Source organism: Salifodinibacter halophilus, from assembly GCA_012999515.1.
GTDB lineage: Bacteria > Pseudomonadota > Gammaproteobacteria > Nevskiales > Salinisphaeraceae > Salifodinibacter > Salifodinibacter halophilus.
Map to the genome: position 1 here is coordinate 1,957,507 of JABEEB010000001.1, position 115,343 is coordinate 2,072,849.

Annotated in this window: 99 protein-coding genes, 7 tRNA genes, 3 rRNA genes and 1 pseudogene (2 of these 110 only partly in view); 74 read left to right on the forward strand and 36 right to left on the reverse strand. The window is 59.2% G+C overall.

Going from position 1 to position 115,343, the window contains the following annotated elements:
- From HKX41_09110 to HKX41_09125, 4 genes are all read left to right on the forward strand, one after another.
- Positions 1 to 247, forward strand: the final stretch of a protein-coding gene (locus tag HKX41_09110) for a DUF969 domain-containing protein (protein ID NNC24311.1). It extends 461 nt beyond the left edge of the window; only the last 247 of its 708 coding nucleotides appear in the window; the start codon falls outside the window, past its left edge; its stop codon occupies positions 245 to 247.
- Positions 244 to 1,200 (forward strand): DUF979 domain-containing protein, encoded by a 957-nt coding sequence (locus tag HKX41_09115; GenBank protein ID NNC24312.1) that lies wholly within the window; start codon positions 244 to 246, stop codon positions 1,198 to 1,200. The genes HKX41_09110 and HKX41_09115 overlap by 4 nt, the downstream gene beginning before the upstream one ends.
- A gap of 8 nt (positions 1,201 to 1,208) precedes the next feature.
- Positions 1,209 to 2,231 (forward strand): DUF2891 domain-containing protein, encoded by a 1,023-nt coding sequence (locus HKX41_09120; GenBank protein NNC24313.1) that lies wholly within the window; start codon positions 1,209 to 1,211, stop codon positions 2,229 to 2,231.
- Between the two features lie 336 nt (positions 2,232 to 2,567).
- Entirely contained in the window at positions 2,568 to 3,791 is a 1,224-nt protein-coding gene (locus tag HKX41_09125) for a divalent metal cation transporter (protein ID NNC24314.1), read from the forward strand.
- A gap of 40 nt (positions 3,792 to 3,831) precedes the next feature.
- On the opposite strand, the gene HKX41_09130 is transcribed toward HKX41_09125, so the two are convergent.
- The 4 genes from HKX41_09130 to HKX41_09145 form a co-directional block, all read right to left on the reverse strand.
- On the reverse strand, positions 3,832 to 4,521 hold the full coding sequence (locus tag HKX41_09130) for a GntR family transcriptional regulator (GenBank protein NNC24315.1): 690 nt from the start codon (positions 4,519 to 4,521) through the stop codon (positions 3,832 to 3,834).
- 178 nt (positions 4,522 to 4,699) lie between these two features.
- Positions 4,700 to 6,442: an ATP-grasp domain-containing protein gene (locus HKX41_09135; GenBank protein NNC24316.1), complete on the reverse strand. Its 1,743-nt coding sequence runs from the start codon at positions 6,440 to 6,442 to the stop codon at positions 4,700 to 4,702.
- A complete protein-coding gene (locus HKX41_09140) occupies positions 6,439 to 8,094 on the reverse strand; it encodes a 5-oxoprolinase/urea amidolyase family protein (GenBank protein NNC24317.1) in 1,656 nt (551 codons plus the stop codon). The genes HKX41_09135 and HKX41_09140 overlap by 4 nt, the downstream gene beginning before the upstream one ends.
- Entirely contained in the window at positions 8,091 to 8,849 is a 759-nt protein-coding gene (locus HKX41_09145; GenBank protein NNC24318.1) for a LamB/YcsF family protein, read from the reverse strand. Before HKX41_09145 ends, HKX41_09140 begins: the two co-directional genes overlap by 4 nt.
- A gap of 113 nt (positions 8,850 to 8,962) precedes the next feature.
- On the opposite strand from HKX41_09145, the gene HKX41_09150 reads away from it, so the two are divergent.
- The 7 genes from HKX41_09150 (at position 8,963) to HKX41_09180 (ending at position 14,234) form a co-directional block, all read left to right on the forward strand.
- Positions 8,963 to 9,760, forward strand: coding sequence for a putative hydro-lyase (locus HKX41_09150; GenBank protein ID NNC24319.1), 798 nt, complete (start codon positions 8,963 to 8,965; stop codon positions 9,758 to 9,760).
- Between the two features lie 180 nt (positions 9,761 to 9,940).
- Positions 9,941 to 10,732 carry a co-chaperone DjlA gene (gene djlA, locus HKX41_09155; GenBank protein NNC24320.1) on the forward strand — a complete coding sequence of 264 codons (792 nt, stop codon included), beginning with the start codon at positions 9,941 to 9,943 and terminating at the stop codon, positions 10,730 to 10,732.
- A gap of 93 nt (positions 10,733 to 10,825) precedes the next feature.
- Positions 10,826 to 11,434: a nitroreductase family protein gene (locus HKX41_09160; protein ID NNC24321.1), complete on the forward strand. Its 609-nt coding sequence runs from the start codon at positions 10,826 to 10,828 to the stop codon at positions 11,432 to 11,434.
- Between the two features lie 40 nt (positions 11,435 to 11,474).
- A complete protein-coding gene (locus tag HKX41_09165) occupies positions 11,475 to 12,128 on the forward strand; it encodes a rhomboid family intramembrane serine protease (GenBank protein ID NNC24322.1) in 654 nt (217 codons plus the stop codon).
- A 51-nt stretch (positions 12,129 to 12,179) separates the two neighbouring features.
- Positions 12,180 to 12,722, forward strand: a complete 543-nt coding sequence (locus tag HKX41_09170) for a hypothetical protein (protein NNC24323.1) — start codon at positions 12,180 to 12,182, stop codon at positions 12,720 to 12,722.
- 8 nt (positions 12,723 to 12,730) lie between these two features.
- Positions 12,731 to 13,273: a 1,6-anhydro-N-acetylmuramyl-L-alanine amidase AmpD gene (ampD, locus tag HKX41_09175; GenBank protein ID NNC24324.1), complete on the forward strand. Its 543-nt coding sequence runs from the start codon at positions 12,731 to 12,733 to the stop codon at positions 13,271 to 13,273.
- Positions 13,274 to 13,448: 175 nt separating this feature from the next.
- Positions 13,449 to 14,234 (forward strand): inositol-phosphate phosphatase, encoded by a 786-nt coding sequence (locus HKX41_09180; GenBank protein ID NNC24325.1) that lies wholly within the window; start codon positions 13,449 to 13,451, stop codon positions 14,232 to 14,234.
- Here the strand turns inward: HKX41_09180 and HKX41_09185 are convergent.
- Entirely contained in the window at positions 14,210 to 14,926 is a 717-nt protein-coding gene (locus HKX41_09185) for an HAD family hydrolase (protein ID NNC24326.1), read from the reverse strand. The two genes, HKX41_09180 and HKX41_09185, sit on opposite strands and share 25 nt — an antisense overlap.
- A gap of 150 nt (positions 14,927 to 15,076) precedes the next feature.
- Between HKX41_09185 and HKX41_09190 the strand changes: the two genes are divergently transcribed.
- The 3 genes from HKX41_09190 (at position 15,077) to bfr (ending at position 16,563) form a co-directional block, all read left to right on the forward strand.
- Positions 15,077 to 15,565 (forward strand): RNA pyrophosphohydrolase, encoded by a 489-nt coding sequence (locus tag HKX41_09190; protein ID NNC24327.1) that lies wholly within the window; start codon positions 15,077 to 15,079, stop codon positions 15,563 to 15,565.
- A gap of 79 nt (positions 15,566 to 15,644) precedes the next feature.
- On the forward strand, positions 15,645 to 15,881 hold the full coding sequence (locus HKX41_09195) for a bacterioferritin (protein ID NNC24328.1): 237 nt from the start codon (positions 15,645 to 15,647) through the stop codon (positions 15,879 to 15,881).
- A gap of 184 nt (positions 15,882 to 16,065) precedes the next feature.
- The gene (bfr, locus tag HKX41_09200; protein ID NNC24329.1) at positions 16,066 to 16,563 is read left to right on the forward strand and encodes a bacterioferritin; all 498 of its coding nucleotides are present in this window, start codon (positions 16,066 to 16,068) and stop codon (positions 16,561 to 16,563) included.
- Positions 16,564 to 16,618: 55 nt separating this feature from the next.
- Here the strand turns inward: bfr and HKX41_09205 are convergent, their stop codons facing one another.
- Positions 16,619 to 17,041 carry a CopD family protein gene (locus HKX41_09205; protein NNC24330.1) on the reverse strand — a complete coding sequence of 141 codons (423 nt, stop codon included), beginning with the start codon at positions 17,039 to 17,041 and terminating at the stop codon, positions 16,619 to 16,621.
- A gap of 126 nt (positions 17,042 to 17,167) precedes the next feature.
- Here HKX41_09205 and HKX41_09210 point away from each other — a divergent pair, with 126 nt between their 5' ends.
- Both HKX41_09210 and erpA read left to right on the forward strand, forming a co-directional pair.
- Positions 17,168 to 18,202 (forward strand): N-acetyl-gamma-glutamyl-phosphate reductase, encoded by a 1,035-nt coding sequence (locus HKX41_09210; GenBank protein ID NNC24331.1) that lies wholly within the window; start codon positions 17,168 to 17,170, stop codon positions 18,200 to 18,202.
- A 61-nt stretch (positions 18,203 to 18,263) separates the two neighbouring features.
- A complete protein-coding gene (gene erpA / locus HKX41_09215; GenBank protein NNC24332.1) occupies positions 18,264 to 18,635 on the forward strand; it encodes an iron-sulfur cluster insertion protein ErpA in 372 nt (123 codons plus the stop codon).
- Positions 18,636 to 18,650: 15 nt separating this feature from the next.
- On the opposite strand, the gene HKX41_09220 is transcribed toward erpA, so the two are convergent.
- Complete coding sequence (locus tag HKX41_09220; GenBank protein ID NNC24333.1) at positions 18,651 to 19,799, reverse strand: anhydro-N-acetylmuramic acid kinase; 1,149 nt, start codon at positions 19,797 to 19,799, stop codon at positions 18,651 to 18,653.
- 100 nt (positions 19,800 to 19,899) lie between these two features.
- On the opposite strand from HKX41_09220, the gene HKX41_09225 reads away from it, so the two are divergent.
- The 6 genes from HKX41_09225 to rrf all read left to right on the forward strand — a co-directional run bounded on the left by HKX41_09225 (position 19,900) and on the right by rrf (position 26,697).
- On the forward strand, positions 19,900 to 21,114 hold the full coding sequence (locus tag HKX41_09225) for a tyrosine--tRNA ligase (protein ID NNC24334.1): 1,215 nt from the start codon (positions 19,900 to 19,902) through the stop codon (positions 21,112 to 21,114).
- Positions 21,115 to 21,553: 439 nt separating this feature from the next.
- Positions 21,554 to 23,096, forward strand: a 16S ribosomal RNA gene (locus HKX41_09230).
- Between the two features lie 116 nt (positions 23,097 to 23,212).
- Positions 23,213 to 23,289 (forward strand) — tRNA-Ile (locus tag HKX41_09235).
- A 94-nt stretch (positions 23,290 to 23,383) separates the two neighbouring features.
- Positions 23,384 to 23,459, forward strand: a tRNA-Ala gene (locus HKX41_09240).
- Positions 23,460 to 23,609: 150 nt separating this feature from the next.
- Positions 23,610 to 26,523: ribosomal RNA gene (locus tag HKX41_09245) — 23S ribosomal RNA — on the forward strand.
- 58 nt (positions 26,524 to 26,581) lie between these two features.
- Positions 26,582 to 26,697, forward strand: a 5S ribosomal RNA gene (rrf, locus tag HKX41_09250).
- Together the 16S, 23S and 5S rRNA genes with 2 tRNA genes alongside form the textbook arrangement of a ribosomal RNA operon.
- A 171-nt stretch (positions 26,698 to 26,868) precedes the next feature.
- Here rrf and HKX41_09255 read toward each other — a convergent pair.
- The 9 genes from HKX41_09255 to HKX41_09295 all read right to left on the reverse strand — a co-directional run bounded on the left by HKX41_09255 (position 26,869) and on the right by HKX41_09295 (position 35,252).
- Complete coding sequence (locus HKX41_09255) at positions 26,869 to 28,107, reverse strand: beta-ketoacyl-ACP synthase (protein NNC24335.1); 1,239 nt, start codon at positions 28,105 to 28,107, stop codon at positions 26,869 to 26,871.
- Positions 28,104 to 28,823 carry a 3-oxoacyl-ACP reductase FabG gene (fabG, locus tag HKX41_09260; GenBank protein NNC24336.1) on the reverse strand — a complete coding sequence of 240 codons (720 nt, stop codon included), beginning with the start codon at positions 28,821 to 28,823 and terminating at the stop codon, positions 28,104 to 28,106. Before fabG ends, HKX41_09255 begins: the two co-directional genes overlap by 4 nt.
- 10 nt (positions 28,824 to 28,833) lie before the next feature.
- Positions 28,834 to 29,376, reverse strand: coding sequence for a DUF3261 domain-containing protein (locus tag HKX41_09265; protein ID NNC24337.1), 543 nt, complete (start codon positions 29,374 to 29,376; stop codon positions 28,834 to 28,836).
- 49 nt (positions 29,377 to 29,425) lie between these two features.
- Complete coding sequence (locus HKX41_09270) at positions 29,426 to 30,661, reverse strand: FAD-dependent oxidoreductase (GenBank protein ID NNC24338.1); 1,236 nt, start codon at positions 30,659 to 30,661, stop codon at positions 29,426 to 29,428.
- A gap of 9 nt (positions 30,662 to 30,670) precedes the next feature.
- Entirely contained in the window at positions 30,671 to 33,073 is a 2,403-nt protein-coding gene (locus HKX41_09275; protein ID NNC24339.1) for a hypothetical protein, read from the reverse strand.
- Complete coding sequence (locus tag HKX41_09280) at positions 33,070 to 33,693, reverse strand: outer membrane lipoprotein carrier protein LolA (GenBank protein ID NNC24340.1); 624 nt, start codon at positions 33,691 to 33,693, stop codon at positions 33,070 to 33,072. The genes HKX41_09275 and HKX41_09280 overlap by 4 nt, the downstream gene beginning before the upstream one ends.
- Before the next feature lie 11 nt (positions 33,694 to 33,704).
- Positions 33,705 to 34,127 carry an acyl-CoA thioesterase gene (locus HKX41_09285; protein NNC24341.1) on the reverse strand — a complete coding sequence of 141 codons (423 nt, stop codon included), beginning with the start codon at positions 34,125 to 34,127 and terminating at the stop codon, positions 33,705 to 33,707.
- 51 nt (positions 34,128 to 34,178) lie between these two features.
- On the reverse strand, positions 34,179 to 34,391 hold the full coding sequence (locus HKX41_09290; GenBank protein ID NNC24342.1) for an acyl carrier protein: 213 nt from the start codon (positions 34,389 to 34,391) through the stop codon (positions 34,179 to 34,181).
- Between the two features lie 75 nt (positions 34,392 to 34,466).
- Complete coding sequence (locus tag HKX41_09295; GenBank protein NNC24343.1) at positions 34,467 to 35,252, reverse strand: 1-acyl-sn-glycerol-3-phosphate acyltransferase; 786 nt, start codon at positions 35,250 to 35,252, stop codon at positions 34,467 to 34,469.
- A gap of 239 nt (positions 35,253 to 35,491) precedes the next feature.
- Here HKX41_09295 and HKX41_09300 point away from each other — a divergent pair, with 239 nt between their 5' ends.
- The 10 genes from HKX41_09300 (at position 35,492) to HKX41_09345 (ending at position 44,433) form a co-directional block, all read left to right on the forward strand.
- Positions 35,492 to 35,776: an acyl carrier protein gene (locus HKX41_09300; protein NNC24344.1), complete on the forward strand. Its 285-nt coding sequence runs from the start codon at positions 35,492 to 35,494 to the stop codon at positions 35,774 to 35,776.
- Positions 35,773 to 36,417 (forward strand): hypothetical protein, encoded by a 645-nt coding sequence (locus tag HKX41_09305; GenBank protein NNC24345.1) that lies wholly within the window; start codon positions 35,773 to 35,775, stop codon positions 36,415 to 36,417. Before HKX41_09300 ends, HKX41_09305 begins: the two co-directional genes overlap by 4 nt.
- On the forward strand, positions 36,410 to 37,732 hold the full coding sequence (locus HKX41_09310; protein ID NNC24346.1) for an acyl-CoA synthetase: 1,323 nt from the start codon (positions 36,410 to 36,412) through the stop codon (positions 37,730 to 37,732). Before HKX41_09305 ends, HKX41_09310 begins: the two co-directional genes overlap by 8 nt.
- Entirely contained in the window at positions 37,732 to 38,034 is a 303-nt protein-coding gene (locus tag HKX41_09315) for a hypothetical protein (GenBank protein NNC24347.1), read from the forward strand. Before HKX41_09310 ends, HKX41_09315 begins: the two co-directional genes overlap by 1 nt.
- 40 nt (positions 38,035 to 38,074) lie before the next feature.
- Positions 38,075 to 38,971, forward strand: a complete 897-nt coding sequence (locus tag HKX41_09320) for a hypothetical protein (protein ID NNC24348.1) — start codon at positions 38,075 to 38,077, stop codon at positions 38,969 to 38,971.
- 59 nt (positions 38,972 to 39,030) lie between these two features.
- Positions 39,031 to 40,206, forward strand: coding sequence for a beta-ketoacyl-[acyl-carrier-protein] synthase family protein (locus tag HKX41_09325; GenBank protein NNC24349.1), 1,176 nt, complete (start codon positions 39,031 to 39,033; stop codon positions 40,204 to 40,206).
- Positions 40,206 to 41,009 (forward strand): 3-oxoacyl-ACP synthase, encoded by an 804-nt coding sequence (locus HKX41_09330; GenBank protein NNC24350.1) that lies wholly within the window; start codon positions 40,206 to 40,208, stop codon positions 41,007 to 41,009. Before HKX41_09325 ends, HKX41_09330 begins: the two co-directional genes overlap by 1 nt.
- Positions 41,006 to 41,461 (forward strand): hypothetical protein, encoded by a 456-nt coding sequence (locus HKX41_09335; GenBank protein NNC24351.1) that lies wholly within the window; start codon positions 41,006 to 41,008, stop codon positions 41,459 to 41,461. The genes HKX41_09330 and HKX41_09335 overlap by 4 nt, the downstream gene beginning before the upstream one ends.
- 85 nt (positions 41,462 to 41,546) lie before the next feature.
- On the forward strand, positions 41,547 to 42,476 hold the full coding sequence (locus tag HKX41_09340; GenBank protein NNC24352.1) for a Gfo/Idh/MocA family oxidoreductase: 930 nt from the start codon (positions 41,547 to 41,549) through the stop codon (positions 42,474 to 42,476).
- An 82-nt stretch (positions 42,477 to 42,558) separates the two neighbouring features.
- Positions 42,559 to 44,433, forward strand: coding sequence for a hypothetical protein (locus HKX41_09345; GenBank protein NNC24353.1), 1,875 nt, complete (start codon positions 42,559 to 42,561; stop codon positions 44,431 to 44,433).
- 71 nt (positions 44,434 to 44,504) lie between these two features.
- On the opposite strand, the gene xth is transcribed toward HKX41_09345, so the two are convergent.
- Together xth and HKX41_09355 are read right to left on the reverse strand one after the other, a co-directional pair.
- On the reverse strand, positions 44,505 to 45,275 hold the full coding sequence (gene xth, locus HKX41_09350; GenBank protein ID NNC24354.1) for an exodeoxyribonuclease III: 771 nt from the start codon (positions 45,273 to 45,275) through the stop codon (positions 44,505 to 44,507).
- 141 nt (positions 45,276 to 45,416) lie between these two features.
- Positions 45,417 to 47,492: a M3 family metallopeptidase gene (locus tag HKX41_09355; protein ID NNC24355.1), complete on the reverse strand. Its 2,076-nt coding sequence runs from the start codon at positions 47,490 to 47,492 to the stop codon at positions 45,417 to 45,419.
- Positions 47,493 to 47,625: 133 nt separating this feature from the next.
- On the opposite strand from HKX41_09355, the gene gor reads away from it, so the two are divergent.
- From gor to HKX41_09390, 7 genes are all read left to right on the forward strand, one after another.
- Positions 47,626 to 48,978: a glutathione-disulfide reductase gene (gene gor / locus HKX41_09360; protein NNC24356.1), complete on the forward strand. Its 1,353-nt coding sequence runs from the start codon at positions 47,626 to 47,628 to the stop codon at positions 48,976 to 48,978.
- Positions 48,979 to 49,393: 415 nt separating this feature from the next.
- Entirely contained in the window at positions 49,394 to 50,884 is a 1,491-nt protein-coding gene (nhaB, locus tag HKX41_09365; protein ID NNC24357.1) for a sodium/proton antiporter NhaB, read from the forward strand.
- Between the two features lie 119 nt (positions 50,885 to 51,003).
- Positions 51,004 to 51,762, forward strand: coding sequence for a 2,3-diphosphoglycerate-dependent phosphoglycerate mutase (gene gpmA / locus HKX41_09370; GenBank protein ID NNC24358.1), 759 nt, complete (start codon positions 51,004 to 51,006; stop codon positions 51,760 to 51,762).
- A 491-nt stretch (positions 51,763 to 52,253) separates the two neighbouring features.
- Positions 52,254 to 53,483, forward strand: a complete 1,230-nt coding sequence (gene proV / locus HKX41_09375) for a glycine betaine/L-proline ABC transporter ATP-binding protein ProV (protein NNC24359.1) — start codon at positions 52,254 to 52,256, stop codon at positions 53,481 to 53,483.
- The gene (locus HKX41_09380) at positions 53,480 to 54,421 is read left to right on the forward strand and encodes a proline/glycine betaine ABC transporter permease (protein ID NNC24360.1); all 942 of its coding nucleotides are present in this window, start codon (positions 53,480 to 53,482) and stop codon (positions 54,419 to 54,421) included. The genes proV and HKX41_09380 overlap by 4 nt, the downstream gene beginning before the upstream one ends.
- A gap of 28 nt (positions 54,422 to 54,449) precedes the next feature.
- Positions 54,450 to 55,367, forward strand: a complete 918-nt coding sequence (locus HKX41_09385; GenBank protein ID NNC24361.1) for a glycine betaine ABC transporter substrate-binding protein — start codon at positions 54,450 to 54,452, stop codon at positions 55,365 to 55,367.
- A gap of 387 nt (positions 55,368 to 55,754) precedes the next feature.
- Positions 55,755 to 56,045 carry a hypothetical protein gene (locus HKX41_09390; protein NNC24362.1) on the forward strand — a complete coding sequence of 97 codons (291 nt, stop codon included), beginning with the start codon at positions 55,755 to 55,757 and terminating at the stop codon, positions 56,043 to 56,045.
- A gap of 741 nt (positions 56,046 to 56,786) precedes the next feature.
- On the opposite strand, the gene HKX41_09395 is transcribed toward HKX41_09390, so the two are convergent.
- From HKX41_09395 to HKX41_09415, 5 genes are all read right to left on the reverse strand, one after another.
- On the reverse strand, positions 56,787 to 57,755 hold the full coding sequence (locus HKX41_09395) for a DctP family TRAP transporter solute-binding subunit (protein ID NNC24363.1): 969 nt from the start codon (positions 57,753 to 57,755) through the stop codon (positions 56,787 to 56,789).
- Between the two features lie 38 nt (positions 57,756 to 57,793).
- A complete protein-coding gene (locus HKX41_09400) occupies positions 57,794 to 59,074 on the reverse strand; it encodes a TRAP transporter large permease subunit (GenBank protein NNC24364.1) in 1,281 nt (426 codons plus the stop codon).
- Entirely contained in the window at positions 59,071 to 59,568 is a 498-nt protein-coding gene (locus HKX41_09405) for a TRAP transporter small permease (protein NNC24365.1), read from the reverse strand. The genes HKX41_09400 and HKX41_09405 overlap by 4 nt, the downstream gene beginning before the upstream one ends.
- A 282-nt stretch (positions 59,569 to 59,850) precedes the next feature.
- A complete protein-coding gene (locus HKX41_09410; protein NNC24366.1) occupies positions 59,851 to 60,882 on the reverse strand; it encodes an L-idonate 5-dehydrogenase in 1,032 nt (343 codons plus the stop codon).
- 10 nt (positions 60,883 to 60,892) lie between these two features.
- The gene (locus HKX41_09415) at positions 60,893 to 61,816 is read right to left on the reverse strand and encodes a 2-hydroxyacid dehydrogenase (GenBank protein ID NNC24367.1); all 924 of its coding nucleotides are present in this window, start codon (positions 61,814 to 61,816) and stop codon (positions 60,893 to 60,895) included.
- Positions 61,817 to 61,953: 137 nt separating this feature from the next.
- Here HKX41_09415 and HKX41_09420 point away from each other — a divergent pair, with 137 nt between their 5' ends.
- The 6 genes from HKX41_09420 to HKX41_09445 all read left to right on the forward strand — a co-directional run bounded on the left by HKX41_09420 (position 61,954) and on the right by HKX41_09445 (position 66,910).
- On the forward strand, positions 61,954 to 62,715 hold the full coding sequence (locus HKX41_09420) for an SDR family oxidoreductase (protein ID NNC24368.1): 762 nt from the start codon (positions 61,954 to 61,956) through the stop codon (positions 62,713 to 62,715).
- A gap of 21 nt (positions 62,716 to 62,736) precedes the next feature.
- A complete protein-coding gene (locus HKX41_09425) occupies positions 62,737 to 63,231 on the forward strand; it encodes a gluconokinase (protein ID NNC24369.1) in 495 nt (164 codons plus the stop codon).
- Positions 63,228 to 64,193: an NAD(P)-dependent oxidoreductase gene (locus tag HKX41_09430; protein NNC24370.1), complete on the forward strand. Its 966-nt coding sequence runs from the start codon at positions 63,228 to 63,230 to the stop codon at positions 64,191 to 64,193. Before HKX41_09425 ends, HKX41_09430 begins: the two co-directional genes overlap by 4 nt.
- Positions 64,194 to 64,211: 18 nt before the next feature.
- Positions 64,212 to 64,532: a hypothetical protein gene (locus HKX41_09435; GenBank protein ID NNC24371.1), complete on the forward strand. Its 321-nt coding sequence runs from the start codon at positions 64,212 to 64,214 to the stop codon at positions 64,530 to 64,532.
- A gap of 62 nt (positions 64,533 to 64,594) precedes the next feature.
- Complete coding sequence (locus HKX41_09440) at positions 64,595 to 65,596, forward strand: LacI family DNA-binding transcriptional regulator (GenBank protein NNC24372.1); 1,002 nt, start codon at positions 64,595 to 64,597, stop codon at positions 65,594 to 65,596.
- A 144-nt stretch (positions 65,597 to 65,740) separates the two neighbouring features.
- Positions 65,741 to 66,910 (forward strand): MFS transporter, encoded by a 1,170-nt coding sequence (locus HKX41_09445; protein NNC24373.1) that lies wholly within the window; start codon positions 65,741 to 65,743, stop codon positions 66,908 to 66,910.
- Positions 66,911 to 67,012: 102 nt separating this feature from the next.
- Here the strand turns inward: HKX41_09445 and HKX41_09450 are convergent, their stop codons facing one another.
- The 4 genes from HKX41_09450 to yccS all read right to left on the reverse strand — a co-directional run bounded on the left by HKX41_09450 (position 67,013) and on the right by yccS (position 73,662).
- Positions 67,013 to 67,699 carry a TIGR00153 family protein gene (locus tag HKX41_09450; GenBank protein NNC24374.1) on the reverse strand — a complete coding sequence of 229 codons (687 nt, stop codon included), beginning with the start codon at positions 67,697 to 67,699 and terminating at the stop codon, positions 67,013 to 67,015.
- Between the two features lie 136 nt (positions 67,700 to 67,835).
- A complete protein-coding gene (locus HKX41_09455; GenBank protein ID NNC24375.1) occupies positions 67,836 to 70,517 on the reverse strand; it encodes an insulinase family protein in 2,682 nt (893 codons plus the stop codon).
- A gap of 134 nt (positions 70,518 to 70,651) precedes the next feature.
- Positions 70,652 to 71,455, reverse strand: coding sequence for a thiol:disulfide interchange protein DsbG (gene dsbG / locus HKX41_09460; GenBank protein NNC24376.1), 804 nt, complete (start codon positions 71,453 to 71,455; stop codon positions 70,652 to 70,654).
- A gap of 29 nt (positions 71,456 to 71,484) precedes the next feature.
- Positions 71,485 to 73,662: a TIGR01666 family membrane protein gene (gene yccS / locus HKX41_09465; GenBank protein NNC24377.1), complete on the reverse strand. Its 2,178-nt coding sequence runs from the start codon at positions 73,660 to 73,662 to the stop codon at positions 71,485 to 71,487.
- A gap of 116 nt (positions 73,663 to 73,778) precedes the next feature.
- On the opposite strand from yccS, the gene HKX41_09470 reads away from it, so the two are divergent.
- From HKX41_09470 to HKX41_09500, 7 genes are all read left to right on the forward strand, one after another.
- Positions 73,779 to 74,798 carry a hypothetical protein gene (locus tag HKX41_09470; protein ID NNC24378.1) on the forward strand — a complete coding sequence of 340 codons (1,020 nt, stop codon included), beginning with the start codon at positions 73,779 to 73,781 and terminating at the stop codon, positions 74,796 to 74,798.
- A gap of 108 nt (positions 74,799 to 74,906) precedes the next feature.
- Entirely contained in the window at positions 74,907 to 77,012 is a 2,106-nt protein-coding gene (locus HKX41_09475) for a carboxy terminal-processing peptidase (GenBank protein ID NNC24379.1), read from the forward strand.
- Between the two features lie 311 nt (positions 77,013 to 77,323).
- Positions 77,324 to 77,815: a GNAT family N-acetyltransferase gene (locus HKX41_09480; GenBank protein ID NNC24380.1), complete on the forward strand. Its 492-nt coding sequence runs from the start codon at positions 77,324 to 77,326 to the stop codon at positions 77,813 to 77,815.
- Positions 77,812 to 78,435, forward strand: coding sequence for a LysE family translocator (locus HKX41_09485; protein NNC24381.1), 624 nt, complete (start codon positions 77,812 to 77,814; stop codon positions 78,433 to 78,435). The genes HKX41_09480 and HKX41_09485 overlap by 4 nt, the downstream gene beginning before the upstream one ends.
- Before the next feature lie 272 nt (positions 78,436 to 78,707).
- A complete protein-coding gene (locus HKX41_09490) occupies positions 78,708 to 79,955 on the forward strand; it encodes a trypsin-like serine protease (GenBank protein NNC24382.1) in 1,248 nt (415 codons plus the stop codon).
- Between the two features lie 182 nt (positions 79,956 to 80,137).
- Complete coding sequence (locus HKX41_09495; GenBank protein ID NNC24383.1) at positions 80,138 to 81,844, forward strand: LysM peptidoglycan-binding domain-containing protein; 1,707 nt, start codon at positions 80,138 to 80,140, stop codon at positions 81,842 to 81,844.
- Between the two features lie 67 nt (positions 81,845 to 81,911).
- Positions 81,912 to 81,988: transfer RNA gene (locus HKX41_09500), tRNA-Arg, on the forward strand.
- 112 nt (positions 81,989 to 82,100) lie between these two features.
- Here HKX41_09500 and HKX41_09505 read toward each other — a convergent pair.
- Entirely contained in the window at positions 82,101 to 83,405 is a 1,305-nt protein-coding gene (locus HKX41_09505) for an Nramp family divalent metal transporter (protein NNC24384.1), read from the reverse strand.
- Between the two features lie 349 nt (positions 83,406 to 83,754).
- Between HKX41_09505 and HKX41_09510 the strand changes: the two genes are divergently transcribed.
- The 9 genes from HKX41_09510 (at position 83,755) to HKX41_09550 (ending at position 93,601) form a co-directional block, all read left to right on the forward strand.
- A complete protein-coding gene (locus tag HKX41_09510; protein NNC24385.1) occupies positions 83,755 to 84,750 on the forward strand; it encodes an aldo/keto reductase in 996 nt (331 codons plus the stop codon).
- A 136-nt stretch (positions 84,751 to 84,886) separates the two neighbouring features.
- A complete protein-coding gene (locus HKX41_09515) occupies positions 84,887 to 86,218 on the forward strand; it encodes a trigger factor (GenBank protein ID NNC24386.1) in 1,332 nt (443 codons plus the stop codon).
- Between the two features lie 19 nt (positions 86,219 to 86,237).
- A complete protein-coding gene (clpP, locus tag HKX41_09520; GenBank protein ID NNC24387.1) occupies positions 86,238 to 86,882 on the forward strand; it encodes an ATP-dependent Clp endopeptidase proteolytic subunit ClpP in 645 nt (214 codons plus the stop codon).
- A 94-nt stretch (positions 86,883 to 86,976) separates the two neighbouring features.
- The gene (gene clpX, locus HKX41_09525; protein ID NNC24388.1) at positions 86,977 to 88,254 is read left to right on the forward strand and encodes an ATP-dependent Clp protease ATP-binding subunit ClpX; all 1,278 of its coding nucleotides are present in this window, start codon (positions 86,977 to 86,979) and stop codon (positions 88,252 to 88,254) included.
- A 177-nt stretch (positions 88,255 to 88,431) separates the two neighbouring features.
- Positions 88,432 to 90,825 (forward strand): endopeptidase La, encoded by a 2,394-nt coding sequence (gene lon, locus HKX41_09530; GenBank protein NNC24389.1) that lies wholly within the window; start codon positions 88,432 to 88,434, stop codon positions 90,823 to 90,825.
- Positions 90,826 to 91,124: 299 nt separating this feature from the next.
- Positions 91,125 to 91,397 (forward strand): HU family DNA-binding protein, encoded by a 273-nt coding sequence (locus HKX41_09535; GenBank protein NNC24390.1) that lies wholly within the window; start codon positions 91,125 to 91,127, stop codon positions 91,395 to 91,397.
- A gap of 40 nt (positions 91,398 to 91,437) precedes the next feature.
- Positions 91,438 to 91,513: transfer RNA gene (locus tag HKX41_09540), tRNA-Val, on the forward strand.
- A gap of 7 nt (positions 91,514 to 91,520) precedes the next feature.
- Positions 91,521 to 91,597 (forward strand) — tRNA-Asp (locus tag HKX41_09545).
- A gap of 75 nt (positions 91,598 to 91,672) precedes the next feature.
- Positions 91,673 to 93,601, forward strand: a complete 1,929-nt coding sequence (locus HKX41_09550; protein ID NNC24391.1) for a hypothetical protein — start codon at positions 91,673 to 91,675, stop codon at positions 93,599 to 93,601.
- Positions 93,602 to 93,738: 137 nt separating this feature from the next.
- Here HKX41_09550 and HKX41_09555 read toward each other — a convergent pair whose 3' ends face one another.
- From HKX41_09555 to gloB, 3 genes are all read right to left on the reverse strand, one after another.
- The gene (locus HKX41_09555; GenBank protein NNC24392.1) at positions 93,739 to 94,527 is read right to left on the reverse strand and encodes an enoyl-ACP reductase; all 789 of its coding nucleotides are present in this window, start codon (positions 94,525 to 94,527) and stop codon (positions 93,739 to 93,741) included.
- 64 nt (positions 94,528 to 94,591) lie between these two features.
- Entirely contained in the window at positions 94,592 to 96,307 is a 1,716-nt protein-coding gene (locus HKX41_09560) for a LysM peptidoglycan-binding domain-containing protein (protein NNC24393.1), read from the reverse strand.
- A complete protein-coding gene (gene gloB / locus HKX41_09565; GenBank protein NNC24394.1) occupies positions 96,297 to 97,061 on the reverse strand; it encodes a hydroxyacylglutathione hydrolase in 765 nt (254 codons plus the stop codon). Before gloB ends, HKX41_09560 begins: the two co-directional genes overlap by 11 nt.
- A gap of 143 nt (positions 97,062 to 97,204) precedes the next feature.
- Here gloB and rnhA point away from each other — a divergent pair, with 143 nt between their 5' ends.
- Both rnhA and dnaQ read left to right on the forward strand, forming a co-directional pair.
- Entirely contained in the window at positions 97,205 to 97,669 is a 465-nt protein-coding gene (gene rnhA / locus HKX41_09570) for a ribonuclease HI (protein ID NNC24395.1), read from the forward strand.
- Positions 97,670 to 97,671: 2 nt separating this feature from the next.
- Positions 97,672 to 98,424, forward strand: coding sequence for a DNA polymerase III subunit epsilon (gene dnaQ / locus HKX41_09575; GenBank protein ID NNC24396.1), 753 nt, complete (start codon positions 97,672 to 97,674; stop codon positions 98,422 to 98,424).
- Positions 98,425 to 98,590: 166 nt separating this feature from the next.
- Here the strand turns inward: dnaQ and HKX41_09580 are convergent, their stop codons facing one another.
- Both HKX41_09580 and HKX41_09585 read right to left on the reverse strand, forming a co-directional pair.
- Positions 98,591 to 99,292, reverse strand: coding sequence for a VTT domain-containing protein (locus HKX41_09580; GenBank protein ID NNC24397.1), 702 nt, complete (start codon positions 99,290 to 99,292; stop codon positions 98,591 to 98,593).
- Positions 99,293 to 99,298: 6 nt separating this feature from the next.
- Positions 99,299 to 100,237 carry a metalloregulator ArsR/SmtB family transcription factor gene (locus tag HKX41_09585; GenBank protein ID NNC24398.1) on the reverse strand — a complete coding sequence of 313 codons (939 nt, stop codon included), beginning with the start codon at positions 100,235 to 100,237 and terminating at the stop codon, positions 99,299 to 99,301.
- 210 nt (positions 100,238 to 100,447) lie between these two features.
- On the opposite strand from HKX41_09585, the gene fadB reads away from it, so the two are divergent.
- From fadB to HKX41_09610, 5 genes are all read left to right on the forward strand, one after another.
- The gene (gene fadB, locus HKX41_09590) at positions 100,448 to 102,607 is read left to right on the forward strand and encodes a fatty acid oxidation complex subunit alpha FadB (GenBank protein NNC24399.1); all 2,160 of its coding nucleotides are present in this window, start codon (positions 100,448 to 100,450) and stop codon (positions 102,605 to 102,607) included.
- A 17-nt stretch (positions 102,608 to 102,624) separates the two neighbouring features.
- The gene (gene fadA / locus HKX41_09595; GenBank protein NNC24400.1) at positions 102,625 to 103,791 is read left to right on the forward strand and encodes an acetyl-CoA C-acyltransferase FadA; all 1,167 of its coding nucleotides are present in this window, start codon (positions 102,625 to 102,627) and stop codon (positions 103,789 to 103,791) included.
- A 213-nt stretch (positions 103,792 to 104,004) separates the two neighbouring features.
- Complete coding sequence (locus HKX41_09600; GenBank protein NNC24401.1) at positions 104,005 to 104,964, forward strand: OmpA family protein; 960 nt, start codon at positions 104,005 to 104,007, stop codon at positions 104,962 to 104,964.
- 89 nt (positions 104,965 to 105,053) lie between these two features.
- A tRNA-His gene (locus HKX41_09605) sits at positions 105,054 to 105,129 on the forward strand.
- Between the two features lie 13 nt (positions 105,130 to 105,142).
- Positions 105,143 to 105,217, forward strand: a tRNA-Lys gene (locus tag HKX41_09610).
- An 86-nt stretch (positions 105,218 to 105,303) separates the two neighbouring features.
- On the opposite strand, the gene HKX41_09615 is transcribed toward HKX41_09610, so the two are convergent.
- A complete protein-coding gene (locus tag HKX41_09615; GenBank protein ID NNC24402.1) occupies positions 105,304 to 105,585 on the reverse strand; it encodes a hypothetical protein in 282 nt (93 codons plus the stop codon).
- A 148-nt stretch (positions 105,586 to 105,733) separates the two neighbouring features.
- Here HKX41_09615 and HKX41_09620 point away from each other — a divergent pair.
- Positions 105,734 to 106,721 (forward strand): annotated as a pseudogene (locus tag HKX41_09620) (tripartite tricarboxylate transporter substrate binding protein).
- Between the two features lie 107 nt (positions 106,722 to 106,828).
- Here HKX41_09620 and HKX41_09625 read toward each other — a convergent pair.
- The gene (locus HKX41_09625) at positions 106,829 to 108,121 is read right to left on the reverse strand and encodes a 3-deoxy-D-manno-octulosonic acid transferase (protein NNC24403.1); all 1,293 of its coding nucleotides are present in this window, start codon (positions 108,119 to 108,121) and stop codon (positions 106,829 to 106,831) included.
- Positions 108,122 to 108,343: 222 nt separating this feature from the next.
- Here HKX41_09625 and HKX41_09630 point away from each other — a divergent pair, with 222 nt between their 5' ends.
- The 5 genes from HKX41_09630 (at position 108,344) to hda (ending at position 114,224) form a co-directional block, all read left to right on the forward strand.
- Positions 108,344 to 109,414, forward strand: coding sequence for a glycosyltransferase family 9 protein (locus HKX41_09630; GenBank protein ID NNC24404.1), 1,071 nt, complete (start codon positions 108,344 to 108,346; stop codon positions 109,412 to 109,414).
- On the forward strand, positions 109,411 to 110,496 hold the full coding sequence (locus tag HKX41_09635; GenBank protein ID NNC24405.1) for a glycosyltransferase: 1,086 nt from the start codon (positions 109,411 to 109,413) through the stop codon (positions 110,494 to 110,496). Before HKX41_09630 ends, HKX41_09635 begins: the two co-directional genes overlap by 4 nt.
- A 474-nt stretch (positions 110,497 to 110,970) precedes the next feature.
- Entirely contained in the window at positions 110,971 to 112,137 is a 1,167-nt protein-coding gene (locus HKX41_09640) for an MFS transporter (GenBank protein NNC24406.1), read from the forward strand.
- A 289-nt stretch (positions 112,138 to 112,426) separates the two neighbouring features.
- Positions 112,427 to 113,479 carry an AI-2E family transporter gene (locus HKX41_09645; protein NNC24407.1) on the forward strand — a complete coding sequence of 351 codons (1,053 nt, stop codon included), beginning with the start codon at positions 112,427 to 112,429 and terminating at the stop codon, positions 113,477 to 113,479.
- 46 nt (positions 113,480 to 113,525) lie between these two features.
- A complete protein-coding gene (gene hda, locus HKX41_09650; GenBank protein ID NNC24408.1) occupies positions 113,526 to 114,224 on the forward strand; it encodes a DnaA regulatory inactivator Hda in 699 nt (232 codons plus the stop codon).
- A gap of 282 nt (positions 114,225 to 114,506) precedes the next feature.
- Here hda and HKX41_09655 read toward each other — a convergent pair whose 3' ends face one another.
- Positions 114,507 to 115,343, reverse strand: partial view of a proline--tRNA ligase gene (locus HKX41_09655; GenBank protein NNC24409.1) — the 3' end only. Its footprint extends 867 nt past the window's final position; the window shows 837 of its 1,704 coding nt (coding positions 868–1,704); its start codon lies off the right edge, out of view; the stop codon is at positions 114,507 to 114,509.

The following is a 115,343-nucleotide window of genomic DNA, read 5'->3' on the forward strand; positions in this document are numbered from 1 at the left end:
TGTCGACAATATTGGTGCTTTTTTCGGTGAGGATATATTTATTGCCGTTGGGTCCATTTTGTTAATGAAAGGCTTTCTGGCCTCCCATGGTTTCGATATCGCGCCCCTGGATTTTGCGCGTTGGGCTGTCCCGAGTGCGGTCTGCGCTTTTGGTGTACATGGATTGCGATTATGGCTGCTGGATCGTGATATAGCTCGCACAAAGACAGTGACTAGCGTGGCGAACAATGCCGAGGTGAACTCGTGATTGATCTGTCGACGCTGTACGTACTCAATGGACTTTTCTTTGCCGCGGTCGCGATAATCAATGTTTTGGATAGCGAGAATCCGCGGCGTTACCGGAATGCCTGTTTCTGGGGCATCAACGCGATCATCCTCATTTTTGGTGGCTGGCTAAGTGCTTTTGTCGCTGGTTGTTTGGTGATTGCGTCCGCTCTGTGTGTGGCTTTTGGTGGTCTGGGCGTGTCTCGGCGGCCCACCCACAACGAAGCGGATCGGCAAGCGGGCTCAGCACGCTTTGGCGCTTGGTTGTTTGTTCCGGCACTGGCAGTGCCGCTGATTACTTTGGCAGGAGCTTTGGGGTATCAATATGTGACGATTGGCGGTAAGCCCTTGGTTGCACCTGACAATGTGACCTTGATCGCGTTAGGCACGGGGGCACTCGTTGCTCTGCTGCTGGCACTTACGATGCTGCGCCAGCGACCGGCGAAAGCACTGGCCGAGGGGCGTCGGCTACTGGATATTATCGGCTGGGCCGCGGTGCTGCCTCAATTGCTGGCTGCATTAGGCGCGATTTTCGCCATGGCAGGTGTGGGCAATATCGTTGCCAACCTGATCACGACCGTCATTCCCATGACCGACCATCTAGTCGTGGTGGCCACCTACTGTCTCGGTATGGCCTTTTTCACCATCATCATGGGTAATGCCTTTGCTGCTTTCCCGGTCATGACCGCCGGTATCGGCCTCCCTTTCATCGTAAACGCGATGCACGGCGACCCAGCGGTTATGGCGGCGATCGGCATGCTTTCGGGTTTTTGTGGGACCTTGGTCACGCCTATGGCAGCCAATTTCAATATCGTGCCGGCGGCTTTGCTAGAGCTTCCGGATCAGCATGCCGTAATCAAGGTGCAATTCCCCACGGCGGTCCTGATGCTGGTGGCTAATATTGCCCTGATGTATTTCCTTGTCTTTCGCGTTTAAGGCCATCGATGTTTCACCTTGATACAAAAAACGCCGATTATTTGGCCACCATCGCGCTCGGCCATGTTGAGCGTGAGTTTCCAAATCACATCACGCATATGATGAATGGCGCCGAGGATGCAGCCCGGCCTTGTCACCTGCATCCAATTTTTTTCGGCAGCTTCGATTGGCATTCATGCGTTCATAGTTACTGGCTGCTCGCCCGTCTGGCAGCGGGCGATGCACTGTCCCCTGACAGGCGTAATGCCGTTATCGACTTATTTGAACGGCGTATAACGGCGGCCGCTGTGGCCGCTGAGACCGCCTATTTCGATCCGCCAGGGCGAGTTGGTTTTGAACGCCCCTATGGTTGGGCCTGGCTCGTCAAATTGGCTTCGGAGCTGGCGCGCCACCCCGAGCCATCGTTGCAATCTGCCAGCCGCCGTCTGGCGCCACTGGCCGACCGTGTTCTCTCGCTCTGGCACGCGTACTGGCCGAAGCAGAGTTACCCGATACGCGCTGGCGTTCATAGCAATAGTGCATTTGCGACCGTTCTGGGCTTGGATTATGCCGAAGCAGCTGGTGACGAGCCGATGGCAATGCTGCTACGCCAGCAAGCTCGTGCTTGGTATGGGGACGATCGCAACCAACCGGCCTGGGAGCCCGGCGGGGACGAATTTTTATCGCCTGCGCTGATCGAGGCACTGGCCATGCAGCGTGTATTGACCCATAGCGAATTCAGCGATTGGTTCCGAGCCTATTTGCCAAGATTAGAAGCGGGTGAGCCCGCCACTTTGTTTGAACCGGCTCTGGTTACTGATCGGACGGATGGCAAGTTAGCTCATCTGGATGGTCTGAATCTAACGCGAGGCTGGTGCTGGTATGAATTAGCCGATAACTTGCCGGCTGGCGATCCTCGCATTTCCATAATGCAAGAAACCGGCGAGCGCCATCTGGAAGCTGGCTTGGCTCACCTGGAAACTGACTATATGGGCAGCCATTGGTTGTCCAGTTTTGCCTTACTCGCATTGGAAGCTGTAAGTGGAAACTAATATAAAACGACCTCGAGCTTCCGTTTGCGTGTGACTAGCTCTTGGTCAAGGGACGCCCCGTGCCTTGAAACGCCGGTTTGCCTTAGTCGTCCACCTTTCGGCACTACCGGTTAGCAACGCTGGCCCGACGCTGATATCGCACGGCCTGACTAATGCTCGACCTCCGCATAATGAAGCGTCCGCACTAACGGGGATGATCCGTCGTTCTCAGGGCCGTCATCCATCTGCTGTTTATGCGCTCTGATCTACGACTAAAGTTGTTGAACAATCTAATGTAATTATTGTTCAACAACTGCTAGCTTGTAGCGATATTCTCTCGCACAACCGGACCGGCGGATGACGACATCCACTACGACAGAACTGGGGAAGGAATCCACGGTTCCACGCAGCACGCTTTTGGGCGCGGTGTTCCTGATGGGCACGAGTTCGATCGGGCCGGCCTTCATCACGCAGACCACGGTGTTCACCGTGCAGCTCGGAGCAGCGTTCGCGTTCGCAATCCTGGTCTCGACGCTACTGGATATCGCAGTGCAGTTGAATGTCTGGCGCGTTGTGGGCGTTGCCGGTTTGCGCGCCCAGGAACTCGGCAATCGGGTGATGCCGGGGCTCGGTTGGCTCCTGTCGGTGCTCGTGTTTTTCGGCGGTGTCGTGTTCAATATCGGCAATATTGCCGGCACTGGCCTGGGCGCCAATGCGATGCTGGGTGTGGATCCGAAGATCGGCGGCACCGTGTCGGCGGCGGTCGCGGTGGGGATCTTTTCGGTGCGCCGAGCCGGGGTGGCGCTCGATCGCATCGTGGTGGTGCTGGGCGCATTGATGATCGCCCTGATGGTTTATGTCGTTTTTGTGTCGAGTCCGCCAGTCGGCATGGCGTTGAAAAACACGGTCTGGCCGGAGAAAGTCGATTTTCTGGTGATCACGACGCTGGTCGGCGGCACCGTGGGCGGCTATATCACCTACGCCGGGGCACATCGTCTGCTGGATTCCGGGGTGACGGGGCCGGGCTACGTTGGTGAAATCGCGGTGAACTCGGTGATGGGCATCCTCATCATCGGCACCATGCGTGTGCTGTTGTTTTTGGCCATTCTGGGCGTGACCGCCGGCGGTGTGGCGCTGTCCGGGGATAATATAGCGGCCGATGCGTTCCGGGCGGCGTCCGGCGAAGTGGGCATGCGGCTGTTTGGCATCGTGCTCTGGGCGGCGGCGATGACGTCGGTGATCGGTGCGTCGTTTACGTCGATTTCGTTTGTCACGCAGTCGGCGACATCCGACCGCACGCGCCAGTGGGCGACGGTCGTGTTAATCGTGTTCTGTGCGGCGACCTATGCCGCGCTGGGGCAAGCACCGCAGACGCTGTTGATCTTTGCCGGCGCGTTCAACGGACTGATTCTGCCGGTCGGCTTCGGGATACTACTCTGGGTGGCCTGGCGGCGCCGCGATCTGCTGCAAGGGTATGCCTATCCGAAATGGCTGCTCGGTATCGGCGTGATTGCCTGGTTGCTCACGGTCTATCTCGGTGTGAGTTCTTTGGGCGGCTTGGCCGAGTTGGTGGGGTTATGAGTGGTCTGCGCGGCGATGCGGGGCACGCCGAATCAAGGCGTCAGTGCGCATCGGCCGCAATATGCGCCAGTAGTTCCGACTCGGCGAGATCCAGATAGTCCCGCAGGTCGTGTGCGGCTTCCAGGCGCCGGTTGTCGCGCAGTAGAGCGACCAGCGCGATGTTGCGCTCGACGTAGCGGCTGTGGAAATCCGGCATGGCAGCCATGGCGTGAAAGACGAGTCGCATTTCGGCTAGCACCCGGGCCATGAGCTGTTCGAGCGTGTGGCTGCCGGTAAGCGCGATGATCGCTTTGTGCAGGTCTTGGTTGGCGTCGGCCATGGCCGGGATATCGCCCCGGTCGCGTGCGGCCAGCGCGCCGTCGACGATCCGCTGCATGTGCGCCAGTGCGTCGTCGGTCAGCGTGCCCCAGAGAACGGCGCCGGGTTCGATGGCGCGGCGGACGTTGTAGATTTCGCGGACCTCATCGGCGTCGGGCGAGGCGACGAACACACCGCGATTGGGAATGCGTGTAACGATTGATTCGCCAGCCAGCGTGGTAAACGCCTCGCGCAGCGTGTTACGGGATACGCCGAGCGCGTTGGCCAGCGCTTGTTCGGACAGGCGCGTACCGGGCGTGAGTTGGCCCTCGGCGATGCGCGAGCGCAGGATGCCAGCCACCCAGGAGCCGGTATGGGCGTGCTCGGCCCGGGCCTGCTTTTCGTTATCCCCCAGCATTTGCATTGCGTCCATGGCGTTCGCCGAACTCCGAAGCTCTCGCACACGACAGCGGGCGAGCGATTACATATCCTTCCGATACGCGATTCGGTCGTAGTTTAGATTCTGTACCAGCGAGCTGCATGCCGATTGGCTCGACCGTCCAACCGGGGCGGCAGCGAAGTCAGCCCGTTACGCCATACGCAGATGGGGTCTACTCGATCGTGCCCAGGACTTCGCCGCTGGCGATTGTATCGCCGGCTTGTTGCTGGCTATGCGAGAAGGTGCCGGCGCGGTGCGCCGTGATGGTGGTTTCCATTTTCATGGCTTCCAGCACGGCCAACGCATCGCCCGGTTCGACTTGCTCGCCATCTGCGGTGGCCCATTTCACGAAGCTGCCGTTGATCGAAGCGACGACCGCGGCACTGTCGGCCGCAACATCCCCGGCTGGTGCCTCGACAGCCCCGACACCGCCGCGCGCCGGATCGAACAGGGCGGCAGTGATCGATGCGGGCAACCCGAGCTGCATGGCCTTGCCATCGATTTCCACGGTGAAGCGTTGGCGCGGCGCGTCGGGTGCGGCGGCGGCGAGCTCGGGCGAGGCGGCCAGGCGTTCGCTGAACTCGGTTTCGATCCAGTTCGTGTAGACGCTAAAGGATGACTCGGCGGTGAAGGCCGACTCTGTGAGCACGGCGCGGTGGAAGGGCGCGACCGTGGGCACGCCCTCGACGACTAGTTCGTCGAGAGCGGCGCGTGCGCGGGCCAGGGCTTGCCGCCGCGTGGCACCGGTGACGATTAGTTTGGCCAGTAGTGAATCGAAGGCTTCGGGCACGACCGATCCGGAGCGCACGCCCGAGTCCATGCGGATGCCGTGCCCGGTCGGCGCTTCGAAGCGCTCGATGGTCCCGGGGAACGGCAGGAAACCGCGCGCCGGATCTTCAGCGTTCAAGCGAAACTCGATGGCGTGGCCGTGCGGCGCCGGATCTTCGGTGACTCGCAGTGCGTTGCCGTCGGCGATGGAGAATTGCTCGAGTACTAGATCGATACCGCTGGTTTGTTCGGTTACTGGATGCTCGACCTGTAGACGGGTGTTGACCTCGAGAAACGAAATCAAGCCGTCCGGCGCGACCAAGTATTCAACCGTGCCCGCCCCGACATAACCGGCTTCGCGGCAGATCGCCTTGGCCGATTCGTGGATCTTGGCGCGCTGGTCGTCGCTTAGATAGGGCGCTGGTGCTTCCTCGACGAGCTTTTGGTTGCGGCGCTGCAGCGAGCAGTCACGGGTGCCGGCGACAATGATGTTGTTGTGTGTATCGGCCAGAATCTGGGCCTCGATGTGGCGCGGTTTTTCCAGAAAGCGTTCGACGAAGCATTCGCCGCGCCCGAAAGCGACTTTGGCTTCGCGTACGGCGGACTCAAAGGCGTCCTCGATTGCCTCGACGTGGTACGCGATTTTCATGCCGCGCCCGCCGCCGCCGTGTGCCGCCTTAATCACGATTGGCAGGCCGTGTTCATCGGCGAAAGCGCGCACGGCGTCCGCGTCGGCGACCGGCCCGTCGGTGCCGGGCGCCAGCGGCGCGCCGGCCGCCACCGCAATCTCGCGGGCGGTAACCTTGTTGCCCAGTTTCTCAATGGTCTCGGGTGATGGGCCGATCCAGACCAGCCCGGCCTCGCTGACATCCCGAGCGAAATCCGCGTTCTCGGATAGGAAGCCGTAGCCGGGATGGATGGCATCGGCGCCAGCACGCTCGGCGATCTTTAGCAGTTTGTCACTATTCAAATAGGTCGTATCGCCGGTTCCACCGTCCAGCGCGTAAGCCTCGTCGGCCAGCCTCACGTGCAAAGCGTCGGCATCGTTGTCGTCATACACCGCGACGGACGCGAGTTCGGCATCGCGTGCCGCACGGGCGATACGGACGGCGATCTCGCCGCGGTTGGCGATCAGTACTTTGTTCATTGTTCGAGGTCTCGCGCGTCCGGCATGCTGGCCAATGAATCGCCGGTTGGTGAATGAGAAGGGCGCCCGTCGGGGTCGACGATGGCAAAACGCACCGTGTCGCCCGGTGCTAGCTGGGCGGCGCGTGGCAAATCGCTGGCGAGGATGACCGCGATCACCGGATAGCCGCCGGTTACCGGGTGGTCCTTGAGAAAGAGCGCGGGTAGACCGGAAGGCGGAATCTGAACGGCGCCGGGCACCGCGCCCTCGCTTGGCAGTTCGCCGTCCCGACAGCGCGTCAGCGGTGCGCCGTTATCGCCATCCTCGGGCAGCGCTAGGCGCACGCCGATGCGATTGGATTGCTGGGTGACTTGCCAATGTGTGCGCGTGAAACGCGCGATTGTTTCGTCGTTGAACCAGTTGTGACGTGGGCCGAGCACGACGCGCACTACAACGGCGCCGTCTTCATCGGGTTGGGCGAGCGTGTCAGGTTCCGACGCGCCGACGACGTGGGTCGGCCCGGCTTCGCCAACTGCGAGTCTGTCGCCGGCGGTCAGCGGCGCGGGTCCGATGCCGGACAGCGCATCCCGCGAGCGACTTGCCAGCACGGTCGGCACATCGAGCCCGCCGCGCGCCGCGAGATAACTGCGCAGCCCGCGCGACGGCGGTTCAAGCGCGAAGGTCTCGCCATCGTGCAGCAAGAATGGCCTTCGGGCAGCCACACGGCGGCGGCCGTTTGGGCCATCGATCGTGGCCTTCTCGGCTGCGCCAGTACAGGCCAACACGAGATCGCCGCGGGCGACGATAGTCAGTCCGCCGAGCACGGTTTCGATAACCGCATCGCCGGCCGCGTTACCCACCAGGCGGTTGGCTTGACGGGCCGCGGACTCATCGGCCACGCCAGAAACGGAGACGCCGAGATGACTCTGGCCCGCGCGTCCCAGATCTTCGATCAGCGACTGCAAACTGGCATCGATGATTTCGAGCGACGGCTCGGTTGCCCCGCAGGACGGTGCGATTTCGTCCGGTGCGGGGGCGGATTCACGCTCGCTTAGGCGGTCGACTGCGACATAGCGCACGGTGTCGCCAGCCTGGATCATGGCCGGCGTATCGCGCTCAATATCCCACAGCCGAGCGTTGGTGCGGCCGATCAACTGCCAGCCGCCTGGCGATTGGCGGGGATAGATGGCACTGAACGGACCTGCCAGTGCGACCGCGCCAGGGGGGACTTCGGTGCGCGGTGATTCGCGGCGTGGCACCTCCAGGATATCGTTTTCGCCGACCAGATAGACGAAGCCGGGGGCGAAGCCGGAAAACGCTGCCCGCCAGGTCTGGCCGGTATGGGCTGCGATCACGCCGTCGATATCCAGCCCCGTCAGCTCGGCGACAGCGTTTAGATCTTCGCCGTCGTAGACGACTTCGATCTCGTGCGTTCGCCCGGCGCGATCGTTAATGGGCGGTGCGTCGATATCGGCGAGCCGTTCGGCCGCGCGCGCGGCGCTGCGGTGCGAGTCGAAAGTGACCAGCAGCGTGCGCGCCGCCGGTACGAGGTCAATCTGGCCGGGCAGCCGCTCATCCGCGACATGCGCATGCAGCGCGAGCACGTCGTCCAGCGAATCCAGCTCAGCCAGCAGTGCCCGGGAGCCGGCCCAGCGCAGGCCCTGCAGCTTCATGTGAACTGTGCGATCTGGATGCCGGCGTTTTTCAGCGCGGTGTGCACGGCTGTGGCCGTGGCCACCGCCGACGGATTGTCGCCGTGCACGCAGATGCTCTCGGCGGCGATGGTCATCTTTGAGCCGTCGCGGGCAATGATGCACTGCTCCTCGGCCAGCCGGATCATGTTGGTTACGATTGTGTCGTCATCGTGAATGATGGCGTCTGGTTCGCGGCGCGATACCAGGGTGCCGTCGGGGTTGTAGGATCGGTCGGCAAACGCCTCGATCACACCACGGACGCCGCGTTGATCGGCGATGTCCAGAACGGCCGAACCGGGCAGGGCGAGAATAGGTAGCGAGGCATCGTAGGTCGTCACTGCATCGACCACCGCGCGGGCGTGGTCTTCATTGCGCACGATGGCGTTATAGAGCGCGCCGTGCGGTTTAACGTAGCGCACGCGATCGCCCGCGGCTTTCGCGAAGCTGCCGAGCGCACCGATTTGATAAAGGATATCGTCGGCGAGCTCGTCCGGCGCATAATCGATGAACCGCCGGCCGAAGCCGGCTAGATCGCGGTAGGCCACGTGCGCGCCGATGGTCACGTTGGCTGCGACCGCGGCACGGCAAGTTTCGGCTAGTGTCGACGGGTCACCGGCATGAAATCCACAGGCTACGTTAGCACTGGAGACCGATTCGAAGATCGCTGCATCGTCGCCCAGTCGCCAGCGGCCGAAGGATTCGCCGACATCGCTGTTCATGTCGATAGTGGGCATAGCGTATCCCGTTATCTGCTGGTGATTTCAGCATGCCCGACAAGCAATGATTGTTCAACAATCTGAATTGCGGCATGCTCGTCTCCGAGCAGCGTTCAGTCAGGGGATCGCGCATGCATCAGACGAGCGATGACCGTAGCCGTTGGACGCCGGGGCGTGCCCGCGCGGCGTTTCGGGATGGCCTGTGCAGCCAGACCTCTGGCATCAGTCACGGTTATGCCCAGGCCAATCTGATCATCGTGCCGGCTGCGCAGGCGTTCGATGTCCTGCTGTTCGCCCAGCGCAACCCTAAGTCTTGCCCATTGCTGGGTGTGCTCGAGGCCGCCCGAGTCGAGGGCCCGCTGTTGCCGGATGGGGATATCCGCACCGATCTGCCCCGATATGTGGTTTATGAAAACGGCGTGAAAGTCGCTGACCCCGCCGATATTTCTGGTTATTGGCGCGATGATCTGGTGACGTTCGTTATTGGCTGCAGTTTTACGTTCGAATCGGCACTAATGGCTGAGGGTATCCGGTTGGCGCATATTGACCAGGGCGTGAATGTGCCGATGTACAAAACATCACGCCGCTGTGCGTCGGCCGGCGCCATGGCGGGGCCGATGGTCGTATCCATGCGGCCGATCCCCTCGGCTCAGGTGGCGGACGCCGTACGTATTACGTCCCGCTATCCATCAGTTCACGGCGCGCCGGTGCATGTCGGTAATCCGCACGAACTCGGCATCATCGATCTGGAAGCGCCGGAATTCGGTGACCCTGTGACGATCGAACAAGGCTATGTGCCAGTATTCTGGGCCTGCGGCGTCACACCTCAGGCCGCCGTTATGGAGACTTGCCCCGAACTGGCGATCGGTCACGCGCCCGGCCATATGCTGATTACTGATGCGTCGGATCGCGCATATCAAATTCCTTGAGTGCTATTGGTTGGCTGGTCCGGTGTTTGCAGACGGCCAAAACCTGCTTGAACCGGCTATAGCGCTTTGGCGATTGATATGTCGCGTGGCGCGAGCGAAACCGGTTTCCCGATTAGCTGTACACGCAGCGCGGGGGAAACAGACACGTGACTTGGCGTTGACCGGTAGACTGTGCAGCTTATGTGGATATTTACTTTAATCGGCGCTTTTATCGGCTGGTTGTTTGCGCGCTTGCCCGGCGCGCTGGTGGGCGGCGTGCTCGGGTTCGTCGCAGCGCGGCTGGCGGCCATGTTCGTGTCCCGCGGCGCACTTGGCACGATCCGTGCGCAATTTTTGGACTCGACGTTTGCCGTCATGGGGGCGCTATGCAAAGCCGACGGGCACGTTACGCGCGATGAGATACAGGTCGCGGAGCAGTTGTTTACTAAATTGCACCTCGGCGAAGAGCAAAAGGACAAGGCACGCGAGGCCTTTAATCGCGGCAAATCGGCCGATTTTGATCTCGATGCTGAAGTAGCGAATTTCGCGCGCGTCGCCCGCGGCCAGCGGGCGCTGTTCCAGATGTTCCTTCAGGTCCAGATCGCGGCGATCGCCGCGGATGGCCAAGTGGAGACCAGTGAACATGAAATGTTGGCGCGGGTGGCGCGCGGGCTGGGGCTTTCCGAGGCTGAAATCGAGCAGCTCGAAGCAATGCTTGGCGCGGGCGGCGGTGCCAGCGGTGACGGCCTCGGATCGACAGCCGGCCAAAGCTCCGAGGATCAACTGAATCAAGCCTATACGGTGCTCGGCGTTGATGCGTCGGCCAGCGATAGTGAGATCAAGAAAGCCTATCGTCGCCAGATGAGCGCCAACCATCCGGACAAGTTGGCGGGCAAGGGCATGCCGGAAAACATGCGCGAGATGGCCGAACAGAAAACGCGCGAGATTAGCGCGGCCTATGAGCGTGTTTGCAAGGCGCGTGGTATCGGCTAATCTCGATGGCCCCGTGCGGGCTCGGTGTCGGCTGATCCATCGGCCGCCTCCGGGGCCGTGCGTGCAATATCCGACAATCTATAGAGGGCCAGCATGAGTGACCACACCGCCGCCACCGACGTGCCCATTCACAATACGCTTGCCGTGCGCTGGAGCCCATATGTGTTTGCCCCTCGGCCGGTGCCGGAACACGACCTTGCGGCGATGTTCGAGGCTGCGCGTTGGGCGCCGTCATCCTTCAACGAGCAGCCAAGGCGCTATATCGTTGGCGTCGCTGACGCGGCGGACCACGATGATACTCACGCGCGGATTCTGGCAACGTTGTTCGAGGGCAATCAGATCTGGGCCCGCCACGCGCCGGTTCTGGCGCTTGGTATTGCCGTGCACACGTTTGCTGCAAGCGGCCAGACCAACAAAGCGGCCGTTCACGACCTCGGCCTGGCCTCGGCCAATCTAGTTGTCGAAGCCACTGCGCGCGGGCTGTCCGTCCACCAGATGATAGGCCTCGATCCAGTGTCGGCGGCCGAAGCGTTTGCTGTGCCCGACGGCGCGGAAGTTGTCACCGCGCTCGCGATCGGCTATGCCGACGAACACACTGACGCTGCGCCTGAGCTCCGCAAGCGTGAATCGAAGCCGCGGACACGCCAGTCGACCGATGAATTCGTGTTTACCGGTCGCTATGGACGGGCCGCGTCGCTATAGGTGTGGCGCTTCTGGTTATCCCTATATCTGTAGATCCCTGATGGCACGTAATCCATTCGCGGTATCGACCGTGCCGCCAATAATCAAATGGTTGTTGATCGCCAACGGCCTCGCTTTTCTGTGGCGCGTCTACGATCCGAGCTTCGTGCTGGCGAACTTCGCGCTCTGGCCAATCGGAAGCTATCCGGCCGAAACGGGCCACAGCATAATCCAGGTCGGCTTCGAGCCGTGGCAACTGGCGACCTATGGGTTTCTCCACGCCGGCGTCGCACATCTGTTTTTCAATATGTTCGGTTTGTGGATGTTTGGTCGCGTGCTCGAGGTGGCGTGGGGGCAATGGCGGTTCCTCGCCTATTACGCGGTTTGTGTCGTTGGTGCTGGCGTCATCCAAGTTGCGAGCCTGTATTTCGCGAGCTCCTACGGTGCTCCCGCGCCGACCATCGGAGCGTCGGGTGGTGTGTTCGGCGTGCTGCTCGCCTTCGGTGTGATGTTTCCGAACGCACGCGTCATGCTTTTGATCCCGCCAATTCCCATGGCGGCCAAGTGGTTCGTGCTTGGCTACGGTGCGCTCGAGCTGTTCTTCGGCGTCACCGGAACTAACGCCGGTGTGGCCCACTTCGCCCATCTTGGGGGCATGGCGTTTGGGGCTGGGCTTTTGCTCTACTGGTGGCGCCAGGGACGGCTATTGAATTGATGGCCAGTAAAGCGTGGCCACGTAGGACTCAGTTTCGGCTACAGTGAAGTCATGACAGCGACATCCACGCACCATTCGCGAACCACGTGGCGGCAGATGATGGTTGTCGGCGTCGTTGCGCTGGCGGCAATGCTGGCTGGTTGTGCTTCGCAGCCGGGCTATCATCATGCGGCAAGCCCGGGTGATTTCGGCTATCGCGACGCCGCGATCACCAGCGACCATTACCGTGTGAGCTATACGGGTGATTACGGGCTGTCGCGCTCGCAAGTCGATAAGTTTGTGCTTTTCCGGGCCGCCGACGTCACGCTCACCCACGGAAGCGACCGATTCCGCATCGTCTCGCGCGAGACATCGCCGGTCACGACGACCGACCCGCCGTCCACCGCTAATATCGGTTTTGGCGTTGGCTACCCTTATTTTGGAACCGGAGTCGGCTTCCCGATCAGCGGAACGAGTCGCACTCGCTATGAAAGTGTGCTCAACATCCAGGTTGGTGACCAGGTGCCGCAATCCGGTGCGGATGTCTACAACGCCCGCGAAGTCAAGCATCATCTCGCGCCAGTGGTCGCGGGCGACGATTCGTCGGGCACATAGCGTCGACAATGGGTGCGAGTAGGGTGCCGGCGGCCCGCTGGCTGGCCTCGCCCAATGAAGATGCGCGTCCGCCGAGCGCCGTAATCGACACCATTGTCGTGCACGGCATCAGCTTGCCGGCTGGGGTGTTCGGCCACGATACGGTGGCCAGACTATTCACCAATCGCTTACCGGCTTCTAACCAGGCATCGATGATCGCCGCGGCGGCGGTGCAGGTGTCCGCACACCTGTTTATCGACCGGCTCGGGCGCTTGGTGCAATTCGTCGATTTCGAACGGCGCGCATGGCATGCGGGCCAGTCTTCGTTCGATGGGCGATCCCGGGTCAATGACTTTTCGGTTGGTATCGAACTGGAAGGTGTTGACGACTGTCCGTACGCGCCTGGCCAGTATCGTGGCTTGGCATGGGTTTGTCGCTGGCTGCAACAGCGTTATCCGTCGATTACGGACCAGCGAATCGTCAGCCACGCCCATATCGCGCCTGGACGCAAAACCGACCCCGGTCCGGCTTTCGACTGGCGGTGGTTTTTTTATGAGCTCGAACGGCGTTAACCGATTTCGTTTGGCCATGGCCAAGGGCACCTGCGGGTGATCTGCAAGGCCGCAATCATGACGTTTGGCGCCAACCGCGCTAGCTGCTGCCTCGTCGAGCGGGTCGACTCCAAGGCGGGACCCAGCACGTGGTAAGCCGGTATCATCATGTGCTCATGCATATCGAGGAGATTATGTGAGCGATTGGCAGCCCTATCTGAAGCCGGCGATCGAAGCCGCACGTGCCGCCGAAGATGTGATTCGTCACTACTATCAAGGTGGTTTCGAAGTCACCCGCAAGGCTGATTCCAGCCCGGTGACCGAGGCCGATGTCGAATGCGAGCGCGTCATCAAACAGGTCCTCGGCCGGGCATTCCCCGATCATGGTTTCTACGGTGAAGAGCTCGGCCACGAATCCAGTGATGCTGATCTGGTGTGGTTAATCGATCCGATCGATGGCACCAAATCATTCGTGCGCGGCTATCCGTTTTTTTCGACTCAGATCGCGTTGGCTTGGCGCGGTGAGCCGGTGGTGGGCGTGTCGAACGCGCCGATGTTCGGGGATGGTGAATTGGCCACGGCGGCGCGCGGTGTCGGCGCTTGGCTCAATGACGCACCCATCGCGACTTCCACGGTTGAGTCGCTCGGCGACGCCAGCCTGTCAATTGGCAATGCCGCATCGCTCGCCACATCGCCGGCCTGGTCGGATGTCGGACAGTTAATTGCTGCCGTTGACCGGATTCGTGGCTACGGCGATTTCTACCACTACCATTTACTGGCCAGCGGGCGTATCGATGCCGTTATCGAGTCCGATCTTAATATCCTGGATATCGCGGCGCTCAGCGTCATCGTCACCGAAGCTGGTGGCCGCATGACCGATCTCGACGGCTCGCCGGTCGGTCTTAATACGCGTTCGATTTGTGCCGACAATGGCCAGTTGCGCGATGCGATAACGCCTTATCTTGCGCGCTGGTCACCATAGGCGCGCTCTGGAATCGCATCGATGGCCGGAAGACTATCGGTGCGTAAGCTGATCACGTGCCAGCCGGCGCGGCGTGCCTCGGCGGCCAGCGTGGTGTCGGGGTCGACCGCGACTGGCATGTCGACCCGACGTAAAAGCGGCAAATCGTTGAGTGAGTCGGAATAGAACCATGTGCGTTCGGCTTGCCCAGACTGCTCATTGAGCCACTGGTCGACGCGCGCGATCTTGCCCTCACGGTAAGCTGGTGTGCCGACGATTTCGCCTGTATAGCCACCGTCGGCGTATTCCGGGTCGGTGGCGATCAGCGTATCGATACCGAGTCGCGTTGCGATCGGTTCGGCGATGAAACGATTGGTGGCCGTGATGATAGCCGTTTTATGCCCGGCCGCGACGTGGCGATCAACGAGCTCGCTGGCCAGCGGCGCGATGATGGGCTCGATATAGTCGCCGACAAACCGTTCGCGTGCGGCCGCCAGCGTCGACCATGGACGACCGAACAGCGGCGCTAGCGTAAAGCGCTGGAACGCGTGGATGTCGAGAGTGCCGGCGGCGTACTGGGCGTGAAACCCGCTGCTTTGCCGCGCGTGGCTTTCGGCGTCGACCCAACCTTCGTCCACGACAAATTGGCCCCAGGCCACGTCGCTATCGCCGGCGAGCAGCGTATTGTCGAGGTCGAAGAAAGCGATGTGCACGTTTAATCTGGCTTGCAGCGGATGGTCGCGACTGTCTGCCCAGTTGATTCGCGCGCCAATGCCCGAGCTGGGCTAGACCTTTGGCGAATTGGGTCACGCCCGCGACCTGTGAAAGAATCGCCGTATATTACAACAATTGGGCACGGCGTCGTGATTGACGACGAAGGATTTCGCGCAAACGTAGGCATCATTCTGTGTCGGGGTGGAAACGAGCTGTTCTGGGCCAAGCGGGTCGGGCAGCAGGCTTGGCAATTCCCACAAGGTGGGATTCGCAGGGGGGAGTCGCCGCGCGAGGCGGTTTATCGTGAATTGGAGGAAGAGGTCGGCTTAACCGCACGCGATACGCGTGTGGTCGCCACGACCCGTAATTGGCTTCGTTATCGGCTGCCGAAACACTTAGTTCGGCATAATAGTCGGCCGCTTTGTATTGGCCAGAAGCAGAAATGGTTCATGCTGGAATTGCTGGCTCCGGAAACGCGGGTACGTTTCGATCGCACCAGCTCGCCGGAATTCGACGGCTATCGTTGGGTCGACTACTGGCATCCGCTGGCGGAAGTGGTCTCGTTTAAGCGCCAGGTCTATCGTCAAGCACTCAAAGAACTGGCGGCCCACATCGCACGGACGTCGACGGTCGATTAGGCGCGAGCGCTACCGTTAAAATCCGTTATTGACAATCATTCGTATTCGCGATTGAATATCGCTAAGCGATGAGGTTGTCATGTACGTTTGTATTTGTAACGCCGTTACCGAGCGGCAGATAAGCCAAGCCTACTGCGAGGGTGCCTGCAGTTTGCGCGCCCTGCGCGAACGTCTTGGTGTCGCGGGATGCTGTGGCCGCTGTGCTAGTTGTGCACGCGATGTGTTGGGCCGTTGCAAGGCCGAGCAGGCAGCGGAAGCAGCGAGCGGCAACGATTTTGTGCCAACCCCAAGCACAGTCGACGAGACGCCTGCTTGAAGATAGCCCGTCGCTCACTGGCGCCAGGGTCAAAAAAGTCTGTCGATAGTACTTGAATGTGTTTGTGTCGTGACAGCGCCGGCTTTTCGAAGCCGAGCGGCGCGCGTTGGGCCTTTTTAGAATTGTGAACGGGCCAACCATCGTCTATCCTTAAAGGTCGAACAATCAATTATGGGGTAGCCCGATGCAAGGTAATCGGCAAGTTCTCGAGTATCTCCAAGCGGGGTTGAAACTCGAACTAACGGCGATTAATCAATATTTCCTGCATGCGCGTATGTATGACGACATGGGGCTCGTGCAGATCGGCAAGAAGGAATACGACGAATCGATCGAGGAGATGAGACATGCCGATCGATTCATCCAGCGGATTCTATTCCTGAACGGCCTCCCGAACTTGCAGGACTTGGCCAAGCTTCGTATCGGCGAGACTGCCAAGGAGATGATGGAAGGTGATTTGGCGGCCGAACGCGAGTCGTACGCGTTGTATTCCGAAGCCATTGCGGTGTGCGAGCGCGAGCAGGACTACGCCAGCCGCGATCTGTTCGCCGAGATCTTGGCTGACGAGGAAAACCATATCGACTTCCTCGAAACCCAGCTCGGATTGATCGAGCGCATGGGTGAGTCGAACTATGCGCAGTCGCAGGTCGGCCCCGACGTAACCAAAGCCGGGGACGCTGAGTAAGACTGGTCAGTCTGGCGCCACCGACCATATCGGTCGGTGGCGTCGAGCGCGGCCGCTAGAATGGTTTAACGAAAATCACAATCATGATGAGGACCAAAACGACCGTCGGGATTTCGTTGGTGGTCCGGAAGGTGTCGGCGCTCAACCGGTTTCGGCGTTCGCGAAATTTTTTAACCTGAATCTGGCACCAGCCTTGAAAGCCAATTAGCACCAGCACGAGTGCCAGCTTGGCGTGGAACCAGCCATTGGCGCTGATCCAGTCGCCGCCTTTCAGCAAGGCCAGCCATGCCCCGAAAATGATTGTGCCCGCAGCGGCAATCGAGGTCAGGATCGAGAGGCGGCGTTCCATGATGCAGAACCGATCGAATCCGAGTTGGTCGTGGGTGTCGGCGTGGTAGACGAATAGCCGTGGCAGATAAAACAGCCCGGCGAACCAGGACACCACGAAAACCATGTGAAACGCTTTCAGCCAATCCATCGTGTTGTTGCCTCGCCTCGTGTTGTTGGGTGTGCGATTAACGGCACTGGATTATACTGATCTAAACGCAGGCGCGAGCCGATCTGGCCGTGGCCGCACTATGCCCGACCGAAGACGATCTGACACATGAGCAAGCCCATACATATCGGCCTCGTTGGTGCGACCGGCTATGCCGGTGGCGAACTGTTGCGATTGCTCGCCGCGCGTGACGACGTGTGCGTGTCGGCGATCACGTCGGAGCGCGCCAAGGGGCAACACGTGACCGATTTCTATCCGACGCTGCGCGGTTGGCTAGATTTGTCGTTCATGGCGCCGTCGTCAGATGCTTTAGCCGATTGTGACGTCGTCTTTTTTGCTACACCCCACGGTGTGGCCATGAATCTGGTGCCTGATTTATTGGCAGCCGGCAAGCGCATTATCGACCTTTCAGCGGATTTTCGGCTGCGTGACGCCGAACTCTGGAGTAAGTGGTACGGCCAGCCCCACGCCGCGCCGGATCTGCTGGCCGAAGCTGTTTACGGCTTACCGGAACTGAGCCGTGCTGGCATCGCCGACGCGCGGATCGTGGCTGTACCGGGGTGTTATCCAACTTCGACCCTGCTCGGCCTCAAACCCTTGCTTGAAGCCAGCGCGATCGACACCGGCGATATCATCGCCGACGCCAAGACCGGCGTGTCTGGCGCGGGCCGCACGTCGAAACCGGCGTTCGCCTTTTCCGAGGTGGCCGAGTCGATGCATGCCTACGGTGTCGCCGGTCATCGCCACTTGCCAGAAATCCAACAGGCGCTCGGTTGGAGCGCGAATGAAACAGTCGGTCTGACCTTTGTGCCGCACCTGGTACCGATGATTCGCGGGATGGAGGTCACGATCTACGTGCGCCAAACTGGCTCGAGCGACCCGCAGGCAGTCTTCGAGGCGGCTTATGCGGATGAACCGTTCGTCGGCGTTGTTCCGGCTGGTTCGCAGCCCGCGACGGCCCATGTGCGCGCCACCAACAACGCCATGGTCAGCGTAACCTCGGTGGGTGGCGACCGGCTGGTTGTGACGTCAGTCATCGATAACTTGCTGAAAGGCGCCGCCGGCCAGGCTCTACAGTGTTTGAATTTGATGATCGGCGCGCCCGAGACCGCCAGCCTCGCTGCACCGACCGCGCTACCTTGATTATGGCTAGTTTGCCGGCATAGTCTAGAATGTAGATAGAGTCAGTCGATATGGTTAGGCAATGACGACGACCGCAGAGCCTTTGGAAGCAACCGAGCAGGCAAACAACGTGTTGGTGTTTACCGATGCCGCTGCTGGGAAAGTTAAGACACTGCTCGAGGACGAGGACAACGATGCGCTCAAGTTGCGGGTCTTTGTTTCGGGTGGTGGCTGTTCCGGATTTCAATACGGATTTAGCTTCGATGAAAATGTCGAAGACGGCGATACGCTGGTTAAAAAACAGGGCGTAACGCTATTGGTCGATCCCATGAGCGTGTTGTATCTAACTGGCGCCGAGATCGATTTTTCCGATGGCGTCGAAGGTGAACAGTTCGTGATCCGTAACCCCAACGCCACGACCACCTGCGGCTGCGGCAACTCCTTCGGCGTCTAGCGCCGCACGCCCTTCTTAGTTCTCGCCGCTGGGTGGCAAGTACACGCCGCCCAGGCATGCTGGCGTGCGCGCGCCGGTAACGCCAGGTGCATTGCCGGGATCGCCGTTAATGCGCCGCCGTGCGAGCCACGAAAACGCGACTGCTTCCACCCAGTCGCCGTTGATGCCGAAATCGTCGCTGGTCACGACCGCCCGTGGTGCGATGCGCTCGGCGAGCATCGCCTTGAAAACCGGATTGTGGGTGCCGCCGCCACACAGAATAGCGTCGCTATTGCCCGGACTGTAGGCGACGATTGCATCACCGGCTGTCTCGGCAGTGAAACGACACAGCGTCGTCTGTACGTCGACCGGCCGTGGCGTGTGTTCGAGCTGATCGAGGTGAGACCGCAGCCAGGCTAGGCCGTAATGGTCGCGGCCGGTGCTTTTGGGCGGTGCGCGGTTGATAAACGCATCGGACCGGAGGCATTCAAGCAGCGGTGTATCCACGCGACCTTTGGCTGCCCATTGTCCGTCATGGTCGAACGGTAGGCTTAGCTGGTCATCGATCCATGCGTCCATCAATGCGTTGCCGGGGCCGGTGTCGAAACCAGTCACGTCAGGCGCGGCCGCTGTGCCGGCCGGTGCGATGACCGACAGATTGGCAATGCCGCCAACGTTCAATACCGCGCGGCTGCGTGTGGCGTGGCCAAAGAAGGCGGCGTGAAAAGCAGGCGCCAGTGGTGCGCCTTGGCCATCGACTGCCATGTCGGCGTTCCGAAAATCGGCGACTACCGTCGTCCCGGTCTCGGCGGCTATGCGGCTGGGCGATCCGATTTGCGTACTGAAGGCCAGCGTCGCCTCTGGCTGGTGGCAGACCGTTTGACCGTGGCTGCCGATTGCGGTGATATCAGCTGGGCGCACGCCGGCTTGGTGCATCAGAACATTGGCCGCGCGCGCGAACCAATAGCCAGTCCGCTGATCGAGCGCTCCGAGATTGGTGAGCGATACGCGGGCGCTGGCGTCCGACAAGGCGAGCAGCTCGGTCCGCAGGGTCGCCGGTAATGGTTGGCTATGCGTGGCGACCAGGCGTGCGGTGCCATCGTTGTTAAATGCAACGAGTGCGGCGTCGATCGCGTCGACGCTCGTCCCGGACATCAGGCCGATATAAAGTGAGTGTTCAGACATGACTGGGTTTAGTTAAGGGTTGCGGTACGATAGCGGTCGACCGCTTGCAGCGGTTGACTAACATCTAGATGTAGAACTCAACGAATAGACGACGCGTGTGATTCATTTCGATTGGGCAGAACTGGCCCGTGGCACCGACGAAATTATCCCCGAGACGCAGGTTGCTGAGCGTTTCGAGACTGCGGCGAAAGAGGGCCGGGCGCTGACGATCAAGGCAGGTTTCGATCCGACAGCGCCAGACTTGCATCTTGGCCATACCGTTTTGCTACACAAGCTACGCGCTTTCCAAGACATGGGCCACAGCGTCGTGTTCCTGATCGGCGATTTTACCGGGCGGATCGGTGATCCGACTGGCAAAAGCGCGACACGCAAGGCGATGACAGCCGATGAGGTCGCGGCCAACGCAGCGACCTACGAGGCCCAGATCTACCGTGTGCTCGATCCTGAGCGCACGCGTGTTGCATTCAATGCCGAATGGCTGGGTGCGTTGTCGACGAGTGAAGTGGTTCGACTCGCGGCCAGTCATACGGTTGCGCGCATGCTCGAACGTGACGATTTCGACAAACGCTACCGCAGTGGTCAGGCCATCGCGATTCACGAGTTCCTATACCCGCTTTTCCAGGGCTACGACTCGGTTGCCTTGGGAGCCGACCTAGAGCTCGGCGGCAGCGACCAGAAATTCAACCTATTAGTGGGGCGGATGCTGCAACAGGCTTATGGGCAGCAATCCCAGGGCGTGCTAACCATGCCTTTGCTCGAAGGGGTGGATGGTGTCGATAAGATGTCCAAATCGCAGGGGAATCACATCGGCATCGATGAAGCGCCGGGCGAGCAGTTCGGCAAAATAATGTCGATCTCCGATGCGCTAATGTGGCGCTACTACGATTTAATCTCGCATCAATCGGTCGCCTCCATCGCGCAATATCGGCGCGAAGTTGATGAGGGTGGCAACCCGCGTGACTACAAGCTTGCACTGGCTGAGGAAATCGTAGCGCGTTTCCACGGCGCTGCCACAGGCGAAGATGCGCGTCGGCGATTCCTGGAGCGCTTTTCCGAAGGGCGTTTTGCTGCTGATCTGGAGCCAACCACCGTGGCAGTGACGCCGGATGGCATCGCCATCGCGACACTTTTATGCCGTGCCGGTCTGACAGCAAGCAACAGCGAAGGCATGCGTCTGATCAAGCAAGGCGCGGTGCGCATCGACGATCAGCGCGTCGAAAACACGAAACTTGAGCTGGTTCCGCCCCAGGAATTAGCCGTGCGGGTTGGCAAGAAACGTATGGCGCGTGTCCTCTTGACCAAGGGTGCACAATAGGCATTCCTATTCAGGGCCGCGATGCCAAACGCGGTATAAAAAATGGCGAGGATTCTCTTGACCAAGGGTGCACAATAGGCATTCCTATTCAGGGCCGCGATGCCAAACGCGGTATAAAAATGGCGAGGATTCCCTTGACCAAGGGTGCATAATAGGCACTCTTATCAAGGCCGCGACGCCAACGCGGTTCTAAATAAAAAAATCTGGCGATGAAAAAAATTGTTTCGGATTTGTTGACTTCATTTTCAAAACCGATACAATGATCAGCTCAGGACGACGAGTTAGCCCTTAACGGCAAATTCAACGTTCTTCGATCTTTAACAATTTGCGAATGGCTTGTGTGGGTGCTCCCATGGTTTTGATTCGGTCAAGACGAAGAGCATCCGCAGTGTAAAGCTCGGATCGCTCAACACGACTTAGTCGTGAATCTAGTTAGTATTAACTGGAGAGTTTGATCCTGGCTCAGATTGAACGCTGGCGGCAGGCCTAACACATGCAAGTCGAGCGGAAACGATAGAGGTTCGCCTCTAGGCGTCGAGCGGCGGACGGGTGAGTAGCGCGTAGGAATCTACCCTTTTGCGGAGGATAACCCGAGGAAACTCGGGGTAATACTGCATACGCTCTATGGAGCAAAGCGGGGCTCTTCGACCCTCGCACAGAAGGATGAGCCTGCGTCTGATTAGTTAGTTGGTGGGGTAACGGCGTACCAAGACGACGATCAGTAGCTGGTTTGAGAGGATGATCAGCCACACCGGGACTGAGACACGGCCCGGACTCCTACGGGAGGCAGCAGTGGGGAATATTGGACAATGGGCGGAAGCCTGATCCAGCCATGCCGCGTGTGTGAAGAAGGCTCTAGGGTTGTAAAGCACTTTAAGCGGGGAAGAAAAGCGCCGGGTTAATAGCCCGAGCGTATTGACGGTACCCGCAGAATAAGCACCGGCAAACTCCGTGCCAGCAGCCGCGGTAATACGGAGGGTGCAAGCGTTAATCGGAATTACTGGGCGTAAAGCGAGCGCAGGCGGTTGCGTGTGTCGGATGTGAAAGCCCCGGGCTCAACCTGGGAATTGCATACGAAACTGCGTAACTAGAATATGGTAGAGGAAGACGGAATTCCACGTGTAGCGGTGAAATGCGTAGATATGTGGAGGAACACCAATGGCGAAGGCAGTCTTCTGGGCCAATATTGACGCTCAGGCTCGAAAGCGTGGGTAGCAAACAGGATTAGATACCCTGGTAGTCCACGCCGTAAACGTTGAGAACTAGACGTTGGGTGACCTAGTCAGTCAGTGTCGTAGCAAACGCGTTAAGTTCTCCGCCTGGGGAGTACGACCGCAAGGTTGAAACTCAAAGGAATTGACGGGGGCCCGCACAAGCGGTGGAGCATGTGGTTTAATTCGATGCAACGCGAAGAACCTTACCTGCCCTTGACATCCTCGGAACTTGGCAGAGATGCCTTGGTGCCCTCGGGAGCCGAGTGACAGGTGTTGCATGGCTGTCGTCAGCTCGTGTCGTGAGATGTTGGGTTAAGTCCCGCAACGAGCGCAACCCTTATCCTTAGTTGCCAGCATTTAGTTGGGCACTCTAAGGAGACTGCCGGTGACAAACCGGAGGAAGGTGGGGACGACGTCAAGTCATCATGGCCCTTATGGGCAGGGCTACACACGTGCTACAATGGCAGGTACAGAGGGTGGCTAAGCCGCGAGGTGGTGCTAATCTCAAAAAGCCTGTCCCAGTCCGGATTGTAGTCTGCAACTCGACTGCATGAAGTCGGAATCGCTAGTAATCGCAGATCAGCAATGCTGCGGTGAATACGTTCCCGGGCCTTGTACACACCGCCCGTCACACCATGGAAGTTGGCTGCACCAGAAGAGGCTAGTTTAACCTTCGGGAAAACGGTCTCCACGGTGTGGTCGGCAACTAGGGTGAAGTCGTAACAAGGTAGCCGTAGGGGAACCTGCGGCTGGATCACCTCCTTTAGAGAATACCGGTTCAATCCGGGGAGCGCCCACACAAGCCATTCGTAAAAAACAAGAGTCGACACTTGGCATGCAATGTCAGGGCTGGCTATCGCTGCCCGAAAGAAGCAACGAAGATTGGGTCTGTAGCTCAGTTGGTCAGAGCGCACCCCTGATAAGGGTGAGGTCGGAAGTTCAAGTCTTCCCAGACCCACCATCTGGCGCTGCTCTGCGTTGCTGATTGGCTGGCTAGTTGTATAATACTAACTGGCTGGCAGGTGTGGCGCAGACCACGGCAATACATAAGCCAAGGGGCTGTAGCTCAGTTGGGAGAGCGTCTGCCTTGCACGCAGAGGGTCAGCGGTTCGAGTCCGCTCAGCTCCACCAATGTCGACTCATGATCGAGGTCAGAGCAATCGCTGATTGCTGTGACCTTGAGTCACCGTTGTTTAACAATTCAATGCAATCGAACACTGCATTCTTAACAGAAAGAATGTATGAGTTGCTCATCTAATCTTGAGCGCGAGAGCGCTTGAGGTTATATGACCAAGTGACCAAGCGCACATGGTGGATGCCTTGGCGACAGAAGGCGACGAAGGACGTGGTAGCCTGCGATAAGTTTCGGCGAGTCGGCAAACAGACTTTGACCCGGAAATTTCCGAATGGGAAAACCCAGCCGTTTAGGCGGCTATTGCATAGTGAATACATAGCTATGTAAGGCAAACCCGGAGAACTGAAACATCTAAGTACCCGGAGGAATAGACATCAACCGAGATTCCCGAAGTAGCGGCGAGCGAAACGGGACTAGCCCTTAAGCCCAACACCCGCTAGCTGAATGTTCTGGAAAGTTCAGCCATAGACGGTGACAGCCCGGTAAGCGAAAGCTGGTGTGGGGTGAAATCGAGTAGGACGGAGCACGTGTAACTCTGTTTGAACATGGGGGGTCCACCCTCCAAGGCTAAATACTCTCTGTCGACCGATAGTGCACGAGTACCGTGAGGGAAAGGTGAAAAGAACCCCGTTGAGGGGAGTGAAACAGAACCTTAAACCGTGTGCGTACAAGCAGTCAGAGCCCGTTTTCGAACGGGTGATGGCGTACCTTTTGTATAATGGGTCAGCGACTTACTTCTCAGTAGCAAGCTTAACCGTCAAGGGTAGGCGTAGGGAAACCGAGTCTTAATAGGGCATACAGTTGCTGGGAGTAGACCCGAAACCGGGCGATCTATCCATGGCCAGGGTGAAGGTCGGGTAACACCGACTGGAGGCCCGAACCCACTAATGCTGAAAAATTAGGGGATGAGTTGTGGATCGGAGTGAAAGGCTAATCAAGCCCGGAGATAGCTGGTTCTCCTCGAAAGCTATTTAGGTAGCGCCTCGTGTGTCACTGCCGGGGGTAGAGCACTGTTTCGGCTCGGGGGTCCGAAAGGATTTACCAAACCGAGGCAAACTCCGAATACCGGCAAGTGTAATCACGGGAGACACACTGCGAGAGCTAACTTCCGTAGTGGAAAGGGAAACAACCCAGATCGCCAGCTAAGGTCCCAAAGTCATGGCTAAGTGGTAAACGATGTGAGAAGGCAAAGACAGTCAGGAGGTTGGCTTAGAAGCAGCCACCCTTTAAAGAAAGCGTAATAGCTCACTGATCTAGTCGGCTCGCGCGGAAGATATAACGGGGCTAAAGCCATGCACCGAAGCTGCGAACGTATAGTTTCTATACGTGGTAGAGGAGCGTTCCGTAGGCCGTGAAGGTGTGCTGCGAGGCATGCTGGAGGTATCGGAAGTGCGAATGCTGACGTGAGTAACGATGAGGCAGGTGAAAAACCTGCCCGCCAGAAGTCCAAGGTTTCCTGCGCAACGCTAGTCGGCGCAGGGTGAGTCGGTTCCTAAGGCGAGGCCGAAAGGCGTAGCCGATGGTAAACGGGTTAATATTCCCGTACCTCGCATGATTGCGATGGGGTGACGAAGAAAGTTAGGTCAGCCGGGCGACGGAAACCCCGGTTCAAGCGTGTAGGCAGGCCCTCTAGGCAAATCCGGAGGGTGACGCTGAGGCGTGATAACGAGTGCCCAAGGGCGCGAAGTGACTGATACTCGGCTTCCAGGAAAAGCCTCTAAGCTACAGATCATGCAGGCCGTACCCCAAACCAACACAGGTGGACTAGGTGAGAATCCTAAGGCGTATGAGACAACTCGGGTGAAGGAATTCGGCAAAATGGCACCGTAACTTCGGGAGAAGGTGCGCCCTCAGTATGTGTAGCCCCTAGTCGGGTCAAGCAGATCAGGGCCGCAGTGACCAGGTGGCTACGACTGTTTACTAAAAACACAGCACTCTGCTAACTCGTAAGAGGATGTATAGGGTGTGACGCCTGCCCGGTGCCGGAAGGTTAAGTGATGGGGTTAGCACTTGTTGCGAAGCTCTTGACCGAAGCCCCGGTAAACGGCGGCCGTAACTATAACGGTCCTAAGGTAGCGAAATTCCTTGTCGGGTAAGTTCCGACCTGCACGAATGGCGTAACGATGGCCACACTGTCTCCACCCGAGGCTCAGTGAAATCGAAATCGCTGTGAAGATGCAGTGTTCCTGCGGCAAGACGGAAAGACCCCATGCACCTTTACTATAGCTTTGCACTGGATCTCGGATATCTTTGTGTAGGATAGGCGGGAGGCTTAGAAACGCCGGCGCTAGCCGGTGTGGAGCCATCCTTGAAATACCGCCCTGAGATATTTGAGGTTCTAACCTTGGTCCATGACCTGGATCAGGAACAGTGTATGGTAGGTAGTTTGACTGGGGCGGTCTCCTCCCAAATGGTAACGGAGGAGTGCAAAGGTGCCCTCAGCGCGGTCGGAAATCGCGCAACGAGTATAAAGGCAAAAGGGCGCTTAACTGCGAGACTGACGGGTCGAGCAGATACGAAAGTAGGTCTTAGTGATCCGGTGGCTCTGTGTGGAAGGGCCATCGCTCAACGGATAAAAGGTACGCTGGGGATAACAGGCTGATTCCGCCCAAGAGTTCACATCGACGGCGGAGTTTGGCACCTCGATGTCGGCTCATCACATCCTGGGGCTGAAGCAGGTCCCAAGGGTATGGCTGTTCGCCATTTAAAGTGGTACGCGAGCTGGGTTTAGAACGTCGTGAGACAGTTCGGTCCCTATCTGCCGTAGGCGTTCGAGATTTGAGAGGGTCTGTCCTTAGTACGAGAGGACCGGGATGGACGTACCTCTGGTGTGCCGGTTGTCACGCCCGTGGCATTGCCGGGTAGCTACGTACGGATGGGATAAGCGCTGAAAGCATCTAAGCGCGAAGCCCGCCTCAAGATAAGATCTCGCTAGCCCCGCGAGGGCTCTGAAGGGTCGTCCTAGACGAGGACGTTGATAGGCCAGATGTATAAGCGTGGTAACGCGTTGAGCTTACTGGTACTAATTGCCCGTGTGGCTTGGTCATATAACACTCAAGCGCTTTTGCGTTTTTGAGTGGCACAGTGTTTGATTGCATTTGAATTGTTGTCCGTTTTGCCTGGCGGCCAAAGCGATCGGGAACCACCCAATTCCATTCCGAACTTGGAAGTGAAACCGATCAGCGCCAATGGTAGTGCGGGGTCTCCCCGTGTGAGAGTAGGACACCGCCAGGCTCTTAATAAGTAAGCCCCAATGCGAATCGCATTGGGGCTTTTTCATGGATTCTCATAAAGCCCGGCGAAGGCAATCGAATCGATATTCCTTATACGTAAAGGTCGCAGGGACTATTAGAAAAAGGCGTTAAGGCGTGGCGCAGCATTTAGCGCACTAGCCTTATAGGCCGTTTACCCCGAATGCGCCAAAACCAATGCGGTATTGATGCCGCCAAATGCGAAGTTGGTCGACAAGGCAATGGGGGTGCTTAGTTGGCAGCCGGCTGGGTCGATCCAGCCGAGTTCTGAGCAGTCAGGATCCGGCGCATCGAGGTTCAGCGTGGGCGGCGCTCGTCCATCGTTTAATATATTGATGGTGGCCCAGGCTTCGAGTGCGCCACAGGCGCCGAGCGTATGGCCGATATGCCCTTTGAGCGTGGCATATGCTGGTTTTTTGCCGAATATGGCGTGGGTTGCGTGACTTTCTGCAACGTCACCGGTCGGGGTGGCGGTACCGTGGCCGTTGACGTAGCCGATTGCGTCGGCATGAAGCTGCGCATCGTCGAGTGCAGCGCGCATAACGGCGGCCATGGTGTCCGGGTTGGGCTGGGTGACGTGCGCACCGTCGCAATTAGTGGCAAAACCTTTGATTTCGGCCAGAATCGGTGCGCCGCGCGCTACCGCATGCGAGTGTTCCTCGAGGATTAATGTAGCGGCACCCTCGCCGATAACCAAGCCGTCATGATCGGCGTCGAACGGCCGCGGCGTGGTTTTTGGTGCATTGTTGCGCACGCTGGTTGCATATAGCGTGTCGAATACCGCGGCCTCAGTTGCCGAGAGTTCTTCGGCGCCACCCGCGATCATCAAGGTTTGTTGGCCATACTTGATGGCCTCGTAAGCATACCCAATGCCTTGGCTGCCGGACGTGCAGGCGCTGGATGTTGGAACCACGCGTCCGGTTAGGCCGAAATAGAGTGCGATGTTCACCGCAGTTGTATGCGACATCATGCGGATATAGGTCGTGGCGTTGACGCCTTCGACGTTGTCTTCAATCAACATCCGCGCGAAGTCCATAGCGGCATCTGGGCTACCGGTGGACGAGCCATATGCGACGCCGGTTTGGCCATTGGTCAGCACCGGATCATCCTGGATGCCGGCGTCCATCACCGCGCGTTCGGCCGATAGGGTCGCCATCTGTGCAACACGGCCCATGGTGCGTTTAGTTTTTCGGTTGAAATGCGACGGCAGCGTTAGTTCGTTGACTCGGCCTCCGAGTCGAGTATTCAAGCCCGCGTATCGATCCCATTCTTCGATTTTCTGAATGCCGGAATGGCCCGCGAAGAGCGCGTCGCGCATGCTCGGCCACTCATTGCCCAACGGTGAAATACCGGCCATGCCGGTAACGACGACGCGTCGCGTGTCGGTGTTCACGTTAGGCCTCCGTCGACGGCCAGCACTTGCCGCGTAATGTAATCGGCATCGCGTGAACAAAAAAAGGACACCGCCGCCGCGACTTCTTCGGGCTGACCCATGCGCTTCTGGGGGATATAAGTGCGCATCTGCTCGGCGTCATGGGTCATGTCGGTTGCGATCAAGCCGGGCGCAACGCAGTTGACGGTGATGCGGCGCTTGGCGAGCTCCAACGCTAGGGACTTTACGGCGCCGATCAAGCCGGCCTTGGCGGCACTGTAATTGACCTGTCCGCGGTTGCCGACCAGCCCGGCTACCGAGCCAATGGCAACGATTCGCCCCGGTTGTCGCGCTTGAATCATGGGCATGACCAGGGGTTTGACCACGTTATAGAAACCATCGAGATTGGTATGCAGAACCTGATCCCAAGCTTCGTCGGTGAGCATGGGAAAAGCGGCGTCGTCGGTGATGCCGGCGTTCACGATCACGCCGTAGTAGGTGCCGTAGGCCGCCACATCGTCTTGCAGGCTCTTGCGCGTGGCTTCACGGTCGGCAACGTCGAACCCGAGTACACGTGCGTTTTGGCCCCGTTCGCGCACGGCGGTTGCAACGGCTTCGGCCGCCTGGCTCTGTCGACGGTAAGCTACGACCACGTCGAAGCCGTCGTCGGCTAGCCGGAGTGCGGTTGCACGCCCGATCCCCCGGCTGGCGCCGGTCACCAGTATCGTTTCGGCCATGGTGTCGTCGTCAGTTATTGGCGTCGGCCTCCGAAGCGGATACAGGCGCGACGTGTAATGTGTAGTCCAGCACGCGATTGTAAATCTTTACCGGTGACTGCCAACGGTCGTTGCCGTCGTGGATCGCTAGCCAGACAAGTTCGTGGTCCTGCCAGACGAGGCGGGCATGGTTGTTTTGCTCAATCCGGCGGGCGCTTGGCAACGCGCTCCGGATAGCTGATAGCGGCCAATAGGCTAGTTCCAGATCCGATACGATCCGCCGCGGATCCAGTTTGGCGAGTTTTGTTGACGGCGCGTCGAGGGTTACACCACTAGCGTCGGATGCCAGCGTGAAAAGTCGCTGCCCGAGCGGCGACAGGCCGATCAACCGCAGGCGTGATGACGACAGTTGCATAACGATCTGTAGCCGATGTGTCCGGTTGCCGCGTTTGAAGGATACGACTTGGCGGCTGGTTCCGGTGTGCTCGGCCGAACCGGGGTCCAATGGTTTCAGTAAGGGCGCCGGTCGTGTTGTGCAGCCAACAAGGACGAGTATCAGCCATGCACCCGTCAAGCTGACTGAAACACACCGGAAAATACCGGGTGGGATCGACGCGCGCCGTTTACGTAGCACAGAGGCGGCAGAGTGTCCGCAGGCGACGCTTTGGCTGCACGACGAATGGATTGTTGCCGTTCCAGACATAGCCGGCGAGGATGGAGCCCACGCGTTGACGCACGTCGGAGGGTGGATACGGTGTAAAGAACACGTCCTGCAGGCTGGCGTCGTACCAAGCATCGACGTAAGCCCGGAATACATTGAGACCGGCGCGAAGCGGGTGCTCAAAATCCGTCTGCCAGTCGATCGACTCGCCGCCGAGTTGACGGTCGACGAGCTCAGCGGCGCTGATCGCCGACTGAAGTGCGACCGTGACGCCGGACGAAAAGATGGGATCGACGAATTCGCCGGCGTTGCCGAGCAGTGCGAAGTCCTGCCCGAACAAGCGGTCGACCGGCGTCGCGAACTGCTTGGCCGAAAACGTCTGCCGATCGAACGTAGCATTTGCCAGAGCCTCGGCAATCTGCGGTTCGGCAGCTATAAGCGCTCGCAGTTGCGCGGCAGCGTCTTTGCCTTGATTCGCGATGAACGTGCTGTCGCCAACCACGCCGATCGACGCGCGACCATCGGAGAAAGCGATGAGCCAGTACCAGACGTCGGCGCGCTCAGGATGAACGGTAATCATCAACTCATCGCGTCGCAGATCGGGGTGCTCGATGCCGTCGGCGACGTGCGTGAAGACCGCAGCCCGGTCGGGGCCGTCGGCCTCGGCTTCCAGATGCAGCAATTTGGGAAGTACGCGCCCGGCGCCGCTGGCGTCTAGAACGAAGCGCGCCGACAGTTCGAATGACTCGCCGCTGTCATTCTGGATCCCCAGCCGCGGCGCACCCGGCGATGTGCGATCGATCGACTCGACGGTCTCGCCAAAACCGACAATCGCGCCGCGTCGGCTCGCCTCCGAAGCCAACCGTTGATCGAAATCAGCGCGCTGGACGTGCCAGGTCCAATCCCAATTCGTGCCTGCGGCGTCGGCAAAGTAGAAACGTCCCATGCGATTGCTGCGTCCGAACCGCACCCCACGCTTGATCTGATAACCGGCATGCCTGACTGCCTCGAGTAGACCGGCCTCAGCGAGGCAGTCCATGCATTTGGGAAGCAAAGATTCGCCAATTGCAAAACGGGGGAAATGCGAACGTTCGACGACGCGCACATGCCAGCCCCGATCGGCCAGCCACGTCGCGGCAGTGCTGCCCGCTGGACCAGCGCCGATGATGGCGACATCACTTTCGATGGCATCGTTCATGGCGCCATGTTACCCACTCTGCCGTCCCAGGGCACTGGTCAGATTGGTGATCAGAAATGTCAGTACGACCCCCAGGCCGAGTGTCACGCCGAACTGATGCAATGGCGGCGTGGCTGAAGCCGCTAATAGGCCGAAGGCGGCGACCGTGGTTGTGCTCGACGCGGCGACTGCGGTCATTGTGGGCGCGCTGTCGCGCCCAGCAAAACGCAGGAAAATGCCGTAGTCCGCGCCCAGTCCCAGCAACAGTAGCAACGCCATGACGTTGAAGATGGTGAACGCCCACCCGGTGATGGCGAACAACGCGCTGACTAACAGGCTCGCGGTCAGTGGCGCTGCAACAATCAATGCCGCGCGACGTACGCCGAGAAAAACCGACAATAACGCCCAAGCCATCCCATACGCCGCGCCGAGTAGCCAAGTCGCCGAGCGTCGATAATGCTGCAATAGGTTTGAGATTTGCGCAGGCCGATCAATAAGCATCGCGCCATCGGCGTCGTTGATGGTAGTTTCCAATCGCGTTTGATCCGCCACGCTTTGGATCTGTACGAGATCGGCGTAACGGCCTGATACATGGCCGAGCCAGAGTGAACGATAAGGGCGGCCGGCGGGCGAAGCCAGCCATGTCTTGAACTCCAAGACGTCGCCGCGTTGCGCATTGAACGTGCGCTGCTGACGTTTAACCAGACGCGACGGGTAGCCAGTATGCTGCAGGAGCTTAATTACTGGCCCGGCCGACGCATAGAGCGTTGCTGCCAAACGACTATAAGTTTTTTGCTGTATGTCCGGCGGCAGATAAGCAGTTGTGATCGCGCGCACCCGAGCGGCAAGATGTTGCGACTGTGTCAACTGAGCAACGAGTGCCTGCTCGCGCGCCAGTGTCTGCGCGCGCGATTGGCCGCGAATCAAAATGGCTTGTCCAGTTGCCGAGGCGCCGAGCACGCGGGCGATCTGTTTGTCGGCCTGGATGAGCGACGATGGCGGATTGTAGAGCGAGCCGAGTTCATCGTCCGGATGCAGTGCGATAGCGGTGACGATCGATGCACCTGCAATGACGAAGACCAGCGCAGCGATAACCGTCCGGGGCCGCTGACGTGCCAGCAATGCTGGGCCAGACCTCAGCCATATGCTGGCCCAGCCAAGCGCGACCCCGCGTCGTGGCGGCGTTCCGCCCAGGCCGGGTAGGAGCAGCATGACACCGAGCCAGGTGCCAGCGAGCCCGAAAGTCGTGAATACGGCGATCTGACGAAGGCCTGGGAAGGGCGCGATGGCCATACCACCGTAGGCTGCCGCACTTGTGACCAGCCCCAGTGTGATCGCCGGCGCGATGGCACGAAGCGCATGCCCGGAATCGGGGTGTCGCCAGCGCTCGGCGAAAAAATGTAGGCAGTAGTCAACCGCCACGCCAACCAGGCTGGCGCCGAACACCACGGTGAATATGTGGATGTTGCCGAAGATAAGCCGGGTGGCGACTATCGCAGTCAGAACACCGCCGGCCACGACACAAAGACTGCCGGCCAGCGGTCGTAGGCTGGCAAACAACCAGAGCATTAACAGGATGATCCCAGCAAGCGAGCCGAGGCCGATTACCGTGGTTTCAAAGCGCGCGCGGGCGCTGGCCACAGCTGCATGACGGATCGCACCGGAGATCAGCACGTTCGCATCCGGCGTGACTTGATGCACAGCGTCGCGCGCTTGCCCGATCACCTTTCGGGCGACGCTTTGGCCGGTCATTGAAAAGGGATTGCCCTGGCTTTTTGCCAAGATCACGGCGAAGTGTTCCCCCGCCGGTCCGGTCGCGGTGAGTTGGCCGCTTGGCGTGGTCGAGATGCCCGGTGCCGTGTTGCGGCGGGTGTGTTGGACCATGGCGCGTGACAGACCCAGCGGGTCGGCCAAAAAACGTTGGCCACTGGCGAAGCCGGGCGTGGCCAGGCGGCGCCGCGCACGTTGGAGGAAGTGATCGCGCGCGGCGGTATTGTCGGTGTCCTGGTGCTCGGCAAGACGCGCCAGCGCGGCGCGGTCGTCGGGAGCGAGCAGATGAAACCGGTGCGAAAAATACAGATGGCGGATTTTTTCGCGGGTCCCGGGCGAAATGAGCTCAGCCCCGTTGGCGGCCACGTGTGCGAATGCTGATGATTGTCGCAATTTATCGGCTGCCACCGTGGCCGCACGCTGACGTTGCTCGCGGTTATCCGCGTGAATGAGGATAACCAGCCGGTCGTCACCTTGACTGGCAAGTTGGGCTGTTGCGCGTGTGACCGCGGGTGACTGCTGGGGCGCGGGCAGCAGGTCGGTCAGTCGGGTCTGTAGATTCAGGCTGCCGGTGGTGGCCAGCGCGGTGATGATCGCGGCCAGCGTCAGCACGCCGACTCCCCAGATGCTGGCGCTCAGGCGGCGTGTTAGCCGTTCGGTCATCGGCCGCCGAGGCGTTGTTTTTCTTGCGCCGATAGCGGTTTGGGATGTTGGGTCGTGTGCGGCGATAATTTGATGACGCTTTTGTCACCGTTCGACCGTTTGATGGTGATCTGTCGGAGCTGCTGATCACCGCGCACGCGAATTTTTTGCACGACCTGTTTGACCGCGTCCGTGCGTGGCATCAATTGGTATCGCCAGCCGTCGCCATGGCCTTCTCGGCGCTCGACGTGGAAGGTGTTTTTCAACTGGCTCAGATCCGCATTGAATACTGCCAGCATCAGACTGCTTACGACTTTGAGCCCGGGATGATCGGCCTGTGACAAGCGTTTGACGGTCTGACCGTCCCGTCGTTGGACGAGTGCCTTGTCGGTGATTGCCAGCGTCGTCTCGATCGGTTTGACGACACGCCAGATCAGGCCGCGCCCACGGGCAAGCACAAACTGGCCGTGGGATATCAGCGGTTTTTCCATGCCGCTTAGGTGTTTTTTTTGCGTGAAATCGCCGCGCACGACTGGTTGCTTATCGGATGCGCTGGACTGCAAAAGCGAAGGTTTCGAGGCCACACTATGCGTGAACAACGCGCTCACTAACGCCGCGCTGCAAAGGATAGAGGTCGCCATGTGCCGTGCGGTCATTCGATCCCTGTGCTTGCAAGTGCCCGGCCGACCACGGCCGGGCGTTCGGCGATCAGTTCGCCGGTTGCCAGGTCGATCGGTGCTTGTGTCGTCGAACCGCGTACAAGAAGCGTTTTATCCCGCCGGTCGCGGATTTTATAGCCAATCTTAAGGCGGTGCTGCCAGTAGGTCAGTGTGGCGGCGACGCAAACTGGCTGTTTGAAGACAAGCGCGCGCATGTAGCGGATTTTCATGTCGACCACGGGCCAGCCGTAACCCGCGTCGAACATCGCCTGGTAATCGTGGCCGAGTTGTTCTAGCAGTTGGCAGCGGGCGAGCTCGAAGTACTTCACATAGTGGCCGTGCCAGACCATGTTCATGGAATCGACGTCGAAAAATGGCACGTCGATGTCGACCGTGGCTGTTTCGAGATCACTCATCCAGGTTGCCGCGAAGACCGGCCCGCTTCGTCGGGACTATAGAACGTGTGCTCAATCACTCGGCTCGTGATTGGCTTCGATTGCCACGATTGTGTCGGCAATATCCTGGACTGTGCGCACCCGGCGAAAACGTTCGGGAGCAACGCTGATGCCGGTCTGGCGACGCAGTTCGCCAATTAAGTCCACGGCGTCGAGACTGTCGATGTCAAGATCTTCGTACAGGCGTGAATCCGGCTGGATCGACTCGTGCGAAATCTCGAACATCCGTGCAATCTCCAAGCGAACCTGTTCGATTATGTCGGTGTTTGGCACTGGTAACCTATCTTGTTTCGCAGCTCCTCATTCCGGAGCATCCGCGGTTGTCAGTCGGCGCCTAAAATAGTCGCCGAGCTCGCGGGTTAGTCGGCGGGCTGCCACGGCTGTGCTGTGCGTCGAATCCAGATACGCGTCGACGCTAAACGGTTCGTCGACGTGTATTTGGACGTCGACCCGCCTCGCCGCTGCATGATACCAACGCTGCCGCTTGGTCAGCACCCGCGGCTGTATGTGGATGACCACCGGCACCAGTGGCGCACCGGCGGCAAGCGCGATTCGTGCGGCGCCGCGTTCGAGTTTTAGCTGTTGTCCGGGCACGCTGCGGGTGCCTTCCGGGAAAAGTAGTAACCGCCGCCCATTGCGAAGTGATTCGCAACAGCGGTCGACCAGTGTCGGTCCTTCGGCCCGCGTGATGTAGCCGGCCATGCGTACGGCGATGGCAGTCGCTGGATTGAAACGCAGACTCGGCTTAACGATACAGTCCACTTGCTCGAGTCGCGCGAGCAGTAAAACGACGTCGATCAATGACGGATGATTGGCGACGATGACCGCCCCGCGATGATCGAGGCGATCCGCGTGCTCGATGCGGTCGGCGAGCAAGCCGAGCGCGCGCGTCATCCCTATGAAATAGCGGCACAGTCGACTGATGAGGGCTTGCGTGTGATCGCGCCGCCTCACGTGGCCGATAGGCGCGAGCCGAAGTAGCGGCAGGACGAGGATGCCGACAAGGAGGCCGCCGGTACCGAAAGCGATAAAACACAGCCCGGTGCCGGCCGCGCGCGCAAATCGTTGGCGAGAATCTTTTGTCACTCCAAGGCCTGGTCGTGTGCTATGTCGAGCCACGCGTTGCAGAATCGTCGCTTATGGTTGTCGCGGGGCGACGCCGCCATGGATCGACCAATACGTAAAACACGGTTCGTTTGGATTGTATCGAGCATGCGGTAGAATACCCGCTTATATATAACGCGTGGCAGCTTAAGGCCACGGGCCAGCGTCACCCAAGTGCTCTGCGGCAGTCGATTTCTAGTAATACAGATTCCCATCGGAATATGAGTGATCAGAGCGAACTCGAGCGAGGCCTGGCCATGCTGCTGGTCGAAGCGTTGGAACTCGACGATGTCGACCCGGCCTCGATCGGCCGCGATGACCCCTTGTTTGGGCAAAACGCCGACAGCCTCGGCCTTGATTCCATCGACGCGCTCGAGATTGCACTGGCGGTCAACCAGGAATACGGCGTGGAGCTGCGCGCGGATGACGAACGCAATCGCCAAGTTTTCGCCACTCTCGCTTCGCTCGCTGATTATATCCGGCGGGCCCGCGCCGAAAGCGCGTGACCGGTGTGGCGACGCGGTTGCGCTTGGCCGGCGGGCTTGCGTTACTAATCGCCTACCCGATTCTGGTGCACGTGGCAGTTGTCGCGCACTCGCGTAATCTAACCTTTGCCGCCCTGGCTAGCTTGATATTAGGCAGTTTCTGGCCGCGCTTGCGGCGGCCAAATGTCGTGGCTGCATTGAACTTGATTGTCGCGTTGGTCGCTGCCGCGCTTGTCGCGTTTTTCTTGAGCGGTGTTTTGTTGTTCTACGCCGCGCCGATTTGTGCCTTGACCGGACTTTTGAGTGTGTTTGCAGCAAGCCTTTTGCCTGGCCGTACGCCGGTGGCTACGCGCGCGGCCGAAGCCGTGCGCGGGTCGTGTCCGCCCGAGGTTCGGCGTTACACGCGTGGTGTCACCGTTTTTTGGTGCGGTGTGTTCGGCGCCTTGATTGCGGAAAATATAGTGCTGGTGCTATTCGCGTCGCCGGCTGTGTGGTCGCTGTTCGCCAACGGGGTGAACTATCTGGTCGTGGCCGCGGCGTTTATCGGCGAATTGGTTTGGCGGCAGAAATCGATGGCCGATGACGTAGAGGGTGATTGGTTGGATCAGATCCGGCCGATGCTGCATATCGATTGGTCACAGGTGATGCGCAGCCGTGGCTGACAACACACAGTCCCTGATTGTGGGGTACCAACCGGAACGCACGTTTGCTTGGGTTGCTGGCCAGCCCGTGCGTCACGACCGGGCACTGGCTGTTATCGAAACCTTGGCCGAAGCCCTATCTCCTGGCTGCGATTACATCAATTGCTGCGCCGACCGCTCTCGCTTCACGCTCGCATTTGCTGCGGTGTGTTTGGCCGGCGGTAGCAACCTATTGTCGCCGGCGGCCAACGACGGCGAGCTGACTGAATTGACTGCCGATTACCCGGATGCAGACCGGATCGATGACGACGACGTCGCCGCAGCCGAGCGATGCGCGCCGTCGGCGGCGGCCGGCGATGTGCCGCGGATTGCATCGACGCACTGCGTTGCTCGGGTGTTTACCTCGGGGACCACTGGCAAGCCGCAATCGCACGCCAAATATTGGGCGGACATGGTGACCGTGGCGCACCAGTATCGCGACCGATTCTTTGGCACTGCGCGTGACGAAGTCGCCGTGGCGACCGTACCGCCCAACCATATGTATGGTTTCGAAACCACGGTTTTGCCGGCGCTGTGCTGTGGTTTGGCGGTTGCTGCCGAACGCCCTTTTACACCCTGGGCGATTCGCGACGCATTGGCCGTGCTCCCGGCGCCGACACTACTGATCACCACGCCGGTTCACTTGCGTGCGTTGGCTGAATCGGGCGTCGAACTTCCCAACCTCGGCCGTGTGGTGTCGGCCACTGCGCCGCTGCCCGCCGAGTTGGCCGCAACGCTGGAAGATCGCTGGGGCACGCCGATCGAGGAAATTTTCGGCAGCACCGAAACGGGCAGCATCGCCAGCCGGCGTACCATCGAAGGCGACTGGTATTTGTACGACGGTGTCCGTCTGCAAGCTGCTGACGCGGGTGGTTGGCAAGCTATTGGCCCCCAGCTGCCCGAACCGCAGCCGCTTGGCGATGCCATTGAACCGGTTGGCGACTACGGCTTTCGTTTTCTCGGCCGGGCGTCGGATTTGCTCAAGGTTGGCGGTAAGCGGTTGTCGCGGAGCGCGCTGGAGACCATGCTCCTGGAGATCGACGGCGTAACGGATGCTGCCGTTCTCACGGCCGCTGCTGCCAGCCGTAGCGGTCGGCCGCGGGCGTTGGTCGTCAGTCATCACATGTGCGCCCAAGAGATTGCGACCGCACTTGCCGAGCGCGTCGATCCGGTGTTCGTTCCGCGCCCATTAGTGTGTGTCGAGCAACTCCCGCGCAATGCTGTCGGCAAGCTCACACGCGAGTCGCTGGAGTCTTTGCTAGGGCGGGTGGCGCCGGCCAATACCGCCGACGGTTGATGGCTCAGTTTCGTATCGATCCGAGCGCTGCCTGCATCGATGGCCACTTTCCGGACCAGCCGTTAGTGCCGGGTGTGGTCATCGTTGACCGTGTAATCCATCTGATTACTGCGGCCGACGGCGTTCGCATCGACGGAATTCGGCGCGTCAAGTTTCCGGGGCCGCTGTTGCCGGGCCAGACTTGCGAAGTCGACTGGCGACAAGCGCGCCGAGCACGGATACGGTTCACGTGCCAAGCCGACAAGGTCGAGGTCGCTGTGGGCACGTTGATTACGGCATCGGATGGCGAGGACGAGGGATGAAACGGCGCAGTATTGTCCGACAACGGCGTCTGATCGACTGATGGCGCAGGCCTGGACCGAGCAGCGCGAGCGTAGCAATTGGCTCGCGCTTCGCTTGTTAACTTTGACTGCCCGCTGGTGTGGGCGCCACGTAACGCGCGTAGTACTCATCTGGCCCACTGCGCTGTATTTCGTGCTGACCGCGCCGCGCGCCCGGCGTGCCTCTAGAGCATATCTGTCGCGCATGCTCGGACGGCGCGCGCGATGGTGGCATGTCTGGCGGCATTTCGAGAGCTACGGTACAGTCTCGATCGATCGCATCTACATACATCTCGCCCAGCAGCATCGGTTGCGCATCGTCACGCACGGTGTCGAACAATTTACTGCCGCCCTGAGTCAGGGCCGCGGCGCATTGGTTCTCGTGTCGCATGTTGGCAGCTTCGAAGTATTGCGTGCGCTGGCCGCTCACAACCCCGATGTGACGTTGCGCATCGTCATGGATCGCGAAACTGGCGCCAAGGCCAACGCCGCCCTGGAAGCGATCGGCCGGGGCGAGACACAGCCGGTTATCGATACTTCGACCGCCGATGTCGACCGTGCACTACGTGTACAAAATGCTTTGGCCGCCGGTGAACTGGTGGGTCTGATGGCCGATCGTGTCCAGCCCGGGGAGCGCACGGTTGACTGCGATTTTCTGGGGGGACGCGCGCCATTCCCGGCGTCACCGTGGCTTCTGGCCGGCCTTACCGACGCACCGGTGCTGTTAGCTTTCGGTGTTCATCGTGGCGGCAACCGTTACGATCTTTATGGTGAGTATTTCGGTGACAACCTATGTCTGCCACGAGGCCAACGCATGCTTGCTGCCAACCGCTATGCGCAGCAGTATGCGGATCGATTGGCGACCTATGTTGAGTCCGCGCCGTATAACTGGTTCAACTTCTTCGATTTTTGGTATTGACGCCTGTTAAGACACACCACCATCCAAGCGAACGGGGCGTCCGTGCGTCTGGCCCGGCCATCGCCGCGTTTACGGCGACGACTGCGCTCGGTTGTGGCGTCGAAGCCCTCTGGGCGGGCATGCGCGCCGACCGCGATGGTCTGTCGGCGTGCGATTTCGATGGTGTGACTATCCCGACCCGGATAGGACGCGTGCACACGGTGGATAACCACGCGCTACCGGCCGAACTTACTGCCTGGGATTGTCGCAACAATCGGCTGGCCGATCTAGGGCTGGCACAGGATGGATTTGTTGATGCATTGGCGAGGGCTCGAGCGCGTTACGCTGACCATCGAATCGGCGTGTTCATGGGCACCAGCACCTCGGGTATCGGTGCGACTGAAGCCGCGTTTGCCGAACTTGGTGACGATGGCACGCTGCCGGATTGGTTCTGCTATGAGCAGATCCATGCCTATGACTCGCTCGGTGGCTATCTGCGTGCGCGGCTGGGTTTAACTGGCCCGGGGTTCGTCGTATCCACGGCTTGTTCGTCCAGTGCCAAAGTCTTTGCTGCCGCCAAGCGATGGATGGATGCCGGGTTGTGCGACGCGGCTTTAGTGGGCGGCGTCGACAGTTTGTGTCGCACCACTTTGCATGGCTTTAATTCATTGCAACTGGTCTCGGCCGAGCCTTGCCGCCCAGGCGATGTGGATCGCGATGGGCTTTCGATCGGCGAAGCTGCTGGTTTTGCATTGTTAGTGCCGAACGCTGATGCTGTGGCGGACGCGCCCCGGTTGGCCGGCGCTGGCGAGTCCAGTGATGCTTATCATATGGCTAGCCCCGATCCGACCGGCGCGGGCGCCGCGTTAGCAATGACGCGCGCATTAGATGATGCGGGCCTCACGCCCGAGGCGATCGGTTATTGCAACCTCCATGGCACCGCTACCCCGGCCAACGACGTGGCTGAAGCTAAAGCTGTAGCGCGTGTTCTGGGGAGCGCGACGCCGGTGGCCTCAACCAAAGGATGGACTGGGCATACACTTGGCGCGGCCGGCGTTGTCGAAGCCGTTATTGCGCTTTTGGCGGCCGAGCGCGGATGGTTGCCCCACGCCCACAATACGCGGCAAGCCGATCCGGAACTCGGGATCGACATATTGACGACCGGGCGGGCCGCTGCCCCTGACTATGTCATGAGCAACGCGTTCGGCTTCGGTGGTAGCAACGCCAGCTTGATATTCGAGCGGGGCGGGGATTAATGGCGCTGTTCGTCAACGCCGTCGGTGTGGCCGCGCCGGGGCTGGATGGTTGGCCAGAAACCCGCGCCGTACTGGCCGGCAACGCAAATTATGCAGCGGTCCCGCTTGCGCGCTTTAAGCCGACACTATTGCCGCGCAACGAAGCTCGCCGGGCGGGCGCGACGGTCAAGCTAGCCTTCCGCGTCGCTGAACAAATCGTCGATGCAGATAGCGCGGTACCAGCGATGGACGCCGTGTTCGCGTCCGCCGGTGGCGATGTCACCATTGCCGAACATATGTGCCGGGCGGTCACAGCGCCTGAGCCGCTCATTTCGCCAACTAAGTTTCATAATTCTGTACACAATGCGCCCGCCGGCTATTGGGGCATCGCTACCGGCTGGCGTGGTAAAGCGACCAGCCTGGCTGCCGGCCGGTCTGGATTCGCCATGGCGCTGCTCGAAGCTTGGAGTGTGGTGATGAGTGACGGCCACGATGTCTTGTTGGTTGTCTACGATGCCGAAGGCAGTGGCCCATTGCATGATGCGCGCCAACCTATTCACGCTGATTTTGCGGTCGCGCTCTGGCTTTCTGCAGCGCCGGCCGAGGCGCTGGCTGTGCTCAGCAATCCGCGCCCGAGCTCGGACCGGCCGGCGCCAATGGCCGATACAGATCTGCAGAAATTACACGCGGCCAACCCGGCAGCGCGCAGCCTGCCATTACTGCGTGCGCTTGCCACCGGTCGTACAGAGACCGCGGTCATTGAAACCGCGAGCGTAACCGGCAACATCGATAATTGGGCGTTCGACGTGCGCCCCGCCACATGAATATCGACGCCCTGAATGTCCATTGCGGCCACGGTGTCGATCCGGCTGATCTGTTGCCACATACGGGGACGATGATGTTGCTGGCGACGATCGAGCACTGGGATGCGGAAACAATCGGTGCCCGCACCCGCAGCTTTATCGATCAGGAACATCCACTGGCGCTTGGCGGCTCACTCAGCGCGGCCGCGCTCATGGAGTATGGTGCGCAGACTGCGGGTGCCCATGCTGCGTTGATTGATCGCGGGCATGACCCCACGGCCGTGCCCAGCGGCGTTGTGGCTGGGTTGCAAAACGTTTGCGGGCTGGCGGTCTCCGTACCCGCACGTCTGCCGGCACTTCCGGTAACGGCTCGGCGGTTGACCGGGGCTGGCCATGGGTTTGTGTATGACGTATCGATCGGGGACGGTGACCACATCCACGTAACCGGACAGGTCAGCATTGTTCGGACGTAAAGAGGCTGGATCGGAGGTATGTGTTGATAGATTGGATCGCTTTTGATGTTGCGCGGGCTGTGCATAGGACGATGACGTGCGCCTGATCGTTATCGGCGGTGGTGCCTGGGGGCGCAACGTGATTCGCAATGCTTATGAGCTGGGGGTGCTGGCCGGTATCGTTGAAGGCGATGCCGAACGCGCTGCTGCTTATGCCGAGACTTATCCGGACGTCGCCAGTTTTGATGATTGGCACCAGGCGCTCACGGCTGATTGTGACGCCGTGGCTATCGTGACGCCAACCGATACCCACCACGAGATCGCGTTGGCTGCTATCGCCGCCGGCAAGGACGTGTTTGTCGAAAAGCCGATGGCGCCGTGCGCCGAGCAGGCCCGGGAAATGGCGGCGGCCGCGGCGGCGGCCGGGTGCGTGTTGATGGTGGGTCATCTGTCGCTTTTCCAGCCGGCGATAACACGTATCGCCGACGCGATTGCCCACAACGAGCTGGGATCACTTCTAGCGGTGCGTCACGAGCGTTTGAATCTGGGGCGCGTGCGACCTGATGAAAATGTGACCTGGGACCTTGGCGTCCATGATGTGGCGGCGATGCAATATCTGATTGGCTGTGCACCGACACATGTCAGGGGCAGCGCGTTTCGTTTGCTCGGCCTGTCAGTGGCCGATGACGTACAGGCGCAGCTCACTTTTGCCGGTGGCGTGCGCGGTGATCTACATTGCTCCTGGTTGTGGCCGGAGACACAGCGCCGTACGATTGTGCGTGGCAGTCACGGTATGCTGGTCTTCGACGAGGCCGAGCAGACGTTGACGCTTTTCAGGCGCTGGATCGACGCTGAATCAAGAGCGCACAACGAGGGGGGCGAGGTTGTTCCGATCGACAGCGCCGAACCGCTGTACGCGGAGCTTGCGCATTTCGCAGCGCGCGTGGTCGATCGTGGTCAGCCGCGTGCCGGTGCTGAGGACGCCGTTAGCGTGCTTGAAACACTAGAACGCCTGGACATAGCTGCCGCCGAGTAACCCCGACGCCGGAAGATCCGGCGCATTTGGAATTACGCCACTCCAAGTGGCGTGAGCGACGACCTAGGAACGGAGACGCAACGTGCACGCCAACGACTTGTCCTTCGTCCCATTATTGATTGTCATCGCGATCAGCTTCGCCGTGCCGGTGCTGCTATCGCCGGTGCGGCGATTCGGCATCCCGGTGATTGTGGGCGAAATCATCGCCGGCATTATCGTTGGCCAGAGTGGCTTCGGCCTGGTTTATGAGGAACCGGTGCTCGAGGTGCTTTCGGTATTCGGCTTTGCCTATTTGATGTTCTGCTGCGGACTGGAGATGGATTTCTCCCAGGTCGGGGGGCACAGTCGGGACGGACTGCGTAGCGTCGGCGGCTTTCGCCGGTTGGTGCGCAACCCGTTTTTTCTGGGGGTGCTCGTATTCGTTGCCACGGCGCTTTGTTCGCTCCTGGCAGGGCTCTATATCTGGCACCTTGGCCTGATCGACAACCCTTGGTTGATGGCACTGATCCTGTCCACGACCTCGCTCGGCGTCGTCGCCCCTGTGTTGAAGGAGCGCGGCTTGATGGCCTCGCGCTATGGCCAGACGTTGTTGATGTGCTCACTCGTGGCCGATTTCGCGACCATTACTCTAATCAGCACCTATGTGTTGATACGGCGCAATGGCCTCAGCACCGAGCCGCTGCTGATATTGCTTTTGATTCTGGCGTTTGTGGTGGCCTGGCAGCTCGCCAGCCGTTTCGCGAATCATCCACCGCTGCAGAAACTGCTCGCCTGGTTGTCGACCGCAACATCGCAGATCCAAGTACGTGGCTCGCTGGCCATCGCGCTGGTGTTTATCGGTTTGGCCCAAAGCCTGGGTATTGAATCTATCCTCGGTGCGTTTCTAGCCGGCGTCATCGTGGCGCTTCTAGCGGGTGATCACGGATCGGTCCTCAAGGAAAAACTGGAAGCCATTGGCTACGGTTTTTTCATTCCCGTTTTTTTCGTTATGGTCGGTGTGCGTTTCGACCTGCCGGCGCTGTTGCAGTCCGGTGAAGCATTGGAGTTGGTCATCCTGCTGGTCGCCATCGCCTTCAGTGTCAAACTGGTTGGTGGTCTAGTCCTTCGGCTTGCCCACGGCTGGCGTGAGACATTGGCTGCCAGCACGCTGCTTTCAGCGCGACTATCGCTGATCATTGCGGTGGCTACGATTGGTCGCGAGATCGGTGCTATTGGGCCGGAACTCGAGGCTGCGCTGGTGCTGACCGCGATTGTGACCTGCTTCGTTTCGCCGGTCGCGTTTGCACGGATTTTGCCGCGTGAAAAGATTCCGGCGCCGCTGACGCTTGTGGTTGGTTCGAATGACGATGCCACGGCGCTGACCGAGCGTCTGACGCGCCAGTCGTTGCGTGTCCAGCAAGTCACCGATTTGCCGAATGCGCCCATTGACCAAATCACGCAGACGCCGCCGAGTGCACTGGTGACGACGCTGCGTGCGGCCAATATTCAGGATGCCCAAGCTGTCGTCGTCATGGCTGACAGCGATACCGATAATCTCCAAGTGTGCAAAATCGCGCACCACATCCACGGTGTGCGCGATATCGTGGCTTGGGTGCGCGATCCGACATTCAACGCGCGATTTGCCGCAGCCGAGGCACGTGTGATCAACCCGAGTAATTTTCGGGTTCTGCTGCTGGAATCGTTGTTGACGACCGGCCAGGCGCGCCTGGCCGCGAATGCGGATGGCGGCGATCGCCGGACCCGCGTCGTCAAGCTACGCAACTTCTGGCTTAGAGAGCAAGCACTGCGCGCGATCCATATGACGCCAGACGTGTACGTCCAGAGTATCGAGCGCGATGGCGAAGTTATCTTTCCAGGCCCGGATACGGTGCTCCACGCCAACGACCGCCTTACGTTGGCAGGCCCGGCCGCGTCGCTCGACGAAACGGCGCGCCGGTTTGCGCGCCGGTTTTATTAATGCGGCAAATGGGCCGATTCATGTGAGGCGCGCTGATCCCAGCGAAATTGTGTATTTGGGGCGTGGTGCGATCACTCGAATTGGGCGATGACCGGCACGTGATCGGACGGGCGCTTGCGGCCCCGTTCGCCGACGTCAGCGCGACAATCGCGGCAGCACTCGGCGAGTGCGGTGCTGGCTAGGACATGGTCGATGCGCAGGCCGTTATTTTGGGGCCAGCCGCCGCCGCGATAGTCCCACCAGGTGAAGCGGTGTCGGCCCTCGCGGTCGTCGAATAGGCGCCAGCAGTCAGTCAGGCCAGTGTCGATAAGCGCGTTCAGCGCTGCCCGTTCATCTGGCGAGCACAAAATCCGGCCGTCCCATTTGTCGGGATCGTAAGTGTCTTCCGGACGTGGTGCGACGTTGAAATCGCCGGTGACCACAAGTTTCTCGTGACGGCTTAGTTCGTCGACGAGCCAGTCGCGAAGATGCGCGAACCAATCGAGCTTGTAGGTGAATTTCGGTGAATCGAGCGCCGAGCCATTGGGGCAGTAGACGGAGATGACCCGCGCGCCATTGATCGTCGCGGCGAGCACGCGTTTTTGGTCATCTTCGAAACCGGGGAGAGCGGTCACGATGTCGACCGGCGGTGTTTTAGCCAATAGCGCTACGCCGTTGTATGTCTTCTGGCCCGCGAACGCGGCGTAATAACCGGCTTCCGCCAGTGCGTCGCTCGGAAAGCGCTCGTCGGGGAGCTTGGTTTCCTGTAGCGCCAACGCGTCGATGGGGTTGTTTTCCAGCCAGGCCAGCACGTGGTCAAGGCGGATATTGAGTGAGTTAACGTTCCACGTGGCGACTTGCATGGGCGCTCCTGGCGAGAAAAGGTCCGGAATCGGTGGGCTGAACGGCTACTATGTTGGTTGGGCCAACAACCTCATGAGCCGTTCCTGCCTAGTTTGCGTTGTCATGAACTATGGTTGCCATGGGCTGCTGAATTTCATTCGTTAGGCAGCGTGGTCAGTGGTCAGACCGTTTTGCCGCAGCAGGGCGTCGATTGAGGGTTCGCGGCCGCGGAACGCGGCGAAATTGTCGGCGGCATCGCGCGACGCGCCGCGTTCCAGAATCTCGCGTTTGAACTGCGTTCCGGTATTCCGATCGAGTACACCGGCGGCTTCGAATGCACCAAACGCGTCGGCGGCCAGCACTTCAGCCCATTTGTAGCTGTAGTAGCCCGCCGCATAAGGCCCCGCGAAGATATGCGCAAAACCATGGGCGAACCGGTTGTCGGCGGGTGGCCGTAAAACGGCGACTTCATCGCGTACAGCATCGAGTGTCGATTGCACGCGTGAACCCGGGTCGGGATCGGTGTCGCGGTGCAGGCGCAGGTCGAAAAGCGAGAACTCAATCTGGCGCAGCGTCTGCCAGCCCGCCATGTGTGTGCGGCTGGCCGCCAGTCGCGCGAACATATCGGCCGGCAGCGCCTCGCCGGTCTGGTAATGAGTAGCGAATAGACCGAGCGCTTCGCGTTGCCAGCAGAAGTTTTCCATGAACTGGCTCGGCAACTCGACGGCGTCCCATTCGACGCCCGCGATACCGGCGATTGGGGCTTGCTCGACGCGGGTCAGAAGATGGTGTAAGGCGTGGCCGAACTCGTGAAACAGTGTGACGACTTCGGTATGGCTGAGTAACGCGGGGTCATCACCAATCGGTGGCGCGAAGTTGCAGGTCACGAACGCCGCTGGACGTTGGTCATCGCCGGCTTGGCGTCGACGGCTCTGAAACGGGTCGACCCAGGCGCCGCCGCGCTTGTGCTCGCGTGCGTAAGCGTCGAGATAAAAGGTGCCGAGCACTTGACCATCGGCGTCGGCGATGTCGAATACGCGTACATCCGGGTGCCAGGTTGAGATATCGTCGCGGGGCGTGATGACGACGCCGTAGAGCTGCTGGACGACGTGAAACAGGCCATCGAGCACGGCCGGCGCCGACAGCCAGGGCTTAAGGTCTTCGTCGGATACATCGAATCGGCGCTGTTTGAGTCGTTCGGCGTAATAGCCGACGTCCCAGGATTGCAACGTATCAATGCCATCGGCGTGTGCCAGTTCGCGGAGTTCGGCCAACTCGGATTCGGCGTGCGGCCGACTGCGCGTGGCTAGATCGCCAAGAAAGGACTCGATCTGTGCGGGAGAGTCGGCCATTTTCGTGGCCAACGAACGTTCGGCGTGATCGGTGAAACCGAGCAATCCGGCAGCTTCCTGGCGCAGCGCCAGGATTTCGGCCATGACCGTGCTGTTGTCGTGGCTGCCAGCATTTGGGCCGGCGTCTGACGCGCGTGTAGTAAATGCTGTATACACTTCGCGTCGAAGTTCGCGCTCGTCGGCGTGGGTTAGCACGGCCTGCACGCTCGGTCCGTCGAGCGTGATCAGCCAGCCGTCCAGGCTTTTATTGCTAGCGTTTTGTGCCAGAAGGTTGCGCGCTGATTCGGGCAAACCGGCTAGCGCGGTCTCGTCGGTAATCTGTTTCTGCCATGCTTGAGTGGCATCGAGGACGTTTTGTGAAAACGTTGTCGACAGGCTCGACAGTTCGGTTGCAATTGTCTTGTAACGCGCCTTGATGTCGTCCGCTAGGCCCACCCCGGCCAGTTCGAAATCACGCCGCCAGTGTTCGACTACGCGTTGTTGTTCGTGGTCGAGGTTGGTGAATGCCGAGTCGCGATAGAGTGCATCAACGGCCTGATACAACGCCGTATTCTGGCTGATGTTGGTGGAAAAATTGGTGATTCGGGCGATGCACGCCTGGTAGGCGTCACGCCAGTTCGGCGAGTCCATGACCGCGTTCATGTGAGAAACCGGCCCGAAAGTGCGCTCCAGACGGTCCTGGGCGTGGATCAACGGGTCGATGAGATCGGTCCAGGCGTTATCGGCGGTTACTTCGCTCGCGCCGGCGACAACCTGTTCGGCGTCAGCGATCAATGCTTCGACCGCTGGCTCAGCGTGCTCGGGGGTGATGGCGTTGAAGTCTGGCAGCGTGCCGGCTTCGACGCCATTGATTAGCGGGTTGTCCGCGCGTTCGCTTGTATCCATTGCTTGCTCTTTGATGGCTATTCAGATGGTTGTGTGGCCGAGTCGTCTGGAATCAAGCAGTCGTTTCGGCCATCGCACCGCGATGATTATCGTGCAGTCTATAATTTGGACTCGCACTCTATGGATTGTTTATATGGCCGCATCCTACGATCTGATCGTGCTCGGCGGGGGCAGTGGTGGCATTGCGACCGCGCGCCGAGCTGCCGCGCACGGTGCCAATGTCCTGCTGGTAGAACCGGGCCGGCTGGGCGGAACTTGTGTCAATGTTGGTTGTGTGCCCAAAAAAGTCATGTGGCACGCCGCCGATTTTGCCGAACGCGCCGAACACGCGGTGGATTACGGATTTGACGGCGAACGGCCGGCGCACGATTGGGGGCGGTTGGTGGCCAATCGGCGCACTTATATTGAGCGCTTGAACGGCGTTTACGAACGTAATCTGCGGGCCGACGGCGTCGAACATGTCGCGGGTTTTGGCGCGTTTGTGGCACCGCGCACAGTGCGTGTGTCTGGTGTCGATTACGCCGCCAATCATGTATTGATCGCCACCGGCGGTCGTGCGCAACGGCCCTCAATTGCGGGAGCCGAATTGGGCACCGACTCAGATGGGTTTTTCGAGTGGCAAGCATTGCCCGCAAGCGTGGCGATCGCTGGTAGTGGTTATATCGCGTGTGAATTGGCCGGCGTGCTGGCCGAACTCGGCAGTCATGTGACGCTGCTGCTGCGCCGCGAACATGTGCTGCGTGACTTTGACGCAATGCTCGGTGAAAAACTTATCGAGCATCTGCAGGCGGCCGGCATCGATGTGCAATTTAACCGCGAGACGACGGCGCTGGCCAAGACCAGCGACGGCCAGGTTCAGGCGACGTTCACCGATGGGCAGACGTCGCAGCCGTTCGAGCGTTTTCTATGGGCGGTCGGCCGTGAGCCGAATACGGCCGATCTGGGGCTGGAGACGGCCGGTTTGGAACCGAATTCAAGCCACGCGATCGAGGTTGATGAGTGGCAAGACACGCGTGTGCCCGGCGTCCACGCGCTTGGTGATGTCACCCCAGCGCCGGAGCTCACTCCCGTGGCGATCGCTGCCGGCCGCAATCTAGCCGACCGGCTGTTTGGTGGCCAGCGCGACGCGCGCCTTGATTACACCAATATCCCGAGCGTGGTGTTCACGCATCCACCGATCGGCACCGTGGGCCTTAGCGAGGCTGTGGCGCGCCGTATCTACGGCGACGACGCGATCCGTGTTTATACCAGCCAATATGTCGCGCTCTATCACGGTGTTTTGAATAACAAGACAGCGTCGGCTATGAAGTTAGTCTGTGCCGGCCCGGATGAGACTGTCGTTGGCGCCCACGTTATCGGCGACGGCGCCGACGAAATGCTGCAGGGGATCGCCGTGGCCGTGAAGATGGGCGCGACCAAGGCCGATTTCGATGCCACGGTGGCCATTCATCCGACGAGCGCGGAAGAGTTCGTCACCATGACGTAAGCTGGCCGGTGGCCAACCGAACGGCGCTGACCACGCGTTGACCGTTGTCGATCAACCGTTTGGTTTCGTGCTTGGCCCTGGCTAGATCTGTACTCGACGATCGTCATCTGCGCCGTTAGCATTTTTGTTGTGTCGCTGGCTTGATCGGGCTGACCGTGTGGCCGTAAGTGGTCGCGCTACCAACGTACCTGCCAAGTTTGCGCAGGGCTGGCCGGATCAGGGAGCCTGTTCGTCCAACTTGTTAAGCCTTGGCTCCGGGCCAGGATCAATTTGGGATGCCATGTGGTGCGATGGACGCGCCTATGGCCCACTAACCGCGAAATCCTGACGCATGTGGTAGCGTTCGGAGATCGTGAATTGCCACAGCGTGGTTTTGTGCCACGCCTTCAGCCAGACCTCGGGATCCAATCACGTCATGACGACAGCCATAGCACGCACGTTTCTCGGTCACGCACCTAACTGGTACAAGCTGGCAATTGTCGGCTTTTTGGTAGCGAACCCTTTTATATTTGCAGCATCGGGCGGCTTCATCGCCGGCTGGGTTCTGGTATTCGAATTCCTGTTTACACTGGCGCTAGCACTTCGCTGTTATCCGCTTGCACCCGGAGGGTTGCTGGCGATTGAAGCAGTCGTCATGGGCATGACCACCCCGGAAGAGGTCTATTCCCAGGTCCAGCACAATTTGCCGGTGCTTCTGTTGCTGGTCTTCATGGTCGCCGGGGTTTATTTCCTGCGCGAATTGTTGCTAACGGTTTTTACGCGGATTTTTCTGGGGGTTCGCTCGGTCAATAAGCTGGCCCTTTTTTTCTGCGGTTCGGCGGCGGTTTTATCCGCGTTTTTGGATGCTTTGACGGTGACTGCGGTCATCATGGCGATCGCCGAGGGCTTTTATTTCATCTATCACAGCGTCGCTAGCGGTCAACACGAGGACAGCGAGCATAATCATCATGACGACAGCTCTGTAGCGTCCGACTGGCAGGATGATCTTGAGCATTTTCGGGCGTTTCTTCGCTCGCTGATGATGCATGCGGTGGTCGGAACCGCCCTGGGGGGTGTCACCACGGAAGTTGGTGAACCGCAGAATTTGTTGATCGGCCACATCGCAGGCTGGAACTTTACCGAGTTCTTCATGACAGTCGCCCCGGTTTCGATACCGGTGTTGGTCGTCGGGCTGACGTTGTGCTTCGTCTTACAGAAGCTGGGCTGGTTCGGCTACGGGGTCTCCATACCGGAAAGCGTGAAGACAGTGCTGCGGGAGCGCGACGAGCGTAAGCGAAGCGAGTTCGATGCTGCACGGCGCGTTCGGCTTATCGCCCAGACCATTGTGGTCGGTCTTCTGGTATTGGCACTGGCGTTTCATGTGGCCGAGGTCGGTTTGATCGGGTTGGCCCTTATCGTCCTTACCACGAGTTTGACCGGCATTGTTGAGGAGTCGAAGATCGGTCCCGCCTTCGAGGAGGCGTTGCCGTTCACGGCGCTGTTGACCGTTTTCTTTGCGATCGTGGCTGTCATCAACAGCCAACACTTATTCCACCCGATCATGAATTGGGTGCTGGCCTTTGATGGCAGCGTGCGCGGGTCGATGGTCTATATCATCAACGGTGTGTTGTCGATGATCAGCGACAACGTGTTCGTTGCCAGTGTTTATATGCAAGCGCTGGAAAACGCGGTGTCCAGCGGCGCGTTGTCCCAAGAGCAATTGCAACACTTGGCGGTGGCCGTCAATACGGGAACCAATATCCCGAGTGTCGCGACACCGAACGGGCAGGCGGCGTTTTTATTCCTGCTGACTTCGGCACTGGCGCCGCTTATTCGCTTGTCCTACCTACGCATGATGTGGATGGCGTTGCCGTATACCGTGGTTCTGTCTCTTACCGGGCTGCTCTGCGTGCGGTTCCTGTTGTAACGCGATTGGTTTAGGTCTGGGGTTCGCCGCGGCAGTGCTCGCGGTGTGGAATAAAGCGATATACGCACAATGGCGCACTCGAATGAGTGCGGTTTCAAAGTAAAAAATGGAGCAGCGTGATGGCCGGACGTCTGGTTTTACTACGACACGGACAGAGCGAGTGGAATCTATCGAATCAGTTCACTGGCTGGGTGGATGTTGAGCTGACCGAAAAAGGTGAGCACGAAGCCCGGGTCGCCGGGCAGCTCATGGCAGAGTCAGCATTTCGATTCGATATCGTCTACACGTCGATGCTTACGCGCGCGATCCGCACCATGTGGCTTGCGCTGGCCGAGATGGGGCAGTCTTGGGTCGATGTTAAACGCCACTGGCGGCTAAACGAGCGGCATTACGGTGCATTGCAGGGGCTGGACAAGGCTCAAATGGCCGCAAAACACGGCGATGAACAGGTGCATATATGGCGCCGTAGCTACGATGTGCCGCCGCCGGCAATGAGCGAGCAGGATGCTGGCCATCCACGTAACGACCCACGCTACAGTGCGCTCGATCCACGTGTGTTGCCGGGCACTGAATCGCTAAAACTAACACTCGAGCGTGTATTGCCGTTCTGGCACGACCAGATCGCGCCGAGCCTTCTGGCCGGTGAGGATGTGCTTGTGGCTGCGCATGGCAACAGCCTGCGCGCGCTTGTGAAATATCTGGATGACGTTCCGGATGACGAAATAACGGGGCTGAATATCCCGACGGGGATCCCGCTTTGTTATCGCCTCGACGACTCGTTGAACGCTGTCGAATCGAGTTATCTCGGCGACGCCGACGTCGCACAAGCGGCGGCCAATACAGTAGCCAACCAGGCCGGGTCTAGTAGCGGGCAGTAATCGTCGCTTATTGGACGTGCGCGCGCTTGATAAAACAAGGCGTGATAGCACCTGATCCGGCCGGCCTCGTTCAGCCAGTCGCGGGCGATGTTCTCGATGTCGCTTTGCAGCCAAGACAGTGCAGCTGAGCCGAAAGATGGGGCTGCTGCGGGTTATGCGTGGCCGACATGACGCTGCCTTCGATGTCGGCGGTCACTCGCTGGTAGAAACCCCCAGTAGCAGACCGCGGCTCCCTCGGCATTGGCCGCCAGTGTTGGTCTTGAGCCCGAGATCACCCAGCGTGTCAGTAACGCAATGGCGCGCATCTGGGCCATTCAGTCGGATGGTATCCGAGATTTCAAGGTGTCTGAGTTCGCCGGTCGAGCGTCTGACAGAGTGCTGAATCGCGTTTGTCCTCCGGTAAGCAAGCTATGACCAATTAGTCGCGTTGTCCTTACACAGCACGCTTGAATCCGGTAGGATTTTTAATCCGTTGTGAGCTAGGGAAAAATTTGAATCCAAAACTTACCATCGAAAATCTCTATAAAGTGTTTGGTCCGGAGCCGCAGGATGCGATCCGACGCGTCGAACGCGGCGAAAACAAGAACGATATATTCGCGGCGACCGGTTCCACGGTCGGCGTTTCGGACGCCAACTTTGAAATCTTTGAAGGCGAAGTATTCGTCGTTATGGGGCTGTCCGGGTCCGGCAAGTCGACGCTGGTCCGGATGTTGAATCGGTTAATCGATTCCACTCAGGGCCGGATTACGCTAGACGGCCGTGATGTGACTAATTTATCGCAGAAGGAGTTGACTGAGATCCGGCGTCGCGAGATGAGCATGGTGTTTCAGTCATTCGCACTGATGCCGCACCAGACCGTGCTCGAGAATACGAAGTTTGGACTCTCGGTCTCCGGCATTGGTCGGCAGGAGCGCGACCAGCGAGCGCTGGAAGCACTGGAGGCCGTCGGCCTTAAGGCCAATGCAAACAGTTATCCGGATGAGTTATCCGGCGGTATGAAGCAACGTGTCGGCCTGGCACGGGCGCTAGCGATCAACCCCGGCGTTTTGCTCATGGATGAAGCGTTTTCCGCGCTCGATCCGTTGATCCGTACGGAAATGCAGGATGAGTTGCTTCGGCTGCAGAAAGAGCAGCGGCGAACCGTTGTGTTTATCACGCATGATCTCGATGAGGCCATGCGTGTCGGCGACCGCATCGCGATGATGGAAGGTGGCCGCATTGTTCAGGTCGGCTCGCCGAATGAGATCGTGCGCGAACCAGCCGATGAATACGTCAGCTCCTTTTTCAAAGGCGTGGACGTCAGCTATGTATTCGCGGCCGAAGATGTGGCCAGCCGTGATGAGGCGGCCCTTCTGACGCGCGACGACCACGATATTGCCAGCGCGCGGGCCGAGGTCAAAGCCCACGCACGTGCGTTGGGCGTGATGGTTGATGCGGACGGCGCATTTCAAGGACTGGTGACGGCCGATTCACTGGCCGCGATCGACGACAATGCCGGCTTCGATGCCGCGTTTGTCGACGACGTGGTTACGGTCGAGCGCGGCGAGGCCCTGAGTACGCTGGTACTGCGAGTGGCTGACAGTACCTACCCAGTGGTGGTGCGGGCGGCCGATAACGGGCGCTACTGTGGTTTGATTTCCTCGCGCTTACTGCTGCATACACTCAGCCGCGAAGACGACGAACAACAAGCAACAAACAATAATAATGAGGCGGTGGCATGAACGGAGCGCAGCTCGACATCAGTTCTTTCTGGCACTGGCTGGGCCAGCGCTTCATCGTTGATTTCCACATCGGTGCTGGATTCACCGCAGCCGTCGACTACATGACGGCGCACTTCGCAGCGTTTTTCGATGGCGTAGCTGCGATCATCGAGTTCATTGCCGGGAATCTAATCGCGTTTCTCAATTTCCTGCCGGCGGCTGTCATCTTCGCGGTGGTGATATTGATCGCGCTATGGCGCAGTGGCTGGAAGCTTGCCCTGGCCGTGTTTATCGGACTCTATCTGCTCATGAGTATGGGCTTCTGGGGCTACTCGATGGACACGCTGGGGCTGGTGATCGGGGCCACCGTCGTAGCGCTGATTGTCGGCCTGCCGCTCGGCGTGGCCATGGCGAAGTCTGAGTGGACAAATACTGTCGTCCGGCCGATACTCGATTTCATGCAGACCTTGCCGCCATTCGTCTACCTGATTCCGGCGGTTATCTTCTTCGGTACCGGTCGCATTCCGGGCACCATCGCGACGTTCATCTTCTGTATGCCACCTGCGGTGCGGATGATGAATCTCGGTATTCGCCATGTGCCCACAGAGAACGTCGAAGCCGGCCGAGCCTTTGGTTGCAACCCGCTTCAGCTATTGTTCCGAGTGGAGTTGCCGCTGGCGATGCCGTCCATCATGGCCGGCATTAACCAGACGATCATGCTGGCACTGTCGATGGTGGTCATCGCATCGTTGATCGGTGCTGGCGGTTTGGGTAATCCAGTGGTGACTGGCCTGCAGCAACTGCGACTCGGTATCGGATTCGAAGGCGGTCTCGGTGTTGTGATCCTCGCCATATTGCTGGATCGTGTAACCCAGAGTTTTGCCGAGCGTAGCTCGCGGGCTGGCGGCTTAGCCGCACGGTTTCTGCGAGTGTTTTCGCGTCGGGATGCGCAAGTATAGGCATTCCAAAGTCCATCTCAAAGGAGTGATGACAATGAAAAGACGAGCCATACGTATTGCAGCAACGGCTGCCGCAGCCGGTGCCGTATCTTTCGCGGCTATCGGTAGCGCCCAGGCCAAGGACACGCAGAAAACCAGTGACGAGACGATCACCTTTGGCTGGACCGCATGGTCCGACGCCAAATTCGTTACCCATCTGGCCAAGAATTTGATCGAGGAACGCACCGATCACAAGGTCAAACTCAAAATGGCCGCGATCGGTGTGCAGTACAAAGGTGTAGCCGGCGGCGATCTGGACGGCATGCTCATGTCCTGGCTGCCGGACACACACGAGAACTATATTAAGAAACTCGGTGACCAAATTGTCGACCTCGGCCCCCTTTATGAGGGCGCCAAGCTCGGTTGGGTGGTTCCGGACTATGTTCCGAAATCGAAGTTGAGCTCCATCAAGGATCTACACAAGGAATCCGTGCAGGACAAACTTGGCGGCACCATCCAGGGTATCGATCCGGGTGCCGGGCTGATGCAGCTGTCTGAAAAGGCGATGAAGGCCTATAACCTGAACGACAATTATCGTCTGAAGCAAGCTAGCGGTTCAGCCATGACGGCTGCCTTGAAGCGTGCTTCGAACCAGGAGGAATGGATTGTCGCCACAGGCTGGACGCCGCACTGGATGTTCGGTAAGTGGAGTCTGCGCTTCCTGAAGGACCCGAAGGGCACGCTCGGCGCAGCCCAGCACATCAATGTGCAGGTTCGGAAAGGGTTTAAGGAAGACTATCCGAAGGCCGCCAAGATGTTGTCTAACATGCACCTGAAGCTGGAAACGCTCCAGAAGTATATGTATAAGGCACGCGAAACCAGCGAAGAGAAGGCGATCGACGACTATATCGCCAACCACAAGGATAAGATTGATGGTTGGTTCAAGGGCGATAAGTCCTCGAGCTAGGGTTATTTTGAATCCTAACCGAAAAGCCCGGCTTCGGCCGGGCTTTTTTGTGCGCCGAGCATAGCGCGCAATGCCTTGACTGGCACTATTCCGGTCCGCGAGGTGGTGATTGGATGCACTTGGCGGTGCAAGTCTGCTATGGCACCGGCCAGGGAACGGTTAGCCGAATGGGAGGGGCCGCCGCAAGGCGGCTTCTGGCCGAAGCTGTAGCAAAGCACGCCAACCTGATGGGGCCATGGTCGAGCACGATAACCTGTGGTGGTCTTATGACAGACTGGCCAAGAACAACGGCTTGGCCCTGTGCGATAGTACCGGTCGCGCCCAATTCAAGGTACACCTCAAACAGCGCTGGCTACGGTCCGGCTCAGACTGTTGGCTGGAGGCTATATGCCCAGCCCGATCCGCCGGGTGGCCATTTCCAAGCCGCAAGGCGGAGTGCGCATACTCGGTATACTGATGCTGACGAATCGCTTGGTTCAGCAAGCGTTGCATCAAGTACCAAGCCCTCTGTACGAGCCGGGTTCTTCGAATGTGAGCTATGCTATGGCTTCTGATTGGGGAAAGCGCTCATTAGAGGTAGAAGCTGCCCGGCAGTATGCGGCAGGCGGCGCTGGGTGCTGGTACATGGACCTGGAAAAGCTCTTCGACCGTGTCGACCTCGACCTATTGATGAGCTAGCTGGCCAAGCAGGTGGGTGGCGCCCGAGTATTGCAGTTCATCCGACATTATCTGAAAGCAGACAGGATGACAGGCGGGCAGTCCACCCCAACGCGCGAGGGTATGCCGCAGGGCGGTTCCTGGCCCTTGCTGTCGAACATTCTGCTGATGGACCTGGGACCTGGGACCTGGGACCTGGGACCTGGGACCTGGGACCTGGGACCTGGACCTGGGACCTGGACCTGGACCTGGACCTGGCGAGCCAAGGCCATCGTTTCTGCCGCTCTGCCGATGGCTGCAACGTGTATGTCAAAAGCGAGCGGGGAGTGGCTTTAGGCGAGCCTGCCCGGTTTCTGGGCAAGCACCGCCTCAAAGCTTATGGTCAACGTGAGCAAGAACGCAGTAGCGCGCCCCTGGCAACGCAAGTTCCTCGGGTGCAGCCAGACGTGGCACCAGAAATCACGCCTGCGCGTGGCACCCACTAGCCGGGAACGCTGCAAGATATAAGGTACGTTAACAGGCGGCGCATCGGGTCTAGCGCGGGTGCATCCCGCGGCTGTACGACACATTGAGTGCCCTACGGGTCCGATAGCGTCAGAGGTTGAGAATGTGGCCGTCTTGCGTGAAATCGTTCCGGTTCGTTCGGGTCAAGTTCGAACGGACACGCCCGGGAGGGGTCGGCATAGGCCGGGCGGTTAGTTAGCCCGGCCTATGTATTATCCGACTATTAACTGTTAACCGCTTTGCGTCCGTGATCTAGCTTCAGGAACTGCCCTGGATTTTACGGATTAGTTCGCCGCCGTGTTCCGATTTAAAGGCTTCCCAGACCGGCTGAGCGGCTTTTTGGAAGGCCTCCTTGTTTACGTCACGGTTCACCTCCATACCGCGTTCTTTAAGGTCCGCGATCATTTCTTCTTCCCGATCCTTGGCGAGTTCCCGACCGTATTCGATCGCGTCCTTGGTCACTTCTTCAATGGCCATCTGCTGTTTCTCGGAAAGCTGATCGAACTTGTCGTTGTTCATAGCGATCACGAGCGGCGCATAGGCGTGCTGGGTCAGTGACAGATAGTCCTGGACCTCGTCGTAATGGAATGAGTACGTGATTGGGATCGGATGCTCCTGGGCGTCTACGACACCGGTCTCCAACGCGGTATAAAGCTCGGAGACGGGGATCGGCTGAGGGTTGGCGCCGATTTCGTTGAAGAATTTGATTAGAGGCTGGGCCTGATTGGTGCGGATGGCCAGGCCTTCCATATCTGCCGGTTTGTGGATTGGTCTGCGAGTGTTCGTGACGTTGCGGAACCCGTTTTCCGGAAAGCCCAACGCCTTCATGCCGTGGTTTTCGAACTCAGCGAGGCTCTCCTGCCCGACTTCGCCATCCAGCACCTGATAGGCGTCCGCGCGACTGGTGAACATGTAGGGTAGGAGAAGGGCGCCGAGGTCGGGCATCATGCCGGTGAAGTTGTTCAGGCCGGACATTACTATGTCGATGGTGCCGGAGCGAACCCCGGAAATCATCTGCTGGTCGCTGCCGAGCTGGCTGTTCGGAAAAATGTCGACGGTTATGTCGCCGGTCGTTCGTTCCTCCAGATTTTTGGCGAAGTATTCGGCAAGGTCCTGCTGTAGGTCTTCCTGGGAGCCGGCATGGGCAAACCTGAGATTGGCCGCGTGGCTGGACGCCGTGAAGCTCAGCAGAGCGACGGCTGCGGCTGCAATGAATCTCATTTTCATAATGCTCTCCTTCTTCTTATTCCGCTTGAGAGTGGCTTTCACCCGACGATGAATGCCATCGGGATAGTGATGAGCTCGGGCACCGCAATGAACAGCCCGAGCAAGACGAGATAGATGCTGACAAAGGGTAGGGTGCCCTTCACGGTGTCCTGCAATCGTATTCGGCCGACACCGCAGACGACGTTAAGCACGGTTCCAACCGGTGGCGTGATTAGCCCGATAGAAGTGTTCATGACAAACATCAACCCGAAATAGATTGGGTCAATTCCGGCCTCGCGCACGATGGGCAGAAAAAGCGGGATCAAGATCAGGATGCTGGGGCTCAAATCGATGACCATTCCCACTAGGAAGACCAGGACCATGATGGTCAGCATCAAGAGCTTCGGATCTTCGGTGAGCGGTCCGAGCAACGTTGCGAGCTGCTGGGGCAATTGGTTGATCGTGATCATGTAGGCAGCCACGAGGGCAGCCCCGACGAGGAACATGATCATGCCGGTCGCGTGAGCGGATCGAAACAGGACCCGGTAGAACGCGCGCAGGGTAAGTTCGCGATAGACGAAGGTCGACACGCCAAGTGCATAGACCGCAGCGACCACCCCAGCTTCCGTTGGCGTAAAGATGCCAAAACGAATGCCAACGATGATGATCAAAGGGAGTAGAAGCGCCCATATCCCGTCTTTGAGCGCATCGATGCGCTCGGCTCGCGACACCTTTGGTAGGGGGGCAATATCATTGTTGCGGCTCAAGAAGCCCCATAGGACGCAGAGCGCGGCCCCCATTATCAAACCGGGTGCGATGCCGGCGAGGAAGAGCTTTGTAATCGAGAGATTGCCGGCAACACCTACCAGAATAAGTGGCACGGAAGGCGGGATTACCGGCGCGATGATGCCGCTCGATGCCAGAAGGCCTGCGGAACGGTCGGCCGGGTAGCCGGCCTGACGCATCATCGGAAACAGAATCGAAACCAGAGCTGCGGCGTCGGCCGCTGCCGAGCCGGACAGCCCGGCGAGTACGATGGCGGTTATGATCGCAACATACCCGACGCCACCGCGTCTATGGCCGGCCATGGCCATGGCCAGGCGAATGATTCGTTTGGACAAGCCGCCGACGGCCATCGTCTCGCCGGCGATCAGGAAAAAGGGGATGGCGAGCAGCGCGAAGCTGTCAATACCGTTGACGAGTGACTGGGCCAGGATGTCCGAACTAAATATCCCCATGTTTAGCATGAGAGCCAGAGAGGCCAGGAGCAATGCGAACGCGACCGGGATGCCGAGCGCGATGCCGACGAGAAGAACCGCGAGGAAGAGCGCGAGTGTCATTGGTCACCCTCGAAGGCGAAGCCCGGTTCTTCGCGTGGAAACATGATTCGGTACAGGGCGATTAGGGCGATAAAGGTGCCACTGATCGTGCCCGCGAGATAGAGAAGTCCTACAGGCAAGCCACTGATCGGATAGTAATTCGTCCAGTTGGCGATCGTCTGCTGGTAGCTGCCCCAAGCCAGCATGGCGCTGGCCACCAGGATCACCAGGTGGACGAAGCGGCGCAGCCAGACTCGGCTCATCGGCGAGATCATATAGTCGATCAGGCCTAGTTCGAGATGTTCGCGCTGTTCTATGCAGATTATCGCCCCGAAAAGCGCGGCCCAAACGAAAAGGATGCGCGCAGCTTCAGCCGAGAGGGCAATGCCGCTGGCAAAGCCGTAGCGAAGGACGACATTGCCGAAGACCAGGGCGGTCATCGTGGCCATGGCGGCCACCATCGTGATGTCGATGATGATCCAGCCGCGAGCTAGACCTTTGCGTTCTTGTTCCATGAGTCCTCCCGAGCGACCATTATCGGCTAGCGCCTATAGGCCAGCGACCCATCGAGATCGTCGTGATGCTTCGCGGCGATATCACCTGGCGCCAATCAGCCTGATGATGACCAGTACTCCTTATGCTCGCCGATGTATAGTCCTGAACGTTACCGGTAACGTTCGCGCTGTTCAAATGAACGAGAATTTTGCATTCGCGGCCGGCCGGAGATCGGCTCGTGTCACGCGTCGCATCAAAGGCACCGCCGCCCGCTGTTTCAATCGTTAGCCGCCAGATTGCCATCAGGCGAAGTTCAATTGGACTTTCATGGCCTGATTGCGGTTGCCCGCCAACTCGAAGGCCTCACACGCTTCGGCGAGCGGTTTGGTGTCGGTGATCAGGGGGGTTACGTCGATGAGGCCCTTCCGCATAAGATCAATGCCGGTGTGAAATTCCTCGTGGAAGCGGAAAGAGCCGCGAAGCTCAATCTCCTTGGCTGTGATCGTCATCATGGGCACGGGCATCTCACCACCTAGGCCGAGTTGAACGAGTACGCCGCGCGGGCGGAGGCATGGCAGAGCCTGCGCCAGCACCGTCGTTGCGCCGGAACATTCGATGAGCGTGTCGATCGTGCCCTTGCCTGCTGCATAGGCTTCGAGGGCCTCAGGTTCTTCGGCCATGTTAATCGCCACATCAGCGCCAACGTGTTTAGCGAAGTCGAGGGCGTAGCCCGAGAGATCTGTCGCGATGATCTCGCCTGCGCCCGCCCGACGCGCCGCTAGAATCGCGAGTGCTCCGATTGGCCCGCAGCCTGTGACGAGAATCCGCTTGCCGAGAAGATCGCCGGCGCGACGGACGGCGTGCAGACCGACCGCGAGTGGTTCGGCCATCGCTGCCTCGCCTGGGGTGAGGTCGCCCGCCGGCGCACACTGCGCGGCACCCGTCACTAGGCTCTGAGAAAATGCGCCCTGAATATGTGGAAACGGCATGGCGCTGCCGTAGAAGCGCATATTCTCGCAATGGTTCAGCAGGCCTCGCAGGCAATACCCGCAGGCCCGGCAGGGCCGCGAGGGCGAAACCGCGATGAGATCGCCTTCGCGCAAGCCAGAGACGCCTGCGCCGAGTTTGTCCACGCGGCCCGAGACTTCGTGGCCTAGTACCATCGGTTCGCGAAGGTGCGCAGTCCCAAGACCGCCGTCATTATAATAGTGCAGGTCGCTGCCGCAGATGCCGCCAATGGCTGTGCGAACACGAACTTCGCCCGGACCGGGTTCGCCGGCCTCGCGCTTCTCAATACGCAAATCCTTTGCGGCGTGGATGACAATGGCGCTCATATCGAATACCTCAAAGAGCCGGTGTGGGCAGATCGCGACCGGCAAAATGAGCCGTTAGATTATCGCGTAGAAGTTTCCCCATGGCCTTGCGCGTCTCGACGGTCGCAGAGGCTTGGTGCGGTTGCAGAAGAACATTGGGCAGGTCGAGAAAGCGTCGGTCCAGATTCGGCTCGCCCTCGAATACGTCGAGCGCTGCCGACCCAAGCTGTCCCGCGCGTATCGCCTCGATCAGCGCTTCCTCATCGATGTTGGAAGCCCGTGAGACGTTGACGATCATGCCGTCCGGTCCGACTGCCTCGATCACGTTGCGGTTGACGATATCTCGGGTCTTGGCCGACGCGGCGAGTGTGACGAAAAGAACGTCCGAGCGCCGCGCGAGCTCCACTGGATCAGCCACGAAGGTCCAGTCCGTCGCTTCGTCCTTTGCCGTGATGTCGCTATAGGCGATATCCATATCGAAGCCGGCGAGCCGGCGCCCCACTTCGAGGCCGATACGGCCCAAACCGAGAATGCCGGCGCGCGTCCCGTAAGCTCGGCGCTGCAAGGGGTAAAGGCCCTGCTCGGCCCAGGATCCGTTGCGCACCCAGCCGTCGCCGCCAACGATGCCGCGCGTCAGAGCAAGCATCATGCTCACACCAAAATCCGCCACATCTTTCGTGAGCACGTCCGGCGTATTCGTCACGCGGATGCCACGCTCGCGGCAGGCGTCGATATCGACGGCGTCATAGCCGACGCCGTAAACCGCGATAATTTCCAGCGCGGGCAAGGCCGCGATGAGATCGCGCGAGGCGCCCAGCTCACCGCGCGTTGCGATGCCGCGGATCGAGGGCGCGTGATCGCGGATTAGCGCGTCTTGGTCCGCGGCCTCGAACAGGCGGTGCATGTTGAATTCCGCGTCCAGAGGCTCCTGATCCCAGTCCGGATAGGGCCCCATCTGCAATACATCGATCGCCAATGCTCTGCTCTCCTGAGGTGCTTGACTTTGTTATCGGTAACATACATTATCAGGACTTCCAGACACAAGCAGGGCTTGGAGGCCACATGACAGAAGGCGCAACGCGATCGACAGGTATGAAGTTATTCGATCTTACGGGCAAACGAGCGCTCGTCACCGGTTCGGCTGGTGGAATCGGTCTTACACTGGCTCGCGGTCTTCGGGAGGCAGGAGCCGAGGTCATACTCAACGGACGCAGCGCCGAGCGGCTCGACCAAGCGGCGGCCAATCTCGGTGCCGCAGCCCTCCCCCCTCATAAGTTGGTCTTCGATGTCACAGAGGGGGCCGAGGTGCGTGCGGCGATCGACGGGTTCGAGGCCGATGTTGGTGGCATTGATATTCTTGTCAACAATGCGGGTGTTCAGCATCGGACGCCGCTCGAAGATTTCGAGGCGGCCGATTTCAACCGACTCGTTTCGACCAATCTGTCGAGCGCCTTTTTCGTGGGGCAATCCGTTGCCCGCCACATGCTCGGGCGCGGCGCCGGCAAGATCATCAATATCGGTTCGGCCCAGACGGCGCTAGCGCGCCCGGGCATCGCGCCTTATACCGCGACTAAGGGCGCCATCGGCAACCTTACCAAGGGCATGGCGGCCGATTGGGCCGGCTACGGCCTGCAATGTAACGCTCTAGCGCCGGGCTATTTCGCCACGCCGCTGAACACCGCCCTCGTCGACGATCCGGATTTTTCGGCTTGGCTCGCCAATCGTACGCCCGCGGGACGTTGGGGCCAGGTCGAGGAACTTATAGGCGCCTGTGTCTTCCTGTCTTCGCCTGCATCCAGCTTCGTCAATGGTCATACGCTGTTCGTCGACGGCGGTATTACCACCTCGCTCTAGACGATGCTTCAGGCGGTTATAATGGGGGTCACGGGGTGTGGGAAGACGAGCGTAGGAACGGCGCTTGGGGCCGAGCTCGGTGTAACCTACGTGGATGGCGACCAACTCCATAGTGTGGAAAGCATCGCCAAGATGGCACGCGGCGAGGCACTGACCGACGCCGACCGCTGGCCGTGGCTCGATCGTGTCGGCGCGCAGCTTGGCGAAGCGGCTAAGCCGCTCATCGTTGGATGCTCCGCGCTTAAACGCGCCTATCGCGATGCCATTCGTGAGCGAGCCAGAGCGCCGGTCCTGTTTATCCATCTGACCGGCGACCGGGATATGATCGCCGAGCGTATAAGCCTGCGCGACGGGCATTTCATGCCTGTCGCACTCGTAGACAGCCAATTTGTCAGCCTGGAGCCGCCAGCTCCGGACGAAAGCGCCATCACCGCCAATATCGCGCACCCACAGGACGTGATCGTCGGCGAATTGGTGCGCACTATCGAGATCATGCAGAGGGAGGATCAGCTTTGAGCTACAGCATTACGATTCTGGGCGCCGGAGTGATGGGCAACGCCATTGGCACGCGCCTTCTGGAGATGGGCCAGACGCTCACCGTTTATGACCTGGACACCGCAAAGGCCGAGTTTCTTGGCGAGAAGGGAGCGCGTGTCGCAAAGTCCGGGGGCGCTGCGGCAGCCGAAGCCGATGTCGTCATCCTCAGCCTCAACAATGCCACTGTGGTCGAGGCTAGCGTCTTCGGCGATGACGGCATCGCTGCGGGGGCAAGAAAGGGAGCGCTCATCATCGACATGTCGTCGATCGATCCGAATGCGACGAAGGCGCTCGCCGGCCGGGCGAAGGAAAGCGGTCTGCGCTGGGTGGACAGCCCGCTCTCCGGAGGCGCCCCGAAGGCGGCGACCGGCGAGCTTACACTGATGCTCGGCGGTGAGGACGCCGATATTGCGGATGCGCGTGCCGTTCTGCAGCATGTGGCCACGAGCACCGAGCATCTGGGTCCGGTCGGGGCTGGTCAAGCCACTAAGCTTATCAATCAGGTGCTGTGCGGCGTGGGCTTTCTGGCAGTGGCCGAGGCGACGCAGCTCGCCGTGGACGCCGGTCTGGATCCGCATAAGGTTCCGGGTGCTCTCAAGGGCGGACGCGCCGACAGCGCTATTCTGCAGGAGTACATGCCTCGCTTCGCCGATAAGGATTATCGGCGCGAGGGTCGGATCGACAATATGGTTAAGGATTTGAATGGCGTTCAGGAGCTGGCGCGCGCGACGAACACGGCTATGCCGCTGACCTCGCTATGCGCCGACATCCATCGCATGCTGACCACGGCTGGTCTGGGCGAGGAAGATCAGGCGGTGCTGATGGAGTTCTTCAAGGGGCCGGACAAGGAGCGGTTCGGGTATAAGTTTGTCGCTTCGAGCCATCGCATCCCAAGGCGGGAGGGTGACTCGCCAACGACGTTCAAAAACCTGTTCGCGTAAGTATCAAAGACCAGTGTGATGTTCACCAGAAGCGCGATTTTCGAGGGCAAGATCCGAGTCGGATCGGAAGACATTTTTCTAAAAATCGTTCAGGATGAGCTTGTGCCGGTCTGGCGAAGGATGCCGAACGCCTTGGCCGTCCGGCTCTATCGACGCGTGCGTTCCGATCAGAAAGCGCCGGCGCTCACGCTCGTCCAGGAAATCGATTACCCCTCCCTCGAGGCGGTTGCGGAAGCCGAAGCTTCGCCGATCCGGGAGGAAGGCGCGCCAATTATGGATCGCTTGATGACGATGTTCGAAGGCCGTCTCGTCCATACCGTGTATGAGAGGTTGCTTTGAGCACGAATGGAAAGCTCGGTCCAGCCGAAAACGTCTCGGCGTCAGACGACCGACTACCGACCATGCGCGACGTCTCCGAAGCGGCGGGCGTTTCCACCATGACCGTCAGCCGCGTGCTCAAGGAACCCTCGATCGTTTCGGAGGCGACCCGCGAGCGCGTTATGCGCGCCGTGGAGGAGTTGGGCTATGTCCCCGATTTTTCGGCGAGCTCCTTGTCCTCACGCAAGACGAATTTTGTCGGCCTTATCCTGCCGACTCTGACCAATTCGAACTTCGCGGACACGGCCCAGGCATTGGCCGACGCACTCGGCCAGTCCTATCAGCTCCTTATCGGTTATACGCTTTATCAAGCCAGCGAGGAGGAGCGTTTGGTGCGCTCATTGCTCGCACGGCGCCCTGATGCGCTCGCCATCGCCGGCTCTGAGCATACCCGAGGCACCTGGTATATGCTTCGCCGGGCCAATATCCCGATTGTCGAGATATGGGATACCCCGAACGACCCGCTTGACCATGCCGTCGGCTTTTCCAATTTCGCTGCGGGCCGAGCCGCGGCCGAGCATTTCATTGCGCGGGGGCATCATCGTATCGCTGCGCTCGGATCGGCTGTCGAAGAAGATGTTGCCGACCATCGTGGTGAGGCACGGCTTCGGGGTTTCTCCGCTGCCTTGTGTGAGCATGATGTCGCCACAAATCTCATCCGGCGCGTCGGCCGGGCGCCGGTCTCTTTCGACCATGGGGCGAGAGCTCTGGCCGGCCTCCTGGACAGAAATCCGGACGTGGAAGCGGTCTTCGCTGTTTCCGACGTTTCTGCGTTCGGCGCGCTCATGGAATGCCGCCGTCGCGGTATCGCCGTGCCCGACTGCATATCGATCATGGGGTTTGGCGATTTCGAGATTGGCCGCCAATGCGAACCGGCGATATCGACGATCCACGTCGATGCACGCTCGATCGGCGTGCAAAGCGGTGAGCTCATCCGCGATCTTTTGGCTGGCGAAGGAGCGACCACAGATCGCCGCATCGAAGATGTGGGAGTAAGCGTCATCGATCGGGTGACGACGCGCTAGGGGCAGTAGACTGAGCAGCCCGGCTGGGTAGGGGCCTTCGAGCCGCGCCCGATCTACTGCCGAGTTATGTGTCGTGAAAGCGTTGAATTATTCGATGGTTGGCTTGATATCCGGGCTGTTGTTCGCCGTTGACTGGTTAGGCTGATGTTTTACGCCGTTGCCCTGACATTTGTCGTTACTATGCTAGGTACGACATTGCCGACACCGTTGTATCCTGGCTACCAACAGGTTTTCGGCGTGTCCGAACTGATGATCACGGTGATCTACGCGGTCTACGCGGCTGGTGTTATCGGTAGTGCGATTGTTACTGGTCGGTTATCCGATCAATACGGGCGGCGTCCGTTGCTGCTCACGGGATTGACGTGTTCGGCTGCGAGCGCGGTTTGTTTTCTTCTCGCCGACAACGTGGCGATGTTGTTGCTGGCCCGGGTGTTGTCCGGAGCCTCAGCCGGGATATTCACGAGCACCGCGACCATTGCAGTTATCGAGCTGGCGCCCGACCGCTACAAATCGAACGCGACGCTCGCAGCGACTGTCGCCAACATGGGTGGACTTGGCCTGGGGACGTTGATTGCCGGTGTTTTCGCCGAATTCTTGCCTTGGCCGCTACGCTTGGTCTATGTTTTCGATCTGTGTTTGGTCGCCGCGGCGTTTGTCGTGATCATTCGTGCGCCCGAGACTGCACCCCGTCCAGCTCAACCGGGGTTTGCGATCCAGGTGCCGCGCATCCCGGCTGCGACCCGCCCGGTGTTTGTGCCGGCGGCTATTGTCGGTTTTGCGGGGTTTGCGGTACTGGGGTTGTTCGCCGCACTGGCGCCGGCCTTTATAAAGGACATACTCCTTATCGATCGGCCGACCGTTGTCGGCAGCATCGTGTTTGTGCTTTTCCTCGCCTCGACGGTGGGGCAGCTCGGTCAAGCTCGGCTTAGAGAGGATCTGCGACTGCCCGTCGGCTGTATCTTGCTAATCATTGGCATGGCTTTAGTCGCTCTCGGGCTGGGGTTAGCTTCGCCAGGTTGGCTGACCGCCGGGGCCATGGTCAGTGGTCTCGGTCAGGGTGGATCATTCCGAGCGGCTATGGGGAGTGTCACTGCGGCCAGCCCGATGGATCAGCGTAGCGAAGTCGCATCGAGTTTTTTCATTGTGGTTTATGTGGCGATTTCGATTCCGGTAATCGGGCTTGGGTTTTTGGCGAACGCACTCGGGTTGGTCGTAGGAGGGGTAATTTTCACGTCGATCATTGCGGCGTTAGCCGCGATCGCACTTGTCTGGTTGATTGCGCGCCAGTGCTTGGCTGTCGATGGAGCCACCTGAGTCCATTAACGTGAACGACCGTTGCCACGCGCCTGCGAAGCCCCGCACAGGACCGCGGTAAGCAGACTCGTGTGTGATTGGTTGTCCGGCGGATATTGTGCGTTAGCTGGCCATGAGGATCTGCAGCCGCCCCCCGACTTTTTCTGCGCGGTCTGAAAGCGAGCCGATCCAGTCGATAACACGATAGAGGAACATAACTTCCAGGGCCGGTAACTCGTTTTCCAACTTCAGCAATTGTTGCCGGATGGCGATTTGCTCCTGATCGGCATTTTCTTCGAGCCTGCCTAGCTCGGTTACCATATCGGCAATCATCTCGCTAACGTGACGCCCAAAACCGGATTCCAGAAGCTCGTCGAGTTCTTCGAGAACTTTTCGTGCCTGATGCACCGCATCGATTGAGGTCTGCAGATAGTTGCGGACCGGTTGTTCCAGACTGCTCGGGAACTGCATCTGGCGGCCTGTCATCAACCCGGCGATATCCTTGATTTTATTGATTATCTTGTCTTGGGCTTCGATTAGAATCAGGATTTCCGAGCGCGAGATCGGCAGGAAAAGTGTGTTCGGTAGGTTCGACCGGACCTTTTCTTTCAGTTCGTCGGCGCGGTGCTCGGTATCCGTTATCTCGTTATAGAGCGTACCTGCACGCGCCCAGTCGGCTGCTGAGCTGGCATCGAGGTACTGTGTCAGCAGATCAGCGCCGTGGTCGACGCATCGGATGTGTTCGGTCAGCGACTCGAACGGTGATCTGCGGAACAAACGGGTCAATGGACTGAATTTGTTCGGATCCATCTGGCTATCTCGCCCTCGGTTTTAGTTGTTCACGTACCCGTATCGTAACCTCGAACACCGGGCGAACGCCTACCCGGGTTGCCACGACGGCTAGCACCGCCGCCAGCGCGCCCAAAATAGGCACCCGATATAGGCGTTAATTATCGTCGACCGGCGCCGGTCCTTGCACGATGCGGACCAGATCATTTGGCCGCACATATGTCTTGAAAGCCTGTTGGATGGTTTTAGCGCCGATATCGAGGTAGTCATCTGCGGCGCGATATGGCGCATCGAGCGGTAAGTCCAGACGCTCACGGCGTAGGATGCCGTTGCCAATCGAGCTAGCGCTGGCGGCTTGCAGTGGGATTTGGCGTATCAGGCCGGCGCGCGCTCGGTGCAAGTCCTCGGTGTTGATCGGCTCCTCGGCCATATTGGTCAGCGTTTCACGGATGATTTGATCCGCCTGTTCAACGTGTTCCGGTGCAGCACCGAACTGGAATGACAATGTGGCCCGTTTGGGGCTTAGATTAATATTCGAACCGATGGTGTAGACGAGTCCACGCTCGGCACGCAGCTCGCGATACAACCGGCTGGCGTAGAAACTGCCGGTGAGTACCTGTTCACCTAGCTGCAGTGCGTGGCGGGCCCGAGATTTGTTGGCCACATCCAGTGTTTGCGCCAGCGCGACTTCATCCTGTGATTTGGCGCTGTCGTCGACCTGAGCGCGGTGTGGCTTATTAGCCGGTACCGGGTCGAGCGCAACCGTCGGGGGGTTGCCCTTGGCCGACCAGTCGCCGAACTGTTTTGTGACGGCTTGTTTGACTTTTTGTGGCGGCAAGCTGCTGACGACAACCAGTGTGGTCAAATCCGGACGAAAAACCTTGTGATAGTAAGAAGTAACATCACCCTGGGTCAGCGATTTGACGCTTTTCGGTGTCGCGTGGCGCAGACTGGGGTCGTTTTTCGGGTATAGGCCCTCTTTCAACGCCTGTTTAGCCAAAAAACCCGGACTTTGGTTCTGGCCGGCGACGGCACTGGCGATCTGACGTTGGACAATGGGGAAAGCTTTGGCCGGGAGTGCCGGTTGTAGTTGTTTTTCCGCCAGTAGTGACAACCCCTTCTGGAAATGGCGCGGCAGAACCGTAAGCGAAAAACTCGTTCCCGCCGAGCTGGATGCCCCGATCCGGTTCAGTGCCGCCTGATAGGCGCGCCGATCGTGTGTTTCGGTGCCAAAGTCGAGTAGACGACTGAGTACGCTGTCGACACCGGCCTGACCTTCGGGGGCTGTCAGCGCGGGATTGTTACGGATTTGGCCGTAAACGTGCGTAGCCTGTGTCGAAGCGGTCGTTATCGTGACCAATTTCATGCCATTGTCCAGCGTTGTGGTCTGCGGCTGGACTGTCGGCGCGGGCGCTTGGATTGATTGCAATGGCTTTGCAGCCCAACTTGGCAGTTTGACCTTGCCAACGTGTTTGGGTGTAAATGATTCCTTGCCGCCGAAGCCACTACTTGCGGTGGCGTCATCCGATTTGCCCGGCGTCAGAACTGTCAGAACGTGCGCGTTTTCGGCCAGTAATTTTTTGGCGAGTTGATTGACTCGTTCGACATCCACTCGGTCGATACGCTGTATCAGCGCCTGGGGCGACTGGTATTGATGCATAGCGACCGTACGTGACCAACGCTGGGCTTGGCCGGAAATCGAATCTTCAGCGGCTGCGGCGGCAGTTTTGATTTGACGTTTCGCCGCAGTAACCTGTTGCTCGGTTACCCCTTGTTCCGCGATCGTCGACAGCACGTTTTTCAGTTTTTTGACCAGCGCCTTACTGTCCGCCCCCTTGGCAAAAGAGGCCGCAGCAAAGCCGATGCCGGCATCGCGCATGCCCCTGGTTGCAAACGATGTGCCAAGGCTTTGGCCGGTGGCAACCAGCTGTGAATAGAGTCGACCGCGCGGGTCGTTCAGGATCTTGGTTAGGACTTTGAGGCTCGCGTAACGCTTTTGATCACTGGTGCCGGGTGTGCGAAATGCCAGATACGCCATCCCCTGGCCACGGTCCGTTTTCATGCGGATGGGCTTGGTCTTGACCGGCGAAAACTGGAGGTCGGTGCGTTTCGGGAGCTTTTTCTTTTGGATGGAGCTAAACAGATGGCGGACCTGGTCGATCACGTGCTCCGGTTTAATGTCGCCGGCGATGACGAGCGTCGCATTATTGGGCGCGTACCAAGTGTCGTGGAACTTGTTCAGCATCGACGCTGTGGTCTTGTCGAACGAGGGTTTGGTACCAAGCGCGTCGTGACTGTATGGCGTGCCGTGAAACAATTGTTCGCGCAATTTCTTATAAGCAACGTAGCCAGGGTTCGACAGATCGCGGCCGACTTCCTTTTTGATCGCGCCCCGTTCCTTGTGCCAGGCCTCGGGCTTGTTGGCGACGCTTTTCATGCGCGCGGCTTGCAAATGCAGGGCGACGTCGAGGTATTTCGAAGGCACCGAAAAATAATATTGCGTTAGCTCGTCTTGGGTGCTCGCGTTGAAACGCCCACCCATGCCGGCGGCAATAGCGGAGATCTGAGCCGCTGAGAGCTTCGCGGTGCCGCGAAACATCATGTGTTCCTGGGCATGGGCCATGCCGGGAAAACCGCTTGGCGCCTGTCGCGAGCCAACGTGATAGTTCATCACCGTGGTTACTGCCGGCGCCAGATGGTTGGCTACCGCGACAACTTGCAGCCCGTTATCGAGCGTTGCCCGGGCAGTATTGGACGTGTGCGTAGCGGCTTTTGTGTCACCCGATGCTGCGGACGAGCCCGACTTGGCAAACGTCGGCGCTGCGATAAGTGCTGTCATCAGGAGCGAGACAGTTAGCCGAATGGCGGTGTGTCGGCCGCGTGCGCATTGTGGCCGGGAATTCCCGGAGGCGCTGGGCTGCGGGCGGTGTTGATAGCCGGTGGTTGTGGTTACCGGTTGCACGCGTTTGTTGTTCATTTGGGTCCCAGGATCTGCTTCAATTTGGCGGGTTTGGGCACGCCCTGTACAAGGCTGACATCGCCGTCGTCGTTTTTGTAGAAGATGGCGGGGGTGCCCCGGACATCTAGTTGTGCCATCAGTCGGTTATTAGCGGCGATGGCTTGCTTTGTTTTGGCTTGAACGTTGTCGGTGGGGTTAACGCCGCCTTTTTTGTAATTGCGTTCGTTGGCAGTGAGTGCGGCCTGGCTATCTTGGGCCTGAAGGATGGCCGCCGCTTTGCTTTGACTCGAGGGTTTTAGAACAGCCACCAGGATGTGGCGAATCTGAACTTTACCGTTTTTGACCCACGGTCGGCTCTGCTGGAAGAAGCGATGGCAATAGGGGCAATTCGGATCCACGAACTCATAGATCTTGATCGGCGCATCCGGGTTTCCGTCTGCAATCCAGTGGCTGGCCGCCAGTTTTTGCCAGGCCCCGCTGGGGTTGTAGGAGTCGACGTATGGCTGGAGTTTGTCCCGTGTCAGATTGTTAGTGTTCGCATCAAAGAGACTGCCGACGATCACGTGCTTGTCATCCGGCGTCAGATACAGGGCGACCGTCTGCTTGTGGGTGCGTGCTGCGAAACCTTGGAGTCCGCCTGGCGCGGCAAATTTCGCGACCACGGTCATATCGTTGTGCGCGGCCAGTTTGGCGACCGGTGCGGGTAGGTCGTCGACAGTCGCCGTCGCGGCTAGTGGCATTGCCATCAGCACCGCAAGCATCACGCGCAAGACCAGCTTCATGCCCTCATCACCTTTTCCATACGCAGCCTCAGACATGATAAACCGCGTTTTCGTTCCCAGTGGTGCTATACAAGACGGCCAACCAGTGATTGACCGATACGACGCAGTGCTGGGAGTTGCTGTGTCAGTGCCAGCAGTTGCCGAGCGATCAGGGCGGTTGGTTCCGCCGTTGTCTCGGCGGCATCCGCCAACCGTGTGCGTAGCGCGGTCTCGCGGTAGCTGTCGACCGGCATGGGCTCGCCACGAATCAATGCTTCCGCACATTCGGATAGCGCATCGGTCAAATAGGTCTCGGCATCCTGAAACCAGTCATGGTCGCCCATGGATTGCTGCGCGCCACGGTGGGCACCGAGTGTGGACAACCGTCCCAGTAGAGCTTGCGTAACAGTCAGCACCGACAACGCGCGTTGGCTGTCGGTGCCGGCGGCCCGCAGATCGCGTTGTGCGCTGGCAATGTGCCGAGTCACGGCCGCATCGGCGTTGTGGGCGTCGCGTCGTGCGATGCGATAGGCGAGGTCGTCGTGTTTGCCTTGCCGGTATTGTGTGCCGATCGCCTGCAGATAGCGGCTGTTGGCATGCAGAGCCTTGGCTAGGCGTGTATGCAGATCGCGTTCGCGCCAGTCCGGCAGCACGACCAGCATGGCGACGATGGCGAGTGCGCTCCCGATCAGGGTGTCGACTAGTCGTGGCACGATCAGATCGAAACCGTTGCCTACCTGATTGAAGGACAGTAGCACCAGTACGCTGATCCCGGCTGTTGCCACCGCATAACGGGAGAAACGCGTCACGAAGAAAACGACCGCGGCCACAATCATCAATAGCAGTTGGATATGTGGCGCGGGATACAAGAGCAAAAGCGCCCAACCGAGGCAAAGCCCAACAATGGTGCCGCCGACACGTCTGACCACGCGCTGCCGCGTGGCGCTGTAGTCGGATTGACACACGAGCATCGTGGTCAACAGAACCCAGGCGCCTTGATCGTCGCGGAATACAACCATCGCGGCATAACCGGCGACCAGTGCCAGCGCCAATCGCAGCGCTTGTCGGAAATGTGCTGAAGAAGGTGTGAGCGCCACCCAAAAGCGTCGTACGGTTTCACCGAGTGAACCCGGGCCGGCATCTCGCAGGGCGCTGGAGATATCGGCTTCCGGATCCGGGTGGGGCGGTTCGAGTCGTGCCGCGACTTTATCGAGATTGCGACCGACATCGGCAATGCTGTCATCCAGGCCAGCTTCGACCGTGTCCGAAGCGGTATCCGGCATCTCGGCAATCGATTGTGAGAGTTCGGCACGCGCGTGTTCGAGGGCGGTAGGTGGTGCTAGAATGTTGCCGTAGCGAAGCTCGCCGGCGCGTTCGAATAGTCGTCCGCCGATGCGTTGTATTAAATGTTTGATGCGATACAGGACATCGTCCTGACCAAAGGCGTGTGACAGCGCCCGGTAGTCGGCATGAACTGAATTCATGCGCTCGTGAATCTCCTGCGCTGCGATGTAGATCCGCAGGTTATGTGCCATCGTTGGCCGTGACCAATGGCTGTTCAGGCGATCGAACAAGGCAGCGCGGACGTTGTTCATGGCACCCACAGTCCGCGCGTTGGCATGGGCCAGACGTTGTTGGACCGCCGGGCGGTTGACCGCTTCACTGGGTTCGAAGAGGGTAGCCTTGATGTCGACGTAATCCCCCAGCGAATCGAAAAGTTCGGCGAGTGCCTGACGTACCGGGCGTCGGATGATGATGGCGTTCCACGCGACAGCGACCAAGCCGTAAGTACCGGCACCGAGCAATAGCCAAAACGGTCGGGTCCACGCAGTCGAGGTCTCAATACCGGTATGTGAAACCGCGATCAGGCTATATATCGACAGGAGTAACGTGGCATTACCGATGGTTCGATAGCGTGGGCTCACGGCGCCCATCATCACGAGGCCAAATGTGCCAGCGAATAGCGCCAGCGCGAACAGAATTGGCATCCCGGCCAGTCCGACGACTGTAAAGGCGGCCGTGGCAAAGCACCCCAGTGATACGGCGAGTGCTTCGACCCGTTCGCGGGGGCCGTCGTCGGTTTCGGCGATGCCGCCAGCAATGACACCGAGTGTCAATGGAATGAGCGCATCCATGCGATCCGTAACGTATGCCAGACCGACGACGACGCTGAGAGACGCGAGGACGCGCAGAGCGTCGGCGACGCGATCAGCGTGGATGACGCGTTTGAATGGAGTCGACAACAAGTGCTTATGACTCGTCATGTTTCAGGCGCTCGGTAGAAGCTGGTGTAAGTGGTTCGCGCATGGGATCAGTATAGCGGCCCATTACGACAGGCAACCGCTGATGGCATCAGGCAAAATATCGGCCGAATTAGTGCGTGCACGACATCATCATGCAAGACGCCCGGCCGCCGATTGATTCGGCATGGAACCTCGTATTCGAGGCCGCACCCGGGCGTGTAGAAGCGCTGCTGGCTGAGCTGGCTTGGCGCGACGTAACGGTCGTGGCGCGTGCGGATCCTCTAATCTACGCATATGGGGCGCAGCAACCGGCTGCTTGGGCGCAAAACACCTGGTTGGACCCGCATGTGCTGGCAATTGAGTCCATCGGCGATGCAGCACGTCAGCTCCGGGCAAAGCAGCGTAATTGGTGGTCGGTGCCAACGACAGCCTATCGCCGGACGGCGCTTGTTGCCGAACGGCTGCCGCCGGTGCGCGCCGCCCCGCTCGAGTTCCCCGCGGCGCCACCCACGGCGCCGTTGGGCGCCTGGACGCTGGTTGATCGTCATTGCCTGGTTGCCAGTGCCAGCGCCAGTAGCCATTTCCCACGTGGTCGGCCGCAATTCGTCGAAGACCGTGCCGGACCGCCGAATCGAGCCTATCTGAAATTATGGGAAGCGTTGACGCTGACCCGCGACTGGCCGCAACCCGGCCAAACCGTACTTGATCTCGGTGCCGCGCCAGGTGGCTGGAGTTGGGTGGCCGCCACGCTGGGTGCCGATGTAACCGCTGTTGATCGCGCGGGCTTGGCGATGGCGGTGGCGAGCAATCCGCGGGTCGAGAGCAGGCGCAGTGACGCGTTCAAAGTTGGCGTCTCCGACGTCGATGCTCCGGACTGGATACTGTGCGATGTCGCGGGCTATCCCGAACGTATCGTCGCGCTGGCGCAGTACTGGGCCGAGGTGATGCCTATGGCATCACTTATCATGACGCTGAAATTTCGGCGTAACGCCGATCCAACAGTGTTGGACGCACTGGCAAACATCCCGCACGCGCGGTTGTGTCACCTCGGGGCTAATAAAAACGAATTGACATTGTTTCGTTTGCCGGAAGGTGGGCCGCCTGAGGCCGCTCCGGCCGCCAAGAGTGCAGCCAACAATGCGTCTTTGCAGAGATAATTCATGTTGCATCAAACCGTTTGATGAGCGAGTTCTGTATGCTTCCCACTATTGTTGCTGTGTCGTATCCGGCACCCGTTATAGGCCGTATTCGGTCGTTTGATCTGTATGCCGAGTAAATTTTTCTATCTGGTTGTGATTGCATCCGTGGCTGCACAGACTGGCTGTGCAGCCGGCGTGAATAGTGAATCGAATTCGGAGCAATCGAGTGCGCCTAAAAAAGTCGATCAGATTTCGTTCCAGCCGCTAAAGCCCACGGGTGATCAGTCGGCCGTTGCAAAACAGGTTGCAACCAAGCTTCAGGGCAATCACTACGACAAGAAAAAACTGGATGATGATTTTTCCCGAGAGTTGTTTAAGGCCTATATAGACGATCTGGATCCGAGTCACGACATCTTGTGCCAATCGGATGTGACGGAATTGCGCCAGCAGTATGGCGATGCGCTCGATAACCAGCTGAAAAAAGGCGAAACAGGTGCACTCTACGCCATATTTAATCGCTATCAGAAGCGCCGGATGCAGATGGAGCGGTTTGCGCTCAATGTAGTCGAGTCAGATTTCGACTCGCTGGATTTGGAGTCAGATCGCGCACTTCGCACTGATCGGAGCAAAGCGCCTCGACCGGTCGATGAAACCGCTCAGCGCGATCTCTGGCGCAAGAAATTGGTTAATCAGGTTATCCGCGAGCATCTCCACGGCACGGAGTCGGAAAAGGTTCAGCATCGGCTCAAGCAGCGCTATCGGCAAAACATCCGGCGCTTGGCTCAGATCAAGTCACGCGATGCGTTTTCAGCCTTCATGCATGCCGTAACGCACAGCTACGATCCACATACCGATTATTTTTCACCCGAGCGCTCGAAGAATTTCAGTATCGACATGAACCTGAAGTTGCAGGGCATCGGTGCGCAACTGAGGACGAAAAACGGTTACGCGGAACTGGTACGGCTAATTCCGGGTGGCCCCGCCGCGAAAAATGGCCAGTTGAAGCCCGCCGATCGCATCCTTGCTGTTGGCCAGGGTAAGGACGGTGAGTTCACCAACGTGGTCGGCATGCGGCTGGACCACACCGTGCAGATGATTCGCGGCAAAGCCGATACTGTCGTCCGGCTGCGTGTATCTAGTGGTGAAGCTAGCCAAACTCGGGTCGTGACGCTGACGCGGGCTAAGATAAAGCTAAAAGATCAAGCGGCCCAGCATCAGGTGATGAGTCTCGATTTTCGTGGCCAGACACAGAAAGTCGGGCTCGTCACACTGCCGTCGTTTTATAACGGCACCGCGGCCGACGTGAAAGAGGCTCTTACCAAGCTCAAGAAAGCCGATGTTCAGGGGGTGGTGCTTGACCTGCGTAATGATGGCGGTGGCGCGCTCGGCGAAGCCATGAAGTTGATCGGCTTGTTCATGCCGCCCGCGCCGGGGGTCCAGATCCAAGACGCCGGCGGCGACGTCCAGGTGCTGGGCGATCGCAGCCCTAACGCATTCTACAGTGGGCCATTGGTAGTGCTGGTTAATCGGCTGTCTGCGTCGGCTTCGGAGATCACGGCGGCGGCGCTGCAGGACTATGGGCGTGCGATCGTCGTGGGCAGCCAGACCTTCGGCAAAGGCACCGTGCAAACGATCCTGCCGTTGAAAAGCGGTGAACTGAAACTAACTGAGGCCAAGTTCTATCGTGTCACAGGCGACAGCACCCAAGTGCGCGGTGTGACGCCCGGAATCAAGTTTCCCTCAGCTGTCGATCCGGAAAAAATTGGTGAAAGTGCGCTCCAAAACGCGTTGCCATGGGATCGGATTCCACCCACGCGCTATCCGCACAGTGATTCGGTTAACAGCAAACTAAAAACGCTCCGCACCAACCACAAACAGCGTGCCAAGGACCAACCTGATTTCCATTATTTAGCTGAGCGGATCCGGATGGCGCGCAAACAAGGGGGTCGCAGCAAGGTTTCGTTGAACATCGATAAGCGGCGCAAACATCGCAACAAAATGCGGGCCACGCAGTTGCAATTGGCAAACGAGCACCGCAAGGCAACCGACAAAGACCCGTTCAAGAATTACGAGCAACTCAAGGCCCATGACGACGCCGAAGGCGATATCGAAAACGTCAATACACGCCGGGCGCAGGACAAGACCAACGCGTTTGAGACGGAGGCGGGGCGCATCGTGCTGGACTTAAGGCGTTTGCTTAAGAAGCAATCGGATCAACAGACTGCCGCCTAATTGAGTCCAAGCGCATTTTTGTCCGCGCAACCAAAAGGCAGAGATTGCGCTTTTCCAAATGGGCTATAGGCCAGCCTCGCTGATCAAGCTTGGTGCCTGCGAGGCAGTAGCCGCGCAGTCTAAAAATGCCGTTATGCCGGCTTAGGAAGCGGGGCGGGGTGCGTGTGTTGAAAACGTTGAGTACTATAGCCGCGTGACGCGCATCGGAGTGCGCAACCAGGCAGGCCGGTGGTTTGCGAGCGTATAAAATGGCAGGGGCAATGTTCACGGCGACAATGAACGACGCATTTGGAAACGAAGTCCCCTAGGCCATGGCTGACCTCGTTATCCGCCCCGCTGGTCGCGATGATGTTCCTACGCTGCTGGGCCTGATCCGAGAACTGGCCGAGTATGAGCGCGCACTCAACGAAGTGGTGGCTGATGAAACCACGTTGGCCACGGCGCTGTTCGATTCGTCGGCGACCGCCTATGCGCGTGTCGCCGAGCGCGAAGGCGTGGTCGCTGGTTTTGTCGTTTATTTCTATACGTTTTCGACCTGGCTCGGCCGCTATGGGCTGTATCTGGAAGATCTCTACGTGACGCCCGCCCTTCGTGGACACGGTGTGGGCCGCGCCTTGCTTACCGACCTTGCTGGAATCGCAGTGGCCGGGGGATGTCGGCGCGTCGAATGGCAGGTTTTGAATTGGAATAAGCCGGCAATTGATTTCTACGAAGCGATTGGTGCCCGGCCGCAATCGGACTGGACGACCTACCGATTGACTGAACCAGCACTTTCGGCGCTGGCTGAAGGGGCGAAATCTTGATTAATACGGCCGCGCTGTCGGTGTTTGTGCCGACATTCTTTCTGGTTTCGTTAACCCCCGGCCTGTGCATGACGCTGTCGATGGGGCTTGGCATGACCGTGGGGGTGCGCCGCACGCTTTGGATGATGGCCGGCGAGCTCGCGGGCGTTGCCTTGACGGCCACGCTGGCCGCGGTTGGCGTGGCCGCGATCATCTTGCATTACCCGGCGGTTTTCGAGGTGTTCAAGTGGGTCGGCGGCGCTTATCTTGTCTATCTCGGTGTGATGATGTGGCGTGCCGAAACCACTGCCGGTCTGGATAAAGCCGCCGCTGACGAATCTGGTGTATCGCGTGGCGGGCTGGTCAGCCAAGGATTTATTACTGCAGTCGCCAATCCCAAGGGATGGGCATTCGATATCGCTCTGCTGCCACCGTTTATCGATCAAGATCAGGCGGTCGTGCCGCAACTCGTGGTTCTGGTCAGTATTCTGCTGGTTATCGAACTGGTTTGCCTGTTGCTTTACGCAGCCGGCGGTCAGACAGCAAAGCGCCTGCTCAAGCGTGCTGACAATGTGCAGCTGTTAAACCGTGTTGCCGGGACACTAATTTGCGGCGTGGGGGTTTGGCTCGCGATTGGTTGACGTGCGTGACGCCGGCATTTCGGATTCTGAGTGGGGCTACGTACAACGATAAAACGAATCCGCCGCCGTTTGAGGCCCGTGAGCTTTTGCGTATGCGACGGTAAGGTCGCGTGGAACCGTTTATTCGCCGCATGCGTTGAACGAACGGCGATATTCAACGTCCAATGCCGCGTGAGATATGTGGCTGATCCCGTGTTGCGCTGGCCGTACCGGTCGGCTTCAGGTGAGCCGTCTTGTTGATGAAGCGAATAAAGTAAAGCAAGGAATCGTTAATGACTGGATCGAACAAAAAGTTGATCGCGGTGCTATTTGTCAGCGCGTTAGCGACTGCCGGGCCGACGAGTGCGCTGGCTGACCAGAACAGCGGCGGTCAGGCAAATGACGGTGCCAAACTCCAGCCTAGCGAAGCGAATACGGTCAAGGTCGTCAAACAGGCTAAGCCGAGCGTGGCTGCGATCAATATCAAGGTCAAAGGCAAGACCGTGAATCCGCTGGCTAACATGCCGCCGCAGATGCGCCGCTTCTTCAAGCAATTCAATGGCGGCAAGATGCAGAAGAAACAGCGTACCGAACGAGCTGCCGGTAGCGGCTTCGTCGTCGACAGCAAAGGCGAGATTCTGACTAATTATCACGTCATTGCGAATGCGCTGGAAAAAGATTCAACCAAGGTCAAGAAAAACGCCACGATCAACGTCCAATTTGGCAGCAAGGATAAATTGGCGGCATCCGTGGTTGGAGTCGATCAGTCCTATGATCTGGCGCTGTTAAAGCTTAAAGACCCGGACAAACTGCCGGACGACGCGGACGCGCTGAAATTTGCCGATTCGAACAACATCCAGGTCGGTGAGAAAGCGATCGCTATCGGCAACCCGTTTCTGCTGCAGTCGACCGTGACAGAGGGCATCGTGTCCGCGATCAACCGTGAACAGGCCTCTAAGGTTAGCGGCGTACCGATTTCCTATATCCAGACCGATGCGGCGATCAACCCCGGAAGTTCGGGCGGGCCATTGCTGAACTCGCAGGGGCGGGTTATCGGCATCAATGACGAGATCTTCGCACCGCACGGCACCTTCATCGGCGTCGGATTGGCGATTCCGAGCAACCTCGTGCGCAAGAATATCGACGAGCTCAAGAAAGGCGGCGTCATTAAGAAGGCGATGATCGGGGTCGCGGTTCAACCGTTGGAGAAATATCCGGAGGAGATCCGTCAGCAACTCAATCTGCCGGATCATGGCTTGATGGTTGTCAAGGTCAAGGAAGACGGCCCTGGTGACAAGGCTGGCCTTAAAGGCGCGCAGTTTACCGTCAATCAAGGCCAGCGACCGTGGCCCGCCGGCGGTGACATTATCCTCAAGGCGAATGGCAAGCCGATGAAATCAGGCCATGCGCTGCAGGACATCGTTTTCAGTAAATCTGCTGGCACCAAGGTCGATCTCCTGGTTCAGCATAAAGACGAGACCAAGGAAGTTACCGTCGAACTGGCTGTTCTGAAGTCGGCTGGTAAAAACAAGCGTAAGTAACGCCAATCGATAGCCGCCCGGGCGACCGGATTTGCGCCGGTGCTTGGGCGGCTAATCGTTTTGTGCAGCCCTTGATAGCGGGTGTTTCTATAAACCAGGTTAGAAACTTTTCGCAAACTATTGTTTTTTCAGGAAAGGTAAGGTAGTCTCCTCAAGGCGCGCGGTACAACCGGTGGCCTACGATGCGACTAACAATGAAAATCGGGGTTGGCCTCGTGCTTGTGGCAGGTGTTGCGACAAGTGCAAACGCAGTAACCCTCGATCACGTCAAGGTCGAACAGAAATCCGAGCTGACGCGGGTTATGTTCGCTTTCAGTCGCGCTCCGGATGTCAAACAATTCGTGTTGGGGTCGCCACCGAGGGCGATTATCGATATGCCGGAGACGCGCTCGAACTGGTCGCCGGATAAGTCGGTTAGCGGTCCGCGCATCAAGGCGATACGTACCGCACGACACCAGGACGGAACCCTGCGCGCCGTACTCGATCTGCGTTCGGGAGCTTACTGGGGCGGGCTCGAGGAAGCCGGGAAAAATCGTCTTGTAGCCAAAATTCGCGGCGGCTCGAGTCCTGACTCTAGCTCTGGCGCGTCGTCGCAGAGCCAGAAGCGATCAACTGCTGACAAGGCAACCAGTAATAGTCAATCGAGTCAGACTGCGGCGTATCACGTCGCGCCTGACAACGCGTCGGCTGTGGTTGTGATCGATCCGGGCCACGGTGGTCGTGATCCGGGCACAACGGGGCCGAACGGTCTGACCGAAAAGGCCGCCATGCTTGCGGTAAGTCGACGCGTCAAAAAGAAATTGGATGCTCGGCCCGGGATCAAGGCCGTGTTGACGCGACACCGTGATCGTTATGTAAGTCTGCCCAAGCGGCGGAAGATCGCACAGGCCAAACACGCTGATCTTTTCGTCTCGTTGCATGCGAATTCGTACCCGAAAAGCCCTGCCGTCAAGGGGGGCACGTGTTATGTGCTATCGCGTCACGGTGCAAGTAACGCCAAAGCTCGTCAGCTCGCGAGGTTTGAGAATAGTTCCGATCCGAAAGTCGCGGGCGTGGACTTTGCGGCGAATAACAAAACGCTGAATCGCGTGTTAACCGACCTGTTTCAGAATGATTCCATAAACGCCGCAGATAATCTTGCCAAGGCGATCATTACACAATTCGGCAAAGTAGAGCCGCTTTATCATTCCGAGCCAAAGCGAGCGAATTTTGCGGTTCTGCGCGATCCCATGATCCCGTCGGTTCTTTGCGAGACCGCTTTTCTGTCGAATCCTGGACAGGCCCGCAAACTTCGCCATAACGCGTTCCGTGCGAAGCTATCTAGTGCGATAGCCAAAGGCGTCGAAAACTATTTTGAACGTTATCCGCCGATGCAGAAGTCCCGGCAGAGTGGTGATATCTATCTCGTCCAGGCTGGCGATACGCTCGGTGGCATTGCCGCACGTAACCAAACGTCCGTTAAGCGTTTGCAGCAGCTAAACAGGCTCGAAAGCTCGCAGGTCAATGTTGGCCAAAAACTACGCCTGCCTAACGCTGGTTCTAGTACCAGTACATCGCATGTGAGCTCGGCTGGTGCGAAGACTAAATACAAGGTGCAAAAGGGCGATACGCTCTCGGCGGTTGCCCGGTCCCATAATGTGGACATGGACAAGATAATCGCAATGAACGAGTTGTCGAGTCGGCAACTGCGCGCTGGACAAGAGCTTGCGTTGCCAGCTTCGGCCGGGAAAAAGAAGGTCGTGGTGAATCGCGGCGATACCCTGTCCGAGATAGCGCGGCGCAATGGCACATCCATCAAGCGTTTGAAGCGTGATAACGATCTCCACAATGAACGCCTGTCTAAAGGACAGGTGCTCTGGGTGCCGGAAACGCCGACGCGCTCGTCTTAACTAGGCTGGATCGGGAACCGCCGTTCTGGCCTCGAGCATGCGCAGGATTTAACATGCGCGTTGCCGCGCGCCCGTAGCTCAGTCGGATAGAGCAACGGCCTTCTAAGCCGTAGGTCGCTGGTTCGAATCCAGCCGGGCGCGCCATTCAGCCGAGCCGCCGAAGGCGGGGCGGCTGAATGGCCTGTGTAGTTGCATTCGAACCAGCGCAAAGAGTTTGGTTCGACGGATGCGCGCAACGCGCATCCGAACAGCGCGGCTATGCTGCGTTGTAAAGCGTTTGGTAAAGCAAGAATAAGTTGAGCGCGATAATGATCGCGGCCACAGCCCATGCCGTAATCGTCGTCGCTTTGTGATTGACGAGGCTGCCCATGAGTTGTCGATTGGAGCAGAATAAAAGCATCGGGATAAGGGCGAAAGGGATGCCGAACGACAAAACGACCTGGCTTAAGACCAGTGAATCCGTTGGGTTCAAGCCCAACCCCAGGATCAGCAGCGCCGGCGCCATCGTGATCAATCGACGCAGGAACAGGGGAATCCGCCGATTAATATAGCCGGCCATGACAACCTGGCCGCTCATCGTGCCAACAGACGAGCTCGATAAACCGCTGGCCAGTAGGCCTACCCCAAACAAAATAGCCGCCAATGTGCCGACCCGATCGCCGAGCTGGCCGAACGCGCCCGCGAGCGTAGAGACCGGCTCACCAGTGCCGAAGAAAAGACCGGCCGCCATAACCAGCATGGCGCCGTTGATTGCGCCGGCGACCGCCATAGCCAGGAGTATGTCGATAAACTCGAATCGAAAAATCTTTCTGCGTTCGGCTTCCGTGCGGCCGACTACGCGCCGTTCGGTCAGCGCCGAGTGTAAATAGATGACGTGCGGCATAACCGTTGCACCGAGAATGCCGGCGGCCAACAGCACGTTATTTGCATCCGTGAAGTGCGGTATGAATAGGCCGTAGGTCAACTTGCCCAGGTCTGGTTGGGCTAATGCGACCTCGTAAGCGAAAGTTGCAACGACAATACCGACAAGTGCAGTGATGCCGGCCTCGAACCAGCGAAAGCCCTGGCGCTGGAGCTCCAGAAGCACGAATGAGAATATGCCGGTAATAACCGCGGCCGGGAAAATCGGGATGCCAAAAAGGAGGTGCAGCCCCAGCGCGCCGCCGATGAATTCGGCGAGATCGGTAGCGATGGCCACAATTTCCGCTTGGATCCACAGGCCGAACGTGACAGGCGTGGGGAAACGTTCCCGCGATATTTCCGGCAGGTTCTTGCCGGTCGCGATGCCCAGTTTGGCCGACATCGACTGGATTAATACGGCCATGAGGTTCGACAGAAGGATCACCCAGAGCAGCATGTAGCCATACTTTGAACCGGCCGTGATATTGGTCGCGAAATTGCCGGGGTCAATGTAGGCAACGGCTGCGATAAAAGCTGGCCCGAGAAATGGTAGAAGTCCTTTCAGCCCGCGCCGATGGCCGTCGAGTGCTGCTTCGGCAGCGCGAATCGTCGAGCTTTCACCGGGCAAAGAGGTGTTCCGGGACGAGGCTGGTGAGCTCATAGGCGTGTAATCCCCGCGATGCGGCAAATGCAGCAGGCGCGATTCGAAGCGCAGATGGGCGCGAATCTGGTTGCCTGCCAGTCCGGTGGCTGAATGGCATCAAGGGGATGCGGCATGCTTAAGCTGAGTATTATAGGTTTTGCGATGGCTAAATTTTAATGGCTTTGCTCTCAAACGATCAATAATGGTTTGTGTGGATCCAGCCATGAGCGGCTCGCAATGCCTTGGCCGATGTGACGCAGCTGCGTGCTCTATGTGTGGTCCGGTGGTGTGTTCGACGACTTGATACGTGTCCTTGATTCTACGAACGTCGCGTCCACGTTCAGATTGCATGTTAATGGAGGCAGGCATGGAAACGGTTGATTTGCAGAGCGATGGGGTTACCAGTTCACGCATCGGTCTGGGTACGTGGGCGATCGGCGGCTGGATGTGGGGCGGAACCGACGAAGCGGAGTCGGTGCGCGCCATCCAGAGTGCGCCGGATCGCGGCATCACGCTGATTGATACGGCGCCGGTGTATGGTTTCGGTCGCTCGGAAGAAATCGTTGGCCGAGCCGTTGCCGAAGGCAACCTGCGTGATCGCGTCGTGCTCGCGACGAAGTGCGCGCTGGAGTGGGATGATCAAGGTGGTGTGCGTCGAAATGCGACGCGCCAGCGTCTTCTGCAGGAGGCCGACGATTCGTTACGGCGTTTGCGTACCGATGTGATCGACCTGTTGCAGGTCCACTGGCCTGATCCGAATATCGATGTGCGCGAAACAGCCGAGGCCATGGCTGAACTTAAAAATGCCGGTAAGATTCGCGCGGTAGGTGTGTCCAACTTTACACCGGCGCAGATGGATCAGATGCAGTCGATCGTCGACATCGACGTCGTGCAAAATCCCTATAACCTGTTCGAGCGCGACATCGAGTCCGACGTATTGCCCTGGGCCGAGCGTCATAACTCGCGCCTTCTAGCCTACGGCGCGTTGTGCCGCGGCCTGTTGGCCGGGCGGATGTATCGCGATCGTCAGTTCGAGGGCGACGATCTTCGGCAATCGGATCCCAAGTTCATGCAGCCACGCTTCGATCAGTATCTAGCGGCGGTGTCTGAACTCGATACGTTTGCTCGCGAACGCTACGGCAAGACGGTGTTGGATTTGGCGATTCGCTGGATTCTTGACGCATATCCAGCCAGTATCGCCCTCTGGGGCGCGCGGCGGCCCGATCAACTTGATAGTGTGGCCGAAATCGGCGGTTGGTCGTTGGATGATGAGGCACGCCGAACCGTCGGTGATATTGTCGATCGACACGTTACCGATCCGGTTGGCCCCGAGTTTATGGCACCGCCGGCTCGCACTGACTGACAGCAGCCAGTCGGGCTGAGTAGGCCACGCACCGTAACAGCGCACCGGATTGCTATAATTAGTCGGTTATGAGAAGCGCCGCTCGCCTGGCGACGGCCGCAGGATGAGTCAGACCAGTTCAGAAAACGAGGAATCAATGGACGTATCCGTCGAACACGCGGGCAACCTGGGCCGGCGCGTCAAAGTCGAAATCCCCGCCGATCGCGTTAAACAGACGATCGACGAGAAAATTCGGCGCGTGGGTGAAAAGGCGCACGTGCCGGGGTTCCGGCCGGGCAAAGCCCCAACCCAAGTATTGTTTCAACGCTACGGTGACCAGGTACGCCAGGAGGCTGCCAGCGAACTGATCCAGAGCGTGTATTCCGAGGCGCTGGAAGAGGCTGAAATCAGCCCGGCCGGTCAGCCGGAAATCGAGATGGGTGAAATCAAGACCGATGCGCCGTTGGCGTTCACGGCCAATGTCGAAGTCTATCCCGAAATCGAATTGACCGGGTTGGATGCATTGTCGGTGGAACGGCCGGATGCATCGGTTACCGATGACGACGTCGACAACACCATCGAGCGCGTGCGCCAGCGCAACGCGACCCGTGAAACGGCTGAGCGCCCGGCGCAGGAAGCCGATCAGGTCACAGTGGACTATACCGGCTATAAAGGCGGTGAGGCGTTCGACGGTGGCAGTGCAGAAAACGTGACCGTTGAGCTCGGCTCGAATTATTTTCTGGCCGATTTGGAAGCTTCGCTCCACGGCCGGAGTGCAGGCGAGACTTATACCGTCGAGATCACTTTCCCCGACGATTATCAGGATGAGGACCTGGCCGGCCAGCCGGCGAGCCTGGAAGTGAGCGTCAAAAGCGTGGAGGTCGACGTGCCACCTGCGCTAGACGAAGAGTTTATTCGCGGTATGGGCGTTGAAGAAGCCACGGTTGACGCGCTCCAGAGCGAAGTTCGGAACTCGCTTGAAGAGCAGGTCAAAAATGCGATCGAGTCCAAGGTCAAGTCGCAGGTCATGGACAGCGTGTACGAGGCCAACCCGATCGATGTCCCGGAGGCGATGGTCAGCCAGGAAATCGAGCGCATGCGCGGCGAAGCCAAGCAGAATCTGCCGGAAGGCATGCAAGGCGACGACGAAATGCTGAAACAGATTCTGCCCGATTCGGCGCTGCGCGAGCAGGCCGTCAAGCGGGTTGCGCTGGGGCTGCTGCTGTCCCAGATCATCTCTGACTATGGGCTGGAGGTTGAGAAAGCGCGCGTCGACGCCAAGATAGACGAGGTGGCGGCATCTTACGGTGATCAGGCCGACCAAGTCCGCAACTATTACCAGCAGAATCCGCAGATGATCGAAGGCCTGCAAGCCATGGTTATGGAAGAGCAGGTTATCGAGAAGCTGCTGGAGGATGCGACCGTTACCGAGAAATCGATGACGGTCGATGATTTACTTTCCGAACAAAACCAGTCGGGTGGCGCCTAAGCGCCCGGGGTATTACTTGATGACAGACAGCGAATACAGCGATACATCGCCGCAGAACCTGGGTCTTGTGCCGATGGTGGTCGAGCAGACCTCGCGAGGCGAGCGCTCGTTCGACATCTACTCGCGACTCCTGAAGGAACGCGTCATATTTGTCGTCGGTCCGGTAGACGACCAGATGGCGAATTTGATCGTGGCGCAACTTTTGTTTTTGGAATCGGACAATCCCGACAAAGACATCCAGTTGTATATCAATTCGCCAGGTGGTTCGATTACGGCGGGGATGTCGATCTACGACACGATGCAGTTCGTCAAACCTGATGTGTCCACCATGTGCCTCGGTCAGGCCGCCAGTATGGGGGCGGTGCTGCTGGCTGGCGGTGCTCAGGGCAAGCGTTTTGGTCTGCCGAACTCGCGTTTCATGATCCATCAGCCGATGGGCGGCTTTCAGGGGCAGGCGACCGACATTGATATTCACGCCCGTGAGATCCTGCACGCGCGGCAACGCCTGAACGATATCCTGTCCTATCACACCGGTCAGCCGCTGGAGCGCATCAAGGCCGATACTGAGCGCGATTACTTCATGGGCGCACAGGAGGCCGTGGACTACGGCGCATTGGACAGTGTTTTGGCTGGGCGCGAAACGGATAGTGACAGCAACACGTAATCCGATGGTATAAGCCGGCGCGAGGGCGCCGGAGACTTGCTATTCGGCACCGCGTGGGTGTAGAGATAGACGCAAAGACAGTGGAACGCGCGCAATGACGGAAGATACCCAAACCGGCGGCGGCTCGGGCGACAACAACGATCGGACGCTGTACTGCTCGTTCTGCGGTAAGTCCGAGCACGAGGTCCGCAAGTTGATTGCCGGGCCATCGGTCTACATATGCGACGAGTGTGTGGATCTGTGTAACGACATCATGCGCGAGGAGCTGACCGCCGAACCCGCGCAGAAAGGATTGCCGAGCCCGTCCGAAATCAACAAGGTGTTGGACGATTACGTGATCGGTCAGGATCAGGCCAAAAAGATCCTGTCGGTGGCCGTATACAACCACTACAAGCGGTTGAATGCCAGCCAGGGCGAAGATGACGTTGAGCTGGTCAAGTCCAATATCCTGCTGTTAGGGCCGACCGGCTGCGGCAAGACGTTGTTGGCCGAGACGTTGGCCCGGTTGCTGGATGTGCCATTCGCCATCGCCGATGCGACAACGCTGACCGAAGCCGGTTACGTCGGCGAAGACGTCGAAAACATTATCCAGAAGCTGCTTCAGAAGTGTGACTACGACGTCGACAAGGCGCAGCGCGGTATCGTCTACATCGACGAAATCGACAAAATCTCGCGCAAATCCGAGAATCCGTCGATCACCCGCGATGTGTCCGGCGAAGGCGTCCAGCAGGCGCTGCTCAAGCTGATCGAAGGTACGACGGCCTCGATACCGCCGCAAGGCGGGCGCAAGCATCCGCAGCAGGAATTTCTGCAGGTCGATACTTCCGGCATCCTATTCATTGTTGGCGGCGCATTCGCCGGCCTCGACGAAACAATCGCCAACCGCGAAGGGCACGCCGGAATCGGCTTCTCGGCTGAAGTCAAGACACAGGAGGAGCAACGCTCGCTCGGTGACACATTGGCCACAGTTGAGCCTGAAGACTTGGTCAAGTACGGCCTGATCCCGGAATTTGTCGGCCGACTGCCAGTGGTCGCCACGCTCGAGGAGTTGGATGAGAACGCGTTGATCTCGATCCTGTCTGCGCCGAAGAATGCGCTGACTAAGCAATACGCCCGATTGTTCGAGATGGAGGGTGTTGATCTCGAGATTCGTGATGATGCTCTGCGCGCGATGGCGCAACGGGCAATGGCCCGGAAGACCGGTGCCCGCGGGCTACGGACGCTTTTTGAGTCGATCCTGCTCGATATCATGTATGAGTTGCCGACCATGGAGAATGTCTCCAAGGTCGTGATCGACGACGCCGTGGTTAACGGCGAAGCGCAGCCCTACATCGTGTACGAAAACGCCGAGGCCGCTCGCGTCGGCGCATGACGGGATTATAAGCTTTTAGCTCCCCTGGACGCCGGGACGCGATACCAAGCGTTCTGGCGATTCGAACGGTCGTTAGAACAATAACACGAAAGGCGATTGAAAGCCGCGACCGAACCCGCATATCTCTAGTCAGCGCGGTGGCTACAACGTCCGCCGCGCGCTCCAATGAGGTTAATTATGACTGACCAGGACCGACTGCCACTGCTGCCGTTGCGTGACGTGGTGGTGTTCCCGCATATGGCGATTCCATTGTTCGTTGGGCGTGAGAACTCGATCACCGCGCTCAATGCTGCGATGGCCGAAGATAAAAAGATTCTGCTTGTGGCCCAGCGCTCGGCAGAAATCGACGAGCCAGGGCGCGACGAAGTCTACGATGTGGCGACTGTCGCTTCCATTTTGCAGATGCTCAAACTGCCGGACGGCACCGTCAAAGTGTTGGTGGAAGGCAGCGATCGTGCCCACTTGGGGTCGTTTGAAGAAGCCGAAGATGGTTATTTTGTCGCTGGCTGGGAAGCGGTGACAGAACCTGCTGGCGACCAAGTCGAATCGGATGCGCTGATGCGTTCGGCCGTGACCAGCTTCGAGTCCTATTCCAAACTGAATAACAAGGTTTCTTCGGATCTGCTGGCATCGTTGTCTAGCATGGATTCGGCAGGGCGCTTGGCCGACACGATGGTGGGCCACTTAAATCTTCGCCTCGACGAGCGCCAGGAAATTCTCGAGATCGCTGACCCGGCTGCGCGACTCGAGCACGTCGTCGCCAAAATCGAAGCGGAAAAAGAAGTCCTTGAGGTCGAGAAAAAAATCCGCAGTCGCGTCAAGGAGCAGATGGAGAAATCGCAGCGCGAGTATTATTTGAATGAGCAGATGAAGGCCATTCAGAAAGAACTCGGCGAAATTGACGAAAGTGGCGGCAACGACCTCGACGAGTTGCAGCAGAAAATCGAAAAAGCGGGGTTGCCAAAAGCCGCGCGTGAAAAGGTCGACGCCGAATTTGCCAAGTTGAAATCGATGTCGCCGATGGCGGCTGAAGCGACCGTGGTCCGTAATTATCTGGATTGGATGGTTGATGTGCCGTGGAAAAAGCGCACGCGCACCAAGATCGATCTCGATAAGGCCCAACAGGTGCTCGACACCGACCACTACGGGTTGGAACGGGTCAAAGAGCGTATCGTCGAGAACTTGGCCGTGCAGTCGCGGGTCAAGAAGATCAAAGGGCCGATTCTGTGCCTCGTCGGCCCGCCGGGCGTGGGCAAGACTTCGCTTGGGCGCTCGATCGCGCAAGCGACCAACCGCAAATTCATGCGCATGAGTCTTGGCGGCGTGCGCGACGAAGCCGAAATCCGCGGTCATCGGCGGACCTATATTGGCTCCATGCCGGGTAAGATCGTTCAGAACCTGACCAAGGTCGGTGTCCGCAATCCGCTGTTTTTGTTGGATGAAGTCGACAAGATGGCGATGGATTTCAGAGGCGACCCGGCGTCAGCGTTGCTCGAAGTACTTGACCCCGAGCAAAACAGCACCTTTGCTGATCACTACCTGGAGGTCGATTACGATCTGTCGCAGGTTATGTTCGTGTGCACGGCTAACACGCTAGATATCCCGCCGGCGCTACTGGATCGCATGGAAGTGATCCGGCTGTCGGGCTATACAGAGGATGAAAAACTCAACATCGCGGATGGCCACCTGTTGCCGAAGGCCCGATCGGAAAATGGTCTCACAGCTGACGAGTTATCCATTTCCGACAACGCGTTGACCGATATCATCCGGCGCTATACCCGTGAGGCTGGTGTGCGTAACCTCGAGCGCGAGATCAGCACTGTCTGCCGCAAGGTGGTTAAGCAAATCATCCAATCCCAGGGGCGCGATTCGGTTAGTGTGACGAACAGCAATCTGCAGAAATATCTGGGTGTGCCGCGGCATCGCTACGGCCAAGCGGAAGAGACTGACAGCGTAGGCAAGGCCACCGGACTGGCGTGGACCGAGGTCGGCGGCGAGCTGCTCACGTTGGAAGCGGCCGCTGTGCCGGGCACCGGCAAAATGGAGAATACCGGCTCGCTTGGCGATGTCATGCAGGAATCGATTCAGGCGGCGCGGACGTTCATTCGATCGCGCACCGAGGCGCTTGGAATCGACCCGGAATTCATGCGCAACCGCGACGTGCACGTTCATGTGCCGGAAGGCGCGACGCCCAAGGATGGACCCAGCGCTGGCACCGGCATGGCGACAGCCATGATTTCGGCGCTCACCGGGATCCCAGTGAGCGCGAGTGTGGCCATGACGGGTGAAATCACGCTTCGCGGCGATGTGTTGCCGATCGGTGGACTCAAGGAGAAACTGTTGGCTGCCCACCGCGGCGGCATCCACACCGTGCTGATCCCGCAGGAAAACGCTAAGGATCTTAAAGAGATTCCCAGCAACATCAAGAATAAACTCGATGTGCAGCCGGTGCGTCACGTCGACGAAGTCATCGAGACGGCGCTTGTTCAGCAACCGGCGCCGCTGGCTGACGGCGCGCCGGCCGCAGAAACAAAATCGGTTGCCGGTGAGTCGGAGGTTCGTCCACACTGACGCGAACTGCGAGTTCCCGGATAGGAATATCGTTGTGAGCCGATGCATGCCTCGCTATCGGGGCATGCATTTGCTGTTTAATGTGGCTGGGCGCGACCTCGACTGCCGCGTGATACGCGGAATGGGCGCGAGACCTGACGAAGTCATTATTGACGGGGCGTCAGTGCACTTGTATAACCCCTTGGAACGTGGCGCGGCTCGACCGTGTGGCGGGGGTGCCGGTATCGTTGGGCTGGCAGAGTACCGAACGATGCTTGCGTAGCCTGTTAAAATTTCTCCTCACTACAGGGATCTTTGTAATGAATAAAACCGATCTTATTGACGTCATAGCGTCGAAAGCCGACTTGTCGAAAGCCGACGCGCAGCGAGCTTTGGAAGGGACCCTGAATGCAATCACGGAGTCGATGAAAAGCGGCAACGATGTCCAGCTGGTTGGCTTTGGTACCTTTTCGGTAAGAAAGCGCGCTGAACGCCAGGGCCGCAATCCCAAAACCGGGGAGTCGATTCGTATCCCGGCTGGTCAAACACCGGGTTTCAAGGCTGGCAAAGCGCTTAAAGACGCGGTAAACTAGGCGACTTGGTGATGATTGGATCGGCCGCCGAATCGCACCCGGGTGCTTAGCTCAGCCGGTAGAGCGTCGCCCTTACAAGGCGAAGGTCGGCGGTTCGAACCCGTCAGCACCCACCAGAAAATCGGAGCGGTAGTTCAGCTGGTTAGAATGCCGGCTTGTCACGCCGGAGGTCGCGGGTTCGAATCCCGTCCGCTCCGCCATTTTGATATGCGCCCGGTATCGGGCGCTTCTTTTTTCCCCACTGTCGCGCTCGGCGCGGCCAAATAAGATGAGCTATGCTGCAGCGAATACGGGATAACTCCAGCGGTCCGCTGGCCTATGCCGTTGTCGCGGTGATTGTGCTCGTATTCGGTGTTTGGGGCATCGGCTCGTATTTGACGCCATCGCCGAACAAATCCGTGGCTACGGCCGCCGGTAGCGATATCTCCAAACGGCAATTACGCAGTGCCGTTAATCAGCGCTATCAGCAACTGAAGGCGCGCCGTGGCGAGCAGTTTGATCCCGACAAGATTTCCCGGCCTGATGTGCGGCGCGCTGCGCTTCAGCAGCTCATTCAGTCGCAGTTAACGACCCAATACGCCAAAAATGCTGGCTACCAAGTCAGTAACGGTGATGTGCTGGCGTTTCTCAAACAAAAAGCTGCATTTCAGAAAAATGGCAGTTTCTCGACCCAGCGCTATAAGCAAGCGTTGAAGCGTGCCGGTGTAAAGCCGGCGCGTTACGAAGCCGGGGTCCGCCAGCAATTGCTATCGCGGGTGGTCGAGAGCGAAATCCGATCGCAAGCTTTCGCTGTGCCACGCGCGGTGACAAGCGCCTATGACCGATTGCACGAAAAACGCCGCGTGGCCGTGCTGCGCTTTGCTCCGTCGCAGTGGCAGGCCAGCGTCGAAATCTCTGATCAGGCAATTCGCAAAGCCTATGAGAATGCGTCCAAGCAATATCGTGTGCCAGCGCGCGTTAAGCTGGCTTATGTCGTGCTCGACGCCGATAAACTTGATGTTCAGGCGGACACGGATCAAGCCCATCTGAAAAAACTGTACAAACAGAATAGGGCGCGGTTTCGGACGCCCGCCAAGCGAGCTGGCGAAGTGCTTCGTATCCCGATTGCCAAAGACGAGGCCGCTGCGGCGCGCGACAAAGCTCAGCAAGTTCAGGAAAAACTGAGCGACGGCCAAACTATGGCGCAAGTGGCGAAAAGTCTGTCTGGCGTGCGTCACCAACAGATTGAGTTAACGACCCAGCAAAACGCTGATGGTGCGATCGCTAACGCGCTTTTCGAGACCGACAAGAACACTGTCTCCAACCCTGTTCATGGTGACGATGCGTGGTTGGTCGTCCGGCCAACCAAAACGGTGCCGGCGAGTGAGAAACAGCTGAGCGACTCGTCGGTGCAAAAGATCTTGAAGCAGATTGCGCGCCAGAAAGCAAAACGTGCCGCCTTCAAAGCCAAGCGCAAGAAGCTCGGTGATCTGGCCTATCAGGCTCCCAACAGCCTCAAAACCATCGCCGGTAAGTTGGATCTGTCGATCCAGACAAGTGACTGGATGAGTCGCGAGAGCGGCCAGGGGATCGGCACCCAAGCGTCGATACGCCAGGCTGCGTTCTCCAGCGACGTGAAACAGAAAAAACTAAACAGTGACGTGATCAAAATAGCCGATGAGCGTGCGGCGGTCGTGCGGCTCAGCGAGCGCAAGGCGTCACACAAGAAGCCACTGGCCGATGTCCGGTCACAGATCGTTGCTGATTTGAAGCAGGATAAGGCGCGTGCCAAAGCGCAAACGGCTGCGGCCAACGCACGCAAGAAGCTGGCCTCGGGTGACGTTGAGCTGGCCGACCTGGCCCAATCAAATCCGCATGCGAGCCTAGCTAAGCCCGGTCTCATTTCGCGCTCGTCGGGTAAGCTCGATGGGCCGGTGAAGCAGGCCGTGTTTGATATGCCGCCGCCGGATTCCGGGCAAACTGCCTATAGCGTGGTCGATGGTAACGATGGCTCGGTGGTATTGATCGCAGTTAGCGATGTGGTCAAACCGGGGGCGCCGAAGTCCAATCAGGAAAAACGCCAGCACGATATGTTGGCTGCGCGACAGCGTCGTTATACGGGGACGCTGGAATACGCCGCATTCAGTGATTGGTTACGTCAAACCCGAGATGTAACGATCCACGAGGATGCATTGAAAGCGACAGGTCGCCGCTCCGGGTCCTGACGTTCGGTGGCGCCACAAAGCCCTGCCGTTTCGGCAGGGCTGTGGCGTCGCATCAGTTAGCGCGGCATTGCGCGCCCGCGAATTACAGCACCCAACTAGGTGCGGCGCCCTGTTGGGTGCTGCGCAGCGAGGCGGTGTTACTCGTTCGCGGTATGTGCTGCACCCACCATGTTGTAGCCAGCGTCGACGTAGAGGACTTCACCGGTAATCCCCGACGCTAGATCGGAGCCTAGGAATGCCGCAGTATTGCCGATCTCGGCCTGGGTAACGTTGCGCTGTAGCGGCGCCATATCAGCCGCGCGGGTCAGTAGGTCGCGAAAACCTTCGATACCGGAGGCGGCCAGGGTCTTGATCGGTCCGGCGGAAATGGCGTTGACGCGAACGCCGGATGGGCCGAGATCAGCAGCGATAAAGCGCATGTTCGCCTCGAGACTGGCTTTGGCCGGCCCCATGATGTTGTAACCCGGCATGGCGCGCTCAGAACCGAGATAGGTCATGGTGATCAGTGATGCATTGTCGCTGAGCATGGGGCGCGCGGATTTGGCGAGTGCTGCGAAACTGTAGGCGCTGATGTCGTGGGCGACATTTGAGGCGTCGCGTGAAATGCTGTCCAAATAGCCGCCGGCCAGCGCCTCGCGCGGTGCGAAACCGATGGCGTGGACCAGGATGTCAATCTGCGACCAGTACTCGGCTACACTGTCGAAGAGTGTGTCGATGTCCTCATCGCGCGCGACATCCAATGGCAAAACGGCTTCGGCGCCAAGTTGCGCCCCGATCTTCCCGACCCGGTCGGCCAGTTTGTCGCCTTGATAAGTCAAAATCAGCGACGCGCCCTGCTCGGCCAGGGCGTTCGCGATACCGTAAGCGATCGAGCGATCGCTGGCGATGCCGGTGACGACGGCTTTTTTACCGGCTAAAAATCCCATCTCATCTATCTCCTGATTCCAATCTATGGTGTGGTGTTTAGGTTGCTCGCGCCTTTGGACGCGCTCAACCGGATGCGGCGGGCTGGAGCCGCAGCCGCTGTCCGGGCTGGATTGCGGCACGCCCGCCGATATCGTTTAAGCGTTTGAGGGTCGATACGTGCATCGAAAAACGATCGGCGATCGACCACAGTGAATCACCTGATTTCACCGTATAGTAATTAGGTATCGAGGCGCTGCCGCCCATGGCCAGCGTTTGGCCGGGCTGCAACGCGTCGTCTGGATTCAATTGATTCCAGCGGCGTAGCTTGGCAACGCTGACTTGGTTCTGGTGGGCGATCGACCACAGCGTATCACCGTCTTGTACGACCACTTGCGTTGGCTTCGTGGTGCTGCTGCTGGACGTCGGAATACTGATCGTCTGTCCGGGATGGATGTTCGATCCGAGATCGCGGTTAGCGCGTCGAATTGCGGCCACGCTAGTGTCATTGGTGTGGGCGATGCGCCAGAGCGTATCGTCAGATTGCACGGTGTAACGGCGCATCCGTTGTTTGCTTGGTTTGGACTGTTTGTCGGCGTCGCCTGGTATGCGCAATGTTTGCCCGGTGCGAATCCGGTTATTGGCGAGTCCGTTGGCGCGGCGCAAGGCAGCCGTGCTGACGCCGAAGCGACGCGCGATGCTGCTGAGTGCGTCGCCTTTGTGGACGCGATAGCGGTTGCCACGCTGTTTAACTAACTGGGATGGGGCGGCCGAGGCGAGTTTTGAGCGAAGCGTGGCGGCTTTGGCCGTCGGTACAATCAGCTGGCCATCATTCGGCCGTGAGCGCTGGCGCTGGAGATCCGGGTTGAGCTGGGCCAGTCGACTGGTCGATATGCCGGCCATGTTGGCTGCAATGGATAGTTCGACCTGTGCTGGCAGTTTGACCAACTTCGTCCGAGGCTTGTTGGCTAGCGTTGGCCAGTTAATACCAAACTTCGAGGGCGCACACATGATCCAGCGTACCGCGAGTAGTTTCGGTACGTAGTTGCTGGCTTCCTTGGATAGATCAAGGTGCCAATAATTGGCGGGTTTGTCGTCGCGTTCCGCTTTTGCCAGCGCGGCGTCGATCGTACCGGGACCGGCATTGTAGGCGGCGAGTGCGAGTAGCCAATCGCCATCGTAGCGTTTGCGAAGGTTTTGCAGATAGGTCAGCGCTGCCCGGGTCGCGGCGAACGGGTCATCGCGCTCGTCGTACCAACGGTTGCGTGCTAGGTCGAGATGCTTAGCTGTACCTGGCATCACCTGCCACAACCCGCTCGCGCCGGCGTAGGAAGTCGCTTCCGGGTTATAGCCGCTTTCCACGATCGGTAACAGTGCCATCTCGCTTGGCATGTTGCGTTTCTCAACCAGCGCCATGACGTGATACAGCCATGGCCGGGCGCGCCGCAATGATGCTTTGAGATGGTCAGTATGTGTGGCGTAAAACTGCGTCCAGCGACGCACGCGCACCCGCGCGCGATTGCCGGGCAACTCGAAGCCTTGGCGCACCGTCGCCCATAGGTCCTGGTCTTTGCTCGGCCAGTCGTAGTCCGGTGCACTGAGATTGGCCGCGGCTGGCCATTTGAGCGTACTTCCGGGTTGGGTTTTTGTCGCTGTGTTGACTTGCGGGGTAGCAGCATCCGAGTCTGGGCTGTACGTCTTGGTTGTCGACGTGTCGTGCGTACCGGCACAGCCGGCGAGTATGAGCGCCAGCGCCGCGCTACCGAGCCATGACGGCGCGTTACACCGCCGGTTAGGACGCATCTTTCCAGCGCCGAATGCTGGCGAACACAGCGTCGGCGTCGGTAGTGTCGATGTCGTCGCGCGCCGCGGCTGCCGCTGTGACGTGCGGTTGATCCCAGCGTAGAAACGGATTGATCGCGCGCTCCTCGTCGAGCCTGCCGGGAAGTGATGGCTCACCGTGTGCTCGGCTCGTTGCCACCATTTGTTGCACGCGCGTAATCTGCTCATTATCAGGTTCGACCTTGGCCGCAAAAGCCAGATTTTTTTCAGTGTATTCGTGGCCGCCGCAGACGGCCGTATCGTCCGGTAGTTGGCGCAGGCGTGCCAATCCGGCTCGCATCTGATCGAATCGGCCTTCGAAAACACGGCCGCAGCCGGCGCGAAAAAGCGCGTCGCCGCAGAACAGTACGCCCTCGCCGTGAAATGCAACATGTCCAAGGGTATGGCCGGGGACGCCGATCACGTCGAAAGCGGCGCCGAGCGCATCGACGCGCACCTGGTCGCCCGCCGTTATGGTGTAATCGACACGGCCGATCTGGTTGGCTGCTTCAGCTGGCGCGTAGATGGGCGCTGGATGGTCGGCCGACAGCTCGACAAGTCCGCCGATGTGGTCGCCGTGATGATGGGTTATAAAATAAGCCGCGACATCGAGCTCGTGTTGCTGTAAGTAGTCGGCAACTGGCCCAGCAGCGCCGGGGTCGACCACAATCACCGGTCCGCTCCCGGCGATCCAGACGTAGTTATCGGACAAAACCGGCACAGCGACAACGTTCATTTGACCCCCTGCGCATGGACTATCTCGCCATAGCTTGCCAATCAGTTAGTTATTAATCAAATCTAAAGTGACATTGCAAGTGCGCGACACGCGTTTGGCAATCAAGCCTCGCATGCGACCCGGTCACGCGGTAACATGGCCCCATGCAAGAGGTTGTGATCTACACCGACGGTGCCTGCCGGGGCAATCCAGGCCCTGGAGGTTGGGGCGCACTGCTGGAGGCGGGCGATGCGCAGCGTGAATTATGCGGTGGTGAGCCGGAAACGACTAATAATCGCATGGAGTTGACGGCTGCAGTCGAGGCGCTGAACGCACTGAAAACGGCTTGCGTGGTCGAACTCTACACGGACTCGAACTATGTGCGCCAGGGCATCACGACCTGGCTGGCAGGGTGGAAACGAAACGGTTGGCGGACCGCCGCTAAGAAGCCGGTCAAGAATGCGGATTTGTGGCAAGCGTTGGATGCGGCCTGTCAGCGTCACACAATTACTTGGCACTGGGTCAAAGGTCATGCCGGCAATGCTGGCAACGAGGCTGCTGATGCGCTGGCCAATCGCGGCATCGACACTTTGGGCGCCGATGCGACCGAGCAAACGGTTAAATACTAACCATGCGCCAGATCGTGCTCGACACCGAAACCACCGGCATGGATGCGGCACAGGGCCATCGCATCATCGAAATCGGCTGTGTTGAATTAAACAATCGTCGGCCCACTGACAACGATCTGCATATGTATATCCGGCCGGACTGTGCGGTCGACCCGGGTGCTGTCGAAGTACACGGCATAACGGACGAGTTCCTCGCCGATAAGCCGAGCTTTGACGAGATTGCGCCGAGGCTCGTGGATTATCTTGCCGATGCCGAGCTTGTCATTCACAACGCACCTTTCGACCTGGCTTTTCTGGACGCGGAGTTAAAGCGTGTCGACGATGGCCACCGGGCGCTGGCTGACAGTCGATCCATCGTCGATACGCTGGTCGACGCGCGCGAACGTTTCCCGGGCCAGCGCAATTCGCTCGATGCGCTATGCAAACGCTTTGAGGTCGACAATACCAATCGGTCGCACCACGGGGCGTTGCTCGACGCACGTCTGCTAGCCGATGTTTATCGGGCGATGACCGGCGGCCAGATCGACTTTGGCCTAATCGATCAGACCGAGGCGTCCGAATCGGGTGAGATGGCGGCTGACACCGCACTCACTGGCGTACTGGAACGCGCTGCCCGGCGGCCGCGTGTTGTGCAAGCGTCCGAGGCAGAAGTGGCTACCCACGACGCGTTGGTATCCGGGCTCGAGCGTCGGACCGGCCAGACATCTGCTTGGCGTTCGGTTGCCACGGGGGCATCAAATACAACCGAACATTGACGCCGGCGCCCTGATTGAGCAGGCGCGGCCGGGTGAGGTCATGGGTCTTGGCTGCACTAGCCCATCTGCTTGTAACCGCCCAGAAACAAGATGTTGGGTGGCTGTCGAAGTGGTCCTCGCAGATCGATAACGGCCAAAACGAGGCGGGAGGCAAGCGATCGCAGTTTTAGCTTTCGGTCGCTAGTCGGCGTCGGCGTCGATGGGCCCACAGAGCGATTACCGCGCTAGCGACGAGCAATCCGGCGGATATTTCGAGCTGCGTGGCGTCGATCAATGATTCGGGGGAAAAGTCGGGGTTTTTCAATAGCTTCGGGAGGCGGACCGTGGCGCCGAAGCTTACGAAGGTGACCATCGGTGGCAGCATGCCGATGAGACTGGCGCCGGCATAGGCGGGCCAGGCAACGCGCAGTAATCCGCAGGCGTAGTTGACCAGGTCGAACGGCAGATAGGACGCGCGCAAAACGACCACCGTTGGAAAAGCGTGTTCGCGTAGTACCCGCTTGAAGGTTCGGACGCGTACCAGGTCGCCGGTGGGCGTGAGGCGATCACTTCGAAAGAACCGCGCCAGCCCGTAGGCAGTGTTGGCCGACAGATTCTCGCCGATCAACGCGTAGATCAGCCCCGGCAGGAAACCGAACAAGCTACCGGCGGCCAGGGTCAACCACATCGCCGGGAAAAACGTCAGTGGCCGCAGGGTGTAGATCAGGATATAGATCACTGGTGCGATGGGATTGTTCACCACGTGGCGGTAAGTCAGACTCATGACCTCGCGCAGTGTATGATTACCCTCGAAAAACCAGACGAATAAACTTACGAGTGCGGCCAACCACAGCACGCCCGCGATATATCGCAGCCAGCGTTGATCCATCTTGACTCAGGCCGCCTGTTTACGGGCACTGGCCGTAACCAGGCGGAAATAAGGGGGGCGCGCTTCCTGGGCACGGATTTCGGCTGTTTCTGTCACGAGGCCGGCTTCGCTCAGGAGAGCGTCGACGTCGGCTGGATCGAAACCGGTGTTGACGTGGTCGTAGGCGGCCACGGTGGCGTGATTGTCGTGCCGTGCGATGGTTGCGAGTGTGATCTGACCACCGGGGTTTAGTACGCGTGCTGCCTCGCCCACCGCGATATTGGGGCGGTTGCTATAAGGTAAGGCGTGCAATATGAATACATCGTCAAAAGTCGCGTCGTCGAACGGCAGTGCATGCATGTCGGCGACCCGGAACTCGACGTTGGCGTGGTCGGCCAGCCGTTTGCGGGCGGCTTCAATGACCGCCTGGCTGGAATCCACGCAACTTATATGTGCCGCGCGGTGGGCGACCAGTTCAGCCAAGACACCGTCGCCCGAGGCGATATCGAGTGTTTGCCCCAGTCTCAAGCGTTCGGCGAACGAGCGTGCCAGAGCTTCCCAGGTGCGCCCTGGTGAATACTGGCGTTCCATACGCCCGGCCACCGAGGCCGCCCAGCCGCCCGCGCGGCCTCGCCGGCCGACGATTTCACGCGCGGCTTCCCGGTCACGACCCAACTGGCTGTCGTCGATGGATTCGGTTAAAAATCGCCAGAACCGGCGAACGCCGTTCGGCCAGCGGATCGGGTCGACCGAGTACAGGTTGGTGTTGCCGCGTGCCTCGTCGTGGACCAGCTCGGCTTCGCGGAGTCGAGCCAGATGGCTGGATACGCGGCTTTGGGCGAGCCGGGTGACCGTGGTCATTTCGGCGACCGTCAAGGATTCGGTCTGCAGCAATAACAGCAGCCTTAGCCGCGTTGGCTCAGCTAACAAGCGCATCAGCTGTGTGCTGTCGGCTAGATCAAGCATATCTTGCCGGTCGGCGGCGTGGTGTTCGATGGCGATGGCAATTCCCCCGAATGAACAGCACATTATATCGGATGATGCCTGCATGGCGGAATCGATGCATGGCGATGATCGCCCATCGCTGTTGTTGAGGTCGTTACAATACGGTACCGTATTGTTGAGTTAGGAAATCGGCGGTCGGTTTGCGTTGGCCGCAAAAACATGGAGTCGACAATGTACGAGGGTGAGCGAGTTTCAGTCGGAGTCGACAATGGTGTAGCCACGCTTTGTTTCGACGCTGGCGCTGGTGCGGTGAACAAATTCGATGCGCAAACGCTGGCCGAGCTGGAAGCGGCGATTGATGTGCTACGAGCGGCCGAAGGGCTTAGCGGCATTGTTGTGAGCTCGGCGTTGGACGATTTCTTCGTCGGTGCCGATATCAACGAGTTCGGCGCTAAATTTCGACTGGCCTCGGCCGAACTCCGCGCCTGGATTGTCGACGCGAACGCGGTATTTAATGCCCTGGAAGATATCGATGTGCCCACAGTAGCGGCGGTCAGAGGGGTTGCACTCGGTGGTGGCCTCGAGCTCGCCCTTGCTTGTGATTATCGTGTCGCGGCTGATAATGCCCAGCTTGGGTTTCCCGAAACCGGGCTGGGCATCCTGCCGGGTTTCGGGGGCTCGGTTCGAGCACCACGCCTGATGGGGGCCGACAACGCCATCGAGTGGATCGCCGACGGCCGCTCCCGTGGGGCGGCCACCGCACACGATGCTGGCATGGTCGATGCCGTAGTCGCCAACGAGTCACTCGCCGAGGCCGCTAAGGACATGTTGGCGCGTGCGCTTGACGGCGATTTCGATTGGCGCGCGCGGCGTGCCAAGAAAACGGGGGCATTGAGGCTAAACGCTGTGGATGGCGCACTTAGCTTTGAAGCCGCCAAGGGGCAGGTTTTCGGCAAGACGCAAGGCAATTATCCGGCCCCCATCAAAGCGATCGAGGCTATGGCGGCCGGTGCCGAGCTCGCGCGCGACGAAGCGTTGGAGATCGAACATGATGGGTTCGTGGCGCTCGCCCAGTCGCCGGTCGCTGATGCGCTGGTGCAGTTGTTTATCAATGACCAGTTCATCAAGAGGAAAGTCAAAGCGGGCAGTGGTCAGGCGGCTGCGGTCGACCGTTTGGCCGTCATTGGTGCCGGCATCATGGGCGGCGGTATTGGCTATCAGGCGGCGTCGAAACAGCTGCCGACGCTAATCAAGGATGTCGATGAAAGCGCACTCGACAGTGCGGTCAGCGAAGCCGCAAGGTTGTTCGCCAAAGCCGTCGAGCGCGGCAAGATCGGCCAGGCCGATGTCCCGGCCGGGTTGGCCCGCCTGCGGCCCACGCTTAGTTATAGCGAATTTGCGGGCGTCGATTTGGCCATCGAGGCTGTAACCGAACATCCCAAGGTCAAAACAAACGTGCTGGCCGAGGTCGAAGCCGAGCTCACCGACGGCACCGTGTTGGCGAGCAACACGTCGAGTATTTCCATCGACGCACTGGCTGAATCGCTCGAGAACCCCGAGAAGTTCATCGGCATGCATTTCTTCAACCCGGTCCATCGGATGCCGCTCGTCGAGGTTATACGTGGCCATGCCACGAGTGATGCGACTGTGGCCACCGTGACCACGCTGGCGCGCCGGCTCGGCAAGACGCCCATTGTGGTGAGTGATTGCCCCGGGTTTTTGGTCAATCGCGTGCTGTTCCCGTATTTCTTTGGGTTCATGGCACTTATCGATGATGGTGCCGATTTCGTCTCGGTCGACCGGGTCATGGAAGAGTTTGGTTGGCCGATGGGGCCAGCGTATCTTTCGGATGTCGTCGGGCTGGATACCTCACAGCATGTTGAATCGATCTTGGCTGCTGGCTATCCCGATCGCATGCAACGCGAGCGACAGACGTCGATGGACGCGCTGGTTGGCGCCGAGCGGTTAGGGCAGAAGTCCGGCGGCGGCTATTACGACTACACGACCGACAAAAAAGGCCGTCCGCAGAAAACACCGAGTGCTGCCGCCTATGAATTGATCGCGGACAGCCGTGAGTCTGAGGCGCGCACGTTTGATGCGGCCGAAATCATCGACCGCCTGATGATTCCGATGGTCATCGAGGCCGCCCGTGTACTGGAAGCCGGCGTCGCTGATTCGCCCCACGAAATCGATACCGCACTTTTGATGGGGCTCGGGTTCCCCGCGTTTCGTGGCGGTGGTGCACTGAAATACGCCGATCAACGTGGGTTGGGCGATATCTGTGCTGCCGCCGATCGCTATAGCCATCTGGGGCCGCTCTACGAGCCGACCGCGCAGATGCGCGAGCTCGCCGCACGTGGCGATGGTTTTTTTGCCGCTGCCACTCGCTAATATAACTGGAGGAAGACGTGTCACAAGCAGTCATCGTGGACGCCGTGCGGACGGCGATGGGCCACTCGAAAAACGGTATGTTTCGCCATACGCGTGCCGAAACGCTATCGGCGCAACTCATGCAGACGCTCGTCGAGCGCAACAATAGCGTCGATCCGGCCGACATCGCCGACGTGATCTGGGGCTGTACCCAGCAGACTGGCGAGCAGGGCTTCAATATTGGTCGCAACGCGGCTCTGCTGGCCGGCTTGCCACAATCGGTACCCGGGCAGACCGTCAATCGCCTATGCGGTTCGTCAATGCAGGCCATACACAATGCGGCGGCCAGTATCGCGGCCGGCGACGACGGGGTTTATATTTGCGGTGGCGTCGAGCATATGGGGCATGTGCCGATGGACTACAATGTCGACATCGCGCCTGCTTTGTCGACAGTCACCGCTAAGCCGGCGATGATGATGGGGCTAACGGCGGAAATGCTTGGGCGCCAGGCCAAAGTTGATCGTGCCGACCAGGATTCTTTCGCATTGGCCTCGCACCAGCGCGCGCAGATGGCCAGCGAGTCCGGGGCGTTCGATAACGAGATCGTGGCCACGCCCGGTGTCGATCATCGCGGCTTCGCACGTCAGTGTCGGACCGACGAAGTGGTGCGCAACGACGCCAGTCTGGATGCCCTCGGCGCACTGCGCCCGGCGTTCGATCCGCGCGGTGGCACGGTCACGGCGGGCAACTCCTCGGCGCTGTCCGACGGTGCGGCTGCCACGCTTGTGATGCCGGAACAGCAAGCTGACGCCCTCGCGCTGCAGCCGCTGGCCCACATCCGCTCAATGGCGATCGCTGGCTGCACGCCCTCGATCATGGGCCGTGGCCCTGTGCCGGCCAGTCAGAAAGCGCTGGAACGCGCTGGCTTGTCGGTCGACGACATCGAATTCGTCGAATTAAATGAGGCGTTTGCCGCCCAGAGCATCGCTGTGTTGCGCGAACTTGGTCTCAATGATCGGCGGGAGATCGTCAACGTGCGTGGCGGTGCAATCGCACTCGGGCATCCGCTCGGTGCTTCCGGTGCACGGATTACCGGCGCGCTTGCGCGTGTCATGGCGGATAACGGTGCCCGGTTTGGGCTCGCTACCATGTGTATCGGCATGGGCCAGGGTATCGCAACGGTGCTTGAGCGCCCGGTCGCCTGAGGACGCCTTGGCGAGATAGGTGCAACCGCGTCGCTGGGTGAAGTCGTGGGCTGCCAGTTATGTTGTGTGAATAGGCCGTGGTAAGAACGGTTGACCTGACATGGTCGGACGGGTTTGCGTAAACTTCCGTGCATGCAAAGGAATCAGCCGATACCAATCCGCCTGGCGACGACGTTTGTGGCGCTCGTTGTACTGTTATTCGGAGCGACAAGTGTGGCTGAGGATTCAGCGCATAACGCTGCGGCCGGCGACCATACCGACGCAACAACAACGGGCCAGGCGGCCAGCCAGTCACAGGAAACGGATCAATCCAAGCTGGATTGGCGGCCCGTGGCGACCGATCAATTGGTCAACCAGGGCTACCGAAAGATCAAGAAGTATCCCGTGATTATACGGCCTGTGGTTCAGGTCGGGGGCTTGCGCGGTAATCTTTCAGCGACGCGAACACTCGACGGGCAACTGGAAACGCGGACCTATCGTCTGTCGAAAAAAGCCGATGCGAACAAGGTCGCAGCTGCCTATAGACAACGTCTGAAACAGAACGGCTATCGCGTCATTTTCCACTGTAGTGGCGAAGAATGTGGCCCACATTTCCCACAGGTTTCGCCCGGCGATCGGCACGCGGGCCAATATTTCGGTGGGCAGACGCAAGCGCCGCACTATCTGGTCGCCGACAAAGCCGAGTCGGCATTCGATCGCTACATTGTGCTGCAAATCGGGGCGGCCGAATCCGGCAAGCAATACGCACTGGTTGGCCGCATCAAGACCAAGCCAATGCCGATTGCCGCGATCCAGGTCAGCGCGAAACAGATGGCGCAAAGCATCAAGAATAAAGGCCGTGTCGCCCTCTACGGCATTTATTTTGCAACCGATAGCGCGCAACTAGAGCCCAAGTCGAAACCCACGCTCGAACAGATCGCCAAATTGCTGCACAACCAGCCCAAACTCGATTTGATGGTGGTTGGGCACACCGATAGCAGCGGTAAATTTCAGTACAACATCAAGTTGTCACGACAGCGCGCTCGTGCGGTGACGGACGCCTTGGTTGAAGACCATGGCGTTGATCGTGATCGCCTCAAAACCTGGGGCGATGGCTATACGGCGCCGCAGGCCACTAATCGGAGCGCCGCCGGTCGCAAACGCAATCGGCGCGTTGAACTCGTGCCCCAGTAATGGCGCCGAGCGGTTAGGAAGCGTGCTACCGTTTGTCGCGGCGTGGTTGGCCTTGCGCGGCGTTGGACGCTATAATTGATCGTTCAATGGTGGACGTAGCTCAGTTGGTAGAGCCCCGGATTGTGATTCCGGTCGTCGTGGGTTCGAGTCCCATCGTCCACCCCAGCATTCCCGCTGCGGGCCGTTAGCTCAATGGTAGAGCAGTAGACTCTTAATCTATTGGTTCCAGGTTCGAATCCTGGACGGCCCACCAATAAGATCGGACAGTTGGCGCTTCCTGCGCCATCCTCGTCGGCCGATTTCTAAAGCTTCTCCTAAAAACACGGCGTCTGCATCTGCTCATTTGACCGGATGATAAGACTGTGGCTTACGCCGGTAGACACGCTCCAGCATGGCGTTAGACATATGGCCGAGCAGCCCGTCGCCGTTGGCATCGCGCCCGGCCTTGGCGCTTATGGGGTTGCTGCGTTGTTTCCCGGGATTATAGTTGCCGCGATGTTTAATCCTGGGGCGTAATCCACTCTCAATCACCATACGACGGCATTGAGTACAGAAATCTGCCGCGATCTCGAGTAATATTTTAATGAGACGGCCCGGTAACATCTCGTTCTCAGGCAACACGATCGGCGAGGGTGATTGACGTCAGACACCTAAATCAAGGTCTGGCGGGGCTTTTCGTGCCCTCGACATCTTGAATCGTGGATCTTGGGCGGTGACGATGTTAGCGGCGGTGTCGCTCCCACAACAAACAAGAAGACAGGAGTTCACCATGAAGTTCAATAGTATCTTGAGGTGCTGCTCGCTCCTAGTGCTAGTTGCCGTCGGTTTGGCGGTGGGCAGCGCCCAGGCACAATCGGACCAGACTGAATGCATCGTCCCGGCCAAGCCGGGGGGGTGGTTACGATTTAACCTGCCAATTGGCCGCGAACAGCTTGCCCGAAACTGGCCTGATCGACGAGCTAATGGTGGTCACCTACATGCCCGGCGGCATCGGCGCCGTGGCTTACAATCACATGACCGGCGTGCGTAACGACGACCCCAACGTAATCGTTGCCGCCAGCACCGGTGCCACGGCTAACTTGGCACTCGGAAAGTTCGGCGACTATAGCGGCGACGAGGTGCGCTGGCTGGGGGCGTTGGGCGTCGACTACGGTGCGATCGTGGTCAAGGACGATGCGCCTTGGCAGAACCTCGATGATCTGATGAACGCGCTGCGCGATCATCCTGGTGACATCACCTTCGGCGCTGGCGGTACCGTGGGGGGCCAGGACTGGATGAAGGCAGCCTTGACCGCCAAGGCGGCAGACATTTCACCCCACAAACTACATTATGTGGCCTTCGAGGGGGGCGGTAAGGCTCTGGAGGGACTGCTCGGCGACCATATTCAGGTCTTCACCGGCGATCTTTCTGAGCTGCGCTCGCAACTCGATAGCGGCAAGATCCGTGTGCTCGCGACGTTATCCGAAGAGCGCGTTAGTGGTCCCTTCGCGGACATTCCGACTGCCACCGAGCAGGGTTATGATGTGCAGTGGCCGATCTGGCGTGGCTATTACATGGGCTCGGATGTCAGTGACGAGGCTTATCAGAAATGGCAAGAGCGTCTGAAGGCCTTGGCCGATAAGCCAACGTTCAAGAAGATGCGCGAAGAGCGTGGGCTGTTCCCGATGGAACGTTTCGGTGATGATTTCGACGCCTACGTTCAGGAGCAGATCCAGAAGTTCCAGCGGATCGCCAAAAAGGTGGAGCTGACGCAATGAGTCGGGTTGCTGATCGTATCCTCGGATTTGTGTCGCGCGGCTCGGCTAGCGGCTGACGTCGCTTCTCGTCGCCACCCTCAGGGGCTTTGTGTTTGACGCCACTAAAGCTACTCGTCGAGCAACGCTTGGATCCTTTCAAGCACGCGCTCGGTGGCGCCACGTTGTAGCGCCAGAGTTTTAGTGGCTCGTTGACTAAGCGTTTGGCGTTGTTGATCGCTTTGTATCAAAGCCAGAAGTTGCTCAGCTAAATTATCCACGCGATCGATGGGGACCAGCGCGTGTTCGAATGCTGTCACGATCTCGGTTATCCGTGCGCGATAAGGGCCGACAATGATGGGGCATTCGGCCAGGAAGGCTTCGATCGGGTTATGGCCGCCAATCGGCGTGAAAGTCGCACCGAGCACGGCCACATCAGCGGCAGCGTAATACCGCGTTAACGCGCCCATTTCATCGCCGACGACGACCGCTGTATCCAGTGGTTGTGCGTTATCGGTGCTAGTCCGGGCGACATTGAAGCCGCGCTCGTGACAATACTCGACGGCCTGATCGAACCGTTCCGGATGCCGGGGGGCGATAAGAAGTTGTGCGTCTGGTATGGCCTCCCGCAGGCAGGCGAAGGCGTCGAGGAGGATGGCCTCTTCACCGGGATGAGTGCTCGCCCCCAGCACGATTGGGCCACGGCCAAGGCGTGCCCGAAGCGTGCGCGCGTGTGCCCAGACGTCGGGCGGCAGGGGGTTGGCGTCGTATTTCAGATTGCCGATACACTTGATTTGCCCTGCGTCAGGGGCGAGGCAATGAAAGCGTTTGGCGTCATCCGGCGTTTGTGTCGCGATCAGACGCGTTGTCGCAAGTAGCGGACAGAGCAATCGTCGCGCGCGACGGTAGCCAGCGAACGAGCCTGCTGATAAGCGAGCGTTGGCATAAATGATGGGAACGCTGGAGCGCCAAGCGTTGTACAACAGGTTGGGCCAGATCTCGGTTTCAATGATGACACCGAGTCGCGGCTGGATCCGGGCTAAAAAACGGCGAGTGGCGCCGGGTGTGTCCAGTGGTAGATAACAGATAACGACGCGCGCGCCGAAAATTTGTTTCGCCTTATTCGCGCCTGTGGGGGTGGCGACGGTCAGCAAAACTGACGCCGGGCGATCGAGCAATGCCTCGATCAATGGGGCTGCAGCGGCGGTTTCCCCCACCGACACAGCGTGTATCCAGATCGGATTCGTTGCCTGCGCTGTCGGCGCGAACCCGAATCGTTCGAGCCACCCGCGGCGGTAGGCGGGGTTGCGTCGCCCACGCCACCAAAGCCGCGCCAGAACGAACGGCAGCGCGCCTCGCCACAGCGTGGCGTAAACCAGGTGAAGTGCCCGGAATGAAAGGCCATCGATGGAAGATCGGGTCACGAACGATCACTACCGTTGTCGATTCGTATGACGCTATCGCCAGGGCGGCACCGGCAGGCGTATGGTGACCACCGTGACTTGGTTGTCGGCGTAAAACGCGATAGCCGTGGCCCGAAGGCGCGCGTCAGATTGTGGTAAACGCTTATACTGCGCCACCATGAAACACGACTTGTCATCGAGGCGCGAGTGGCGGGGCAGGTGAACGTCGAAAAAGAGTGTACGTTGAGCGAGGTTGCGCCCCAACGGATACTGATTGTGCGCTTGTCGGCGATCGGTGATGTGGTCATGGCATCGGGCATGATACGTGCACTCCGGCGCCGTTATCCCCGAGCACGCCTGGTCTGGTTGACCGGCCCTGGGCCGGATGCGTTGCTGCGCGCCAACGATGAGCTCGACGAGGTGATCGTCTGGCACAGGCACGTCTGGCGGGATCATCTACGTCGCGGCCGATGGCTACAGTTGGCTGGTGAATGTCGGCAGTTGATTGCGACGTTGCGTCGGCGGCAGTTCGATACTGCAATCGACGCCCAAGGCTTGTTGAAAAGCGGGGTTTGGGCGTGGCTGAGCGGGGCATCGGTTCGGCTAGGTCTCGGCTCGAAAGAAGGCAGTCAGTGGCTTATGTCACGCGTGGTCGAGCGTTCGACCGACGAGGCGTGTTTCGGATCGGAGTACATCGATGCGGTGCGCGCACTTGGCGCATCGCCTATGGCGTTTACACCGCATATTGCCACCGCCGCGGCTGATCGCGACACCGCGACAGCCAAGCTCAAAGCGCATCTCGGTGACCGGCCTTACATCGCGCTGGCGCCATTTACCACACGGCCACAGAAACACTGGTTCGACCGTTACTGGCACACACTGATTGAGCGATTGATAGTCGAGGATGGATGGTCGGTTATTGTGCTGGGTGGACCGGACGACGGTGAAGCCGGCGATATAATGGTATCCGCTGCCGCCTCGTATGGTCGAGCCACGGCGGTTAATCTTGCGGGTAAAACGACGCTACCGGAAACCATGGCGATCATTGACCAAGCCTATCAGGTCATTGGCGTCGATACCGGCGTGACGCACATGGGAACGGCGTCCGGGCGGCCGACGCTTGCTCTTTTTGGTTCGACTCGCCCTTACACCGCGCCAAGCATCGCCAGCACGCGGGTTTTGTTTCAGCCGATGACGTGCGCGCCGTGCCACAAGCATCCGACTTGCGGTGGGCGCTTCACCTGCATGGCTGAATTGACGCCCGACATTGTATTGTCGGCCGCACGCTGGCAACTGGCTGAGGACACGCATTGAACATCTTGCACGTCGAGACCGGTCGCCATGCATACGGTGGCCCGGCTCAGGTCGAGTTGCTGATGGCTGATCTATGCCGGCGTGGCGAGCGCAACATATTGCTGTGCTGCCGCGGTGCGGCCATCGCAGCGAATCAGGACGCGGCTGTTGTGCTCGATAAGCCGATCGCCGGTGACCTCGATGTACGCTTGGCGTTCTGGGTCTGGCAAGCGGTCCGTCGCTATGGCATCGATGTCGTGCATATTCACAGCCGGCGAGGGGCCGATGTATGGGGTGGCATCGGAGCTCGCCTCGCGGCAACGCCGGCGATCGTCACACGGCGTGTCGATAATCCGGAATGGGCCACTCTTGCGCGTTGGAAATACGCGCTCTATGACCGCGTCGTCGTCATTTCGAGCGCGGTTGAAGCTGAAATTCATCGTGTCGGTATCGGCAGCGCCCGAAGCTTGCGGATCCCCGATGCCGTCGATGCGACGACGTTCCGAGCGCGATCCCATAACGACACAGTGCGCGCAGAATTGGGCGTGCCCCCGGGCGCGCTTTGTATCGGCATGGTGGCGCAGTTTATCGAACGCAAAGGTCATCGAGAGCTGATTGCTGCGTTGTCGACGGTTGTTCAAAGTCGGCCGGACGTGTGCGTCGTGCTGTGTGGTCAAGGGCCGCTGCGGCCGGCGATCGAGCGGGCGGTGGACGAGGCTGGACTGGCGTCATGGGTCTCGTTTGCGGGATTTCGAGAGGATATGTCGTGTGTGATGCCAGCATTCGACATGCTGGTTCACCCGGCTCGGCGCGAGGGACTCGGTGTTGTTTTGTTACAGGCTGGCGCTTGTGGCGTGCCCGTGGTTGCCGCGCGCGCAGGCGGCATTGTGGATGTGGTGCTCGATGGTGAAACCGGTTTGCTTGTGATGCCCGGCGACTCGGCGGCGTTGGCGGAAGCGATCACAACACTTGGTAATGACCGTGTCAGGCGTGTCCGCATGGGCGAAAAGGCGCGTGCAAGAGTTGCCGAGGTGTTCGAGCCGCAACAGGTAGGTGAGCGCTACGTCGCCCTTTATCGACAACTCACGTCGGGCACTGCATAAGTCTATTGCCGTTCACTGGGAGGTAGTCGGCCTTGAACTGGCGACCATATGCCCTAATAAAGGCAGTGTGCGTCACTTGCTTTGAACGTACCCGCTGGCGTTGGGGAATGTCTCGACAGACGCCAATAGCGGGTGTCGCATGCAAATGGTGTACATACGCGCCTGGAGGGTGATGCCCGGCGCTTAAGTGCGATCCCTCGTGCATACAGCATCGTATCGGGTTGGCCGGTACACTAAAGCTGAGAATGACGCACGCCTTCGCGTGGGGCCAGTGGATCCATGTTTGCGAAACGCCGAAGCGGGTCGATCGCGTTCGCGCACCGGCATTGAAGTCATGCGCCAGCCGGTGGCGCAGCCGATCCCGGCGTTTGGCTTTGCGTTGGCAATTTTTGTTGTGTACGCAAGGCACGATGTTCGATCAATAGCGCCAGCCGGTCCCGCTGCGGCAGCGCAACCATAATACGGTAACAGGCCATGACGGCTCGTTTGATTTTGTTGTTCGTCGCATTGGCGACGGGCGGTTTCGCGATCGGCACCACCGAGTTCGCAACGATGGGTGTGCTGCCGTTGATCGAGGACGGCTTTGCTGTCGGCAAGGCACAAGCCGGCTATGCGATCAGCGCCTACGCACTTGGTGTGGTTATCGGCGCCCCCGTGATTACGGTTCTGGCCGCACGTATCGCACGTAAGACGCTGCTCGTTGGCTTGATGGCCAGTTTTTCACTGGCTCACATTGCCAGCGCACTCGCGCCGACTTTCGGCTGGCTGTGTTTCTTTCGTTTGATCAGCGGTTTGCCGCATGGTGCCTATTTCGGGTTGGCAGCACTTGTGGCTGCGTCATCGGTGCCGTTGCATCGGCAAACCCAGGCGGTCGGGTATGTCATGCTCGGTTTAACGACCGCGACAATTGCTGGTGTCCCGGTCGCGACCTGGTTCGCGAACTGGCTCGGCTGGCGGGCAGCTTACTTTCTGGTTGCCGGTATCGCGGCGGCGGCAGTTGTTCTGGTCGCGATATTCGTGCCGTATACAGGCGCGTCTAGCGGTGCACACCCACGCCGCGAACTGGGCGCGTTTCGCCGCCCGGATGTTTGGTTGACACTCGCGATCGGTGCAATCGGTTTTGGTGGTGTGTTTTCGGTCTACGCGTATCTGACGAGTACGCTTGGCGAGGTGACCGGCCTATCAGAGACTTGGCGCCCACTCGTATTGAGTGTTTTCGGGATAGGAATGACGGCCGGCAACGTGGTCATTCCGCGCTTCGCCGATCATGCCCGTCTCCCCACTGCAGGCATCACGCTGGCTGCTAGCGGGCTCATGATGGGGCTGTTCTATTTTGCGGCGACGAATGTCTGGGCAGTAACGCTTGATGTGTTTTTCATTGGTTTCGGTACGGCACTGGCGACCGTGCTGCAGACACGGCTGATGGACGTCGCTGGGGATTCGCAAAATCTGGCCGCTTCTCTGAACCATGTCGCTTTCAATCTGGCCAACGCGATTGGCCCATTTCTGGCGGGTCTGGCGTTGGCCGCGGGGCTGGGATTGCGTGTTACCGGCGTGGTTGGCAGCTGCCTGACGCTGGGTGGGCTCGTGTTCTGGTTTTTCGCTTGGCGTCGCTCGCGGTTGGAGCCGGCTAAGGGCTGACAGTATCTGTGGTGATGGGCGAGGTCGGTTTGCACTCCCGGCCGTATAGCCAGGCACTTATCGGTATACTCTGCGCCAGAGCGCGTCAGCCACTAGACTTGGTCTGAAAAAGTAGATGCACGATGGGTCGCAGTCGACAAATGGCAGCCGGCCATATGCCCGATACGGCACCGCAACCTTGGTGCACGCGCCAAGGCGTGCAACGCGGCTTTGTTATGGCTTTTGGGGGCGCCGAACTTGATCCGCGTGTGATCCGGTTCTGTGCGCACGGATACTTATAGGGCCTGATATGCGGTTTCGCATTGCTTTTCCAGTGGCGCTTGCCATTGCCTTGTTGTTGGTGTGGTTGCTCGGCAGTGTGCTCACGCCGTTTTTGATCGCCGGCGCGTTCGCTTATCTGTTCGATCCGCTGGTGGATCGATTGGAACGTCTTGGCGCGAGGCGAACGCTCAGTGTGAGCGTGGTATTCGTGCTGGCGATTGCCATACTCGTCGTGGCTGCGTTTTTGATCGTGCCAGCGATCAAGAGCCAGTTGGCGACACTCATACATAACTTGCCACGCTATGTGGATCAGATACGACGCGTCATCCAGCCGTTGGTTGTCGATGTTTGGCCGGGTGTGGCGGATTTCGATGTCCACGCCGCACAGCAGTTGTTGACCAAGCACTGGTCCAGCGCCGGTGGTGCGGCGTCGGCATTGGCCGGTCAACTGTTTTCATCCGGTACGGCGTTGCTTGCGGTTCTGATGAATCTGTTATTGACGCCGGTGATTTTGTTTTATCTGCTGCGTGACTGGGATCGTCTCGTCCAATGGATCGGCGACCAGATTCCACGTCCCTGGCTGCCGACCTGCCAGCGATTAGCCCGCGAGATCGATAAGAAGCTCGGACATTTCGTGCGTGGTCAACTGCTGGTCATGGTTATTCTCGGCTGTCTTTATGCGTTGGGGCTCTGGCTTTCTGGGTTGAATCTCGCACTGGTGATTGGCTTTGGCGCGGGGCTGGTGAGTTTCGTGCCGTACCTCGGTGTGATTAGCGGGTTGCTGGTCGCCAGTGTTGCGATGTTGGTACAGACCGGTGACCCATCTGCACTGATCTGGGTGGCGGTCGTTTTCGCTGTGGGCCAGATCCTGGAACAAGTCGTTCTCCAGCCTTTGTTACTCGGTGAAGCGATCGGTCTGCATCCGGTCTGGGTGATTTTTGCTGTTCTGGCCGGCGGTCAGTTATTTGGTTTCGTTGGTGTGCTGATCGCATTGCCCGTGGCGTCAGCGGTCTCGGTTCTTGGCCGCTTCGGCGCTGAGCGTTGGCGGGGCAGCCAGCTATATAACAACGTCTCCGAGTGATTCGGCAACCGGGCAAGCCGCCCAGCCAGTTTGGTGTGGTGAATCAATGACCATTCGGCAATTACCCCTCGATATCGAGCTGCCGCAGTCGGCCACGCTGGCCGGCTTTGTCGGACCGACGAATTTCAGTGTTCGAGCCGCGGTTGCCGAACTTGTCGATGTGCGCGGGCAACGACTGTTTCTGCATGGTCCTGAGGCTTCCGGCAAGAGCCATTTGTTGCAAGCGGCTTGCCGTGCGGTTAGTGCCAATGGTGGCCGCGCTGTCTACTTGCCGCTGACGCAGTTTGGTCGCGATGCCGCCGATGTGGTCTCGGGGCTGGGGGAGATGGATCTCGTCTGCGTTGATGATATTGCGACGGTGGGCGGCCAGCGCGATACCGAAATTGCGTTTGTCGGTTTGGCCGATATGCTTCAGGCCCGCGGTGGCCGCTTGCTCACCGCCGACCGTGAGCCACCCGCATCATTGAACCTGGCACTGGCCGATCTCGCGAGTCGACTGGCTGCGGGTGGCATACAGGCGACTGCTAGCCTCAATGATACGGATAAACAAGCGTTGCTCATCGCCCGCGCGGCGCAGCGCGGTATCACACTTTCGTCGGCTACCGCGGATTGGTTGCTCAATCATGGGCCGCGCGATATTTCCAGCTTGATTGGAGCACTCGACCGGCTCGGCGAAGCATCGCTTAGCGCTAAGCGACGGATTACGATCCCGTTTGCCAAGCGGGTTCTGGCAGAGATGCCTTAATGGCGATGGACAAGGGTGGTTGTCGGTCGCTGGCCAGGAAACGTGCGGTGCTGTCGTCGTGAATTGGCATGCCGCAGTGGTGCTGGTTGCCCGATCTAGTCGTGACTAGACGACCCGGCGTGGACATATCAACAAACCAGACGCGCGCCTGAAAATGGCTTCTCGCCCCGTCGCTGAGTGCGTGGTTGGGTACAACGGCGGCGTTAGCGGCCTGCGGGGTAAGCTGGTGTGCCCAGGCAAATGGCCATCGCAAGTGCGGCGACGCGTGCCGCCGCACCAGTCTCAGCCACGAATGCGTGCCCGCACGGCGTCGATGTCGAAGGTGATATCGTCGGCCTCGGTTCCTTGTCGGTTCTTGTATTCGAGGGTGCCGGCAGCTAATCCGCGTGCCGAGACGACCACACGGTGTGGTACGCCGATCAGCTCGGTGTCGGCAAACATGGGGCCGGGTCGCAGGCCGCGATCATCCAACGCTACGTCGATGCCGTCGGTGAGACAGGTTTGGTATAGATTTTCGGCTGCTTCGGCAACCGCTGGATCGCGGTCGGCGCCGATCGGACAAATGACCAGCTCGAATGGCGCCATCGCCGCCGGCCAGCAAATGCCGGCGTTATCGTGGCACTGTTCGATAGCCGCGGCGACAAGCCGTGAGACCCCGATGCCGTAACATCCCATTGGTGGATGGACGTTATTGCCGTCGGCGTCGGGTACGCTGAGGTTCAGCGCGCGCGAATATTTATCACCGAGCTGAAATACGTGGCCGACTTCGATCCCGCGCATAATATTGATTTCGCCCGTGGCGTCCGGAGCTGTGTCGCCCGCCACGACGTTGCGCAGGTCCGCGACGAGTGGCTCGTCGGCGTCGCGGGCCCAGTTGAAGCCGGTCAAGTGAGCGCCGTCAATGTTAGCGCCGACCACCAGATCCGCGCTTGCGGCCACGCTCTGGTCGGCAATGACGGTCCCTTCGAAGCCGACCGGGCCGAGTGACCCCGCAGCGGCGCCGAATGCCGTCTGGATCGTATCGCGTGAAGCGAACGCCAACGGGGTGGCCACGGCGGGATGGCGCTCGGCCTTGAGCTCGTTGAGGTTGTGGTCGCCGCGTAGTGTCAGAAGCACGGG

Coding starts and splice junctions, on each gene's coding strand:
- HKX41_09145 (NNC24318.1), bottom strand. CDS start 8,849: ATGCCCACTATCGACATGAACAGCGATGTCGGCGAATCCTTCGGCCGC.
- HKX41_09285 (NNC24341.1), bottom strand. CDS start 34,127: ATGAGTGATCTCGAAACAGCCACGGTCGACATCGACGTGCCATTTTTC.
- HKX41_09585 (NNC24398.1), bottom strand. CDS start 100,237: ATGCTTGATCTAGCCGACAGCACACAGCTGATGCGCTTGTTAGCTGAG.
- HKX41_09120 (NNC24313.1), top strand. CDS start 1,209: ATGTTTCACCTTGATACAAAAAACGCCGATTATTTGGCCACCATCGCG.
- erpA (NNC24332.1), top strand. CDS start 18,264: ATGACGACGACCGCAGAGCCTTTGGAAGCAACCGAGCAGGCAAACAAC.
- HKX41_09410 (NNC24366.1), bottom strand. CDS start 60,882: ATGAGCGCCATTGTCATCCACGCCGCAAAGGATTTGCGTATTGAGAAG.
- HKX41_09275 (NNC24339.1), bottom strand. CDS start 33,073: ATGACCGAACGGCTAACACGCCGCCTGAGCGCCAGCATCTGGGGAGTC.
- HKX41_09315 (NNC24347.1), top strand. CDS start 37,732: ATGGCTCAGTTTCGTATCGATCCGAGCGCTGCCTGCATCGATGGCCAC.
- HKX41_09165 (NNC24322.1), top strand. CDS start 11,475: ATGGCACGTAATCCATTCGCGGTATCGACCGTGCCGCCAATAATCAAA.
- HKX41_09475 (NNC24379.1), top strand. CDS start 74,907: ATGCCGAGTAAATTTTTCTATCTGGTTGTGATTGCATCCGTGGCTGCA.
- HKX41_09415 (NNC24367.1), bottom strand. CDS start 61,816: ATGGGGCCCTATCCGGACTGGGATCAGGAGCCTCTGGACGCGGAATTC.
- HKX41_09560 (NNC24393.1), bottom strand. CDS start 96,307: ATGCGTCCTAACCGGCGGTGTAACGCGCCGTCATGGCTCGGTAGCGCG.
- HKX41_09395 (NNC24363.1), bottom strand. CDS start 57,755: ATGAAAATGAGATTCATTGCAGCCGCAGCCGTCGCTCTGCTGAGCTTC.
- HKX41_09580 (NNC24397.1), bottom strand. CDS start 99,292: ATGGATCAACGCTGGCTGCGATATATCGCGGGCGTGCTGTGGTTGGCC.
- HKX41_09505 (NNC24384.1), bottom strand. CDS start 83,405: ATGAGCTCACCAGCCTCGTCCCGGAACACCTCTTTGCCCGGTGAAAGC.
- HKX41_09280 (NNC24340.1), bottom strand. CDS start 33,693: ATGGCGACCTCTATCCTTTGCAGCGCGGCGTTAGTGAGCGCGTTGTTC.
- HKX41_09405 (NNC24365.1), bottom strand. CDS start 59,568: ATGGAACAAGAACGCAAAGGTCTAGCTCGCGGCTGGATCATCATCGAC.
- HKX41_09335 (NNC24351.1), top strand. CDS start 41,006: ATGAATATCGACGCCCTGAATGTCCATTGCGGCCACGGTGTCGATCCG.
- HKX41_09205 (NNC24330.1), bottom strand. CDS start 17,041: ATGGATTGGCTGAAAGCGTTTCACATGGTTTTCGTGGTGTCCTGGTTC.
- HKX41_09510 (NNC24385.1), top strand. CDS start 83,755: ATGGAAACGGTTGATTTGCAGAGCGATGGGGTTACCAGTTCACGCATC.
- HKX41_09385 (NNC24361.1), top strand. CDS start 54,450: ATGACAATGAAAAGACGAGCCATACGTATTGCAGCAACGGCTGCCGCA.
- HKX41_09550 (NNC24391.1), top strand. CDS start 91,673: ATGCTGCAGCGAATACGGGATAACTCCAGCGGTCCGCTGGCCTATGCC.
- HKX41_09330 (NNC24350.1), top strand. CDS start 40,206: ATGGCGCTGTTCGTCAACGCCGTCGGTGTGGCCGCGCCGGGGCTGGAT.
- ampD (NNC24324.1), top strand. CDS start 12,731: ATGGGTGCGAGTAGGGTGCCGGCGGCCCGCTGGCTGGCCTCGCCCAAT.
- gor (NNC24356.1), top strand. CDS start 47,626: ATGGCCGCATCCTACGATCTGATCGTGCTCGGCGGGGGCAGTGGTGGC.
- HKX41_09150 (NNC24319.1), top strand. CDS start 8,963: ATGCATCAGACGAGCGATGACCGTAGCCGTTGGACGCCGGGGCGTGCC.
- HKX41_09420 (NNC24368.1), top strand. CDS start 61,954: ATGAAGTTATTCGATCTTACGGGCAAACGAGCGCTCGTCACCGGTTCG.
- HKX41_09535 (NNC24390.1), top strand. CDS start 91,125: ATGAATAAAACCGATCTTATTGACGTCATAGCGTCGAAAGCCGACTTG.
- lon (NNC24389.1), top strand. CDS start 88,432: ATGACTGACCAGGACCGACTGCCACTGCTGCCGTTGCGTGACGTGGTG.
- HKX41_09300 (NNC24344.1), top strand. CDS start 35,492: ATGAGTGATCAGAGCGAACTCGAGCGAGGCCTGGCCATGCTGCTGGTC.
- HKX41_09160 (NNC24321.1), top strand. CDS start 10,826: ATGAGTGACCACACCGCCGCCACCGACGTGCCCATTCACAATACGCTT.
- HKX41_09170 (NNC24323.1), top strand. CDS start 12,180: ATGACAGCGACATCCACGCACCATTCGCGAACCACGTGGCGGCAGATG.
- HKX41_09490 (NNC24382.1), top strand. CDS start 78,708: ATGACTGGATCGAACAAAAAGTTGATCGCGGTGCTATTTGTCAGCGCG.
- HKX41_09640 (NNC24406.1), top strand. CDS start 110,971: ATGACGGCTCGTTTGATTTTGTTGTTCGTCGCATTGGCGACGGGCGGT.
- HKX41_09440 (NNC24372.1), top strand. CDS start 64,595: ATGCGCGACGTCTCCGAAGCGGCGGGCGTTTCCACCATGACCGTCAGC.
- nhaB (NNC24357.1), top strand. CDS start 49,394: ATGACGACAGCCATAGCACGCACGTTTCTCGGTCACGCACCTAACTGG.
- HKX41_09555 (NNC24392.1), bottom strand. CDS start 94,527: ATGGGATTTTTAGCCGGTAAAAAAGCCGTCGTCACCGGCATCGCCAGC.
- HKX41_09455 (NNC24375.1), bottom strand. CDS start 70,517: ATGACAGCACTTATCGCAGCGCCGACGTTTGCCAAGTCGGGCTCGTCC.
- HKX41_09400 (NNC24364.1), bottom strand. CDS start 59,074: ATGACACTCGCGCTCTTCCTCGCGGTTCTTCTCGTCGGCATCGCGCTC.
- dsbG (NNC24376.1), bottom strand. CDS start 71,455: ATGTCTGAGGCTGCGTATGGAAAAGGTGATGAGGGCATGAAGCTGGTC.
- clpX (NNC24388.1), top strand. CDS start 86,977: ATGACGGAAGATACCCAAACCGGCGGCGGCTCGGGCGACAACAACGAT.
- HKX41_09435 (NNC24371.1), top strand. CDS start 64,212: ATGTTCACCAGAAGCGCGATTTTCGAGGGCAAGATCCGAGTCGGATCG.
- HKX41_09125 (NNC24314.1), top strand. CDS start 2,568: ATGACGACATCCACTACGACAGAACTGGGGAAGGAATCCACGGTTCCA.
- HKX41_09210 (NNC24331.1), top strand. CDS start 17,168: ATGAGCAAGCCCATACATATCGGCCTCGTTGGTGCGACCGGCTATGCC.
- HKX41_09320 (NNC24348.1), top strand. CDS start 38,075: ATGGCGCAGGCCTGGACCGAGCAGCGCGAGCGTAGCAATTGGCTCGCG.
- HKX41_09195 (NNC24328.1), top strand. CDS start 15,645: ATGTACGTTTGTATTTGTAACGCCGTTACCGAGCGGCAGATAAGCCAA.
- HKX41_09140 (NNC24317.1), bottom strand. CDS start 8,094: ATGAAGCTGCAGGGCCTGCGCTGGGCCGGCTCCCGGGCACTGCTGGCT.
- rnhA (NNC24395.1), top strand. CDS start 97,205: ATGCAAGAGGTTGTGATCTACACCGACGGTGCCTGCCGGGGCAATCCA.
- yccS (NNC24377.1), bottom strand. CDS start 73,662: ATGACGAGTCATAAGCACTTGTTGTCGACTCCATTCAAACGCGTCATC.
- clpP (NNC24387.1), top strand. CDS start 86,238: ATGACAGACAGCGAATACAGCGATACATCGCCGCAGAACCTGGGTCTT.
- HKX41_09390 (NNC24362.1), top strand. CDS start 55,755: ATGCCCAGCCCGATCCGCCGGGTGGCCATTTCCAAGCCGCAAGGCGGA.
- HKX41_09130 (NNC24315.1), bottom strand. CDS start 4,521: ATGGACGCAATGCAAATGCTGGGGGATAACGAAAAGCAGGCCCGGGCC.
- HKX41_09445 (NNC24373.1), top strand. CDS start 65,741: ATGTTTTACGCCGTTGCCCTGACATTTGTCGTTACTATGCTAGGTACG.
- HKX41_09380 (NNC24360.1), top strand. CDS start 53,480: ATGAACGGAGCGCAGCTCGACATCAGTTCTTTCTGGCACTGGCTGGGC.
- gpmA (NNC24358.1), top strand. CDS start 51,004: ATGGCCGGACGTCTGGTTTTACTACGACACGGACAGAGCGAGTGGAAT.
- gloB (NNC24394.1), bottom strand. CDS start 97,061: ATGAACGTTGTCGCTGTGCCGGTTTTGTCCGATAACTACGTCTGGATC.
- HKX41_09425 (NNC24369.1), top strand. CDS start 62,737: ATGGGGGTCACGGGGTGTGGGAAGACGAGCGTAGGAACGGCGCTTGGG.
- djlA (NNC24320.1), top strand. CDS start 9,941: ATGTGGATATTTACTTTAATCGGCGCTTTTATCGGCTGGTTGTTTGCG.
- bfr (NNC24329.1), top strand. CDS start 16,066: ATGCAAGGTAATCGGCAAGTTCTCGAGTATCTCCAAGCGGGGTTGAAA.
- hda (NNC24408.1), top strand. CDS start 113,526: ATGACCATTCGGCAATTACCCCTCGATATCGAGCTGCCGCAGTCGGCC.
- HKX41_09290 (NNC24342.1), bottom strand. CDS start 34,391: ATGTTCGAGATTTCGCACGAGTCGATCCAGCCGGATTCACGCCTGTAC.
- HKX41_09515 (NNC24386.1), top strand. CDS start 84,887: ATGGACGTATCCGTCGAACACGCGGGCAACCTGGGCCGGCGCGTCAAA.
- HKX41_09220 (NNC24333.1), bottom strand. CDS start 19,799: ATGTCTGAACACTCACTTTATATCGGCCTGATGTCCGGGACGAGCGTC.
- HKX41_09355 (NNC24355.1), bottom strand. CDS start 47,492: ATGGATACAAGCGAACGCGCGGACAACCCGCTAATCAATGGCGTCGAA.
- fadB (NNC24399.1), top strand. CDS start 100,448: ATGTACGAGGGTGAGCGAGTTTCAGTCGGAGTCGACAATGGTGTAGCC.
- fabG (NNC24336.1), bottom strand. CDS start 28,823: ATGGCCGAAACGATACTGGTGACCGGCGCCAGCCGGGGGATCGGGCGT.
- HKX41_09645 (NNC24407.1), top strand. CDS start 112,427: ATGCGGTTTCGCATTGCTTTTCCAGTGGCGCTTGCCATTGCCTTGTTG.
- xth (NNC24354.1), bottom strand. CDS start 45,275: ATGCAAGTCGCCACGTGGAACGTTAACTCACTCAATATCCGCCTTGAC.
- HKX41_09270 (NNC24338.1), bottom strand. CDS start 30,661: ATGAACGATGCCATCGAAAGTGATGTCGCCATCATCGGCGCTGGTCCA.
- dnaQ (NNC24396.1), top strand. CDS start 97,672: ATGCGCCAGATCGTGCTCGACACCGAAACCACCGGCATGGATGCGGCA.
- HKX41_09480 (NNC24380.1), top strand. CDS start 77,324: ATGGCTGACCTCGTTATCCGCCCCGCTGGTCGCGATGATGTTCCTACG.
- HKX41_09495 (NNC24383.1), top strand. CDS start 80,138: ATGCGACTAACAATGAAAATCGGGGTTGGCCTCGTGCTTGTGGCAGGT.
- HKX41_09450 (NNC24374.1), bottom strand. CDS start 67,699: ATGGATCCGAACAAATTCAGTCCATTGACCCGTTTGTTCCGCAGATCA.
- HKX41_09135 (NNC24316.1), bottom strand. CDS start 6,442: ATGAACAAAGTACTGATCGCCAACCGCGGCGAGATCGCCGTCCGTATC.